This is a genomic window from Ruegeria sp. F5 (assembly GCF_056533845.1).
This window is the reverse complement of record NZ_JBQFOU010000003.1, coordinates 223186-337254: the sequence shown is the minus strand read 5'-3', so window position 1 is coordinate 337254 and position 114069 is coordinate 223186. Positions and strand designations below refer to the sequence as shown.

General features: G+C 59.8%; 106 protein-coding genes and 4 tRNA genes (2 of these 110 cut by a window edge). 59 read left to right on the top strand and 51 right to left on the bottom strand.

Annotated features, from left to right (window positions below; genetic code table 11):
- Positions 1-161: the end of a nucleoside-diphosphate kinase gene (gene ndk, locus ACR0K1_RS06565; RefSeq protein ID WP_008757405.1), read on the top strand. Its footprint begins 262 nt before the window's first position; 161 of the gene's 423 nt are visible here — the last part of the coding sequence; its start codon lies beyond the left edge, outside the window; its stop codon occupies positions 159-161.
- A gap of 61 nt (positions 162-222) precedes the next feature.
- On the opposite strand, the gene ACR0K1_RS06560 is transcribed toward ndk, so the two are convergent.
- Positions 223-570 (bottom strand): TfoX/Sxy family protein, encoded by a 348-nt coding sequence (locus tag ACR0K1_RS06560; RefSeq protein ID WP_480610346.1) that lies wholly within the window; start codon positions 568-570, stop codon positions 223-225.
- A gap of 299 nt (positions 571-869) precedes the next feature.
- Between ACR0K1_RS06560 and ACR0K1_RS06555 the strand changes: the two genes are divergently transcribed.
- The 3 genes from ACR0K1_RS06555 to ACR0K1_RS06545 are packed head-to-tail and all read left to right on the top strand — an operon-like array spanning position 870 to position 3609.
- Positions 870-2393, top strand: a complete 1524-nt coding sequence (locus tag ACR0K1_RS06555; RefSeq protein WP_480849335.1) for a CHAD domain-containing protein — start codon at positions 870-872, stop codon at positions 2391-2393.
- Positions 2390-3145 carry a ParA family protein gene (locus tag ACR0K1_RS06550; protein ID WP_480610350.1) on the top strand — a complete coding sequence of 252 codons (756 nt, stop codon included), beginning with the start codon at positions 2390-2392 and terminating at the stop codon, positions 3143-3145. The genes ACR0K1_RS06555 and ACR0K1_RS06550 overlap by 4 nt, the downstream gene beginning before the upstream one ends.
- Positions 3142-3609, top strand: coding sequence for a CYTH domain-containing protein (locus tag ACR0K1_RS06545; RefSeq protein WP_480610352.1), 468 nt, complete (start codon positions 3142-3144; stop codon positions 3607-3609). Before ACR0K1_RS06550 ends, ACR0K1_RS06545 begins: the two co-directional genes overlap by 4 nt.
- Here the strand turns inward: ACR0K1_RS06545 and ACR0K1_RS06540 are convergent.
- From ACR0K1_RS06540 to ACR0K1_RS06500, 9 genes are all read right to left on the bottom strand, one after another.
- The gene (locus ACR0K1_RS06540; RefSeq protein WP_480610354.1) at positions 3606-4976 is read right to left on the bottom strand and encodes a sensor histidine kinase; all 1371 of its coding nucleotides are present in this window, start codon (positions 4974-4976) and stop codon (positions 3606-3608) included. The two genes, ACR0K1_RS06545 and ACR0K1_RS06540, sit on opposite strands and share 4 nt — an antisense overlap.
- Positions 4969-5649: a response regulator transcription factor gene (locus tag ACR0K1_RS06535; RefSeq protein ID WP_480610356.1), complete on the bottom strand. Its 681-nt coding sequence runs from the start codon at positions 5647-5649 to the stop codon at positions 4969-4971. The genes ACR0K1_RS06540 and ACR0K1_RS06535 overlap by 8 nt, the downstream gene beginning before the upstream one ends.
- A gap of 178 nt (positions 5650-5827) precedes the next feature.
- Positions 5828-7264 carry a DegQ family serine endoprotease gene (locus ACR0K1_RS06530; protein ID WP_480849331.1) on the bottom strand — a complete coding sequence of 479 codons (1437 nt, stop codon included), beginning with the start codon at positions 7262-7264 and terminating at the stop codon, positions 5828-5830.
- 750 nt (positions 7265-8014) lie between these two features.
- Complete coding sequence (locus ACR0K1_RS06525) at positions 8015-8614, bottom strand: nucleotidyltransferase family protein (protein ID WP_480610359.1); 600 nt, start codon at positions 8612-8614, stop codon at positions 8015-8017.
- A 31-nt stretch (positions 8615-8645) separates the two neighbouring features.
- The gene (locus ACR0K1_RS06520) at positions 8646-11063 is read right to left on the bottom strand and encodes a GcvT family protein (RefSeq protein ID WP_480849329.1); all 2418 of its coding nucleotides are present in this window, start codon (positions 11061-11063) and stop codon (positions 8646-8648) included.
- Positions 11064-11169: 106 nt separating this feature from the next.
- The gene (locus ACR0K1_RS06515) at positions 11170-12477 is read right to left on the bottom strand and encodes an HlyC/CorC family transporter (RefSeq protein WP_480610362.1); all 1308 of its coding nucleotides are present in this window, start codon (positions 12475-12477) and stop codon (positions 11170-11172) included.
- Between the two features lie 63 nt (positions 12478-12540).
- Entirely contained in the window at positions 12541-13494 is a 954-nt protein-coding gene (locus tag ACR0K1_RS06510) for a tyrosine recombinase (protein ID WP_480849328.1), read from the bottom strand.
- Complete coding sequence (locus ACR0K1_RS06505; protein WP_480849326.1) at positions 13491-15017, bottom strand: hypothetical protein; 1527 nt, start codon at positions 15015-15017, stop codon at positions 13491-13493. Before ACR0K1_RS06505 ends, ACR0K1_RS06510 begins: the two co-directional genes overlap by 4 nt.
- Positions 15007-15156: a hypothetical protein gene (locus tag ACR0K1_RS06500; RefSeq protein ID WP_480610367.1), complete on the bottom strand. Its 150-nt coding sequence runs from the start codon at positions 15154-15156 to the stop codon at positions 15007-15009. The genes ACR0K1_RS06505 and ACR0K1_RS06500 overlap by 11 nt, the downstream gene beginning before the upstream one ends.
- 79 nt (positions 15157-15235) lie before the next feature.
- Here ACR0K1_RS06500 and ACR0K1_RS06495 point away from each other — a divergent pair, with 79 nt between their 5' ends.
- Positions 15236-15823, top strand: coding sequence for a shikimate kinase (locus ACR0K1_RS06495; protein ID WP_480610369.1), 588 nt, complete (start codon positions 15236-15238; stop codon positions 15821-15823).
- Positions 15824-16936, top strand: coding sequence for a 3-dehydroquinate synthase (gene aroB, locus ACR0K1_RS06490; protein ID WP_480849323.1), 1113 nt, complete (start codon positions 15824-15826; stop codon positions 16934-16936). It begins immediately after the preceding gene.
- 12 nt (positions 16937-16948) lie between these two features.
- On the opposite strand, the gene ACR0K1_RS06485 is transcribed toward aroB, so the two are convergent.
- Positions 16949-18019 carry a site-2 protease family protein gene (locus ACR0K1_RS06485; protein WP_480610373.1) on the bottom strand — a complete coding sequence of 357 codons (1071 nt, stop codon included), beginning with the start codon at positions 18017-18019 and terminating at the stop codon, positions 16949-16951.
- Positions 18020-18037: 18 nt separating this feature from the next.
- Positions 18038-18526 (bottom strand): single-stranded DNA-binding protein, encoded by a 489-nt coding sequence (ssb, locus tag ACR0K1_RS06480; RefSeq protein ID WP_480610374.1) that lies wholly within the window; start codon positions 18524-18526, stop codon positions 18038-18040.
- Positions 18527-18729: 203 nt separating this feature from the next.
- Here ssb and ACR0K1_RS06475 point away from each other — a divergent pair, with 203 nt between their 5' ends.
- A complete protein-coding gene (locus ACR0K1_RS06475; RefSeq protein WP_480610376.1) occupies positions 18730-19308 on the top strand; it encodes a lytic transglycosylase domain-containing protein in 579 nt (192 codons plus the stop codon).
- A gap of 63 nt (positions 19309-19371) precedes the next feature.
- Here ACR0K1_RS06475 and ACR0K1_RS06470 read toward each other — a convergent pair whose 3' ends face one another.
- The 5 genes from ACR0K1_RS06470 to miaA form a co-directional block, all read right to left on the bottom strand.
- Positions 19372-21459 (bottom strand): dipeptide ABC transporter ATP-binding protein, encoded by a 2088-nt coding sequence (locus tag ACR0K1_RS06470; protein WP_480610378.1) that lies wholly within the window; start codon positions 21457-21459, stop codon positions 19372-19374.
- 92 nt (positions 21460-21551) lie between these two features.
- Positions 21552-23015 (bottom strand): ABC transporter permease, encoded by a 1464-nt coding sequence (locus ACR0K1_RS06465; protein WP_480610380.1) that lies wholly within the window; start codon positions 23013-23015, stop codon positions 21552-21554.
- A 13-nt stretch (positions 23016-23028) separates the two neighbouring features.
- Entirely contained in the window at positions 23029-24075 is a 1047-nt protein-coding gene (locus ACR0K1_RS06460; protein ID WP_480610382.1) for an ABC transporter permease, read from the bottom strand.
- A 120-nt stretch (positions 24076-24195) separates the two neighbouring features.
- Complete coding sequence (locus tag ACR0K1_RS06455; RefSeq protein WP_480610383.1) at positions 24196-25866, bottom strand: ABC transporter substrate-binding protein; 1671 nt, start codon at positions 25864-25866, stop codon at positions 24196-24198.
- A gap of 351 nt (positions 25867-26217) precedes the next feature.
- The gene (gene miaA, locus ACR0K1_RS06450) at positions 26218-27111 is read right to left on the bottom strand and encodes a tRNA (adenosine(37)-N6)-dimethylallyltransferase MiaA (RefSeq protein ID WP_480610385.1); all 894 of its coding nucleotides are present in this window, start codon (positions 27109-27111) and stop codon (positions 26218-26220) included.
- Positions 27112-27207: 96 nt separating this feature from the next.
- On the opposite strand from miaA, the gene pyrH reads away from it, so the two are divergent.
- The 13 genes from pyrH (at position 27208) to ACR0K1_RS06385 (ending at position 42390) form a co-directional block, all read left to right on the top strand.
- The gene (gene pyrH, locus ACR0K1_RS06445; RefSeq protein WP_480610387.1) at positions 27208-27960 is read left to right on the top strand and encodes a UMP kinase; all 753 of its coding nucleotides are present in this window, start codon (positions 27208-27210) and stop codon (positions 27958-27960) included.
- A 109-nt stretch (positions 27961-28069) separates the two neighbouring features.
- Entirely contained in the window at positions 28070-29296 is a 1227-nt protein-coding gene (locus ACR0K1_RS06440) for an aminotransferase class V-fold PLP-dependent enzyme (RefSeq protein WP_480849318.1), read from the top strand.
- A 45-nt stretch (positions 29297-29341) separates the two neighbouring features.
- Positions 29342-30763: a cryptochrome/photolyase family protein gene (locus tag ACR0K1_RS06435; protein WP_480610391.1), complete on the top strand. Its 1422-nt coding sequence runs from the start codon at positions 29342-29344 to the stop codon at positions 30761-30763.
- A gap of 69 nt (positions 30764-30832) precedes the next feature.
- Complete coding sequence (locus ACR0K1_RS06430; RefSeq protein ID WP_480610393.1) at positions 30833-32041, top strand: class I SAM-dependent methyltransferase; 1209 nt, start codon at positions 30833-30835, stop codon at positions 32039-32041.
- A 15-nt stretch (positions 32042-32056) separates the two neighbouring features.
- Complete coding sequence (locus ACR0K1_RS06425; RefSeq protein ID WP_480610395.1) at positions 32057-32497, top strand: TrgA family protein; 441 nt, start codon at positions 32057-32059, stop codon at positions 32495-32497.
- A gap of 30 nt (positions 32498-32527) precedes the next feature.
- On the top strand, positions 32528-33643 hold the full coding sequence (locus ACR0K1_RS06420) for an NUDIX domain-containing protein (protein WP_480610397.1): 1116 nt from the start codon (positions 32528-32530) through the stop codon (positions 33641-33643).
- Positions 33644-33711: 68 nt separating this feature from the next.
- Positions 33712-34746 (top strand): cysteine synthase A, encoded by a 1035-nt coding sequence (locus ACR0K1_RS06415; RefSeq protein WP_480610399.1) that lies wholly within the window; start codon positions 33712-33714, stop codon positions 34744-34746.
- Positions 34746-37181, top strand: coding sequence for a DUF3772 domain-containing protein (locus ACR0K1_RS06410; RefSeq protein WP_480849314.1), 2436 nt, complete (start codon positions 34746-34748; stop codon positions 37179-37181). Before ACR0K1_RS06415 ends, ACR0K1_RS06410 begins: the two co-directional genes overlap by 1 nt.
- A gap of 89 nt (positions 37182-37270) precedes the next feature.
- Positions 37271-37360, top strand: a tRNA-Ser gene (locus ACR0K1_RS06405).
- A gap of 338 nt (positions 37361-37698) precedes the next feature.
- Positions 37699-38649, top strand: coding sequence for an ABC transporter substrate-binding protein (locus ACR0K1_RS06400; RefSeq protein ID WP_480610403.1), 951 nt, complete (start codon positions 37699-37701; stop codon positions 38647-38649).
- Positions 38650-38730: 81 nt separating this feature from the next.
- Positions 38731-39768 (top strand): quaternary amine ABC transporter ATP-binding protein, encoded by a 1038-nt coding sequence (locus tag ACR0K1_RS06395; protein ID WP_480610405.1) that lies wholly within the window; start codon positions 38731-38733, stop codon positions 39766-39768.
- Positions 39765-41354 carry an ABC transporter permease gene (locus tag ACR0K1_RS06390; RefSeq protein WP_480849311.1) on the top strand — a complete coding sequence of 530 codons (1590 nt, stop codon included), beginning with the start codon at positions 39765-39767 and terminating at the stop codon, positions 41352-41354. Before ACR0K1_RS06395 ends, ACR0K1_RS06390 begins: the two co-directional genes overlap by 4 nt.
- A gap of 55 nt (positions 41355-41409) precedes the next feature.
- A complete protein-coding gene (locus tag ACR0K1_RS06385; protein ID WP_480610409.1) occupies positions 41410-42390 on the top strand; it encodes an arginase family protein in 981 nt (326 codons plus the stop codon).
- Here ACR0K1_RS06385 and ACR0K1_RS06380 read toward each other — a convergent pair.
- The gene (locus ACR0K1_RS06380) at positions 42383-43357 is read right to left on the bottom strand and encodes an agmatinase (RefSeq protein WP_480611136.1); all 975 of its coding nucleotides are present in this window, start codon (positions 43355-43357) and stop codon (positions 42383-42385) included. The two genes, ACR0K1_RS06385 and ACR0K1_RS06380, sit on opposite strands and share 8 nt — an antisense overlap.
- A gap of 76 nt (positions 43358-43433) precedes the next feature.
- Positions 43434-44954 (bottom strand): trimethylamine methyltransferase family protein, encoded by a 1521-nt coding sequence (locus tag ACR0K1_RS06375; RefSeq protein WP_480849309.1) that lies wholly within the window; start codon positions 44952-44954, stop codon positions 43434-43436.
- Positions 44955-45137: 183 nt separating this feature from the next.
- Between ACR0K1_RS06375 and ACR0K1_RS06370 the strand changes: the two genes are divergently transcribed.
- From ACR0K1_RS06370 to ACR0K1_RS06345, 6 genes are all read left to right on the top strand, one after another.
- Entirely contained in the window at positions 45138-47573 is a 2436-nt protein-coding gene (locus ACR0K1_RS06370; RefSeq protein ID WP_480849307.1) for a GcvT family protein, read from the top strand.
- A 68-nt stretch (positions 47574-47641) separates the two neighbouring features.
- A complete protein-coding gene (locus ACR0K1_RS06365) occupies positions 47642-48610 on the top strand; it encodes a LysR family transcriptional regulator (RefSeq protein WP_480610414.1) in 969 nt (322 codons plus the stop codon).
- A gap of 166 nt (positions 48611-48776) precedes the next feature.
- Complete coding sequence (locus ACR0K1_RS06360) at positions 48777-49364, top strand: YrbL family protein (RefSeq protein WP_480610416.1); 588 nt, start codon at positions 48777-48779, stop codon at positions 49362-49364.
- Positions 49365-49439: 75 nt separating this feature from the next.
- Entirely contained in the window at positions 49440-50282 is an 843-nt protein-coding gene (locus tag ACR0K1_RS06355) for a glycosyltransferase family 25 protein (protein WP_480610418.1), read from the top strand.
- A 138-nt stretch (positions 50283-50420) separates the two neighbouring features.
- Positions 50421-50789, top strand: coding sequence for a group I truncated hemoglobin (locus tag ACR0K1_RS06350; protein WP_480610421.1), 369 nt, complete (start codon positions 50421-50423; stop codon positions 50787-50789).
- Entirely contained in the window at positions 50786-51844 is a 1059-nt protein-coding gene (locus ACR0K1_RS06345) for an adenylate/guanylate cyclase domain-containing protein (RefSeq protein ID WP_480610424.1), read from the top strand. Before ACR0K1_RS06350 ends, ACR0K1_RS06345 begins: the two co-directional genes overlap by 4 nt.
- A 6-nt stretch (positions 51845-51850) precedes the next feature.
- Here the strand turns inward: ACR0K1_RS06345 and ACR0K1_RS06340 are convergent, their stop codons facing one another.
- From ACR0K1_RS06340 to guaA, 9 genes are all read right to left on the bottom strand, one after another.
- Complete coding sequence (locus tag ACR0K1_RS06340) at positions 51851-52465, bottom strand: TetR/AcrR family transcriptional regulator (protein WP_480610427.1); 615 nt, start codon at positions 52463-52465, stop codon at positions 51851-51853.
- Between the two features lie 188 nt (positions 52466-52653).
- Complete coding sequence (gene ppk2, locus ACR0K1_RS06335) at positions 52654-53523, bottom strand: polyphosphate kinase 2 (RefSeq protein WP_480610430.1); 870 nt, start codon at positions 53521-53523, stop codon at positions 52654-52656.
- A 49-nt stretch (positions 53524-53572) separates the two neighbouring features.
- The gene (locus ACR0K1_RS06330; protein WP_480849301.1) at positions 53573-54523 is read right to left on the bottom strand and encodes an alpha/beta fold hydrolase; all 951 of its coding nucleotides are present in this window, start codon (positions 54521-54523) and stop codon (positions 53573-53575) included.
- A gap of 6 nt (positions 54524-54529) precedes the next feature.
- Positions 54530-55468, bottom strand: coding sequence for a homoserine O-acetyltransferase MetA (gene metA, locus ACR0K1_RS06325; protein ID WP_480610436.1), 939 nt, complete (start codon positions 55466-55468; stop codon positions 54530-54532).
- Positions 55469-55506: 38 nt separating this feature from the next.
- On the bottom strand, positions 55507-56379 hold the full coding sequence (locus ACR0K1_RS06320; protein WP_480849299.1) for an ATPase: 873 nt from the start codon (positions 56377-56379) through the stop codon (positions 55507-55509).
- Positions 56380-56427: 48 nt separating this feature from the next.
- Positions 56428-57324 carry a DMT family transporter gene (locus ACR0K1_RS06315; protein ID WP_480849296.1) on the bottom strand — a complete coding sequence of 299 codons (897 nt, stop codon included), beginning with the start codon at positions 57322-57324 and terminating at the stop codon, positions 56428-56430.
- Positions 57325-57437: 113 nt separating this feature from the next.
- Entirely contained in the window at positions 57438-58583 is a 1146-nt protein-coding gene (locus ACR0K1_RS06310; RefSeq protein ID WP_480610444.1) for an OmpP1/FadL family transporter, read from the bottom strand.
- A gap of 127 nt (positions 58584-58710) precedes the next feature.
- Entirely contained in the window at positions 58711-59616 is a 906-nt protein-coding gene (locus ACR0K1_RS06305) for a DMT family transporter (RefSeq protein WP_480611140.1), read from the bottom strand.
- A gap of 87 nt (positions 59617-59703) precedes the next feature.
- On the bottom strand, positions 59704-61263 hold the full coding sequence (guaA, locus tag ACR0K1_RS06300; protein ID WP_480849294.1) for a glutamine-hydrolyzing GMP synthase: 1560 nt from the start codon (positions 61261-61263) through the stop codon (positions 59704-59706).
- 114 nt (positions 61264-61377) lie between these two features.
- Between guaA and ACR0K1_RS06295 the strand changes: the two genes are divergently transcribed.
- Together ACR0K1_RS06295 and ACR0K1_RS06290 are read left to right on the top strand one after the other, a co-directional pair.
- Complete coding sequence (locus ACR0K1_RS06295; protein ID WP_480849292.1) at positions 61378-62097, top strand: hypothetical protein; 720 nt, start codon at positions 61378-61380, stop codon at positions 62095-62097.
- Positions 62098-62206: 109 nt separating this feature from the next.
- Positions 62207-63751, top strand: a complete 1545-nt coding sequence (locus tag ACR0K1_RS06290; RefSeq protein ID WP_480849289.1) for a trimethylamine methyltransferase family protein — start codon at positions 62207-62209, stop codon at positions 63749-63751.
- Here ACR0K1_RS06290 and ACR0K1_RS06285 read toward each other — a convergent pair whose 3' ends face one another.
- Entirely contained in the window at positions 63752-64051 is a 300-nt protein-coding gene (locus tag ACR0K1_RS06285; RefSeq protein WP_480849287.1) for a DUF6477 family protein, read from the bottom strand.
- 241 nt (positions 64052-64292) lie between these two features.
- On the opposite strand from ACR0K1_RS06285, the gene ACR0K1_RS06280 reads away from it, so the two are divergent.
- Both ACR0K1_RS06280 and ACR0K1_RS06275 read left to right on the top strand, forming a co-directional pair.
- Positions 64293-65369, top strand: a complete 1077-nt coding sequence (locus ACR0K1_RS06280; protein WP_480849285.1) for a DUF6456 domain-containing protein — start codon at positions 64293-64295, stop codon at positions 65367-65369.
- 52 nt (positions 65370-65421) lie between these two features.
- A complete protein-coding gene (locus ACR0K1_RS06275; protein WP_480610461.1) occupies positions 65422-66345 on the top strand; it encodes a LysR substrate-binding domain-containing protein in 924 nt (307 codons plus the stop codon).
- A gap of 46 nt (positions 66346-66391) precedes the next feature.
- On the opposite strand, the gene ACR0K1_RS06270 is transcribed toward ACR0K1_RS06275, so the two are convergent.
- Positions 66392-66940, bottom strand: a complete 549-nt coding sequence (locus ACR0K1_RS06270; RefSeq protein WP_480610464.1) for a redoxin family protein — start codon at positions 66938-66940, stop codon at positions 66392-66394.
- A 265-nt stretch (positions 66941-67205) separates the two neighbouring features.
- On the opposite strand from ACR0K1_RS06270, the gene lipA reads away from it, so the two are divergent.
- Together lipA and ACR0K1_RS06260 are read left to right on the top strand one after the other, a co-directional pair.
- A complete protein-coding gene (lipA, locus tag ACR0K1_RS06265) occupies positions 67206-68156 on the top strand; it encodes a lipoyl synthase (RefSeq protein ID WP_480610471.1) in 951 nt (316 codons plus the stop codon).
- On the top strand, positions 68153-69295 hold the full coding sequence (locus ACR0K1_RS06260; RefSeq protein WP_480849282.1) for an amidohydrolase: 1143 nt from the start codon (positions 68153-68155) through the stop codon (positions 69293-69295). Before lipA ends, ACR0K1_RS06260 begins: the two co-directional genes overlap by 4 nt.
- A gap of 5 nt (positions 69296-69300) precedes the next feature.
- Here the strand turns inward: ACR0K1_RS06260 and ACR0K1_RS06255 are convergent, their stop codons facing one another.
- Positions 69301-69450 (bottom strand): hypothetical protein, encoded by a 150-nt coding sequence (locus tag ACR0K1_RS06255; RefSeq protein WP_480849280.1) that lies wholly within the window; start codon positions 69448-69450, stop codon positions 69301-69303.
- A 24-nt stretch (positions 69451-69474) separates the two neighbouring features.
- A complete protein-coding gene (gene hpt, locus ACR0K1_RS06250) occupies positions 69475-70017 on the bottom strand; it encodes a hypoxanthine phosphoribosyltransferase (protein WP_480610479.1) in 543 nt (180 codons plus the stop codon).
- Between the two features lie 73 nt (positions 70018-70090).
- Between hpt and ACR0K1_RS06245 the strand changes: the two genes are divergently transcribed.
- Both ACR0K1_RS06245 and ACR0K1_RS06240 read left to right on the top strand, forming a co-directional pair.
- Positions 70091-70537, top strand: a complete 447-nt coding sequence (locus ACR0K1_RS06245) for a type II toxin-antitoxin system RatA family toxin (protein WP_480610482.1) — start codon at positions 70091-70093, stop codon at positions 70535-70537.
- 38 nt (positions 70538-70575) lie between these two features.
- Positions 70576-71871, top strand: coding sequence for an MmgE/PrpD family protein (locus ACR0K1_RS06240; protein ID WP_480849277.1), 1296 nt, complete (start codon positions 70576-70578; stop codon positions 71869-71871).
- Here the strand turns inward: ACR0K1_RS06240 and pyrC are convergent.
- Positions 71868-72905: a dihydroorotase gene (pyrC, locus tag ACR0K1_RS06235; protein ID WP_480610488.1), complete on the bottom strand. Its 1038-nt coding sequence runs from the start codon at positions 72903-72905 to the stop codon at positions 71868-71870. The two genes, ACR0K1_RS06240 and pyrC, sit on opposite strands and share 4 nt — an antisense overlap.
- A 150-nt stretch (positions 72906-73055) precedes the next feature.
- Here pyrC and ACR0K1_RS06230 point away from each other — a divergent pair, with 150 nt between their 5' ends.
- A complete protein-coding gene (locus ACR0K1_RS06230; RefSeq protein WP_480610491.1) occupies positions 73056-73964 on the top strand; it encodes an AAA family ATPase in 909 nt (302 codons plus the stop codon).
- A gap of 58 nt (positions 73965-74022) precedes the next feature.
- A complete protein-coding gene (locus ACR0K1_RS06225; RefSeq protein WP_480849274.1) occupies positions 74023-75279 on the top strand; it encodes a vWA domain-containing protein in 1257 nt (418 codons plus the stop codon).
- A 3-nt stretch (positions 75280-75282) separates the two neighbouring features.
- On the opposite strand, the gene ACR0K1_RS06220 is transcribed toward ACR0K1_RS06225, so the two are convergent.
- Positions 75283-75783 (bottom strand): hypothetical protein, encoded by a 501-nt coding sequence (locus tag ACR0K1_RS06220; RefSeq protein WP_480610496.1) that lies wholly within the window; start codon positions 75781-75783, stop codon positions 75283-75285.
- Between the two features lie 228 nt (positions 75784-76011).
- Between ACR0K1_RS06220 and ACR0K1_RS06215 the strand changes: the two genes are divergently transcribed.
- From ACR0K1_RS06215 to ACR0K1_RS06195, 5 genes are all read left to right on the top strand, one after another.
- Positions 76012-76980: an XdhC family protein gene (locus ACR0K1_RS06215; RefSeq protein WP_480610498.1), complete on the top strand. Its 969-nt coding sequence runs from the start codon at positions 76012-76014 to the stop codon at positions 76978-76980.
- Positions 76977-77978: a molybdopterin-binding protein gene (locus ACR0K1_RS06210; protein ID WP_480849271.1), complete on the top strand. Its 1002-nt coding sequence runs from the start codon at positions 76977-76979 to the stop codon at positions 77976-77978. Before ACR0K1_RS06215 ends, ACR0K1_RS06210 begins: the two co-directional genes overlap by 4 nt.
- 154 nt (positions 77979-78132) lie before the next feature.
- Positions 78133-78618, top strand: a complete 486-nt coding sequence (locus ACR0K1_RS06205; protein WP_420584112.1) for a (2Fe-2S)-binding protein — start codon at positions 78133-78135, stop codon at positions 78616-78618.
- A 77-nt stretch (positions 78619-78695) separates the two neighbouring features.
- Complete coding sequence (locus ACR0K1_RS06200; protein WP_480849269.1) at positions 78696-81056, top strand: xanthine dehydrogenase family protein molybdopterin-binding subunit; 2361 nt, start codon at positions 78696-78698, stop codon at positions 81054-81056.
- 95 nt (positions 81057-81151) lie between these two features.
- Entirely contained in the window at positions 81152-81943 is a 792-nt protein-coding gene (locus ACR0K1_RS06195; RefSeq protein ID WP_480610505.1) for an FAD binding domain-containing protein, read from the top strand.
- Positions 81944-81990: 47 nt separating this feature from the next.
- Here the strand turns inward: ACR0K1_RS06195 and ACR0K1_RS06190 are convergent, their stop codons facing one another.
- Positions 81991-82890 carry a MurR/RpiR family transcriptional regulator gene (locus ACR0K1_RS06190; RefSeq protein ID WP_480610508.1) on the bottom strand — a complete coding sequence of 300 codons (900 nt, stop codon included), beginning with the start codon at positions 82888-82890 and terminating at the stop codon, positions 81991-81993.
- A 103-nt stretch (positions 82891-82993) separates the two neighbouring features.
- Here ACR0K1_RS06190 and ACR0K1_RS06185 point away from each other — a divergent pair, with 103 nt between their 5' ends.
- Together ACR0K1_RS06185 and ACR0K1_RS06180 are read left to right on the top strand one after the other, a co-directional pair.
- Positions 82994-83761 (top strand): beta-keto acid cleavage family enzyme, encoded by a 768-nt coding sequence (locus tag ACR0K1_RS06185; protein WP_480610511.1) that lies wholly within the window; start codon positions 82994-82996, stop codon positions 83759-83761.
- Positions 83758-85074: an aspartate aminotransferase family protein gene (locus ACR0K1_RS06180; protein WP_480610514.1), complete on the top strand. Its 1317-nt coding sequence runs from the start codon at positions 83758-83760 to the stop codon at positions 85072-85074. The genes ACR0K1_RS06185 and ACR0K1_RS06180 overlap by 4 nt, the downstream gene beginning before the upstream one ends.
- 113 nt (positions 85075-85187) lie before the next feature.
- On the opposite strand, the gene infC is transcribed toward ACR0K1_RS06180, so the two are convergent.
- From infC to ACR0K1_RS06150, 6 genes are all read right to left on the bottom strand, one after another.
- Positions 85188-85649 (bottom strand): translation initiation factor IF-3, encoded by a 462-nt coding sequence (gene infC / locus ACR0K1_RS06175; protein WP_480817083.1) that lies wholly within the window; start codon positions 85647-85649, stop codon positions 85188-85190.
- 243 nt (positions 85650-85892) lie between these two features.
- Positions 85893-86726, bottom strand: a complete 834-nt coding sequence (locus ACR0K1_RS06170; protein ID WP_480849264.1) for a ferredoxin--NADP reductase — start codon at positions 86724-86726, stop codon at positions 85893-85895.
- A 108-nt stretch (positions 86727-86834) separates the two neighbouring features.
- A complete protein-coding gene (locus tag ACR0K1_RS06165; protein ID WP_480610518.1) occupies positions 86835-87242 on the bottom strand; it encodes a DUF934 domain-containing protein in 408 nt (135 codons plus the stop codon).
- On the bottom strand, positions 87239-88000 hold the full coding sequence (locus ACR0K1_RS06160) for a phosphoadenylyl-sulfate reductase (protein WP_480610521.1): 762 nt from the start codon (positions 87998-88000) through the stop codon (positions 87239-87241). Before ACR0K1_RS06160 ends, ACR0K1_RS06165 begins: the two co-directional genes overlap by 4 nt.
- Positions 87990-89654, bottom strand: coding sequence for a nitrite/sulfite reductase (locus tag ACR0K1_RS06155; RefSeq protein ID WP_480849262.1), 1665 nt, complete (start codon positions 89652-89654; stop codon positions 87990-87992). The genes ACR0K1_RS06160 and ACR0K1_RS06155 overlap by 11 nt, the downstream gene beginning before the upstream one ends.
- Before the next feature lie 65 nt (positions 89655-89719).
- The gene (locus tag ACR0K1_RS06150) at positions 89720-90034 is read right to left on the bottom strand and encodes a DUF2849 domain-containing protein (protein ID WP_480610526.1); all 315 of its coding nucleotides are present in this window, start codon (positions 90032-90034) and stop codon (positions 89720-89722) included.
- Between the two features lie 176 nt (positions 90035-90210).
- Between ACR0K1_RS06150 and ACR0K1_RS06145 the strand changes: the two genes are divergently transcribed.
- The gene (locus ACR0K1_RS06145; RefSeq protein ID WP_480610529.1) at positions 90211-90690 is read left to right on the top strand and encodes an Lrp/AsnC family transcriptional regulator; all 480 of its coding nucleotides are present in this window, start codon (positions 90211-90213) and stop codon (positions 90688-90690) included.
- Positions 90691-90696: 6 nt separating this feature from the next.
- Here the strand turns inward: ACR0K1_RS06145 and ACR0K1_RS06140 are convergent, their stop codons facing one another.
- Positions 90697-91878 (bottom strand): cytochrome P450, encoded by a 1182-nt coding sequence (locus ACR0K1_RS06140; protein WP_480849259.1) that lies wholly within the window; start codon positions 91876-91878, stop codon positions 90697-90699.
- A 47-nt stretch (positions 91879-91925) separates the two neighbouring features.
- Here ACR0K1_RS06140 and ACR0K1_RS06135 point away from each other — a divergent pair, with 47 nt between their 5' ends.
- The 5 genes from ACR0K1_RS06135 (at position 91926) to ACR0K1_RS06115 (ending at position 98423) form a co-directional block, all read left to right on the top strand.
- Complete coding sequence (locus ACR0K1_RS06135; RefSeq protein ID WP_480610535.1) at positions 91926-93659, top strand: sensor histidine kinase; 1734 nt, start codon at positions 91926-91928, stop codon at positions 93657-93659.
- Positions 93656-94885 carry a sigma-54-dependent transcriptional regulator gene (locus ACR0K1_RS06130; RefSeq protein ID WP_480849256.1) on the top strand — a complete coding sequence of 410 codons (1230 nt, stop codon included), beginning with the start codon at positions 93656-93658 and terminating at the stop codon, positions 94883-94885. Before ACR0K1_RS06135 ends, ACR0K1_RS06130 begins: the two co-directional genes overlap by 4 nt.
- Before the next feature lie 366 nt (positions 94886-95251).
- Complete coding sequence (locus ACR0K1_RS06125) at positions 95252-96253, top strand: DctP family TRAP transporter solute-binding subunit (RefSeq protein WP_480610540.1); 1002 nt, start codon at positions 95252-95254, stop codon at positions 96251-96253.
- Between the two features lie 116 nt (positions 96254-96369).
- On the top strand, positions 96370-97047 hold the full coding sequence (locus ACR0K1_RS06120; RefSeq protein ID WP_480610543.1) for a TRAP transporter small permease: 678 nt from the start codon (positions 96370-96372) through the stop codon (positions 97045-97047).
- Positions 97047-98423 (top strand): TRAP transporter large permease, encoded by a 1377-nt coding sequence (locus tag ACR0K1_RS06115; protein WP_480610546.1) that lies wholly within the window; start codon positions 97047-97049, stop codon positions 98421-98423. The genes ACR0K1_RS06120 and ACR0K1_RS06115 overlap by 1 nt, the downstream gene beginning before the upstream one ends.
- Before the next feature lie 47 nt (positions 98424-98470).
- Here ACR0K1_RS06115 and ACR0K1_RS06110 read toward each other — a convergent pair whose 3' ends face one another.
- The gene (locus ACR0K1_RS06110) at positions 98471-99295 is read right to left on the bottom strand and encodes a hypothetical protein (RefSeq protein WP_480849253.1); all 825 of its coding nucleotides are present in this window, start codon (positions 99293-99295) and stop codon (positions 98471-98473) included.
- A 191-nt stretch (positions 99296-99486) separates the two neighbouring features.
- Here ACR0K1_RS06110 and ACR0K1_RS06105 point away from each other — a divergent pair, with 191 nt between their 5' ends.
- Both ACR0K1_RS06105 and ACR0K1_RS06100 read left to right on the top strand, forming a co-directional pair.
- Positions 99487-99798, top strand: coding sequence for a DMT family transporter (locus tag ACR0K1_RS06105; protein ID WP_480610551.1), 312 nt, complete (start codon positions 99487-99489; stop codon positions 99796-99798).
- A gap of 41 nt (positions 99799-99839) precedes the next feature.
- Positions 99840-100313: a nucleoside deaminase gene (locus ACR0K1_RS06100; protein WP_480849250.1), complete on the top strand. Its 474-nt coding sequence runs from the start codon at positions 99840-99842 to the stop codon at positions 100311-100313.
- Positions 100314-100315: 2 nt separating this feature from the next.
- Here the strand turns inward: ACR0K1_RS06100 and tpiA are convergent, their stop codons facing one another.
- Positions 100316-101065 (bottom strand): triose-phosphate isomerase, encoded by a 750-nt coding sequence (gene tpiA, locus ACR0K1_RS06095; protein WP_480610557.1) that lies wholly within the window; start codon positions 101063-101065, stop codon positions 100316-100318.
- 92 nt (positions 101066-101157) lie between these two features.
- On the bottom strand, positions 101158-101523 hold the full coding sequence (locus ACR0K1_RS06090; RefSeq protein WP_480849248.1) for a HesB/IscA family protein: 366 nt from the start codon (positions 101521-101523) through the stop codon (positions 101158-101160).
- A 218-nt stretch (positions 101524-101741) separates the two neighbouring features.
- Between ACR0K1_RS06090 and ACR0K1_RS06085 the strand changes: the two genes are divergently transcribed.
- Positions 101742-102083: a hypothetical protein gene (locus ACR0K1_RS06085; protein ID WP_480610563.1), complete on the top strand. Its 342-nt coding sequence runs from the start codon at positions 101742-101744 to the stop codon at positions 102081-102083.
- 229 nt (positions 102084-102312) lie between these two features.
- On the opposite strand, the gene ACR0K1_RS06080 is transcribed toward ACR0K1_RS06085, so the two are convergent.
- The 3 genes from ACR0K1_RS06080 to ACR0K1_RS06070 all read right to left on the bottom strand — a co-directional run bounded on the left by ACR0K1_RS06080 (position 102313) and on the right by ACR0K1_RS06070 (position 103938).
- The gene (locus ACR0K1_RS06080) at positions 102313-102675 is read right to left on the bottom strand and encodes an SUF system Fe-S cluster assembly protein (RefSeq protein ID WP_480610566.1); all 363 of its coding nucleotides are present in this window, start codon (positions 102673-102675) and stop codon (positions 102313-102315) included.
- A gap of 94 nt (positions 102676-102769) precedes the next feature.
- Positions 102770-103048: an NfeD family protein gene (locus ACR0K1_RS06075; protein ID WP_480610569.1), complete on the bottom strand. Its 279-nt coding sequence runs from the start codon at positions 103046-103048 to the stop codon at positions 102770-102772.
- Positions 103048-103938, bottom strand: coding sequence for an SPFH domain-containing protein (locus ACR0K1_RS06070; protein ID WP_480610571.1), 891 nt, complete (start codon positions 103936-103938; stop codon positions 103048-103050). Before ACR0K1_RS06070 ends, ACR0K1_RS06075 begins: the two co-directional genes overlap by 1 nt.
- A 175-nt stretch (positions 103939-104113) precedes the next feature.
- Between ACR0K1_RS06070 and ACR0K1_RS06065 the strand changes: the two genes are divergently transcribed.
- The 4 genes from ACR0K1_RS06065 (at position 104114) to lon (ending at position 109348) form a co-directional block, all read left to right on the top strand.
- Positions 104114-105025: a nucleoside hydrolase gene (locus ACR0K1_RS06065; protein ID WP_480849244.1), complete on the top strand. Its 912-nt coding sequence runs from the start codon at positions 104114-104116 to the stop codon at positions 105023-105025.
- A 63-nt stretch (positions 105026-105088) separates the two neighbouring features.
- On the top strand, positions 105089-106219 hold the full coding sequence (gene tgt, locus ACR0K1_RS06060; protein WP_480849242.1) for a tRNA guanosine(34) transglycosylase Tgt: 1131 nt from the start codon (positions 105089-105091) through the stop codon (positions 106217-106219).
- Positions 106220-106308: 89 nt separating this feature from the next.
- Positions 106309-106716, top strand: a complete 408-nt coding sequence (locus ACR0K1_RS06055; protein WP_480610579.1) for a DUF6636 domain-containing protein — start codon at positions 106309-106311, stop codon at positions 106714-106716.
- 223 nt (positions 106717-106939) lie between these two features.
- Entirely contained in the window at positions 106940-109348 is a 2409-nt protein-coding gene (lon, locus tag ACR0K1_RS06050) for an endopeptidase La (RefSeq protein ID WP_480610582.1), read from the top strand.
- A 49-nt stretch (positions 109349-109397) separates the two neighbouring features.
- Here lon and ACR0K1_RS06045 read toward each other — a convergent pair whose 3' ends face one another.
- The 3 genes from ACR0K1_RS06045 to ACR0K1_RS06035 form a co-directional block, all read right to left on the bottom strand.
- The gene (locus ACR0K1_RS06045; protein WP_480849240.1) at positions 109398-110984 is read right to left on the bottom strand and encodes an APC family permease; all 1587 of its coding nucleotides are present in this window, start codon (positions 110982-110984) and stop codon (positions 109398-109400) included.
- Positions 110985-111104: 120 nt separating this feature from the next.
- Positions 111105-111179 (bottom strand) — tRNA-Val (locus ACR0K1_RS06040).
- Between the two features lie 114 nt (positions 111180-111293).
- Complete coding sequence (locus ACR0K1_RS06035) at positions 111294-112031, bottom strand: porin (protein ID WP_480610588.1); 738 nt, start codon at positions 112029-112031, stop codon at positions 111294-111296.
- Between the two features lie 339 nt (positions 112032-112370).
- Here ACR0K1_RS06035 and ACR0K1_RS06030 point away from each other — a divergent pair.
- From ACR0K1_RS06030 to uvrA, 3 genes are all read left to right on the top strand, one after another.
- Positions 112371-112447: transfer RNA gene (locus tag ACR0K1_RS06030), tRNA-Asp, on the top strand.
- Positions 112448-112492: 45 nt separating this feature from the next.
- A tRNA-Asp gene (locus ACR0K1_RS06025) sits at positions 112493-112569 on the top strand.
- 166 nt (positions 112570-112735) lie between these two features.
- Positions 112736-114069, top strand: partial view of an excinuclease ABC subunit UvrA gene (gene uvrA, locus ACR0K1_RS06020; protein ID WP_480849237.1) — the 5' end (the start) only. The gene runs 1525 nt beyond the window's last position; the window shows 1334 of its 2859 coding nt (coding positions 1-1334); it begins with the start codon at positions 112736-112738; the stop codon falls past the right edge of the window.

Genomic DNA, 114069 nt, shown 5'->3' with positions numbered 1-114069 from the left:
AAGTCATGGGTGCAACCAACCCCGCAGACGCGGCCCCCGGCACCATCCGCGCAGAGTTCGCTGAATCGGTCGGCGAAAACTCGGTCCACGGTTCCGATGCGCCCGAGACCGCAGCGGTTGAGATCGCCTATTTCTTCTCGGGCATCGAACTGGTCGGCTAATCCGTCTTTCGAATGAATGCTGGGGCCGTATCCCGCAGGGGATGCGGCCTTTTTCGTGCGCTCAGAGCGGTTCGATATCCTGCGGTGACACGCGCACCCCAATGGCATCAAGGTCCGAGATCATCTTGCTTTTCAGGGCCGGGCGCGTATTGGCCTTGATGGCGTCAAATCTTTGGCGCAGCGCCTTTTTCTCATCGCCTTTACAGTCGTTCCACGGACGTCCCTGCAGGCCCATCACCAGTACGTAGTAGCCGATGAAATGCGGTTTGGTTCCGGCCTGCAGCAGTCGGGCATAGGCCGCATCCGCGCCCAGTTCGCGCAGGTCCTGCGCCGAGTGGATCCCGGCGCGGGCACAGGCCTGTTCAAAGGCCGGGCCCAGATTTCGGATGGATGAGACAGGGTCAGTCATGCGTTTGTCTTAGCGGGCCGTCGACCGACTGTCATCCGCGCAGACGGTCCGACCTTGGTTAATTCAGCTTGCCGATGTGAGGGAATTGCGATTTCATGACATCACGCAGTCGAACGAGGTCCGGATTTTCAAGAACAGGGACGTCGGCGATTAGTGTGACAAACGCAATTCAAACACGCCGTTCGGGTTGGGTGACAAGACCCTCAAGGTGCGCAAGATCCGGGCGATTGAAGAGTTCAGAAGATCGCGGAAACTCTGGCGAGCGACTATCTTGAGGCTTCGGGGAAGGGCACGTCGTAATGCGAAAAACAGACGGGTTCTTTGTCATCCCGGGCGTGTTTGATGAGGCTGCTTTTGCAGAGTCGTTGACGAACATGTCTGTTCAGAAAGACGGGCAGACAGCGCCCCGGCCATGCCGGTTTCTGGATTGCCACGATCAGTCTTTGCGCAATGGCGGCAGAATTCTTATTGAAGCGGCTGGAACCCTGCAATTGCTGCAGGGCAACGGTCAGACGTGGTTTCAAAAGGCAAAGGGTGCCGGTCGCTTTGCGCAGGATTTACCCTCTGGCCCCGTGCGCGACGCGCTGAAGGGATTCCCGACCCTGCGCGCCCTGATGGTGATCGGTGCAGGCGAGGTCGAGGAAAGCGCCCTGTCCATTCTGGACGACCTGGAAAAGACACAGGTGCGCGGTAAGCTGCTGACGCTGAGGTCTGAAAGTGGTCAGGTCACCATCGTCAGAATTCAGAGGCTGAGAGGGTATGACCGCGCTTTTGCCGAGGTTCACAGCGCGCTCGAAGGGCTGACTGCTGGCAATGAAACGATCCAAGCGGTGTTTCAGGGCCTTTTTCCGGGGATGGAGCCTTATCAGGCCAAACCCGAAATCCCATTGGGCAAAGACGAACCATCGATACAAGTCGCGACGGACATTATCTATACATATCTTGCGGTTGCGCGTCAGAATGAAAGCGGTGTGATTGCCGATATCGATACCGAGTTCCTGCATGACTTCCGTGTGTCGTTGCGGCGCATCCGATCGGTCCTGAGCCTGTTCAAGGGGGTCTTCTCGGAACGCCAGACGGCTGAGTTGAAACGCGTCTTTTCCGATCTTATGGCCGTCACCGGCCGGACGCGCGATCTGGATGTGTATCTGCTGGAAAAGGATATGTATTTCAGCCTGATACCGCAAAATCTTCATGCCGGTGTGCAGATGATGTTCGACCGGTTTGAAAAAGAACGGGCACAGGAATTATCGCGCTTGTCCCGCCGGTTGCGCAGTGCAGCTTATGACGCGTCCATGGTCAAGCTCGCCGAGCTTTTCAACGACACCAGCAAGGTAGAGCCGGGGCCGAATGCAAACCGTGCAGCTTACGACTATGCCTGCGCCTTGATCTGGAAACGGTACCGCAAGGTCTGCAAACTGGCGCGCAGCATTTCCGAGGAGACTCCGGATCAGGCTGTGCACGACCTGCGGATCGACTGCAAGAAACTGCGCTATCTGATGGAGTTCTTTGCGCCGCTCTTCAATGCAAGTGATTTCAAAACCATCATCAAGCCATTGAAAAGGCTTCAGGATAACCTGGGCCTGTTCAACGATTATTCGGTCCAGCAAGAGGCGTTGCTGAATTTCGTCTCACAGCAAAGCAATGCCCGGGATCAGGTCGATGCGCAGCTTGGTCTGGCTGCAGGCGGGCTGATTGCGGTGCTGGATCAGCGCCAAAAAGCCGAACGGGCGCGCGTGATTGCGAATTTCCAGCAGTTTGACAGCGCCGACATTCGGCAGCTTTTCCGCAGCCTGTTTCACCAAAAAAGGAGCGATGGATGAAGATCATTGCCTGTTACAGCAACAAGGGCGGTGTTGGCAAAACCGCCACCTCGGTGAATTTGGCATATGCCTATGCTCAGGCGGGTCAACAGGTGCTGCTGTGCGATCTTGATCCGCAGGGGGCGTCGGGGTTCTACTTTCGGGTCAAGCCTTCGAAAAAGTTGACGGATGCCCGGTTTTTCGAGGATGTCAAACGTTTCACAAACGCGATCCGGGCCAGCGATTTCGAAGGGCTGGATGTGCTTCCGGCGAACCTGACCTTCCGCGATTTCGATGTGTTTCTGTCCCGGATGCGGAACAAGCGGTCGCGGCTGAAAAAGGCTCTGATCGCGGCGGGCAGCGATTACGACGTGATCATTCTGGACTGCCCGCCCAACTTCTCGACATTGTCCGAGAATATTTTCAAAGCCGCCGACGAAATCGTGGTGCCGGTCATTCCGACGACCCTGTCCGAGCGGACTTTCGATCAGTTGGTGAGTTTCTTCGCTGAGCACAAATTGCGCAAAAAGAAGCTACGTGCCTTTTTCTCGATGGTGCAAATGCGCAAGACGCTGCATCAGGAAACGATGGAGAAGATGCGCAAACTGTACCGCAAGCGTTTTCTGCAAACCTCGATACCGTTCGCGGCGGATATCGAAAAGATGGGCCAGCACCGCGCGCCGGTCAGCACCTATGCCCGGCGCAGCGCCGCCAGCGGGGCCTATCAGGCGCTGTTTGATGAACTTGAGAACGGAGTGATCTCGTCCAAATGAGCAAGGAAATTGAGCGCAAGTTTCTGGTGGCACGCCTGCCGGATCTGAAAGGCGCGGATAAGGCGGTGGTGCGTCAGGGCTATCTGACTGCGCCGGACGACTCGACTGAACTTCGCCTGCGCCAGAAGGGTGAGCGCTATTTTCTGACCCTCAAGGGCGGAGAAGGGTTGGTTCGGGTCGAACGTGAGACCGAGATTTCACAGGAGCAATTCCAAACGTTCTGGCCGGAAACCGAAAGCCGGCGGGTAGAAAAGGAACGGTTTACTAGTCAACTGCCGGATGGCCGGACGTTCGAGTTGGATGTCTTTCAGGGAAACCTCGCGCCGTTATGTCTGGTCGAGGTGGAATTCACCTCTGAACCCGAGGCGGTTGGGTTTCGGCCGCCGGAATGGTTCGGCGCAGATGTGACGTCGGATAAACGCTATAAAAACAAGACGATGGCGATCAAAGGTGTGCCCGCTTAGGGCTGATTGGCCAGCTTGATCGTCGTCTCAAGCCCCGGATCGCAGTTGCGCGCAGAAAACGCGCCGCCATGCATGCGTGATATGGCGGCCACGAGCGCAAGCCCAAGTCCCGCATTGCGCTCGGTCCGTGCCGGATCAAGGGTGACAAAGGGCATTTGCAGTTGCTGGAGGTCTTTTTCGGGCACGCCGGGGCCCCGGTCGCGGACGCTCAGGCGGGTGAATTCGCCGTCGCGCGCGATCGAGATCGTGATCGCCGTATCCTGCGGCGCATAGCGCATCGCATTTTCCAGCAGGTTTGAAAGCGCCTGCGACAACAAGGGGCGGTGGCCCTGGATCGGTTCGACTTGCCCCAAAACCTCGAGCTGGATGCCCTTGTCCGCCGCCACGGGGTCATAGAGTTCAACCGCATCGCTGACCAGTTGCTGCAAATCCACCTGTTCGAACTGCTCGCGCCCCAGACCGGCCTCGGCCCGTGAGATATCGGTGAGTTGCCCCAGAACCCGCAGAACATGGTCGATTTCGCCGGTTGCGCGGGCGATGTCGATCTCGCGGTCCAGATCACTTTTCCCCGGATCGGACAGGGCCTCGACCCGTTGCCGCAGACGTGAGAGGGGCGACCGCAAGTCATGGGCGATCGAGTTCGACGTGGTGCGCAGGTTGCTGATCAGTTCCTCGATCCGGTCGAGCATGTTATTCAGCGTTCCCGCGACTTGATCGAATTCATCCCCGGTTCCGCGCATAGGCATGCGCCGGGACAGGTCGCCAGAGACGATGTTCTCAGCGGTGCTGGCAATATCGGACAGCCGCGAGAAAACCAGACGGGTGAACAGCCAGCCTGTCAGAACGCTTAAAACCAGCGCAATTCCAAGGGCAAGCGCCACCGAGCGCAACAGGACACGGTCGAACTGTTGGCGTGCGACCGCGTCGCGCCCCACCAGCAAGCGTTCACCGCCGGGCAGGCGAATGGACGCGGCTGAGACGGGCACCAGCTGATCATTATCCGCGCGCCGCACGTCCAGTTCGACCCAGCCGCTGCCAGCGGTGATGTTGGTGGGCCAGCTTTTGAGGTTGCCGACCAGCGTGACGCCCAACCGGTCCGTCAGCAGATACATGGCATCCCGCTCGGACGCGGTCGGCAGCCGGCGTTCGATGGCTGCGATCAGGCCAATCAGCCCGCGTCGTTCGTATTCATCTGCCAGCCCGGTCAGTTCCGCCGACACGACCGATCGGGTTTCGGATTCAATGCTGCGATTGGCGGTCACATAGACCAAAGCCAGAACTGTCGCCGTCAGAAAGGTGCTGAGAACCATGCTGGCGACGACAAGCCGTGTGCGTGAATTGTTCAGGGAAAGTCGCAGGTTATCCATCAGACATCATGTAGCCTGCACCCCTTACGGTTTCAATCAACGGCATCTCTCCGCCCTCATCCAACTGACGGCGCAGCTTTGAGATATGAACGTCCACGACATTGGTGTTGGGGTCGAAATGGTAATCCCAGACCCCCTCTAACAGCATCGTGCGCGAGACGACGCGGTTTTTGCGGCGCAGGAAAAACTCGAGGATCTGAAACTCGCGTGGGGTCAGCGTAATCTCGCGCCCGTCGCGGGTGACTTTGCGCGTCAGCAAGTCCATCTCAAGGTCCTTGCAGGTAAGCGTCGGGGTCTCCTCGGATTCCTGCGGGCGACGCAACAAGGCCTCGATCCGGGCGTGCAGTTCCTGAAACGAGAACGGCTTCACCAGATAGTCATCAGCGCCGGACCGCAGGCCTTTGACCCGCTCATCCACCGCGCTCATCGCGGTCAGCATCAGGACCGGGGTTTTCAGGCCCGCCGCGCGCATGGACTTGATCAAAGAGAGCCCGTCCAGACCCGGCAGCATCCGGTCCAGCACAACCGCGTCGAACCCGCCATCGGTCGCGTGATACAGTCCTTCGCGGCCATCAGCGGCAACCTCGACAACGTAACCTTCTTCCCCAAACCCTTTGGCGATGAAGTCCCGAGTATCTTCGTCATCTTCAACGATCAGCAGGCGACGGCTCATGATGCGGGTTCCTTTCTACCGGGATTTAAACACAAAATTCATTCAAAGCACATGATTTACCAATGCTCTTGCCGGGTGCGGAGAACGCACCCGGCAACCCGGCGGATCGCGGACAAGTCAAACCGCCGGGGAGGCGCGCGCCAGATTTCCCCATCAAGTGGCGCGCGCGGGTCTTCGTTCAGGCGACTTCCACCGCAACAAAGATCTGGTTGCCGCCGCGATTGATCAGCACCAGGGCCGGATCGGTTTTCTCGCTGTCCAGTGCCGCCTTCAGCGCATCCGGCGTAAAGGTGTCCTGGTTGCCCAGTTTCACGATCACGTCGCCGCGTTGCAGGCCTGCCTTGGCGGCAGGGCTGTCGGGTTTCAGCTCGGTCACGACCACGCCATCGATGTTTTCACCAACACCCATCTCGGCGCGGGATGCGTCGGTCAGGGGGGCGACGGTGACGCCCAGGGACGTGCCCGAGACATTGCTGTCAACTGTGGTGTCAGCATCGGCCGAGGCCGTCTGATACTGACCGATCGTCAACTCAACCTGTTGCGGTTTGCCGTCGCGCAGCACGGTCAGGGTGCTGTTGGTGCCAACCTTGGTGGTGCCGACCAGCAAAGGCAGATCGCTGCTTGAATCGACATCCTCGTCGTTGAAGGTCAGGATCACGTCGCCCTGTTGCAGCACGCCATCTGCCGGGCTGCCCGAGACGACCTCGGCCACCAAAGCCCCTGCGGATTGGTCGATGCCCAATGCCGCGGCAAGTTCCGGGCTGACATTCTGGATCGAGACACCCAGCCAGCCGCGGCTGACCTGACCATCATCGCGCAGGTCTGCCGCGATATGTTCGACGATGTTCGATGTCACCGCAAAACCCAGCCCAACCGAGCCGCCGCTTGGCGAATAGATGGCCGAGTTCACACCGATCACTTCGCCTTCCATGTTGAACAGCGGTCCGCCCGAGTTACCCTTGTTGATGGCCGCATCGGTCTGGATGAATTCGGCATAGGGCCCCTGCGAGATGTTGCGGCCCTTGGCCGAAACGATGCCGGTGGTCACCGTCGAGTTCAGGCCAAACGGGTTGCCGATGGCCACGACATCCTCGCCCACGCGGATAACTTCGCTATCACCCATTTCAACAGCTTGCAGCGTTTCACCGGCGTCGATTTTCAGCACAGCGATATCGGTCAGCGGGTCGGTGCCGATCACTTCGGCTTCGAATGTGCGGTCGTCGTTCAGCCGGACGGTGATGGTCGAGGCATTGTCGACCACGTGGTGGTTGGTGACGATATAGCCAGCCTCATCCAGAACGAAGCCGGACCCAAGGCCCTGAGCCGGGCCGCGCTGGGGCATGTTGAACCCTTCCGGGCGGCCGAAGCGCTTGAAGAATTCCTGGAACGGGTGGCCTTCGAAATCGAAATTTTGTCCCTGTGCCGGTGCAGGTGCGGCGTCCTGCTCGGCGATAATGGTCACGACCGAAGGTGATACGCTTTCAACCAGATCGGCCAGCGCTTCATCCGCCATTGAGGGCAGGGCGGTCGTGGCCAGCATGGCGGCCCCTAACGCACCGACGCCGATCCAGTTGGATGTGCGCGGCAAAAGAAGCGGGGATTTACGGATGCTCATGTGTGTCTCCTGTATGTACCGCGCGATTACAGCCGCGCGTTGGAACAGCAGATGCCCGTCAAACCTGTGTCTTTGCTGACTGGTCCATTAAGAAATCTTAATTTCGCCACAAAGGCCCTGTCCTGTAGCGGCGGTGACGGCCGTGGATTCGTTCGTTTCGCCACAAATCCTGCATTCGAATCGGAGAATTGTTGCCGAAATCGGTGTCAAATTTTCAAAAACGTTGAATTAAATCAGTTTGGTTGACAAACGGGCTATCGCCTTGACCCAAACCCGGCAATTCACCTTTGGATTGTATGTCGTTTTGCGTATGTTAGGTGAGCCGCGAATAAACCATTTTATTTGTTTTCAATGCAGGCTAAAAGTTTGTGCATAACGACTGTTATCGTTGTGCGGCTAAAAATTGCACTCTCCTTAAAGTGGTGCTGCCTCCGGCAAGATGTTGCGCAAATGCCAAACACCTTTCGCCAAACTTAACCGTTTCCTCCAATTTTACGTTGTTTCGAGACTTCGGATCGGGGAGGATGAACTTGCCCAAGTAAGGGGGAGCCGAAGGCACTAGGGGGTGCCGACGGCTAGCTCAGTCTAAAAAGCGCTAGCGGCATGTTAACGAGGGGGTCTTGTTTCGGTTCAGCAGCGGATTGACCAGTACACCTGTGTGGTGATCTGGCTGCGTTTTTGGGATTGGTGAAAAGTGGTAGTCCTGTTTTGGGCAACCGGCCCGGTCGGAAACGACCGGGCCGTGTTCATTTACGGGGTGCGATCTGCGCGCCATGCTGCCCAATCCTCGGGCGTGTCGAGGTCCAACAGCGCATTCCGCCCGGGCAGGCGGTGCAGGTGTACTTTGTCCTTATGCGAACGCACGACGGCTTGCGCGCCATCATCGCCCTTCAACGCGGACAACTCGTCAAACAGGCTTCGGTCAAACAGGACGGGATGACCGGGTTTGCCGTCCTCGGTCGCGCCGCGCCAGATCAGGTGATCGGGGTGGTTTACTCTGGATTGCAGGACTGCGGCCAGATCTTGCGTGGTCAGATCCGGCAGGTCCGAAAGTGCCACCATCACCGCTGGGGCGTTTGGTAGAACATGCGCCAGCGCGCCGCGCAGGCTGGCGTTCATCCCTTCAGCGGCGTTGGGAATTGGAACTTTTTGCACGTCAAGATCATCGATGGCGTCATGTCTGGGGTGTGGGGCTGGGGGCAGGGCCACGATCACCGGGCCGACCGCACGCGCAGCAATCGCGATACGCCGGATCAGCGGCATGCCATCGACCTCTTGCATCAGCTTGTCTGTTCCGCCCATGCGGCGGGATTGGCCAGCGGCCAACAGGATGATCGGAATCCGGCTCATGCGGCCAACATGCCGTTGACCGCAGGGGAAGTCATCCCCTCATACGCGCGCCATCGGCGTCGAAAAGCGGGGTTGAAATCACGCGGGCCCTGCGCATCTGGCCGAGGATTTCGATCTCTACCTCCAGCCCGTCAACGGCGCGGTCGGTTGGCAGAAAGCCCATGGCGACGGATTTTCCGGCGAAATGGGAATACCCGCCTGACGTGCAGAACCCGACAACGGCCCCGTCCAGCCAGATCGGTTCGTATGCGTTAACGTCCGCGTCGTCCGCATCGACGTCGAAGGCGACCAGTTTACGGGACGCGCCGCCGGACCTTTCGGCCTCGGCTGCTGTGCGCCCGATGAAATCTGCGTTCTTCGAAAACGAGATGAACCGATCCAGCCCGGTTTCCGCCGCCGTGTAGTCGGGCGAGAATTCCCGCATCCACGATCCAAAGAACTTGTCCAGACGCAGTGACATCATGGCCCGCATGCCGAACGGGACCATGCCATGCGGTTCACCGGCCTGCCACAAGGTCCACCATAACTGCCGCTGGGCCATCGGATCACAGTAAATCTCGTAGCCCAGATCGCCGGTATAGCTGACCCGCTGAACGATGCAGTCGGTCATGCCGACGGTCATCGGGCGCACGTCCAGAAACCGCAACGTCGAGACGTCGTCGCGCGTGCAGGCGCTCAGAACCTCGGCGGCTTTTGGCCCTGCGATCTGGAACCCGTTCAGCCGGTCCGAGATATTATCGACCGTCACACCGGGCTGGCCCAGCTGCTGGAACCAGCGCATGTGGAACGCCTGACTGCCGTACGAGGCGGTGAGTTGGAAGCATGTTTCGCTCAGGCATGAGACGGTGAAATCGCCGATCAGCTTGCCCTTGGGCGACAGCATCGGGGTCAGGGACACCCGGCCCGGCTGAGGGATGCGCCCGGCCATGATCCGGTCCAGCCAGTCGCGCGCGCCGGGTCCGGTGACGCGGTACTTGCCGAAATTGTGGACCTCATTGATCCCGACGCCCTGACGCACCGCCCGGACCTCGCGCCCTGTTGCCTCAAACGCGTCCGAGCGGCGGAAAGAGGGGGTTTCGTAACCCGGCTCGCCGTCTTGCGCGAAATAGTTCGGCACTTCCAGCCCGTATTGCTGGCCCCAGACCGCGCCCAGATCGCTGAAGATGTCGTACATCGGCGTCGTGCGGTTAGGACGCGCGGCGGGCAGTTCCTCGTTTGGATAGGCAACGCTGAACCTTTTTTGGTAGTTCTCGATCACCTTGGGGCGGGTGTAGCCGGGGCTGATCCAGTCGCCGAACCGCGCCACATCCATGGCAAAGACATCCCGTTCCGGCTCGCCCTCGATCATCCACTGCGCCAGCGTCAGCCCGACGCCGCCACCCTGACTGAACCCGGCCATGACACCACAGGCGGACCAATAGTTCCGCACCCCTGGAACCGGCCCGACCAGAGGATTGCCATCGGGCGCAAAGGTAAACGGCCCGTGGATGACCGATTTCACCCCGGCTTCGGCCAGAACCGGGAAGCGGGAGTAGGCAAACTCGATACTGTCGGTGATCTTGTCGTAATTGTCGGGCAGCAATTCGTGCCCGAAGTCCCAAGGCGTTCCGTCGACCGCCCAGGGCTTGCAGGGCTGTTCGTAGAATCCGATGCACAACCCCCGACCTTCCTGCCGCAGATAGCTTTCCCCGGCAGGGTCCATCACATGCGGGTGCTCGCCGCCCGCGTCGATGATCGCCTCGATCTGCGGGATCGAGTCCGTCACAAGATACTGGTGCTCCATCGGGTGCAGGGGGAAGTAAATGCCCGCCATCGCGCCAACCTCACGCGCCCAAAGGCCGCCTGCGTTGACGATGTGTTCGGCGTGGATGGTGCCCTTGTCAGTGACCACATCCCATGTGCCATCGGGGCGTTGGTTGGTTTCCCGCACCATGCAGTGCGTTTCGATCGTCGCCCCGCCCATCCGCGCGGCCTTGGCATAGGCATGGGTGGTGCCGGACGGATCAAGATGGCCGTCCAGCGGATCGTAAAGCGCGCCGATGATGCCGTCGGTATTGGTGATCGGAGCAATCTTTTTGATCTCTTCCGGGCCGACGATTTCCGTTTCCAACCCCATGAACCGGTGTTTGGCACGTTCGGCCAGCAACATGTCGAACCGGTCCTGATTGTCGGCCAGCGTCACCCCTCCCACATGGTGCAAGCCGCAGGACATGCCGGTGATCTCTTCCAGTTCCTTGTACAGACGGATCGTATATCCCTGCAGCGCCGCCATATTGGTGTCGCCGTTCAGCGTGTGAAACCCGCCTGCCGCATGCCAAGTGGACCCGCTGGTCAGTTCGGACCGCTCTAACAGCATCACGTCGGACCAGCCGAGCTTTGTCAGATGGTAGAGGACGGAACAGCCAACGACACCACCACCAATGACCGCCACGCGGGTTTCGAGTTTCATGCAAGCCTCCGTCAGAATTTGTGCCAGTCTGATCGGCAGGGCCAGTGATGCAAGACGAAAACCGACAAAACATGTCGCTGGAAGCGGGTGCGCGGATCGCCCAACCCTAAAGCGGACGGATCTTCAGTCCGGTTATCCGGTTGCCTTCACGCGCAGTCACTTCGAACCGGAAGCCGTGGAAGGAAAACACTTGCCCGACCACCGGAATCATCTGAGCTTCGTGGATCACCAAACCGGCCAGCGTGTTGGCCTCTTCATCCGGCAGGGACCACTCCATCGCGCGGTTCACGTCGCGGATCGTCATCGCCCCTTCGACCAGATACTGGCCATCTTCGGTGCGCGTGACCGGAACCTCTTCTTCGATGTCGAACTCGTCGGCAATCTCACCCACGATCTCTTCCAGAATGTCCTCGAGCGTGATCAGGCCGCGCAGCGAGCCATATTCGTCAACGACCAGCGCAAAATGGCTGTGCATGCGCAGGAATTCCCGCATCTGATCGTCCAGAGTGGTGGTCTCGGGCACGAAATACGGATCATTCGCCACCTTCGAGATGTCGAAGGATTTCAGCTTGTCCGTATCCCCGTCAGCGCCGCCGACCTGCGCGTACATGGCGCGGAACAGGTCCTTTGCGTGTACGACGCCTACGATGTTCTCGGGTTCATCCCGGAATACGGGCAGGCGGGTATGGGGGCTTTCCAGACACTGCTTCAGAATATCTTCGGGCGGGGCATCGGCGTCGATCATCTCGATGTTCGAGCGGTGCAGCATGATCTCTTCAACCGCACGCTCGCCCAGATCGAGTGCGCCAAGGATGCGGTCGCGGTCTTCCTTTTCGACCACGCCCTCGGAATGGCCAAGCTGCAGGGCACCGGCGATTTCCTCGCGCACGGCTAGGATGTTGCTGTCGGGGTCGATCTTGACGCCGAACAGGCTCAGCACGCCGCGGACCAGCAAGCGCACTGCCGCGACGATGGGCGAGAAGACGGTGACGACAACGCCGATGATCGGCGCAACTGCGGATGCGGCCTTTTCCGAATTGGTGATCGCGTAGGTCTTGGGCAGAACCTCGGCAAAAACCAGAACCAGCAGGGTCATGACCAGCGTGGCCAGCGCAACACCGCTTTCGCCGAACAGCCGGGTGAACAGCGCCGTCGCCAACGAGGCGGCAAGGATGTTTACAAGGTTGTTGCCCAGCAGGACCGAGCCGATCAGCCTCTCGTTATCATCGGTGATCTCGAGCGCTTTTTTCGCTCCGCGCGAGCCCTTGTCGGCCTGCGCGCGCAGTTTCCCGCGCGAGGACGCGGTCAAAGCCGTTTCTGATCCCGAGAAAAAGCCCGACAGGACAAGCAAAAGCAGAATGGCGCCTGACGTAAGCCAGAATGCGCCGTCGATCAGAGAGGATGTGGGTTCCATCGGTCCTTGTTTGTTCGAGTACGTGCATCCGTTATGGGGATGCGGCCCCGCCGGATCAAGGGGTTAGCCCTTGTTGTCAGGGTCTTTCGCCAGCGGGTGATGCTCCAACACCAGTTCGGCCAGCCGCTCATCCAGAACATGCGTGTAGATTTCGGTGGTGGCGACATCGGCATGGCCAAGCAGGGTCTGTATCGACCGCAAGTCCGCGCCGTTGGCCAACAGATGCGTGGCAAAGGCGTGGCGCAGGGTGTGGGGGGTGACTTTTTCAGGGGAAACACCACCCTGAACCGCCAGTTCCTTGATCAGGTGAAAGAACATGTGCCGGGTCAAGTGTCCGGACTTCCCGCGTGACGGAAACAGGAACCGGGACCGTTGCCCGCCTTTTTCGACCACCTGATCCTCGGCCTCGTCGCGGGTTTTCAGCCAATCAGACAGCGCATCGCGGGCAGGTCGGGATAGGGGCACCATTCGTTCCTTGCCGCCTTTGCCCAGAACCAGCAGCATCCTCGGGTCGCCCCGCGCGGATGAGACCGGCAGCGACACAAGCTCGGTCACGCGCATGCCGGTGGCGTAGAGCAACTCCATCAGACAGGTGTTGCGCTCTCGATCCGCCGGGCTGCGCCCTGTTTCGCGGGCGGCGGCCAGCAGCCGGTCCACCTCGGGGACATCCAGCGTTTTGGGCAGCCGTTTCTGCCGACCGGGCCCTTTGATCTGAATGGCAGGGTTGGTTTCACGCCAGCCTTCTTCGAACGCGAACCGGTACAGTTGCTTGATCGCCGACAAGCGCCGCGCGCGGGTGGATCGGGACAAGCCCTGATCGTCGCAATCGATCAGATAGGCCTCGATCCGGTCCCGGTCGGCCTGATCAAATCCGACATTGCGATGCTTCAACCACGCCGCAAAGTCCTTGAGGTCCCGCCCGTAGGCCAGCAACGTGTTGGTCGCCGCCCCTAGTTCGGCGGCCTGGGCCTGAAGGAAGGTGGATATCCACAGTTCTGGCGAAGCCGGGCCGGTCACAGGCGGCGGTCCTGCAGGATCAGCAGGTTCAACGCAGCGCGCCGGGCGGTGTCTTCCAGACCCACGCGCCTCAAGGTGGCGATGGCTGCCGTCAAGTCGACCAGATTGCCGCGCGCGCCGTGGGCAAACAGGTTCATGGTTTCCAAAATTGCCTCGCCCAGTTGCCCGTTGGTCAGCAGCGCATCTATGTCTGATGGCACCGGCGCAGCCCAGACAAACCCTTCGGCAATCGCATCTGCCGTGGGTGAGGGCGAGGGCGAACGCGCGGGATCGCCCTGCGCCAGCGCTGTCAGGAACTGCGTTTCGACCGAGTCGTCGGGTGGCTCCAACGCGGCCTTCTCATAGAGGTCGGACAGCATCAAAACCTGCCAGCGCAGATTTTCCGCCGCTGGCATTGGGAGGGTAAGGTCGAACAGCGGCTCGGCAAACAGTTCGGCAAAGGCGACCTCGAGCCCGACGCTGCGCATCTGTTGCCAAACGTCGGGAAGGGTTTTGCCAATGGCCTCGGGGTTGCGGGTATTCAGCGCGCTCTCAAACCGCTGGACCGCTGCAACCCGATCCCAAACCGCGCCGGACGCCGCCGGGTCGCGTTCGGTGTATAGGCCAAGCAATTGGTTCGGCGTCAGCGCTCCGATCCGGGTCAGACGCTCAGCCGCTTCGATCTGGGCTTTCCAACCGGCCACATCGCGCAGGTCCGCGTTTGCGAACGCACGCGGCAGCGGGGCCGAGGGCAGGCGTTCCCCGATCGCTTCGAACAGGCGAAAGCTGAGCGGGTCGGGGTTGTCCGGTTGCGGCAAATAGGCCGCGTCTTCGAACAGTTCAGGGCTGAGGAACCGATCCAGCAAGTCCAGTTGCTCGGGCGGCAGAATGTCCAGCGCATGCGCCGCTTCCAGCGTCAGCGCGGCCGAGGCCCAATCCCCCCGGCGGGCCTTGCAGAAAATCTGCGCGGCGTAGTCATCCGACAGATGCGGCTGCGCGGTCAGGGCGGTGCAACTGCGGTCTTCATCGCCGGTCAGAAGCGTGGCATCGAACCAGCGCTGAAACCGATCTTGCGAATTCGTGGGACCAGCCAGTTGTACCAGCGACTGAACAGGGTCCGCCGCGCCAAGCTGCATCAGGCGGTCGAGGCGGCCCAGAAGCAAGGTTTCTTCGGCACCCGGGCCAGCGGGCGAGCGTGCCTCGGTCAGCAGCAGAGTAAACAGCAGGCGCTGCATGGCCGGGTTGTATTTGACGGGAACGCGCGCGATCAGTTCGGCCAGACGCTCGGGGTCGCTGCCCTGCCACAGATCCACGGGCAGGCCAGTCACCGACGAAGACACCAGCCCCAAAGGTTGCGACAGCGCTTCAAGCGGCGTGACCACAACGTCCGGCTGACCGCCATTCTGGGTCACCGGCGGTTCCAGCAGTACCGTCCCGGGCAGGTTTTCCGGCGGATTCGTCAGCCAGTCGATGGCCGACAGCGGCTCTTGCGCAAATGCCGGTCCGGCCAGAAAGAGCGCCAGCAATGCGGGCTTAATCGACATCCAGCGTGACCGGTTCGCGGATTTCGCCCTGCGGAGCCGAAAAATCCGCGCCGAAAAACGGGCCGAGATAGGCATAGCCCACCAGCCCGATGAACCCCAGGCAAATGATATATATCAGGAACTTGATCAGACGGCCCATGGCGCCACGCTGCCTCAATTTTTGATTTTGACCAAGTTATAACTGGCATTTTTTCCAAGATCACGTCATTCACGGTTAAATGAGCGAAATAAAGCATAACACTCACTCAGCGGACACACGGCCGGGCTTTGATCTGCACAAAACCGTGGTTCTGGTGGGCATGATGGGCGCCGGGAAAACGGCGGTGGGCCGGGCACTGGCTGCGCGGCTGGGTGTGCCCTTCCTCGACAGCGATGCCGAGATCGAATCGGCGGCGAACATGACCATCCCCGAGATTTTCGAACGCGATGGCGAACCCTTTTTCCGCAGCAAGGAATCTCAGATCATCGGTCGGCTGCTGGATGAGGAAAAAGGCATCCTGTCCACCGGCGGTGGCGCGTTTCTGTCCGAGGAGAACAGGCGCATGATCACCCAGCGCGGGGCCTCGGTCTGGCTGCGGGCAGACCTGAATGTGCTGTGGAACCGGGTGCGCCACAAGGACACGCGCCCGTTGCTGCGCACGCCCGACCCCTATGCCACGCTCAAAGGCCTGTACGAAGCGCGCGTCCCGATCTATGCCGAGGCCGATCTGACGGTGCTGTCGGACGGGGAAGTCTCGATTGACAATATGGTAGAGCGGGTGCTGCAGGCCCTGACCGCGCGCCCTGACGTTTTGGAACGGAAGTAGATGCATCAGACCGTACATGTTGAGCTGGGCGAACGCTCGTATGACGTTGAAATCGGGCCCGATTTGCTGGCGCAGGCGGGCGCGCGGATCGCGCCTTTGCTGCATCGGCCAAAAGTTGCGGTTCTGACGGATGACAATGTGGCGCGGCTGCATCTGGACGCGCTGCGCGACGGCTTGGCGACCGCTGGCATTGAGATGACAGCACTGACTCTGCCCGCCGGTGAGGCCACCAAAAGCTGGCCGCATTTCGAACGCGCCGCCGAGTGGTTGCTGGCGGAAAAGATCGAGCGCCGCGATGTTGTGGTCGCTCTCGGCGGCGGCGTCATCGGGGACCTCGTGGGGTTTGCGGCTGCGGTGATGCGGCGCGGGGTGCGGTTTGTGCAGGTGCCGACATCTTTGCTGGCGCAGGTCGACAGTTCCGTGGGCGGCAAGACCGGCATCAATGCGCCGCAGGGCAAGAACCTGATCGGGGCGTTTCACCAGCCCTCTCTGGTTCTGGCGGATACATCCGTTTTGGGCACCCTGACCGCACGCGATTTTCTTGCGGGCTATGGCGAGGTTGTGAAATACGGCCTGTTGGGCGATGCCAAATTCTTTGAATGGCTTGAAACCAATGGCCCCATTCTGGCTTCGGGCGATATGGCCGCGCGTGTTCAGGCCGTAACCCGTTCGGTCCAGATGAAGGCCGACATCGTGGCGCGGGACGAAACCGAGCAGGGCGACCGGGCGCTGTTGAACTTGGGCCATACCTTCTGTCACGCGCTCGAGGCCGCGACGGGCTATTCCGACCGGCTGTTGCATGGCGAGGGCGTAGCCATCGGGTGCGCACTGGCGTTCGAGTTATCCTCGCGTCTGGGTCTGTGTTCGCAGGAAGACCCCAGCCGCGTGCGGGCGCATCTGCGGGCGATGGGGATGAAAACCGATCTGGCCGATATTCCCGGTGACCTGCCGGGGGCAGAGGCGCTTGTTGATCTGATGGCGCAGGACAAAAAAGTCGTTGACGGACAGCTGCGGTTCATTCTGGCGCGGGGGATCGGACAGGCCTTTGTGACTTCGGACGTGCCGCGGGATGCGGTTCTGTCGGTGCTGCAGGACGCTTTGGCAACGGCTTGATTGCCAAGCGTTTTAACGCCCCCGGATCACCATCAGCTCGCCGATATTCTCGCGCGTGATATACCCTACCATACGCCCCGTCCGGCTGAGAACGGCGATGGCCGGAGCGCCGTTGTGCAACCCTTTCAGAACGGTTTCCAACCCGGCGGTCAGGGCGACTTGCGGAATGTCTGTGACCATGATCGACGTCGCCGGGTCCGAGCGTGGATGATCCCCGGCCAACGCGGTAAACAGCCGGTCGCGGGTGACGAAACCAAGCAGGATACCCTCGGCGTCCAGAACCGGAAACTCGTGCTGGGTGGTGTGAATGACCGCCTGCGCCGCCGTGCTTAGCGAATCCTGCGGCGACAGGGCGTGAAACTCGGTGATCATGGCATCCCGCGCCAAAACGCGGCGCGCCACGGATCGCAGCGCAACATCCTGGCTTTCGGCATTGGCTGCGATGAACACGAAAACCGCGATCAGGACAAGGATCGGGTTGCCAGAGCTCAGCCCCAGAAACCCGAGCCCGACGGCGACGATCTGTCCGCCCAAGGCCGCAACGCGGGTGGCCTTGACGCGGTCCATCCGCAGGCACAGCAACGCCCGGAACACACGGCCCCCATCCATCGGGAAGGCGGGGATCATATTGAACGCGGCCAGCAGCAGGTTGATATAGGCCAGCCGGTTCAGAAACCCCGCATTGGGCGAGTCGATCTGGGTGATGGTTTCATAAGGCATGCCAGCGCCCAGAACGACCAGCACGAGCCATATGACGATATTGACGGCAGGTCCGGCCAGCGCCACCCAGACCTCCTGCATCGGTTTGTCGGGCATCCGCTCCAGCCGCGCCAGCCCGCCGATGGGCAGCAGGGTGATGTCGGGGGTCTTGATGCCATAGCGCCGCGCCATCAGCGCGTGGCCGAATTCATGTGCCACGACGCAGGCAAAAAGCAGAAGAACGAAAATCAGGTTTTCGACCGCTGCGGGCCAGCCGCCATTGTTATAGGCGGCAAACCCGATCCAGGCCAAAAGCAGGAAAAAGGTGACATGGACCCTCAGTTCGGACCCAAGCAGGCGGCCGAGTGAGAAGGACCATGTCATGTTGTGTCTCCGTTTTGGTTAGAACGGAATCTCGTCGTCGTCGATTCCGCCCGAGGCCGGCGCAGGCGCGCTGGACTGGCCGCCATAGGGGTCGCCATACCCGCTGCCGCCATGTCCGCCGCCATATCCGCCCGACTGGCCGCCGCCGCCTTCACCGCGCGCATCCAACATCACCAGAGTCGAGCCGAACCCTTGCAGAACGACCTCGGTCGAGTAGCGATCCTGACCGGATTGATCCTGCCACTTACGGGTCTGAAGCTGCCCTTCCAGATAAACCTTGGACCCTTTGCGCAAATATTGCTCGGCCACCCGAACCAGGCCTTCGTTGAAGATTGCGACGGTGTGCCATTCGGTGCGTTCCCGGCGCTCGCCCGTGTTGCGGTCTTTCCATGTCTCAGAGGTCGCAACGCGCAGGTTGCAGACTTTTCCACCGTTCTGGAATGTCCGGACCTCAGGATCGCGGCCAAGATTGCCCACCAGAATGACCTTGTTGACTGAGCCTGCCATATATTTCCCCGTTCTGTTCTACCTAGGATGCGCCGAATCTGGCGCTGTGTTTCAGAGTGACCCTATACGGCCTGCATCGTGGTTAAAACATGGTTGATAGCCACACCTGCGGGCTGATTTCTTAGGGTGGCCTTTACCAAGCTTTCATTTTTGTCTGGAATACCTATACTCCGACTGGTTTTGAACGGGCAGGATAGGCATTTATGCGATCTCTGGTAGTTGGTTTTACGGTTGCGTGTTTTGCGCTGGCAGTTGGCCCTGCGCAGGCGGAAACGCTGTCCTCGAAAAGCCGTAAGGACATTTTTCTGAAGCAGGCCAAAGTGTTGGACGGTCGCGCCGCGACGCAATACCGCGATTCCGCGCGGCTTAAGCCGAAGACATCGCAGAGCACGTTCAACAAGCGCTACACCGGAAAGTATCGGGGTGAGTATCTGGCACTGGCCCGCAACGCCGCGCGCCTGCACAGCGTGCCCGAAGATCTGTTTTTGCGCCTCGTTCAACAGGAAAGCGGCTGGAACCCGCATGCGAAATCCCACAAAGGGGCGTTGGGTCTGGCGCAGCTGATGCCGCAGACGGCCGAGTTGTTGGGCGTAAACCCGCATGACCCGAAGCAAAACCTTGAGGGTGGCGCCCGCTACCTGTCCTGGCAGTACCGGAAATTCAAATCCTGGAAGCTTGCGCTGGCCGCTTACAATGCAGGCCCCGAGGCTGTGGAACGGCATGGCGGTGTGCCACCATACAAGGAAACCCAGAACTATGTGCGGGTGATCTGGGGCGGCTGACGCTTAGCCTCATGGAATGAAAAAGGACCAGCGCAGCGCTGGTCCTTTTCGTTTCCGCTTCCGTTATTCGGCGGCGATTTTGATAACCGGCTCCATACGGGCAAGAACATCCTCGGCCAGGTGACATTTGACCTGATGCCCGTCCGCCAGCGTCTTGACCGGAGGCACGTCCGATTCACACCGACCATCCGGAACCTCGGACTTCCAGCGGCACCGCGTCTGGAACGGGCAACCGGGCGGAGGATTCATCGCCGACGGAATATCGCCTTCCAGAACGATATGTTCCTTTTCAATCGACGTATCCGCGATGGGCACCGCGCTCAGCAACGCCTCGGTATAGGGGTGGTAGGGCGGTGCGAATACCTGATCCGTCGACCCAAGCTCGACCACATGGCCCAGATACATCACCATCACCCGGTCGCTGAGGTAGCGGACAATCGACAGATCGTGACTGATGAACAGCAGCGTGGTCTTGTGTTCGCGCTGAATCTCCATCAGCAGGTCGGTGACGGCGGCCTGAACCGACACGTCCAACGCCGAGACCGGCTCATCCGCCACAACGATCCGCGCGTCCCCGGCAAAGGCACGGGCGATGCCGACGCGCTGTTTCTGCCCGCCCGACAACTGCCGTGGCATGCGGTCTGCAAAGGCACGAGGCAGCTTCACCAGATCCAGCAGTTCCAGCATCCGCTTCTTACGCTCGGCCTCGGAATTGCCGACGCCAAAGATTTCCAGCGCCCGGATGATCTGCCGGCCCACCGTCATCGACGGGTTCAGAGTGTCAAAGGGGTTCTGGAACACCATCTGAACCTCGCCCACAGTCTTGGCATCGCGCTCTTCGATCGGCACGGCTTCGATGTTGCGGTTGTCCAGTAGGATTTGCCCGTCCGTGGCGGTTTCCAGACCCATCAGAACCTTGGCAAAGGTCGACTTGCCGCAGCCGGATTCACCGACGATGGCAAGGGTTTCGGATTCATGCGCCTCAAAACTCAATGTCTCGTTGGCTTTGACCACCTTCGTTGCGCCACCGCCGAACAGGGCGTTTGCGGCGACCTCATAGTATTTCTTGAGGTTGTCCATCTTCAGGACAGTGCGGCCAATTTCGGCTTTTTCTTTCTGCTCACCAACGGTGATCGGCGCGTTCCAGTCGATCTCTTTGAACTTCAGACACCGGGTGTGGTGACGGTCATTGCCGGGAACGGCTTCCATCAAAATGGCCTGTGCATCGCAGCGACCTTCCTCGAAATAGTCGCAGCGAGGGCCAAAGTTACACCCCGGCGGGCGTTCATGCGGCAGCGGGAAGTTCCCCGGAATCGCCACCAGAGGCCGTGCATTCTTGTCGGCACCAGGCAGGGGGATCGAGCGGAACAGCGCCTGCGTGTAGGGGTGCTGCATCTCGTCGAACACATCGTGGATCGAGCCGCGCTCGACCGCCTCGCCGGAATACATCACACAGAGCCGGTCGCAGGTTTCCAGAACCAGACCAAGGTTGTGCGAGATGAACAGCATCGAGGTGCCGTATTTCTTGCCCAGATCCTTGACCAGTTCGACCACCGCGGCCTCAACGGTCACGTCCAGCGCGGTCGTCGGTTCGTCCAGAATCAAAAGCGCCGGTTTCGACATCAGCGCCATCGCGATCACGATGCGTTGCTGCTGCCCGCCCGAAAGCTGGTGCGGGAACGAGTTCAGCATCCGCTCGGGGTCGGGCAGGCGCACATCTGTCACCACCTCCAGCGCGCGGGCGTATGCCTCTTCCTGTCCTACGCCCTCGTGGATCATCGGCACTTCCATCAGCTGCTTGCCGATCTTCATCGCCGGGTTCAGCGAGGCCATCGGCTCCTGATAGATCATCGCGATCTCGTTGCCACGAATGTCGCGCAGTTCCTCGGTCGTCATCTCGCTCAGATCGCGGCCCTTGAACTTGATCGTGCCACCCACGATGCGTCCGTTCTTGCCCAAATCCTGCATGACGCCCAGCGCCACCGTAGACTTGCCGCAACCGGATTCACCCACCAGCCCCACAGCCTCACCAGGCTGCACGCTGACAGAGAAATCCATCACGGCGGGAATTTCCCTCAGCCGGGTAAAGAATGAAATCGACAGCTTGTCGATCTCGAGAATTGGCCCGTCATAATCCGCCAGTTTGTTCATCTTGTTACTCCTCGCGAGAGTCCGGGGGATCCCCTTCATCTGGCTAAAAATATCTCGGGGTTCCGGGGGCAGAGCCCCCGGCCTTGATCACATCAGTCCTTCAGACTTTCTTCGCGCAGACCGTCCGCCAGCAGGTTCAGACCAAGAACCAGTGACAACAAGGCAAGCGCAGGCGGAAGGGCAGGGTGCAGGTAGATCGACAGAAGCTTGCGCCCCTCGTTGATCGTGGACCCCCAGTCCGGGCTTTCCGGCGGCAGACCCAGCCCGAAGAAACCCAAGGTTCCCAGCAGGATGGTCGTGTAGCCGATGCGCAGACAGAAATCGACGATCAGCGGGCCACGTGCGTTGGGCAGGATCTCCCACAGCATGATGTACCACGGGCCTTCGCCTCGGGTTTGCGCCGCAGCCACGTAGTCGCGGGTTTTGATGTCCAGCGCCAGACCCCTCACGATGCGGAACACCGTGGGTGAGTTCACGAACACCACCGAGACGAACACCACCAGAATACCGCCTGGAATGTCGAACAGATCCAGATAGGTCGGCAGTCCCCAGATGCTGTAGCTGTCGGTGTTGATGATGTAGCCCTTGGTCGAAATCAGCGACAGATAGAGCCACAGCGCCACGCCCAGAACCCCGATCAACAGCGGCGTCCGGAAGTTCGGCCGCGTGTAGTACCGCGAGTTCAGCAGGACGCCCAGGAAGATGATCGGGAACACGAACAGCACGGCCGCCATATAGTTCGGCACACCGGTCGCAACGATCTCGGGCGTCACCAGCAGGTAGAACAGCAGGATCACGGGGAAGGCCAGGATCAGGTTCGCCAGGAAGGACAGCAGCGTATCCAGCCGTCCGCCATAATAACCGGCGGGTAGGCCCAGCGTGATGCCGACCATGAACGCAAACATCGTCGCCAGTGGTGCGATCTGCACTACGATCCACGCGCCTTTGACCATGCGGCTAAAGACGTCGCGCGCCAGGTTGTCACCGCCCAGAAGATACCAGGCGTACTGACCCTCTTCCAGATTGGGCAGGGGCGTTCCCGGCACCTTGTTCTTCATGCCCGAGACCTGCGACAGCGAGTCATGTGTCACGATCAGGTCAAGCGCGCCGAAAATCCCGGTGAAAACCCAGAACATCACAAGGCCAAAACCGATCATGCCGATGGGACTGTCAAACAGTTTGCCATACAGGCCCAGCTTGCGTTTGAAAGCGATCGACATGGCATAAAGAATGATCAGCGACAGCCAAACCGGCAGGAACTGTTGGGAAATCGCGCCGATGATCCCGGCGCCGGTGCCCATCAGGATGCCAAGGACGATATAGGCAAGCGCGATCCCGACACTGGCAAGAAAGCTGTAGCGCAGCGCGAACTGTATCATGATCCGGGCGTTCGAGTTCGAGGTCAGCGTGCCATCCGGGTTGACCGTCATCTGATCCTCGGGCAGCACGATGCTGGCCAGCATCCAGACGACGATGGACAGCACCATCAGACTCAGCGCAAGCGCAAAGATCGGGTTGAGGAAGGCGATAGAGCCGGTCCAGGTAAGTGGTTCCATAATCTATCCCTCCTTAAGCGATGCGAATGCGCGGGTTAAGGTAGACATAGCCGATATCCGATATCAGCTGCGTCACCAGCACCACAAAGACCGACACGACCGAGATCGCCAGCAAGAGCTGGATGTCGTTATTGCCCGCCGCCTGAACCAGCGCCCAGCCGAACCCTTTGTAGTTGAACAGGGTTTCGACGATCACCACGCCGTTCAGCAGCCATGGGAACTGCAGCATGATGACGGTAAACGGCGCGATCAGCGCATTGCGCAGCGCGTGTTTCATGACGATGTTCGGGAAAGACACGCCTTTCAGACGCGCGGTGCGGATATATTGCGCCGTCATCACCTCGGTCATCGAGGCGCGGGTCATGCGGGCGATATAGCCCATCCCGTAAAGCGCGATGGTCAGCACCGGCAGAAAGAAGTTCTCGAATGTCGGGTTCTCCATCGCCTGTGTGGCGGTGCCCTTGAACCATTTCAATCCGACTGCGGATGAGGTGAAGATCGCGATGAAGATCACGCCCGAAACATATTCTGGCGTCGCTGTCGTCGTGATCGCAAAGGTCGACAGCGTGCGGTCGGTGGCCGATCCTTCTTTCATCCCCGCCAGAATGCCTAGGATCAGGGCCGAGGGGACCATCAGCAACATCACCCAGAACATCAGCCGACCGGTCAGAGCCAGCCGGTTGCCGACAACGGTCGAGACTTCTTCTTTAAAGACCGTCGAATACCCCCAGTACCCCTGCAGGATACCGCAGAAACTCGGTGCCTCTTCGGCGGACTGTCCCGGCAGAATGCATCTGCCCTGAACGGTGCCGTCGTCATTCGTGTGCCGGTAGGACGGCAGAACGCCCAGCCATTCACCGTATTTTATCGGCACCGGCTGAAGATACCCGCCCTTCTCAAGGAAGCTGGCGACTTGCTCGTCCGACATGCGGAAGTTGCCTTGTGTTTTGGCTAGCTTTTCGAGGTTCGGGTAGAGGTTGGTCAGAAAGAAGACCAGGAATGTCAGACACAATGCTGTCAAAAGCATGATGCCGACGCGCCTTAGAATAAAAAGTCCCATGTTAGCCCCTGTTGGTCGGCCAGCGTGAATTCGTCATGGTTTCACGCGTCGCTGTTTTTATGTCGCCGTATGCAGGACGAAAGGGCCGCACCTGAATGGCGCGGCCCCTGTAACTTCGGCTTAGGAAACGAGGCCGAATTTATAAAGTTGCGGCAGGTCTGCGATATGTTTCTCGACACCGACCATATTGTCCCGGTGGTGGCGCATCGCGGTCCGCCAGTAAGGCTGGATGACAACGCCTTCTTCGATCATGATCGCCTGCAGCTTGGCCATGACTTCGCGGCGCTGATCCACATCCGAGATCGAGTTCGCCTGGGCCAGAAGCGTATCGAATTCCTCATTCGCGAAGCCGGATTCGTTCCACGCCACGCCTGACTTGTAGGCCAGCGCCAGAATCTGCGTGCCTAGCGGACGGTGGTTCCAGTTGGTCGAGGAATAGGGGTACTTGGTCCAGTCGTTCCAGAAAGTCGAGCCCGGCAGAACCGTGTGCTTGGCCTTGATGCCCGCGTCGTTCAGCTGAGCAACAACCGCGGCGGTGGTGTTCCGGCGCCAGTCATCGTCGATCGACTGTACTTCGTGTTCGAAGTCGCCCATACCCGCTTCGTCCATCAGCGCCTTGGCTGCAGCCGGATCGTAGGGAATACGGGTGATCGACGAGTCATACTCGGGGTGCATCGGGCCAACATGGCTGTTTTCGGCCGCGATACCATAGCCGGACATGCCAAGCTCAAGACAGACCGCGTTGTCGACCGCCATGGCAAGCGCCTGACGCACGCGTTTGTCGCCGTAGATCTTGTTGCCATCGGCGTCTTCGGCCAGCTGGTTCGGACGAATGACGATGGTAAAGCCCGACGGGATTTCCGAGCGGACGAGGCCGATGCCGTCAAAGATATCGACGAATTCGCCAACCGATTCCCAGTTCATGTCGATCTCTTCGGCCTCGTACGCGGCCAGGAAAGCTGCGGGGTCGGTGCCGTAGTCGATGAACTCGATCCGGTCGATATAGCCGCCTTTGCCGGCCTCATAGCCCCACCAGTCGAAACCTTCGTTGCGAACCAGTACGCCCTTAACGCCGACTTCGTGGCTTTCTGGGATCATGAAGCCCGTGCCGATCGGATTGTCCAGCATAGTGTCGGGATCATGGCTGCTGTGGACGATGGCACCCGGATAGTCGGCCATGCCGGGGATGATCGTGATGTCCGGCGCATTGCACTTCAGCTTCACGGTATGGCTATCGACAACGGTGATGGCACCATCCGCAGCTTTCTGGGTGCTTTCGTCAACCAGCGACGCCATGCGCGACGCCATCGAGTTGCCTTCAACCGACGAATCGCACCAACCGGTGATGTTGCGCGCCACGTCCTCAGCGGTGAAATCGTCGCCATTGTTCCACTTCACGCCTTTGCGGACGTTCAGCGTGTATTCGGTGGCGTCGTCATTGGCTTCCCAGCTTTCCAGCAGCATCGGCTTGAACGAACCGTCGTTGTTGTATTCGACAAGGTACTCCAGCCAACCTGCGGTGAAGGTCGCGATCTGGGTCCAGTCAAAGGTGCGCGGGTCTTTCAGGGCGCGCACTTCCATCTGATAGCGGATGGTGCCGCCACGCTGCGGTTCCGCCGCTGCGGCAGGCGTTTGCAGACCGATCATGCCATAGGCCGCCGGCACGGCCACACCCAGCGCGGTTACACGCGCCAGAAACTCGCGTCGGTTCAGATTGCCTTCGCGATACTCCTTCGCGTGCATTTCTGCAGCCCAATGAACCGGTGAGCCGGTCAAAGTCTGATTTTTCATTATTGTGTTTCTCCCTGTGAGGTCTTTGTTTTTGTCGTGAAGTTATTGATCTACCCGGCGTGGTGAGCGCCAAAGGGTAGGTCGATGGGTTTTCTTTTTTGGATTCTCAACATCCCCATGGCCATATTCGGCACCAGAATTCCCTATAGGTCAATGTTGGAAATCGACATTCACGGTCTAAAAGCGACATCCGGACGATGCGCTCGCCTTTGCTGGCAGAGCAACAGGGGCGCTGTCGGGGGGATTGAAACGGTGCCGACCGGGGAACAATCTGTCGTTTGCCGGGAAAACTGTCAGCCTAGCCCGCGGTCGCGCTTAGTTAACCCGCCGCCGAATCAACAGTGGGAAGTATCATTTTGAGAAATCGATGTGATTCCAGTTCTTCATCCGGGCGCGAAACCAGGTGCGCTGGCGCTTCGCGAATTGACGGGTTGAGATCGTGGCCCGCTCGCGCGCCTGTTCCAGCGTCATTTCCCGGTCCAGATAGGCCATGAGTTCCGGCACGCCTATCGCCTTGCAGGCAGGCAGAGACCGGTCATACCGGTCCCGCATCGCCGCCACCTCGTCCAGCGCGCCCATGTCGAGCATCAAATCAAAACGGCGCGTTATGCGGTTCAAAAGCCAGTCTTTTTCAACGTCAAAGACAATGGGAATCGTGTTTTCCAACCGCAGAACCGGCGGTGGCGTATCGGCCTGCCAGGATGCAAGGCTGCGGCCGGTGGCCTGCTGAACCTCCCAAGCGCGTTGGACGCGGGCGCGGTTGTCTGTGTCGATCCGGCCAAGCGTTTCCGCGTCCACGCCCGCGATCAATGCCTTGGTCGTCATCTGATCGGCGGTCGCGCGGGTTTCCTGCGGCGTAGCGGGGATTTCGGCCATGCCTTCGGTCAGGGCGGTGAAATACAGCCCCGTGCCGCCAACGATGATCGGTCGCTGATCCGCGCCCAACAGGGGGATCACTTCGCGCAGCCAATGACCGGTGGAATAGTCCTGATCATAGGCGACATGCCCATAGAGCCTGTGCGGCGCGCGTGCTTCTTCCTCGGGCGACGGGCGTGCAGAGATGATCCGCCAGCAGTCGTAAACCTGGCTGGCGTCGGCATTGACGATGACGCCTCCGAACCTGTCGGCAATCTCCAGCGCCAGCGCGGATTTCCCCGAGGCCGTCGGACCGGCGATCAGCACCGGCTTGTCCTGCGGGATCGGCGGAAGCCTGTCCCAAATATCCGCAGCCGGGCTATTGGTCATTCCGGGTTGCCTTATTCCTCAGTATCCGCATTGAACCTGCGGTGTTTTTGCTTCATTTTGCGCCGCAAATAAACCCGTGCCAGCCCGGAGCGCAACATGACCCTTTCCCAGCCCGTCGAAACCGCCGAACCCCCGAAAACCAAGTACAATCGTGTCATGTTGAAAATCTCGGGCGAGGCGTTGATGGGCGATCAGGGATTCGGCCTGCACCCACCGACCGTTCAGCGCATCGCGCAAGAGGTGAAGTCGGTTCACGATCTGGGCGTTGAGATTTGCATGGTCATTGGCGGCGGTAACATCTTTCGCGGCCTCAGCGGCTCGGCCCAGGGGATGGAGCGGACGACGGCGGACTATATGGGAATGCTGGCAACGGTCATGAATGCGCTTGGAATGCAGTCCGCGCTTGAGGAAATCGGAGTGTTCACCCGTGTCATCTCGGCCATCCGCATGGATGAAGTGTGCGAACCCTATATTCGCCGCCGCGCGGTGCGCCACCTCGAAAAGAAACGGGTTTGCATCTTTGCAGCCGGGACCGGCAACCCGTATTTCACCACCGATACCGCCGCGACCCTGCGCGCGAACGAAATGGCCTGTCAGGCGATCTTCATGGGTAAGAATGGTGTGGACGGCGTGTATGACAAAGACCCCAAGGTTCACGCCGACGCCGTGCGCTATGACACTGTTTCTTATGACGATGTTCTGGCCAAACGGTTGCGCGTCATGGATGCCTCGGCCATTGCGCTGGCGCGCGACAACAACCTTCCGCTGATTGTGTTCGGGCTGGATGAGCCGGGCGGGTTCCGGGGCATTCTGGCGGGCGAGGGCACATACACCAAAGTTCAGGGCTGAAGTCTTGTCGTATTCCTAACTCGGCCAGACCAGAAGACCCGCTGCAACGTCCGACATATCCGGCGCTGCCAGCAGGCATCTCTACAAGACGAATGAGGAGTGAGTGGCCATGAGCACTCTGGATATCGATTTCGTTCGGGCGCAATTCCCGGCCTTTTCCGAACCCGCTCTGCAGGGGCAGGCGTTTTTTGAAAACGCGGGTGGCTCGTATACCTGCAAGCCGGTAATAGACCGGCTGACCCGGTTCTACGTTCAGCGTAAAGTTCAACCCGATCACCCGTTTGAGGTCAGCCGTCTGGCGGGCGAAGAGATGGACGAGGCCCGCACCCGATTGGCCGCAATTCTGGGCGTCGATACGGATGAGCTGAGCTTTGGCCCGTCGACCACGCAAAACACCTATGTTCTGGCGCAGGCGTTCCGGCAGTGGCTGAGCCCCGGCGAGGCGATTGTGGTGACCAATCAGGATCACGAGGCCAATTCCGGACCTTGGCGGCGTTTGGCGGATGATGGCGTCGAGGTGCGGGAATGGCAGATCGACCCCGAGACCGGCTCTCTGAACCCGCAGGACCTTGAGGAATTGCTGGACGAAAAGGTGCGTCTGGTCTGTTTCCCGCATTGCTCGAACGTCGTGGGTGAGATCAATCCGGTGACCGAGATCACGGCAATCGCCCACGCGGCGGGCGCATTTGTCTGCGTCGATGGCGTGTCTTATGCGCCGCACGGGTTCCCGAACGTGGGCGATCTGGGGCCGGATATCTATCTGTTCTCGGCCTACAAAACTTATGGCCCGCATCAGGGCCTGATGGTCATCCGGCGCACAGTCGGAGAGTTGCTGCCAAACCAGGCGCATTACTTTAACGGCGATGTACTTTACAAAAGGTTCACCCCGGCAGGTCCGGACCACGCCCAGATCGCGGCAAGCGCCGGAATGGCGGATTACATCGAGGCTTTGAGCGCGCATCACGGCGGGCCAGAAAGCGGCGCAGCGGCGCAGGGGGCCTTTGTTCACGACTTGATGCGAATGCATGAGGTCGAGTTGCTGCAACCCGTGCTGGATGCTTTGAAGGACAGAAACGCTGTGCGTTTGATCGGTACATCAGATGCCACCCGGCGGGCTCCGACCGTTGCCGTTGCGCTTAGTTGTCCGGCAGAACCTGTCGCCGCCGAACTGGCAAAGCACAACATCATGGCCGGTGGCGGGGACTTCTACGCCGTGCGTCCGTTGCAGGCGATGGGGGTCGATCCGGCGCAGGGCGTGTTGCGGGTCAGCTTCACGCATTACACGGCAAAGCACGAGATTGATCAGCTTTTGGAAGCCCTTGATCGCGTTTTATGATCCGGGCCTTGACCTGCCTCGTAAACAGGAAAAAGGCGGGCAGTCATGGATACGCAACCTCCGGTCATACTGTGGTTTCGGCGCGATCTGCGTGTCTCGGATCACCCTGCATTGCAGGCGGCCGTGGAAACGGGCCGTCCGATCCTTCCGGTTTACATTCTGGACGAACTTGCTGAGCGGTTGGGCGCGGCCCCGAAATGGCGTCTGGGGCAGGGGCTGGGGGTCTTTTCTGCCGCGCTGAAACAACTGGGAAGCCGCCTGATCCTGCGCCGGGGCGAGGCCTTGCGCGAACTGCAGCGTTTGGTGGCCGAGACGGGGGCGAAGGATGTCTACTGGACCCGCGCCTATGACCCGGACGCGATTGCGCGGGATACCAAGGTCAAATCTTCCCTGCCTGCCTCTGGAGTGAATGCGAAGTCATTCGCAGGGCACCTTTTGTTCGAACCGTGGACGGTTGCCACCAAAACCGGCCAACCCTTTCGCGTATTCACGCCGATGTGGCGGGCGGTGCAGGACCGGGACGTTCCGGCCCCAAATGCGCCCCCATCCCGGCTGAACGCGCCTGATGCATGGCTTGCGTCCGACAGGCTTGACGATTGGGCCATGGGGGCCGGAATGCAGCGCGGTGCGCAGGTTGTGCGCCCCTATGTTCAACCGGGTGAACACGCGGCTCATGAGCATCTGAACGCGTTCCTGACTAATGTCGGCCAGTATTCCGATAATCGGGACCGGCTGGACCTTGATGGCACGTCCAACTTGTCGGAATACCTGTCATTGGGGGAAATCGGGCCGCGCAGCGTCTGGCACTTCGTCCAGCGCGCCGCAATGATGGGCACGCCGGGGACCGGGGCGTTCCTGCGCCAACTTGTGTGGCGTGAGTTTGCGTATCACCTGATGTATCACACGCCGCATCTGCTGACCGGGAACTGGAAGCCGGACTGGGACGCGTTTCCATGGAATGAGGATGCCGGACACCAGCATGTCACAGCTTGGCGGCGGGCCCGAACCGGCATTCCCGTTGTCGACGCAGGTCTGCGCGAAATGTACGTCACGGGCCGGATGCACAACCGCGCCCGCATGATTGTGGCAAGTTATCTGACCAAGCACCTGATGACTCATTGGAAAATCGGAATGCAGTGGTTCGAGGACTGCCTGATCGACTGGGACCCGGCGGCCAATGCGATGGGTTGGCAATGGGTGGCCGGGTCCGGCCCGGATGCCTCACCCTTTTTTCGGATCTTCAACCCGCAGACTCAGCAAGAACGTTTCGACCCAAACGGGTCCTATCTGCGGCGCTGGATCGCTGAAGGGCGAGCCGATCCGACCGAAACGGCGCTTTCCTATTTCGATGCGGTGCCGGTCTCATGGGGATTGCGGCGCGGTGCCGACTACCCACCGCCCGTTGTTGATCTGGCTGAGGGGCGTCGCCGCGCGCTTGCGGCGTATGAAGGCCGAAAAAGCCGGTAAGGAATTGAAAACTTGCCACAAACGGAATCCCGCCCTAGCTTTTATCACAGACCGCAGAGGGGAGAGCGGATGATCCTGACAACCACCGAGGGGCAGAAAAACCTGCCCAGATATTTCGCGCAGGTGTTCAGAATGCTGGGCAAGATGGAGTCCGGGCGGCTGGACATCACTCTGCCCGATGGCCGCACCTTCCGCAGCGAAGGTGAAAAGCCGGGGCCCGTCGCGCAGGTCGATATCCATGACGGCGACGTGTTCGCGCGCTTGATCCGCGAGGGCGAACTGGGGTTTTCTGACGCGTATCTGGACGGCCATTGGAGCACGCCCGACCTGCGCTCTTTCATGGATCTCGTGCATCTGGGCACGGAAACGGTTTATGACGGTTTCACCGGGCGGTTTCTTGTGCAGGCTTATGAGCGGCTGCGGTTCTGGCTGCATCGAAACAATCGTACGCAGGCGAAAAAGAATATCTCGTACCACTACGATCTGGGAAATGACTTCTACGGTCTGTGGCTAGACGACACGATGACCTATTCCAGCGCCTTGTTCGAAACCGGGCAGGAGAGCCTTGAGAAGGCGCAGACCGCCAAGTATGCCAGCCTTGTGGATGAGATGGGGGCCAAACCCGGCGATCACATCCTTGAAATCGGCTGCGGCTGGGGCGGTTTCGCGGAATATGCCGCCAAAGAGCGTGGCTTGCGGGTCACGGGTCTGACCATCAGCAAGGAACAGTTGAAGTTCGCCAAAAAACGAATTGAAAACGCAGGACTTTCCGATCTTGTTCAGTTCAAGCTGCAGGATTACCGTGATGAGCGCGGCGAATATGACGGCATCGCCTCGATCGAGATGTTCGAGGCGGTTGGCCAGAAATACTGGCCGGTCTATTTCGAAACGGTGCGAGAGCGGCTGAAGCCGGGCGCGCAGGCCACGCTGCAGATCATCACCGTCGGCGATCACCGGTGGGACTTTTACAAAAACGGCGTTGATTTCATTCAGAAATATATCTTTCCGGGTGGCATGTTGCCGTCACCCACAATCCTGAAACAAGAGATCAATCAGGCCGGTCTCAACGTCGTGCGATCCAAGGAGTTCGGCCAGAGTTACGACCTGACGCTGCGCCGTTGGTACGACACGTTCAATGACAAATGGGATCAGATTTCGGAATTGGGGTTTGATGAGCGTTTTCGCCGCATGTGGAATTATTATTTGACCGCATGCGGCGCAGCCTTTGACACCGGTAATTGCGATGTGACACAGATCACAATAGCAAAGCCAAGTTAACGAACGGACCCCGGAATGCCCAATGCCCCGCGATTAGTTGCCGCTGTATGTCTTGTGGTGGTGGCCTTTATCGTGTCCGGCATGATCATGGACAACGGGGACGAGGGCAAAGACTATGGCTATTTCGTGTACGTCAACATCGCGTTGGGCTGGATCTGCGGCTGGGCCATCATGGGCAAGCGCGCGGGCAGGGGTTGGACAGCGGGCGTAAACAATGGCCTGACGGGTGTGGCCTCGCTGGTGTTCTGGGCCCTGTTCGTGCAGGGCTGCAACGAGATGTTCCGCCTAGCGATGCGCCATCGCTATGACGGCCCGTTCGAGGCTGTGAAAGCCATTTTCGTCATCGGCATCGAATTCGGCCAGCAATTGCTGGTTCCGGAAATTCTGATCACGCTGGCCGTCGGGGCTTTGATCGCCGGTCTGGCAACCGAAGAAGCGGGCCGCCGCTGGCGGTAAACTGCATCCCCAACATGAGAGTATCATTCCGTGTCAGATTTGTTCTTCTACGGCACGCTGCGGCACGTACCGCTTCTTGAACGTGTCCTCGGGCGCGAGGCGTCCTCGCTGCAGACATTTTCAGCGCGCCTTCCGGATCATTGCGTGCGCGCGGTGCAGGGGCAAGATTTCCCGATGATCCGCAAGGAACCGGGCGGCACGGCGCAGGGGCTTTTTGTTCGCGGCCTGACTAAGGGCGATATCGAGCGGCTGGCCTATTACGAAGGCGGGTTCGATTATGATCTGCAACCGCTGCAGGTGAATCTGGACGATGGAACACGCGCCGAAGCACAGGTCTTTTTTCCGGCCCCGGGCACATGGACGGCAGGCGATGTGTGGTCGCTGCAAGATTGGGTGGATGCCCGGGGCGAGTTGACCGTTCTGGCCGCCGAAGAAGAGATGGCCTATTTCGGGCGTATCGATCCGCAGGACATGGTGCGCAATGTGCGGGCCATTCAGACCCGTGCCTGGGCCAAGCTGATGGCGCGGCAACGCAAAACCGGTGATCCCAGAGATCCCGCCAAGGACGTGATCGTGCATCGCCACAAACGCGCCTATGTCGATTATTTCGGGATGGAGGAAATCGATCTTCAGCACCGCCAGCATGATGGCACCATGGGCCCGGTTCTGAAACGCGCCAGCCTGATGCAGGGCAGCGCCGTGGCTGTGCTGCCCTACGACCCAGTGCGCGATCTGGTTCTGCTGGTCGAACAGTTCAGACCTCCGGTCTATTTGATCGACGATCCGGAACCCTGGTTGTGGGAAGCCGTCGCGGGGATGATCGACCCCGGCGAGACGCCCGAACAGGCCGCGCATCGCGAGATGATGGAAGAGGCCGGCGTCAAGGTTGACGCGCTGGAATATGCCGGCGGGGCTTATTCCTCAAGCGGGTCGTCCACGGGCTACTTGTATTTCTATGTCGGGTTGGGCGATCTGACCAAAACGGCAGAAGCCGGTGGGGTGGAGGCCGAGGGCGAGGACATTCGCAGCCGGATCCTGCCTTACGATGAATTTATCGACATGGTTGATCGGCATGTTTTCAAGGACTTACAACTGCTGAACCTGTCGCATTGGCTGGCGCGCCACCGCGACCGGCTGCGGTCCTGACTATCGCGCTTGTGGTTGTTGGATCGCGGCTGTAAATCTCCTTTGATACCAAATGACATGAGGGTGCCATGCGCATTTCACGAGACCTTGCCGACGCAGTAGGAAAAACACCGTTGATCCGGCTGCGCCGCATCAGTGAAGAGACCGGGTGCGAAATCCTCGGCAAGGCCGAGTTCATGAACCCCGGCCAGTCCGTGAAAGACCGCGCGGCGCTTTACATCATTCGGGATGCGGTCGCGCGGGGCGAGCTGAAACCGGGCGGCACGATTGTCGAAGGTACGGCGGGCAACACGGGCATTGGCTTGGCGCTGGTCGGGGCCTCGATGGGGTTCAAGACCGTGATCGTGATCCCCGAAACCCAGTCGGAAGAGAAAAAAGACATGCTGCGCCTTGCCGGGGCGCAACTGGTGCAGGTTCCGGCCGCGCCGTATCGCAACCCGAACAACTTTGTGCACTATTCCCGCCGTCTGGCCGAGGAACTGGCGCAAACCGAACCCAATGGCGCGATCTGGGCCAATCAGTTCGACAATGTGGCCAACCGGCAGGCGCATGTGGAAACCACCGGGCCGGAAATCTGGGAACAGACTGGTGGCAAGGTCGACGGTTTTGTGTCTGCCGTGGGGTCGGGCGGTACGTTGGCCGGTGTGGCGGATGCGTTGCAGCCCAAGGGCGTCAAGATCGCTCTGGTCGATCCGATGGGGGCGGGGCTGTATTCCTATTACACCACCGGAGAGATCGCGATGGAGGGTGGCTCGATCGCCGAGGGGATCGGGCAGGTGCGCATCACCAAGAACCTTGAAGGGTTCAAGCCGGACTATGCCTATCAGATGACCGATAACGAGGCGCTGCCCTACATCTTTGATCTGCTGCGCGACGAGGGCCTTGTCATGGGCGGCTCGACCGCGATCAACATGGCGGGCGCGGTGCGTCTGGCCAAGGATCTGGGGCCGGGCCATACCATCGTGACCATCCTGTGCGACTATGGCACGCGCTACCAGTCCAAGCTGTTCAACCCTGAATTCCTGCGCGAAAAGGAACTGCCGGTTCCCGACTGGATGACCGAAGCCCCGCGCAGCATTCCCGGCGTCTTCGAGGACGTATGATGCTGCGGCGGGTCCGCTGGTTTTTTGCGCTTGTCCTGACATGCCTGATTGTTCTGGGCGGCCCCGTTGCGGCCCAACTAAACGACGATCAAAGCGAATATTATCAGGGCTGGATCAAGACGGCGGATCTTGCCGAATCCATGATCGAGGCCGACCGCGCCCCGAATGCGACGCTCGAGAATCTGCGGGCGAAAATCCACAGCTACCGGGATGAGTTTAACAGCGCGCGGGGGGCCAATACCGAACGCATTCAGACGCTTGAGGCGCAGCTGGACGCGCTTGGGCCCAAGCCCGAAGGGGATGTGGCCGAACCCGAAGACATCGCAAATTTGCGCGCCCATCTGGAAGAACAGCTGAACGCGCTTCAGGTGCCGAAAATCATCTCGGAAGAGGCGTTCAGCCGCGCCAATGGTCTGATCACCGAGATCGATCATTTGCTGCGGAATCGCCAAAAGAAAGAACTGCTGGAACGTGGCCCATCCCCGATCAATCCGGTCTATTGGGGACCGGCCTGGCAGGATATCGTCGAGGCCGCGCGCAGCCTGTTCAACGAGGCCCGCAACAACTTTCAGACCGATGTGGTTCACGAAAAGCTGCGCAATCAGGGTCTGGGAATCTTCCTGCTGGTCTTATTCGCCGGTGTCCTGCTGTTCTACGGAAAAACGTGGTCCGAACTGGCCGCGAGTTACATGCGCCGGTTGGGCGGGCAGGGCAGTGGGGTCTGGACCTTTCTGACCTCGCTGCTGCGCATTATCCTGCCCTGGCTGGGCGTCTGGCTGATTGTCGAAGCCATTGTCCTGACCGGCGTGCCGGGTTTTCGCGGCACGCTGTTGATTGAAAAAGTGCCGTATTGGGCGGCGATCATTCTTTACTACGACTGGATTGGCCGTCAGGTCTTTGTGCTGCAACAGGCGCAGGGGTTCAAACGGCTGAGCGCCAATCGCGTGGCCGAGATACGGGTCTACCTCGACCTGCTGGCGATCTTGCTGATCCTGCACGAAATGGTGGATCTGTTCGATCAGATCGAAAACATCTCGGACGCGACCCGGGCGGTGGTTGGTTTCCCTGTCACCGTCGCCACGGCGCTGGTGCTGCTGCGCGTCCGAAAGGTCCGTAGTTCCGAGACCGCGGCCACTTCCGACGAGCCAACCGCCACCACGCGTGGTGCGGGGTTGGGCCAACTGATCGAATTTTTGCGCCGCGCCCTGTTCCTGCTGGGAATTGTCAGTCCGATTCTGGCCGTCGTGGGGTACACGAATGCCGCCGAAGCCATCGTCTATCCGGCAGTCAGGTCTCTGGTCCTGATCGCAGCGCTGGTGATCGTGCAGCGGTTCCTGACCGCGGTCTACGGTTGGATCACCGGGCAGGGTGAGACGGCGAAAGAGTCGCTGTTCGCCGTGCTCATCGGCTTTGCGATGGCGATTTTGGCTCTGCCTGTTCTGGCGATCTATTGGGGCGCGCGCGAAACCGACCTGTCCGAGGCCTGGTCGCGGCTGTTGCTGGGTTTCGATATCGGTGGCGTCACCATCTCGCCCAGCAACTTCTTCACCTTCGTGGTGATATTTACCATCGGCTACGGGCTGACGCGGTTGCTGCAAAGCGGGTTACGCAATTCCCTGTTGCCGAAAACCACAATCGATCCGGGTGGGCAGAACGCAATCGTGGCAGGCACCGGCTATGTCGGGGTCTTTCTGGCCGCGCTATCGGCAATCGTGGTCGCCGGGTTCGATCTGTCGTCGCTGGCCATCGTTGCCGGTGCCTTGTCGGTCGGGATCGGCTTTGGTCTGCAGACCATCGTGTCGAATTTCGTCTCGGGCATCATCCTGCTTGTGGAGCGTCCGATCTCGAAAGGGGACTGGATCGATGTGAACGGGATGATGGGCTATGTGCGCGACATCTCGGTCCGCTCGACACGGATCGAAACCTTCGACAGAACCGATGTCATCGTCCCGAACTCGGACCTTATCAGCGGGGTCGTCACGAATTACACACGCGGCAATACCGTCGGTCGCGTGATCGTGCCGGTTGGCGTCGCCTATGGGACAGATACGCGGCGGGTCGAGAAAATTCTGGGAGAGATTGCCAACAACCATCCCATGGTTCTTGCCAATCCTGCGCCAAGCGTCGTGTTTCAGGGCTTTGGAGCGGATTCTCTGGATTTTGAGATCAGGGCGATCCTGCGGGACGTGAACTGGGTCCTGTCGGTCAAGTCCGACATGAACCACGAAATCAACAGGCGCTTCGTTGAAGAAGGCATTGAAATTCCCTTTGCCCAGCGTGACGTGTGGCTGCGTAGCCCGGAAGCTCTGGGTGCCCCGGCTTCGCCCGCAAAACCGGCTGCCAAGGTTGAAAGCGATCAACCAAAGACACCATCATCGTCCCCGGTCGACATGACCGAAGCCGACCTGTCCGACGGGGATGGGGATGAGATTTAGGGGTGTTTTCGATCCGACCGGCAAAGGTTGAAATTCGCCCCATTCACCCCTTGCAAATCCTTGGGCGATAGTCCAATTATCGCCGGCACGGAGAGGTGGCCGAGTGGTCGAAGGCGCACGCCTGGAAAGTGTGTAGGCGGGAAACCGTCTCCAGGGTTCGAATCCCTGTCTCTCCGCCACTTACTTTCGTTCAGCCAGAAAGCCTGCCGTGGCTGCGGATGGCGCGAAATCGGTGCTCTGATGACAGGCACGCTCGCGTGGTCTGGCACCGACCGATAAAGTCCAAGTATTTCTGAAAAATCGAAACTTCATTCCATGAATTTCGCATATGCAAGCTTTGCCTTAAGTGGCGCTTGATGGCGGCGGGTCGTGCATGTTTCACTTTAGATGTTTAGTCGGCAAAACAAGGCACAAGACAAAAGCACAAGGAAAGTGTCAGCCGACTAAGAACCAAAGCGCGCCGCCGGGCGGTTGGACCTGTCTGGTGCGCTTAAGATGTTCAACATGGAGAAATCGAATGAACAAACTATCGATGCTTTTGGGTGGCGCCTCGATGGCGGTCGCCATGCCGGCTGTTGCGGCTGACATCGTAATCGGGGTTCCGAACTGGGCTTCGGTCAATGCAACGGCGCATATCCTTGAGCTTGTGATCGAAGAAAACCTGGGCCTGGACGTAGAGCTTCAGAACGGCACCAACCCGATCGTTTTCGAGGCGATGGACAGCGGATCGATGCATGTCCACCCCGAGGTCTGGATGCCGAACCAGCAGAACCTGCACGACACTTACGTCAAGGATAACGGCACCGTTGTGATGAACGACAAACCGGTTCAGGCCGAGCAGGGTATGTGCGTTCCGACCTATATCGCCGAGAAGCATGACATCAAATCCATCGACGACCTGAGCGACCCGGACAAGATCGCGATCTTCGACACCGACGGGAACGGCACGCCCGAGGTCTGGATCGGCGCGCCTGGATGGGCCTCGACCGTTGTCGAAAAGATTCGCGCGAAGTCATACGGTTATGATCAGCTTTTCGATATGACCGAGTATGAAGAAACCATTGCGTATGCAAATCTGGCGAACGCGACCAAGGCGGAAGAGCCATGGATCGGGTTCTGCTATAGCCCGCACTATATCTTCGTGACGCAGGATCTGACCGTTCTGGAAGAGCCGGCTCATGATCCCGCCACCTGGACCATCGTGCAGCCAACCGATGATCCGGACTGGCTGGCGAAGTCCGAAGCCTCGACCGCATGGAACGGGGCCACGTTGCATCTGCACTATGCCAAGGAACTGGAAGAGGCTTACCCCGAAGTGGCAGCTCTGTTCCGCAACTATCAGATGCAGGGCGACGACCTGAGCGCGATGGGCAAGGCGTTGGCGGTGGACAATGTCGAGGCGGCTGATTTCGCCCGGCAGTGGGTGTCTGAAAACGAAGACACCGTTATCGGCTGGCTGACCAACTGACCCAGCATTCGGGGCCGTGGCGAACCCTCGCTGCGGCCCTTTTCCTATCTGTCTGGCAAAACAACGCCTTATGGGGGGCTAATGGACGAATCCGTCGTAAAACTTGAACATGTCTGGAAAATTTTTGGCAACCGCGCGCCCGAAGCGATGGAGGCTGTCCTGAAGGAAGGGCTGACCAAGCCCGAAGTCCTTGAACAATTCGGCTGCGTGGTGGGCGTGCAGGATGCCAGCTTTGAGGTCTCGCGCGGCGAGATTTTTTGTATCATGGGCCTGTCTGGTTCGGGCAAATCGACACTGGTGCGCCATGTGAACCGCCTGATCGAGCCGACGGCGGGCAAGATCGAAATCCTCGGGCATGACGTCTCGAAAATATCCGAAACCGAGTTGCGGCGCATTCGCGCCCAGCAGATCGGTATGGTGTTTCAGCATATGGCGCTGATGCCGCACCGTTCGGTGCGCGACAACGTGGCTTACCCGCTGGAAATCCGCAGGGTTTCGAAATCCAAACGGTGGGCTGTTTCGGACCACGCACTTGGGCTGGTGAACCTGACCGGGTATGAGGACCGGCTGCCCAAGGAACTGTCCGGCGGGATGCAGCAACGTGTGGGTATCGCCCGCGCGCTGGCCTCGGACCCCGAGGTTCTGCTGATGGACGAGCCATTCTCGGCCCTTGACCCGTTGATCCGGCTGCAGCTTCAGGACCAGTTCAAGGCGTTGGTGGCGCAGCTGAAGAAAACGACCCTGTTCATCACTCACGATCTGGATGAGGCCATTCGCATCGGCCACCGGATCGCGATCATGAAGGACGGTGTCATCGTTCAGATCGGCACGCCCGAGGATATCGTGATGAACCCCGCCGACGATTATGTGCGCGAGTTTGTGCAGGGCATCTCGAAGCTGAAACTCGTCAAGGCGCATTCGATCATGGAACCCGTCGCCAGCTATTCCGGCCCGCTGGAGGGCGCGCCGCGCGCTGATGAGGCGGCGGATCTGGACCAGCTAATTGATTTGGCCGTGAACACCGACATGCCGGTCGTCATCACCGATGCCGGGGCCGATGTTGGCGTCGTGACCAAACCGCGCCTGCTGCGCGGAATTCAGGGAGGCAAGCAAGAATGACTGACATGACCGCAGAAATACAGGTCACTGCTGCCTCGGATATCGAGGTCGACCGCGACGCGCTTGACAGGTCGATCCACGAATTCGCTGGTCCAAACGGGGACTACTACGTCAAAACCTTCCACAAGATCCATGACGCCACCAGCGCCGTGCCGAACACGTTCAATATGTGGGCGGCGGTTCTGGGGCCGTTCTGGTCGGCGTCGCGCGCTGTCTGGGGGATGTTCTGGACATTTCTGATCCTTGAAATCATCGCCTGGGTCCAGATCGGGCGCGGCTTGTGGGGCAACCCCGGCGCTGAATTCGCCGACCGGGCGGCCACTCAGCAGTCGCGGGCGCAAGAGTTTCTGGACCGCGCCGCAGCGGCGACAGAGCAATCCGATATCGACCGCTTTACGCGGATGGCCGAGAATATCCAAAAGGCGGCAGATACCAGTCTGGAAAGGGCATTGGCCGCGCAGTCCGAAGCATCCGGAATTCTGATCACCGGCCTGCTGATGCTGGTGGTGTTCAAACTGGTGCAGGGCTTTTATGCCGACCGGGTGTATGAAAAACAGTACTCGAAATGGCGGGTCAATCCGGCGCGCGTCGAAAGCGGCCGGTCCACCCGAAACATTGTGCTGGGCGCTGTTCTGATCGCGGCGATTGGGCCGTTGATCGTGTACAAGTTCACCGTAAACGCCTCGCTTCCATTGCTGGACGCATTCCCGGAGCAAGAGGTGTCGGCGCTTTTCCTGGGTGACGGCGGTGGGACATTGTACTCGTCTCTGGCATCGTGGATGGAGGCGCGGATTGACGCCGCTGCATTGGCGGGTGGCGATATCTTTGACGGGATCGTCGCGGGTGTCCGCTCGGTTCTGGATGCGCTGACGATTGCCTTGATCGGCTCACCCTGGCCGGTTGTCATGCTGGTGATTTGTGTCACGGCGTGGCGCGCGGCGGGTCCTCGGGTCGCGATCTTTACCGCGTCGTCCTTGGCCTATATCGCGCTGCTTGGCTATTGGGATGTGGCGATGGAAACGGTCGCACTGGTGGGTGCGGCGGTGCTGCTGTGCGTCGTCTTCGGCATTCCGCTGGGCATCTGGTTCGGCAAATCCCAGCGCGCCTATCGCGCAGCGGAACCGGTGCTGGACCTGATGCAGACGCTGCCGGCCTTTGTGTACCTGATCCCGATCATCGCCTTTTTCGGCACCGGCAACCCGCCGGGTATTCTGGCAACGATCATCTTCGGCATGCCGCCGGTGATCCGCCTGACGGCTTTGGGGATGAAAGGCGTGCCCGACAGTATCAAAGAGGCCGCCGTGGCCTTTGGAGCCTCGAAATGGCAATTGCTGAAGGATGTCGAGATTCCGCTGGCCTTGCCGTCGATCATGACCGGGGTGAACCAGACGATCCTGATGTGCCTGTCGATGGTGGTGATCATCTCGCTCATCGGCGGCGGCGGGCTGGGCAAGGAAATCCTTGAGGCGCTGCAATACGCCGCCAAGGGTCCGGGCCTGTTGGGCGGCTTTGCGATCCTGTTCTGCGCGATGGTCATCGACCGTATCGTTCAGGGCGCCTTCCGGCGAGAAGACGAGAAAATTTGATGGCATACGCACCTCCGGCCCTGCCGGGGGTGTTTTTTTGTTCAAGGGGTATGGCATGACGGATCGTTACGAGCAGTCGATGATGGAAAACCTGTATTGGTGGGGTGTCCCCACCCTGTTCCGCTGTCCGAATACAGGGCCGCAGGGGCAGGATATTGCGCTGGTCGGTGTTCCGCACTCGACCGGTAACGGGACGACCGAGCGGGATCAGCATCTGGGACCAAGGGCCTTGCGTCATGTCTCGGCGGTGCAGCGCCGGGTGCATTCGGTGTTTGGAACCGACCCGTGGAACAGCGCAAAGATTGCCGATGTGGGGGACGTGCCGTTTCCACGCGCCAATGACAACGAAGACTGTATCGAGCGCATCACCGCGTTCTACAAGGACATTGACGAGGCAGGCGCGCGCCCGGTGTCAGTTGGCGGCGATCACTCGATTACTGGGGGGATTGTGCAGGCTTTGGGCGGCGGAAAACTGGCGGGCGGTGAACCGATCAGCTTTCTGCATCTGGATGCGCATACGGATGTGTTCACCAAGGTCGATCACTTCCTCGGGGCCAAGAAATCTGCCGCCCATTGGGGGGCTTATCTTGCGGATCAGGGGCAGGTCGATCCGACCCGGTCCATGCAGATCGGGCTAAGGGGACATCCGCGCAGTCTGGACTGGCTACAGCCGTCTTACGACTATGGCTACAACATCGTAACGATGCGCGAGTTTCGCCAGCGCGGGCTTGAGGATGTGATCGACCAGACGCGGGATGTTCTGGGGGATCGTCCGGTCTATATCACGTTTGATCTGGATTGCCTTGATCCCACAGTCGCGCCTGCGGTTTCCAATCTGGAACCCGGCGAAAAGGGGTTCGACATTGACGAGGCCGTCGGCATCCTGCGCGCGGCGCGTGGTCTGAACATCGTGGGCGGAGACGTCGTCTGCATGATGCCCACAAAGGACAGCCCGAACAACATCACCGCGTTGACAGCGGCTGCTGTCATGTACGAGATGATCTCGATGATCGCCGAAAACGTCGCGGCTAAGTAGCCCGGCGCGCATCGACGGCCTCGGCCAGCACGCAAAGCAGTTCGAACATCAGTGAGATTCCCAGCCAGGCGGTTCCTCCACTGGGATCGAACGGCGGAGCCACCTCGACCAGATCGGCCCCGACAAGGTTCAGCCCGGACATTTTGCGAATGACCTGCTGCGCCTGGAAACTGTTGGGACCACCGACTTCAGGCGTGCCGGTCCCCGGTGCAAATGCCGGATCAACAAAATCGATATCGTAGGTGCAGTAGGTGGGGGCGGTGCCGACAATCTGGCGAACCTCGGCCATGACATCGTCGATGCCCCGGTCGAACAGTTCCTCGATACGAATGATGCGGATGCCCTGAACCTCGCCCCATTCGATATCTTCGGTGTTATAGGCGGTGCCCCGGATGCCGACCTGAACGAAGCGCTTGGGATCGACCAGCCCTTCTTCGACCGCGCGTCGAAAGGGGGTGCCGTGGGTGAATTTGTGGCCTCCGAAATAGCTGTCGAACAGATCGGTGTGGCTGTCGAACTGGATCAGGCCTAACGGGCCATCGGCTGCAAGCGCGCGCAGGACCGGCAGGGTTGGCAGGTGGTCGCCTCCGGCGGTCAGCGGTACGATTTTGCGTTGCACAAGATCGGCATAGAACGCGGTTATGCGTTGCAGAGTGTCACCGATATCAACCGGATTGGGCGCGACATCCCCAAGGTCCGCGCAATTGGTCAACGAAAACGGCGCTATGCCCGTAACCGGGTTCATCGCCCGGATCATCGTCGAAAAATCGCGCAACTGCCGAGGGCCATGCCGCGCGCCCGGTCGGTTGGTCGTACCGCCATCCCAGGGCAGGCCGACCAGGCCAATTTCGACCTCGCCAAACCGGGCGTGATCCTTAGACAACTGGGGCAGGCGCATGAAGGTCGGAACACCGGCAAACCGGGCCAGTTCCATCGCCGAAACCGGTTGAAAGAAATCGTCTGCCATCTGTTCTTCTCCGTCATATTCAGCGCCGAGCCTATCCTGTACCGGCATGCGTGCAAGCAGAAGATTGGCGATTCCGTCAGGCCAAAATCCGAAATCGCTTGCGGATTTCTGCGTCCTGCTCGGGCGTCAGGTATTCGGGGTGGTGCGTTCCCAAAATCTCTTGCGCGCGGTCGCGGGCGGTGGTCCAGGCGTCTTTGGCACCATCCTGTTCCCACGTTCGGGGTTCATTGCGATCAGCGAGCGTGGGGTAGAAGTAATCCCGCTCCATCGCGGCGTAGGTATGGGAACTGCCAAGGAAATGACCGTCGCCCAGTACGGATTGGCAAATGGCGTCGAAGCCAAGGTTTTCTTCGGTTACTTCAATACCGCGAAGGGCGCGATAGGTGTGCGAATGCATCTCATTGTCCAGAACGAAAGCTTCGAAACTCGCGCCCAGCAATGAGGCCGTCATACCCGAACTCTCATAGATCAGATTACCCCCCGCCAAGGCAGCGGCCAGTGAGGTCATGCCCTTTTCAGCCCCGTATTGCGCATCGATTGCCTTGGCATCCGTCATCGACGCCGCAACGCCCGAGGGTAGTCCCAGCCAGTTGATGATCTGCGCCGAAGCGGCATTCAGGATCGCGGTCTCGCCGCTGCCGCCCGCGAACGCTCCGGTTCTGAGGTCGACGATGAAGGGCCAGTTTGAGAAGACCATCGGAAAGCCCGGTTGGATCGTATTTACCATCACGAGGCTGGCCAATGTTTCCGCCAATGACTGCGCAAGGAACCCGGCCAGAGTCGCAGGGGCCGTCGCCCCGGCCTGAGCCGCTGTAATGCAGGACATCGGGATATTGTGCCGGACGCATTCGTAGACGACATCCACCGCATCCTCGCCATAGCGCAGGGGTGAGATCACCGGGCTGATATGGGCTTTCAGAAAGGGACGCTTGGAAAACGCGCCCGGACCGCCCGCGACAATGTCCAGCATTTCGACAATCGGGGCGACGTGTTCGGCAAGCGTGAATGAGGTCGCGATGGGTTTTGTCGTGTTTTTCACCAAAGCGTAAACCGTGTTCAGATCCAGATCGAAAACGTCCGGCACATCGGTCGCAACGCAGCACCGGGTGAACCAGCTGACGTTATCCAACACATCCTGAAGGCGCGTGAAATCATGCAGATCGGTCAACGTGGCAGGACGGTAGAGGCCCGTGCCCATGTCCAGCGTCTGCACCGCAGCGCCGCCGGTTCCGAAAAACACGCGATCTCCGCCAACTTCGATCGAACGGTTTTCATCCCGTCCGTGAAACACAAAGCTCTTGGCCGCCGAAGCGACGGCGTTTTCAACCATGTCGCGCGGAAACAGCAGCCTGTCCTGTTCGCCCGTCTGTGCTCCGCCCGCCAGCAGGTCGCGGCGCAGCCGATCCGGGACATTTCCCATCCCGAGCGTTTCAAGCAGCCGCAATGCGGTGTCGTGGATCAGGGCGATCTCGGCCTCGGCCAACGGGCGAAACGACCCTCCGCGCTGGCCCGGAGGGCAGGGGTCGAATTCAGGCTTGGCCGCACGTTGCGCGATACGGGCGCGGCGGCCGCTTCTTCTGCTGCCTTCTGATGACATCTTCGGGCTCTCCGGTATGGGTTTTGGGTATGTTAAATATCAACGAACGCAACCGGCAAAAGCGAAGGTGGGGTTTTCGAATTCTAATACCTGAGATTCGATTTTCCCAAACCCACAAAACCCGCATTGCTGGGATGGTGCCTTTTTCCCCAAGAATTGCACAGGGATAAAGGAGCCAGGCTGATGAAATCGCGCACCAAGGTCGTTGTCATCGGTGGAGGGATTGCCGGATGTTCGACTCTGTACCATCTGACGCAGGAGGGTTGGTCGGACGTTGTTCTGGTGGAACGGAATGAACTGACATCCGGGACCACGTGGCATTCGGCTGCGCAGGTCACGAATTTCGGCATGAACCAGACAATGGTCGGGCTGAAAACGCATTCGATCCGGCTGTACAAGGAACTGGCTGACGACCCGGATTATCCTATCAACTACCACCACGGCGACGGCGGCATTCGCCTTGCCAACACCGAGGCGCAGATGCAGGGCTATCGCCATTTTGCCTCGATGGCGCGGGGCATGGATGTGCATTTTGAAGTGATAGATGCCGAAGAATGCGCCCGTCGGCACCCGTTGATTTCCACCGACAACCTGATCGGCGGCTTGTGGGATCCGTTGGATGGTGACATCGATCCGGCCCAACTGTGTCAGGCGCTGGCGCGACGGGCGCGCAAAGCCGGGGCCGAGGTGTATCGCAACACGCCCGTTACAGGCCTGGTGCAGCACGACGATGACACATGGACCGTACAGACCGAACATGGGGATATCGACTGCGACATCGTCGTTAACGCCTGCGGTTACCGCGTGAACGAGGTCGGCGCGATGATGGGCGTGCACCATCCGGTCGCGTCGATGGAACATCAGTATTTCCTGACCGAGGAAATACCGGCCATTCGCGAGGCTGGCCATCGCATGCCGCTGCTCAGATGCCCGATCAGCGACTATTACTGCCGTCAGGAAAAGAACGGGCTGCTGGTCGGGTTCTATGAACAGGACTGCAAGACCTGGGGCATGGACGGGATCGACCCGAATTTTGTCAATGCCCTATGCCCCGACGATCTGGATCGCGTGACCGATGTGCTGGAAGGCGCCTTTGCGCGGATGCCCGCGCTGATGGAGGTTGGCATTCACACTGTCGTCAATGGCCCGATCACCTACACCATCGATGGTGCGCCTTTGGTGGGGCCGATTGCGGGCAAGCGAAACGCGTTCTGTATCATCGGCCTGCGTGCGGGCCTGGGCGAGGGCGGGGGCCACGGATGGCTGCTGGCCCAACAAATCGTGCATGGCGAGGCCTGTTACGACACGTGGTGCCTTGATCCGCGCCGCTTTACCGGGCACGCGAACGTGGAATTGACGGCGCTGAAGGCTATCGAAGACTACCAGAACGAATTCCGGTTTCACTTCCCGCATGAACACCGCCCGGCTGGCCGCCCGGCAAAAACAACACCCCTGACCCCGATTCTGGCCGCCGAGGGTGCAGAGTTCACCGTGGTCAACGGGTGGGAGCGGGTCGACTACATCAAGCCCGATCCGGATTTCACGCCGTCCCTGAGTTTCGATTTTGACGAAGCTTTTGATGTTGTAGCGGCTGAGGTCCGAAATGTGCAAACCAATGTCGGGCTGGCCGAGGTCAACGGGTTCAACCGCATCGAAATCACCGGCGCGGATCGTCACAGATTCCTTGATCGCATGTTCTGCGGGACCGTGTCCAAACGCGAGGGGCGGGTCGGTCTGGGCTACTTGCTGAACCATCAGGGCATGGTCAAGGCCGAGGCGACGATTGCCAACTTGCCAGCCAGCGACCGGGGCCCTGAACGCATTTGGTACGGATCGGCGGCGGCCAGTGAATATCATGATATGGACTGGCTGGCGCAGCACGTGCGGCCTGACGAAGATGTGCAACTGCGCAGCCTGACAAACGACCAGACGATCCTTGTTCTTGCAGGCCCCAACGCACGAAAGGTTCTGACGGCCTGCGCCCGTGGCGACTGGTCGGCTGAGGCGTTTCCCTGGCTCAGCGTCCGAGAATGCTTCGTGGGGATCGCTCTGGCCACTGTCATGAGTGTCAGTTTTTCGGGCGAGTTGGCCTATGAAATCCATGTCCCAAATGCCTCGCTTTATGCGGCTTACCTTGCGATTCGGCAGGCGGGCGCCTCTGTGGATCTGCAACTTTTCGGTGCCCGGGCGGTCGAGTCCATGAGAATGGAAAAGGGTTTCCTGCATTGGAAAGCGGACCTGATCACCGAGTTTGATCCCTTTGAGACGGGATTGGACAGGTTTGTGAGGCTGGACAAGGGCGACTTCATCGGGCGGCAAGCCCTGCTGGACAGGCAACACGCCGGGCCACGGAAACGGTTGGTGACGCTGCAGGTCGACAATCAAACCGCCCCGGCGCATCCCGGCGCGTCGGTCATCATCGGCGACAAGGTGGTTGGAACGGTCACGTCCGGCGACTGGGGTCACAGGACCGGGCTGAATCTGGCCTATGCCTTTGTCGATCCAGAACTGGCCCGGCAAGGTACGGAAATGAAGATCGATATGTGCGGAATGCTCCCCAGCGCCAGCGTGATTGCGCCATCACCCTATGACCCGCAAATGAGCAGGGTGCGCAGCTAGGACTTGCCGAAACCCGAATTCTCTGTTTCGATTTTTTCGAAAGAATGGAAGCAGAGGAAACAGAGCACGTGTCGAAATCTCTGAGCCTTCGGTGGCTGGAAGTGTTTCAGTTGATCGCCAAATCGGGGTCCATTCAAAAAGTCGCGGCGGAAACCGGTCTGTCCATCAGCACCGTGTCGAACCACCTGCGCAGCCTTGAAACCGCGTTGGGCGTGGAACTGGTGGATCACGGCCGCAGACCCATGGGGCTGACCCCGGCAGGCGAGGTATTCTCGCGCTATGTGCGCGAAGGTCTGACCGTTTTGAAACGGGGTGAGGCGGAAATACGATCCGGAAACTGGAAGCATGCAACGGCGCTGCGGCTTGCGTTGATCGATGACTTCGACAATCAGGTCGCGCCCGAACTGTTCCGGTTTCTGGCGCATGCTCTGCCGCGCTGCAATTTCCGTCATTTCACACGCCCCAGCCACGAGATCATTGCCAAGCTGCAGGAACATAAACTGGACGCCGGGGTGGCGACACGCCCTGCGGAAAAGACGGACGGTCTGGTTGAATACCCGTTGCTGCGCGATCCCTTCATCGTCATTCTGCCCGAGGCCTACAGCGGCACGGTCGAAGACGTGCTGAAATCGGACGCTGATCTGCCTTTCCTGCGGTATTCCCGCGACTACACGATCGGAAAGCAGATCGAAGTTCAACTTACCCGCAGCAAGTTCAGCCTGCCAAACAGGTTTGAACTGGAATGCAATCAATCGATTGTCGGGCTGGTCGCCGAAGGCAGCGGTTGGGCCATCACCACGGTCGCCAGCTTTGGGCGCGCGCAGCGCTTTCACGACAGTATCAAGGCGCTACCCTTTCCGGGGCGCAATTTCGTGCGCACGGTTTCGCTGTTTACAACCGATGTCTATCCGGCCTCGACATCGCGGCTTATTCACAATGCGCTGAGCAGGCTGGTCAAGCAGAACTATTGCGACCCGATCAATTCGAGATATCGCTGGCTTGAGAAAGATTTTCGCGTGCTGGAAGGCGGTCTGTAATTTTTGCAAACGCGTCGCCGTTTTGATTGCATCGGCTGTTGATCGCCAATGCCTTCATCTTGTCGCGAGGTTCCCTCTGGCCGCATTGTAACATTTTTATGGCAGCAGTATATTGAAGGCTGGCAAGAAACCCTGCGTTCCCACAGCAAGGACTGAATTTAGAAAAATGATTGACTTAGATGGCCTTACGCCTTTGCGTGAAAGTCAAAACTACAAGATTTTCCAGCACCCGGAACTTGAAGGGGCGCTGTTGAAAGTACGCTGCGATGAGCCCAAGCGCGATCACTTCATCCGTCGGTATTCCGAGCGGCGGTATGGCAATTTGCGCCAGTGGCAGCGCGAAGCGAACGAGTATCTGGCCGCGCTTCACCGGGGATGCCCCGAAATCGACCGGCTGGCCCGGTTCATGGGGTACGAGCCGACCTCACTCGGACCGGCCCTCGTCGTCGAAAAGATGACCGGCCCGGACGGCAATCTGGCACCCTCGGTCCATGCCGAAATGCAGGCCACTAAGGATCCGGCGCAAAGAAAGCGTCTGCGCGAAGAAGTGATCGAGCTTCTGGATGATCTCGAGCGTGGCCGGATAGTGGTGGGCGACATGGGCTTTGAAAACATCGTGCGCGCGCAGGAACGAAACGGTCGGCTGGTGGTCATCGACGGATTGGGTGAGCGGGTTTTGCTGCCTCTGACGCTGATCAGCGATTGGGCTTTTCGCCTGTCCATTGCTCGGCGGCGCGCCCGGTTGGCGGGCTGACAATCAGGCGGCGGCACGGGGTTGATTTCAGCGGGCTGCTGCGCCTATCTGGCCGGGCTTTAGAAAGGACTGAAAGTGGGCCAGCATGATCTGAAACCGGGTAACGGGGTCTTTTACATCAATCTGGACCGTATTCCGGAAAGAAAAGACTTTATGGAGGCCGAGTTCGCCAAAATCGGCCTGTCCGGCGCCACCCGGTTCAGTGCCATTGATGGCCGCAAGCCCGGTGCACTTGATCAGAACAGATACGTGCCCGGAACCGGCAGCCGCTGGGGCCTTGTCACCAGCGAGGTCGCTTGTTTCGAAAGCCATCGGGCCGTCTGGCAGCTTGCCCTGGACAACGACCTGCAGGCCGCCGCGATCTTCGAAGACGATGCCGAGATGTCGGCCCATGCCGCAGAGGTCATTCAGGCCCTGCTGCAGGATGGGTCCGGCTACGATTATGTCAAACTCGACTACGCGCCGAAATCGCGCAGATTTGGCCCTGTGCAGGACATCGGTGGTGTCGCGGTGCGACAGGTGTTGGAGATGGTTCCAAGCGCCGGGGCTTACATCCTTTCCAAAGAAGGTTGCCGCAAGCTGTTGGGCTGGTCCCGGCAATATTCGGATCACATAGATGATTTTGTCACCATCCCGCGTCCCGACTGGCGCATGTATCAGGTGTTTCCGGCCGTATGCGTGCAAATGGTTCTGTCCAAGCAACAGGATGGCGTGGTCGATCAGGTCAAAAGCGGCGAGCGTGAGACAGACGTTGCGACCAACACCGGGCTCGACAAAGGCCCGCTCTGGTTCCGTGCACGGCGAGAGTTGCAATCGGCGCAGCAAAAACTGCGTTGGCGAATGGGCGGTCAGGCGCGGTTATTGGAGCAGGGCGGGTATGTCGGCTACGTCCCCTGCGCCGATGATTTGCGGGTATAGGGGCGGTTTTCGACGGCAGAACCCGGTTTTTCCGGTGGTTTGAGCCATTTTTTCGTCCGTGGCTTATTAGCGTTAACAAAAATATCAAGTTGATATAGTGTTGTGGTGTTATTCAAAGGTAATACCCGGGTTTTTGGTGTGTCACAGACGATTTACGATAAATATGGCGGCTTCAAAACGATCAGCCGCGTCGTGATGTCATTTTACGAAATGGCGTTGGATTCTGATGAGATCGGTGGCTATTTCGAAGAAATAGATATGCCGCGCCTTATCGATCATCAGACCAAGTTCGTGTCTTCGCTGGTCGGCGGGCCCGCGTCGTTCAGTGACGAGCGGATCGAAGCGGTTCACAGACACCTGAATATCTCGCACGATCACTTCGATGAGATGGCAGAGCTGTTTGCTCAGGCCCTGTCTGATCACGGGATGTCTGACGAGGACGTAAAGGTGGCGCTGCGCGCGATTGAATCGAAACGGGTGATCATCGTCGCGAAGAATGCCGCATGAGCATTTCTGCCATCAATGAACAGTTGCTGCGCGCGATTGGCGTCGGCGTGGCCGTGGTGCGTGCGTCTGATCTGCAGTTTGTGTTCCACAACGGCCCTTTCGCGGAATGGTTCGGAACCCCGACCGAAGGGCAGACTTTGCGGGATATTCTGCCAGACCTCGATGCAAGAGAACTGGAAGATGTGAAGCAATCCGGCCTTCGGTATTCGGTTGAATTGCAGATCAAACCCAAACGCCGGACGCTGGTCTTTGCGGTCGCCGTATCGCTGGCAAACGGCTTGTCCGAGCAGGTTCTGATCATCGAATGCCAGAACATTACGCGCATCCGCGAACTGGAGAGCATGATCGACAGCTACTCGACCATGGTGGAACGCAACACCCGAGAGTTGGAGCGCGAAAAGGAGCGGGTCGAGCGATTGTTGCTGAACCTCATGCCGAGGGCGGTGTACGAAGAATTCAAGACCTTCGGCGTCGTCACCCCTCAGCTTTATGATCAGGTTTCCGTCGTCATGCTGGATTTCGTCGGTTTCACCGACTTCGCCGCCAAGACGGACCCGACCGTTACGCTCAGCGAGTTGAACGACATTTTCACCGCCTTCGACCGTATCGTGGAACAGTTCGGGTGTGAGCGGATCAAGACCATTGGCGACGCGTATCTGGCAGTCTCGGGCATGCCGGATGCCACGCCGGACCATGCGACTGCAGTGGCGCATTGCGCCGTGCGGTTCTTGCGCTACCTTGAACGGCGCAACGAAAGCCATCCGCACAAGTGGCAGGCCCGGATCGGGTTGGGAATGGGGGCAGCCGTTGGGTCGGTCGTTGGCATTCAGAAATACGTCTATGATGTATTCGGCCCGGCGGTGAACATCGCCTCGCGCCTGCAGGTGTTTGCAAACCCGATGCACATCGTCGCGCCGGAAGAGATGAAATATGGCCTGATCGACGAATTTCAGGTTTCGGATATTGGACCTGTCGACATCAAGGGCATGGGCGAGATGAACCTGATCAACGTCACCTCGGGCCTGAGCGTTCCGACAGGCGGCCGGTTCTTTTAGCGCCGGTCAGTCGTCCTGCGGGACCAGACCCAACCCCCTGAGATAGATGCCAATTCCGCTTTCCAGCAGGTCTTCGGGCGGGAATGGTGATGTTGCGCCGGTGTTGCGCGCATAAAGTTCGACCACCCCGTGGCTCATCGCCCAGATATGCGCGCTGAACATCGACGCAGGCGGGCGCTTTTCGGGGGGGATGTGCTGCGACAGGTCTGCCGCGGCCTTTTCCAGAACGCTTTTGGCACGGTTCGCGGCCATCGACAGTTCGGGTGTTCGGTTCAGCGAGATGCCGCTTTCAAACATCGCGATATAGTGGCCCGGATTCTTGCGCGCAAAGGCCAGATAGGCGCGCCCTGTCGCCTCGAACGCGGCCAGGGCCGAGGGCTGGCCCTTGTCATAAGCGTATTGCATCAGGTCTGCGAACATCTCGAACCCCTGACGGGCGGCCTCGGCAATCAGATCCTCGCGCCCGTGATAGTGGCGATAGACAGCCGCCGGGGTGACGCCTGCAGTTTTTGCAGCCTCGGACAGGGTGAAACCGGTCGGGCCCTTTTCTTCGACCAGCGACAACGCGGCCTCGATCAGGGCTTGTTTCAGGTTTCCGTGGTGATACCCGCGTTTCGTCATCCCCGCCTAAGGCACCTTTGCGCTAAAGAGTATTGAGACCAAAGAGATAGAGTATCAGGCCGCCTTCGTCCAACGGTTGCGGCGGGCTGGTCGTGTTTTTCTGATCGATCGCTCAGGTGCCCTTTGATGGACCCGCTGATCGGGGTCGATGCGACAATGGCCAATCGTGTCATACCCGCGCAGAACGCTCAGGCATCCCAAATCTCAGGTCCGCCGCAGATTTTTGCGTCAATCTTGCCAAGCGCTTCCTTGTCTTTCTCGTCATAGTCCAACCCGTGCAGAACGGTGCGGATCGCGGCAAGGCGGGCGCGCTTCTTGTCGTCGGATCGCACGATGGTCCAGGGGCAGTTTTCCGTGTGCGAGCGTGTCAGGGTTTCGGAAATCGACTGAGTGTATTCGTCCCATTTGTTCAACCCCGCGACATCTATCGGGCTTAACTTCCACTGCTTCAAAGGGTCCGTTTCGCGGGCCAGAAACCGGTTGAGCTGTTCTGCACGTCCGACATTCAGCCAGAACTTGAAAAGCCGGATGCCGTCATTGGCCAGACCGGTTTCCAGTGGGATGACCTGCCGGAAAAAACGCTCTCTCTCCTCGGTGGTGCAGAAGCCAAAGACATTTTCCACTACGCCCCGGTTGTACCAGCTGCGGTCGAAGAACACGATCTCTCCCGCAGATGGCAGGTGTTGGATGTAGCGCTGGAAATACCATTGCGAGCGCTCGGCATCCGATGGTTTGCTGAGCGCCACATTGCGCGCACCGCGTGGGTTCAGGTTTTCCCGGAACCGTTTGATCGTGCCGCCCTTGCCAGCCGCGTCGCGGCCTTCGAACAGGATGGCAACCCGCTCGCCTGTTTCCTTGACCCAGGATTGCATCTTGACCAGTTCGATCTGTAGTGCGTCGATCTGTTCCTCATACTCTTTGGTCTTCATCTTTTCAGAGTATGGGTAGGTCGGGTTCAGAATATCGCCCTTTTTTGCGTTTTTGATTTCCTCGCGCACGCTTTTGGGGGCGTCCTTGCTAAAGTACTTTTCGATGGAACCTTTTTCGGACCGGGCCATGTTCTACCTCGCGATAAAATCCATAACTTACTATGGATTAGGCGAAGGATTAACGCAAACCCGCGCGTTCAGCGGCCCGGTCGATGGCGGCGGCAACCTCGGGCGCGGCGACGACCTGTGGCATGTGCCCGATGCCCGGTAGTTCGATCAGTTCCGCGCCGGGGATCTGTTCAATCAGCCGCTCGGAATGCCAGCCAAGGCTGACGGTGGTGTCGGCCGTGCCATGCACGATTTCGGTGGGAACCGAAATTTCGCCATAACGCGGCTGCAAGTCGGCGACTTCGTCCACGAGGTTCGCCCGCTGCTTGGCGTTCGCATGCATCGAGCCGGGGCGCATGGTCAGTTCAGGCCCAAAATGTTCGGCATAGCCCTCGGGCGCTTTTTGCGGGGCAAACACCTGATCCAGCGCCTTGTCGACAAACCAGTCGGGCACATATGACGCCACGACCGGCAAGGCCAACGCGTTTCCGACCGAGGTCGAGGCCATCCGGTTGAACCCGTCCAAAGGTGTTTCCCACGGGATCGCCGCTGGGGCAATCAGAACCAGTGCCGAGATGTTGTCGGGCCGTGTGACCGCCCAGGCCAGTGACACCGAACCGCCATAGCTTTGCCCCGCGACGATGGGCTTTTCGGCCCCCAGTTGAGCGGCGGCCCGCTGCAGGATGTCCGCCTGTTCGATGATCGTCTCACCGTCCGGGTTGAAACTGGCCGAATAGCCCAAACCGGGCCGGTCGAACACGATGACCCGAAAGTGCTCGGCCAGTATCGGCGCAAGCGCAAAGGTCATGTCGCGGGTATTGCCGCTGGAGCCGTGGATCAGCACCACATCCGGCCCTTCGCCCATGACGACCGCGTGAACCGCAATGCCATCCACGTCGAGGATTTGGCCCTCGGGCGGAAAGGCGGTCTCGGCCCGTTCTTCCAGACGCGCCGCCCGCCAGAGCGAAATGCCCCAGAGCACAACAATCAGGATCAGCAGTATGGCTCCGGCGCGCATCATGTTCCGTCAGGCCCTCAGGTCGGTTGAATCCACGCCAATGCGTGTGATGTCGTACGGGGTGGTTTCGTAGATTTCGCTGATCCAGTTGCCGTACAGCAGATGCGCATGGCTGCGCCACCGGTTTTGCGGCGTACGCGAGGGGTCATCGTCGGGGTAATAGTTCATCGGCACATTGATCGGAGAACCATTTGCAACGTCCCGGTCATATTCCTGTTTCAGCGTGTCACTGTCATATTCGAAGTGATTGAAGATATAGAGCGCGCGATGGCTTTGATCTTCGACCAGACAGGGGCCAACGTCGTCACTGCCCAGCAAGGTGGTCAGGCCGGTCGCGGCGTCGATCTCATGCTGTTTCATCTCGGTCCACCGGCTGACGGGAATCACGCAATCGTCCGAGAACCCGCGCAGAAACGGCGAAGCCGGTTTGAGGTTACGGTGCCGGAAACACCCAAACGCCTTGCCGTCCAGCAAGTGCTTTTTGACGCCGTGGAAATGGTTGATCATCGCCATCCCGCCCCAGCAGACACCAAAGGTGGAATGAACGTTGGTCTGGGTCCAGTCGAAGACCTCAGTCATTTCGTCCCAATAGGTTACATCGGGAAACTCCAGATGCTCGATCGGGGCACCGGTGATGATCAGCCCGTCGAATTTCTCGTCCTTTACCTCCTGAAAAGGACGATAGAATTCGGCCATGTGCTCGGCGGCGGTGTTGCGCGTTCGATGCTCGGTCATGCGGATCAGGGACAGATCAATCTGCAGCGGCGTCGCACCGATCAGGCGCGCGAACTGGTTTTCGGTCTGAATCTTCTTGGGCATCAGATTCAGCAGCCCGATACGCAGGGGGCGGATGTCCTGACGCATGGCCTGATCCTCGGCCATGACCATGACGCCCTCTTTCGAGAGGACATCAAAGGCGGGCAGGTCTGAGGGGATCTTGATGGGCATGGGTTCAGGCTTTTGAAGAGTTCTGGGAAAACTGACAGTTAGGCGCAATTGCTGCGGGTCTCAAGGGTGTGTTCGATCAACTCATCGAAATCGCCCGCGTCCCGGACCTTTCCGATGTCTTTTGCCGCAATCGTCACGCCCCAGTTTCGCGCCATCGCCTCGTATCTGGGTTTACGATGGGCCAGCGCCTGCGCGTAGGTCCAGCGAATAAAGGCGTTGGGGTCGACCTCTGCCTCGGTGCAGCCGTGCTGGTCAAGGTATTCGCCCCACACACGGTTCAGGAATTCGGCCTGATAGGACATCGGCTTGGGGGCCTTGTCGAACCGCCGGATCAGTTCCGAGGTATGGTCTTCGTCCCCCTTCAGCCAGATCATGAGCGTGTGCCGGGACAGGTCGGACAGGATTTGGTCCTTGGGGTCATCAGGGTCCACCCATTCACAAATCGAACCGCCGGTGTCGCAGATGAAATGAGGGTACTCGTACAGGCGGTGTGCGCGGTCGATGAAGTACTCGGTATCCAGCAGGGCATGTATTTCGGCCAACCGAAACTGTTCCTGCCGGCGGCGGTATTCCGGCATTTCAAGCCCGCCCTTCGCAGGGTCCCCGGGCTTGCCGAGATAGGCCGCCACAGGGGTCAGGTTGTTGAACGAGATATTCGAGCCGATATAGATCGAATCCGACAGCAGAAGTTCGCGCAGGAAGGGTACCTTCATCGCCTCGGCCTTGGCGTTGTCGGTGATGTATTCGCCCATGTAGCGGGTGCCAATGCGGTAATCGATCGAGTAGTGAAACCAATTGCCCGAATCCCGCAGGACGTTCGACACATAGGTTTTGCCCAGACCCGACATGCCGAAAAACAGCACCTTCTTTCGCGCCGCATTGCGCCAGTCCTGAGCCGAGCTGTAGATCATGGTCCGCTGTCCCTTTTTTGCCTTTGCTAAATCGGGCAGGGGGCGGCGTCAATCGCGTGTGCCGGATCGGTTCAGGATCAGCAGGCCAATCGCGAGAACGGCGAAACCCAGATAAGCGCTGGATTTCAGCGCCTCATCCCGCAGCACGGCGCCGAGTACGATGGCAATGGGCGGGATCACAAGCGTCACCAGCATCAGGTTGCCGCTGCCGGCCATCCCCAGGACCCGATAATACAGCAGATAGGCTCCGGCGGTTGCGATGATTGCGTAATACCCGATTGCGAGCCAGGTCTCAGCTGGCAAGTTTAGGCTGGGTGCTCCGTCCACCATCAGGGCTATGGGCAGGATCAAAATGGTCGATCCGGTCAGCATACCCGCGGCGGCGACCTGTGAGGGAAGCCCAGACAGGGTGGCCCGCGCCCAGGCGGCTGCAAAGGCGTAAGAAACCGTACCGGCCAGAATAGCCAGTTGGGCCGTGCTTTGCAGGTTGAAGCTGGCAAAGTTTCCAAGGCCGATTGCGATCGAGACGCCCAGAAACCCCAAGGCAACCCCAAAAAGGCGGGGTTTGGTCAGGCGTTCATCTTTGAAGAACATGGCCGCCACCAGCACGCCAAATACAGCGGTCGCGGCGTTCAAAATCGCGGTCAGCCCGGTGTCGATGTACAGCTGTCCCCAAGCCATCAGCGAGAAGGGAATGACGTTGTTCAAAAGCCCCATCACAAGGAACGCGGCCCAGATCCGGGGGCTTCTTGGAACCTCCAACCGTCTGGCCCATACCACCAACCAAAGCGCCAGCATCGCCCAGAAGGTGCGGTGCAGAACGGATGTCATGACCGGAATGGTATCGAGTGCGATTCGGATCGCCACAAATGAGGCACCCCAGATCAGGCCAAGCAGCAAAAGCTCGGACCATGCGCGGGGGGAGAGTGTTTTTTGAGTTGTCATGATTTCAATTGACGCATTTTGCGGGTCATGCGCGACCCGGATCGTGCGTAATCAAAAAAACCTGCCGAAAACCGGCAGGTTCTTAAGTTTTGATTCAGGTTATTGTTTTTTGTTCAGAAGCTGAAGCCAACCCGAAGGCCAAAGCTCACAGCGTCGTTGTCTTTGAAGTCGGCCCGAGCAACATCAGGCGTGCCGGTTTCGGCAAATGCATCGCCCAGATCAGTGTAACGCACACCGCCGGTGATTCTGATGTTTTCATGGGTGTACTGCAGGCCAACGCTGATGCTCTTGAAGCCGTTAGTCGGTGCCAGCGGGGAAACAAGGTCGTCGCCATCTTCCTTTTCGTAGCCCAAGGCGACGGAAGCGGCCCAGTTTTCATTCAGCCGGTGTGCAACGCCAAGGTTAAAGGTGGTGGTGTTGGTCAGGTCGATCAGTTCGACGCTGGGCAGCGGTCCCACAGCGGTAGTGCTTAGTTGCGTGACGCTATGATTTGCCCAACGGATATTGCCGAACACAAGCGTGTTCTTGGCAACGCCGGATTGGAAATCCAGGTTGATCGACTCAGGAGTTTTTACTTCCTGCGTACCAACGATGGTTGCCGGGAAAAGGGGTGAGTTCTCCGTCGTGGAGAAATCGTGTTCGATCTCTGACTGGTAGGTCAATGCCACGCGCAATGCGATGTCCGGAATCTCATAGGCGGCTCCGACGACCCAGCCGAAAGCCCCGTCGCGGGCCACGTCGATTTCATAGCTGTCAAACGGTCCATAGGCCAAACCCTGCAGCCGGATGTTACCGTCAAGGCGTTGATAACGCAGACCGCCGTGAATGCTCCAGTTATCGTTGAACTTGTAGCGGAGGATCCCGGTGTAGCTGTCTGAATCCGCAAATGCCTCGGTTCCGCCCAAAAGAAGCGAGCCCGGTTGCGTCGGGTTGCCCGAGGGAAGCGGGTAGCGGATGTCCGACCCAAATGGCTGGTCATATAGGAACGAAACAGAAAGCTGCTCATTGATGTCGTACTTCACCCCAGCCCCAACCTGATTGAAGTCGCCCGCTATGTTGCCCGAAGGCGTGCCGAAGGGATTCTGATTCGTCAGGTCGTTGCCTGTGACGTCCGGGTTTGTCCGCGACACCGAAAACTCGGCGTAGTTACCCTCTTCAAAGATCAGAGTGATCGGCTGACCGGTTCGGTCCAGACCGCCCGCCTGCGCCGCGGTTGACCCCACACAAAGTGCGCACGCTGAAAGTAGCGCTCTTTTCATATATTCCTCCCTCGTTTTTCTTCGCAGGTGCAGATGATGGTGGATGAGTGTGTCCGCGCTGGCCTGCTGAATTGTGGTGCTCGATACTTTCTTCGCGTTTACTTTACCGTCAACCAGTGACCGTGCGTTACTTCTGATGAGTATCGCCGGGGACTGTTGCCAAACTGTTACGATTTTCGGACCAGACGTTCAGAAAGATGCCCGCGAAGATCATGGCGGCCCCCAGAAGCGTCCAGCTGTCGATGGGTTCGCCGTACAGAAGCATGCCGACTATCGCGATGGCTGGCAGCCTGGCAAAGTCGAACGGAACAACTACCGTGGCGGGCGCGATTGCCAGCGCGTTGGTCATGCAATAGTGCGCCAGCAGTCCCGCCAGCCCGACCAACAGCAGGTAGGGCGCGGTCTGAGGGGTCGGCAGGGCGATCTGACCGTCAATTCCGGCCGCAGCAACGCCAAAGACGGCCTGCATGACCGTCAGCCAGAACAGGATGCAGCCGGTGCTGACGGTTTGGGTGAGCTGCTTTGTCGTAATCGTTGTTAATGCAAAGAAAATAGCGGAAGACGCCGCCGTCGCAATTCCAAGATTCAGCGGCGAGACACCCGGGCGTGTCACGATCAGAATGCCGAGAAAACCGATCATGGCGGCCGTCACGCGCAGAGCGGTCAGACGCTCTTTCAGAAACAGCGGCGAGAGCAGGATCACCCAGATCGGGCTGGTGAATTCCAACGCAAAGACCTGCGCCAGCGGAATGACCGCAACGGCGTAGAACCACAGGTTCTGGCCGGCGAAATGGGCCAGGTTTCGGACCAAATGCAAGCCCAGCCGTTCGGAAGAAACCTGATGCCATTTTCCAGCCGCGCTGAGCACCAGAGACACGATAAGAACGCCCACGAAACTGCGGTACATCATGATCTCGAACGTGTCGTGGTGCAGGCTCAGTTCTCGACCCGCAACGGCCATGGACGAAAACGACGCAATCGCGCCGGTCATCCAAAAGGCTGCCTTAAAGACCTGAGACTGGTTGCCGTTCAACTTAGCCCTTTGTTGATCTATCACACTGAAAAATAGTGGAAATACCGGTCTGAAAATGAAAAAGCCGGTCGTGAACCGGCTTTCCTGTCATTCCCACTCGATCGTACCCGGAGGTTTTGAGGTGATGTCATAGGTGCATCGGTTGATGCCCTTGACCTCGTTAATGATCCGCGTTGCCGTTTCCCCGAGGAACTCGTGGCTGAACGGGTAGTAATCGGCGGTCATGCCATCAACTGACGTCACGGCACGAAGCGCACAGGCGTAATCATAGGTGCGCCCGTCGCCCATCACTCCGACAGTTCGGACCGGCAGAATCGCCACGAAGGCCTGCCATATCTCGTCATAAAGGCCGTGTTTGCGAATCTGGTCGATGTAGATCGCGTCCGCCTCGCGCAGGATTTCCAGCTTTTCGCGGGTGATTTCACCGGGGCAGCGGATCGCAAGACCGGGGCCGGGGAAGGGGTGGCGGCCGATGAAACTCTGAGGCAGGCCCAGTTCGCGACCCAGTGCGCGGACCTCATCCTTGAACAGCTCGCGCAGCGGTTCGACCAGTTTCAGACCCATCTTTTCCGGCAGGCCGCCGACATTGTGGTGAGACTTGATGGTCACCGAGGGGCCGCCCGAGAACGAAACGGATTCGATCACATCCGGGTAGAGCGTGCCTTGCGCCAGGAACTCGGCCCCTTCGATGGTGTCGGCGTGTTTCTGGAACACGTCAATGAACAGCTTGCCGATGATCTTGCGCTTGGTCTCGGGGTCGCTCTGGCCGTCCAACTCGCCAAGGAACAGATCGCTTTCATCCGCGTGGATCAGTTGGATGTTGTAGTTGTCGCGGAACATGCCGACGACCTCGGCGGCTTCGTTCTTGCGCAGCAGGCCGTGATCGACAAAGACGCAGGTCAGCTGATCGCCGATGGCTTCGTGAATCAGGATCGCCGCGACCGAGCTGTCGACTCCGCCGGACAGGCCGCAGATCACCTTTTTGTCGCCGACCTGTTCGCGGATTTTGCGGATTATCTCTTCGCGATAGGCACCCATGGTCCAGTCGCCTTTGAACCCGGCGAGCTTTACGAAGTTTTCATACAGTTTTGCGCCCTTGGGGGTGTGGTGCACCTCGGGGTGGAACTGAACCGCATAGAAATGCCGGTCCGGGTCAGCGGTGATCGCATAGGGCGCGTTGGGGGACGTTCCGTAAACCTCGAACCCCGGCGCGATTTTGCTGACATGATCGCCGTGGCTCATCCAGACCTGCTCGTCTCCATCAGCGAACCAGCCGTCCAGAATGTCCAGCTTGTTCTTTGGGGTGACAAAAGCGCGCCCGAACTCGGCGGTGCCGTGGCCGCTTTCGACCTTGCCGCCCAGCTGGTGCATCATCACCTGCTGGCCGTAGCAGATCCCCAGGATCGGTACACCAAAGTCGAAAATCTCTTGCGGTGCGCGCGGTGAGCCTTCGCGTGTCACGCTGTCCGGACCACCCGAGAAGATCACGGCGCGCGGAGACATCTCTCGCACGAAATCCATCGTGACGTTCTGATAGGGGTGAATTTCGCAATAGACGTTCAGTTCGCGCAGGCGGCGGGCGATCAGCTGCGTCACCTGGCTGCCGAAGTCGATGATCAGAAGGCGGTCATGGGTGTCTTGGGTCATGCGGTCGCTTTAAGACGCCTGCCAAACCAGCGCAAGGGTTTTGCAGAAGATGCACAGAGCTGTAGAATTCGTTATACTGTGCGCAGTGTTTAGTTGATATTTTGGTAACTCGTTATGCCCGAACAAACCGGCTATGGCCTTGGCGGAACTCAAAAGGTCTATACAGACCGGCATCCTGTGCAAAACCACGAAGGGTCGTCGAAGCGACCGAAATGCGGTTGCGGGTCGTGGTTGAATCACTGGAAAATCTACACGGGCAATGAAAAGCGCGACCCGGCCTGTTTTTACATGGGCTGTTCCAAGCCGGGAAAGCATGGCGCACATGTCCGGTTCGTGAAAATCGACAAGGCGAAGAAGAACAAGAAGGGAGAGTTCATTCCCAAACCTTACGGGCAGTCTTTCATCATCCCGATGTGCGAAAAACACAATAATCCAAAGTTCAAGGCAGCGTTTTTCATTGCCAAGGATCGCTGGGCCGTTGACGACAAGGCGCGCGAGGAATGCAAGACCGCGACCTATCGGCTGAACGCGCAGAATTACTTTCGGATGAAGGTCATCGCGCTGTCGGGCAAACCCAAATGCGGGTGCCCAAGTTATTTTCAGCATTACAGAAATGTCAGTGGCAGCGGTCGTCAAAGATGCGTTGCGATGGAATGCGGGAAGAATGCAAGCCTTGCCGTTGCGATGCGATCCGTGGACGGGCGAACCGACTACGACAAGTGGATGGCTCCGGTCTGCAAAAGCCATGCCCGCGCCGGGAAAGAGATTTACATCAAGCGGCATGCAGACGTCGTTACGCCAAAAAAGACCGATTTCTGCGGAAAAGGGAAATAAGCGCGGGCGGGTGTCGCTTTTACCCCTAGAGCGCCGCAATCCAGATGCGCTAGGCTGTTCCAATCCGGTAATACAACGCTCAACCTAAACACTCAGACGGGATTTTCTCATGGCAGAGGCAAACACCCGGCGCAGGGCGAGAGGGGGCGGTGGCGCCGCCCGCCGGGCCGAGCGCACCGCAGTCCGCATCGAAACCGCGAAATATATCGAGCGGAACATTCCGAATTTCGAAATCCTCAACGAGGAAGCGTTGGAGATCATCGAACACAACGCGGAAACCGTTCTGGAAGAGATCGGCGTCAATTTCGTCGACAATCCAGCCGCGCTAGAGCGGTGGCGCGACGCGGGTGCCGATATCGACGGTGAGCGCGTGCGCCTTCCGCGCGGTCTGGCGCGCGAACTGATCAAGACGGCCCCCAGCCAGTTTACGCAGCACGCCCGCAACCCCGAGAAGTCGGTTGAAATTGGCGGTCGCAGTCTGGTTCTGGCCCCTGTCTATGGTCCGCCCTTTGTCCGTGACGCCGACGGTGGTCGCCGTTACGCGACCATGGAGGATTTCAACAAGTTCGTGAAACTGGCCTATATGTCCAAATGGCTGCACCATTCCGGCGGCACGGTCTGCGAGCCGACGGATATTCCGGTGAACAAGCGCCATCTGGACATGCTGAAGGTGCATATGACGCTGTCGGACAAGCCTTTCATGGGGTCCGTGACCGACCCGAGCCGGGCGCAGGATTCGGTTGAGATGTGCGAAATTCTGTTCGGCAAGGACTTTGTTCAGAACAACACTGTGATGACCTCGCTCACCAACATCAACTCGCCGATGACATTCGACGACGTGATGATGGGCTCGCTCGAGGTTTATGCGCGCAACAATCAGGCCTGCATCATCTCGCCCTTCATCGTGGGCGGCGCGATGGCACCGGTTTCGGTGGCCGGGACGCTGACGCAGGTTCTGGCCGAAGTGCTGGCCGGTGTGGCGTACAGCCAGATCATCCGTCCCGGCGCCCCTGCGATCTTCGGGGCCTTCGTGACTTCGATTGATATGAACTCAGGCGCGCCAACCTTCGGAACGCCGGAGGCCGCACATATCACCTATGGTGCGGGCCAGTTGGCGCGGCGTCTGAACCTGCCGTATCGTTCGGCCGGTTCGTTCTGCGGCTCGAAACTGCCGGACGCGCAGGCGGCTTATGAAACCGCGAACTCGCTGAATATGGGGCTGATGGCAGGTGTGAACTTCATGCTGCATTCCTGCGGCTGGCTCGAAGGCGGGCTGGTGGCCGATTTCGAGAAGTTCGTAATGGATGCGGACCAGCTGGGCGTTCTGCACGGATTGGCCAAAGGCGTCGCCTATGACGAGAACGCGCAGGCCATGGACGCAATCCGCGAGGTCGGGCCGGGCGGTCACTATCTGGGGTGCGCCCACACGCAGGCGAACTTCAAAGAGGCGTTCTGGAAATCCGATCTGCTGGATTACAAACCGTTCGAGACCTGGCAGGACGAAGGCTCGCGCGATACGCGTGCACTGGCATCCGCCCGGGTCGAGCATCTGCTGGCCAACTACCAGCAGCCTCAGCTCGACCCTGCAATCAACGCGGCGCTCGAGGCGTATATCGCAGAAAAGAAAGCGTCGATGCCGGACGCGTTTACCTGATCACTGATACTGCGCGGCGCGGCTGGCCTGATACAGCTGCGCCTCGCCCAGCAGCGCAATCAGCAAATCCAGATGCCGCACCAGGGAATAGGCGGCATCTTCTTCTTTTCTCAGATCATTTACCTCACGCTCCAGTTCCATGAGCTGGTCCAGCGCCGCCCCGGTTCCGGGCAGCGCGCCGTATCCCAGAATTCGCTGCAAATGCCGGTCCCGATTATAGTCCTGCGCTCCGAATTTCGCCGCACGTGCCAACAGGCGGGGGCGGCGGAGCGTCGTGATCATTGTCATCAGGTCTTGCATTTCAGCTGTCCTTTTTCCGCGTGACTGATGATCTGTTTGTGGAACAAATTATACGGGTGTTGCGTCACTCGACTTCTCGCCTAACGATGGTTTCACGACTGTTTATCTTTTTGAATCAAATCTGGCTTCAGCGCTCAGAGGTTAACGAACGAGTAACGAAAGCAACTCTAGTTAGATTTGGCTAACCCAAATTCAGAGGGCGAAAAGTGGCAGTCTGTTTTGTCGGCGAGGGCAAATAAATATGGAAAATAACGTGGCTTTCTCCATTCCGGCGTGGGTTCCAGAAGGCGCGCAGAGGTATCTGGTGCATACCGAGGCCGGTCGGTCGATCCGCGACATAGCAAGATCGGCGGGATGTCATGCATCGACGATCCTCAGACAAATTCGCCGGATCGAGATGCGGCGTGACGACCCCCTTGTGGATGCCGCTTTGCAATCGCTGGCCGAGACGCATTTCTCGCCGACAGAAACGCAGCCGGACTATTCCTGCCAGCCCGAGGATGCGGAAGAACAGTTCGACCGTGAAGCGCTGCGCGTTCTGCGCCGCCTGTGCGAGACCGGCTCGGTTCTGGCAGTCGCCGAGGATATGGACAAAGCTGTCGTCGTGCGGGACACGGGCGAGGTCGGGGCCACAAAAACCGCCGTTGTCGATTGTCACATCGCGCAAGCTTTGGCGCTACAGGACTGGATTTCGTGTGACAATCCGGGGCGCATTTCCCGGTACAGGATTTCATCCTCGGGCCGGACGGCGCTTAGCCAGTTGGTGGCCAAGGCAGAAAACAAAGCGCGCAGCCGGAACGAATTCGGTATGGCGGAGGCCCAGACGCCGTTTCAGCCCCAAGGGGCTGCGCCCCAGAATGACCGTTCGCGGCGCATTCGGTATAGCGCGGCGGAAAGCCCTCTGATCGCTTTGGCGCGCAGGCGGGATCGGGATGGGAAACCGTTTTTGGATGAAACGCTGGTCAGTGCCGGAGAGCGTTTGCGCGAGGATTTTGAGCTTGCAAAGATTGGCCCACAGGTCGCGCAGAACTGGGACAGGTTCCTGACCGCAGGCGGGCGTGGTCATTTCGACAGTGAATCACATGGCGGGCGCGGGTCCTCGACCGCGCGCGATCGGGTGTCGCGGGCTTTGTCCGACCTTGGACCGGGGCTGAGCGATGTGGCCCTGCGGTGTTGTTGTTACCTTGAGGGGCTGGAGCTTGCGGAAAAGCGCATGGGTTGGTCGGCGCGGTCGGGCAAGATCGTGCTGCGCATCGCCTTGCAGCGCCTCAAGCGGCATTATCAGGAGCAGACTGAAAGGGATCGCATGATCGGCTGATCCGGCGATTAGGTTGCCTTGCAGTTGGCGCCGGAAGTGATAATCAGGGGTTATGAATTTCACACTCCGCCAACTGCAATATTTCCGCGCCGTAGCCGAACATCGCAACTTTGGCCGCGCGGCTCAGGCCTGTCATGTGTCACAACCGGCCCTGTCGGTTCAGATCAAAACGCTGGAAGAGGTTCTGGGCGGGGTCCTGTTCGAACGGCAGGCCCGCGACATTCTGCTGACTCCGCTGGGGCGCGATGTTCTGGATCATGCGCGTCAGGTGCTGGGGGCCGCGGATCGGCTGGACCAGTTCGCCCGTGATCACTCCGGCGGTCACCGGTCCTTGTCGATCGGGATCATTCCAACAATCGCGCCCTACCTGCTGCCCGGCGTTCTGGCCGGATTGCGGGCCGGGGATGTATCACTGCGGGTCCAAATCCGCGAAGCGCGGACCGAGCGCCTGTTGTCGCTGCTGCAAGGTGGTGAGATTGATGCCGCCGTGTTGGCCTTGCCCGCCGGTGGGGCAGAGTTTCAGGAAATCCCGCTGTTTCAGGATCATTTCCTGATCGCGGGCAGCGAAGCGCGGCTGAAGAGGCTGACCGGCAGCCCGGATGTTTTGCGGCCTCTGGACCTGAAATCGGCGCAACTGATGCTGCTGGAAGATGGCCATTGTCTGACCGATCAGGCGCTTGAGGTCTGCGGGCAGGATCGCAGCAGCGGGCAGATCAACATGGGCGCATCCTCGCTGGCCACCTTGTCCCGCCTTGTCGCCGAGGGGTTCGGACTGACCCTGATGCCCGAACTCGCGGCCCGGTCGGAATCCGAAGCTGTTTCGGGGTTGAAGTTGCTGCGGTTCGGCGCGCCTCAGCCCGCGCGGACGGTTGGTCTGGTGCGTCGGGCGTCAACCGGTGATGATGAATGGACGGACCGACTGGCGCAGGTGATCCGGGATGTGGGCGAAGAGATCGTGGCCGCCACCCGAACATAAAAAGGCCCGCATGAGGCGGGCCTTTGGTCGGTCAAAGCGTTTGGGTTCAGGCCAGTTCCGGCTCAGCCGCCTGTTCCAGATGCTGCATCAGGGTTTCCGGCGAGGACACGCCATAGGGATCTTCTGGGCAGTTATCCATCAGGCCCGGTTCTTCGAACCACGCCTCGACAACGCCGTTGTTCACGATGGCGGCGTAGCGCCACGAGCGCATGCCAAAACCCAGATTGTCCTTGTCGACCAGCATACCCATCTTGCGGGTGAACTCGCCCGACCCGTCGGGGATCACCTTGACGTTTTTCAGGCCCTGATCCTGCGCCCATTTGTTCATGACGAAGCTGTCATTTACGGACATGCAGTAGATCTCATCAATGCCCTTGGCCATAAAATCGGCATATCCGTTTTCAAAACCCGGCAGTTGGTAGGTCGAGCATGTGGGCGTAAATGCACCCGGCAGCGAGAACAGGATGACGCGCTTGCCGGCAAAGTAATCGGCGGTTGTCTTGTCTTCCCAACGGAAGGGGTTGGGCCCTTCAATCGCGTCGTCGCGAACGCGGGTGTGAAAGGTCACGTCGGGCAGTTTGGTGCCGGATTTCATCTTCAATCTCCTGTGATTCAGTGGTGATCGGAACGTGACTTAAAACAGTTCTAAAATGCCTTCAATCGAAGATAGGCCGCATCCGCGAAGTTTCTGAATTACCGGACAAGTGATTAAGAAAATGACGAAAATAGCTGGGGTTCCGGATAATTTCGCTGCATCAGCAAAGTCCCCCTGCATAGCGGCTATGCGTCACTGGTGCACGCGAAGCGATGGGTTTATGTTAAGGGAACTCAAAGTTGACCCAAAGTCAGGAAAACTGCCCGTGCGAGACCTCAAGATTCCCGAGCAACGCCACCCGGAAAAAGCGCATCGCCCGGACAATGCGCAACCGAAAAAGCCCAGCTGGATTCGGGTCAAGGCACCCGGCGGTAAAGGCTATGCCGACACGCGCAAGATCATGCGGGACAACAATCTGGTCACGGTCTGCGAAGAGGCGGGATGCCCCAACGTCGGCGAATGCTGGAGCCAGGGTCACGCCACGATGATGATCATGGGCGAGATTTGCACGCGCGGCTGCACCTTCTGCAACATTGCGACAGGCCGTCCCGACGCGCTGGATGTGTTCGAGCCCGGTCGCGTTGCCCATGCGGTCGAGAAACTGGGCCTTAACCATGTCGTGATCACCTCGGTCGACCGAGACGACCTTGAAGACGGCGGCGCGGATCACTTCGCGCAGACCATCCGCGCGATCCGTCACCGTTCGCCCAAAACGACAATCGAGATTCTCACGCCGGATTTCCTGAAATGCGATCCTGCCGTTCTGGAAACCGTGGTCGAGGCCAAACCGGACGTGTTCAACCACAACCTTGAAACCGTTCCGGGCCTGTACCCCGAAGTACGCCCCGGCGCGCGATATTTCCACTCCTTGCGCCTGTTGCAGCGGGTCAAGGAACAGGACCCGTCGATCTTTACCAAGTCCGGCATCATGGTCGGTCTGGGCGAGGATGAACAGCAGGTCCGTCAGGTGATGGACGACATGCGCGCCGCCGATATCGATTTTCTGACCATCGGTCAGTACCTGCAGCCGACGCCCAAGCACCATGGGGTTGACCGTTTCGTGACGCCGGAAGAATTCGCGTCATACGAAAAGGCCGCCTTTGGCAAAGGGTTCCTGATGGTTTCGGCCACACCGCTGACGCGGTCGTCTTACCATGCAGGGGATGACTTCGCCCGCTTGCGCGCCGCGCGGCAAGAGAAGCTGGGGCAGGCGTGACGCCGGACACGATTGCCCGGCTGACCGGCCTGCGCCACGAACTGCATCAGCAGCCCGAACTCTCTGGTTTTGAAGAAGCAACCGCAGCGCGCGTGGCTGGCTTGTTGCAGCGTGCGGGTGCCGATCTGGTTCTGACCGGGATCGGTGGGCACGGCGTTGCCGCCGTTTTCGACAGCGGGCAGAGCGGCCCAAGTGTGGGTATCCGGTGCGAGTTGGACGGGTTGCCGATTCAGGAAATCTCGGACGCGCCGTATGTGTCCCGCATCCCCGGCAAGGGGCATCTGTGCGGACATGACGGCCATATGACGATGGTACTCGGAGTGGCCGAGGCGTTGGGCAAGGCCCGCCCTAAAACCGGACGCGTGGTCCTGATACTCCAACCCGCCGAAGAGACCGGGCAGGGGGCCATCGCTTTTCGGGCCGATCCGACGTTTGCGCAGGTTGCCCCGGATTACGTGTTCTCGCTGCACAATCTGCCGGGGCTGGAACTGGGTGCGGTGGAACTGTGCAAAGGGGCAACCAACTGCGCCTCTCGCGGGATGCGGATTGGATTGACCGGCAAGACCTCGCACGCGGCAGCACCGCAAGATGGGGTATCACCGGCAAGGGCGCTGTCGCAACTCATTCCCGGTCTGAGTGGCTTGGTAAAGGGCGGGCCCTTGGATGAGGGCTTCGCTTTAACCACCGTGACACATGCCAGTCTGGGAGAGCGTACATTTGGCGTCGCCCCCGGAAATGCCGAACTTTGGGTCACACTCCGCACCGTTTCAGATGCCCGCATGGCCGCACTGATCGCCGAGGCCGAAACGCTGGTCGCCAACGTCGCCAAGGCCGAGGCGCTGGCGTTCGACATCACCAATGACGACGTATTCGAAGCCTGCACCAATCACCCCGAGGCCGTGAGCATTCTGACCGATGCCTGCGCCGACCGGAACGTTCCATGCGCCCTGACCTTGGACCCGCAGAGGTTTTCCGAGGATTTCGGGCAGTTTGGCAAAGGGGCGAAAACGGCGATGTTCTGGCTTGGGGCGGGGCGCGATCACCCGCAATTGCACAACCCCGATTACGACTTTCCCGACGCACTTATTCCCATCGGGACCGGGGTGTTTCTATCCGCCATTCAGCGGGTCTTGGGCTAGCGTAATCAGCGCGGCGCGCGGAGTTCTTCCCGGGTCGCCCAGTCCGGCCACCATCCCATATATTCGACCCCTGCGATCAGCAGGCATATGAGAATCGCGCAGATCACCAGCATGACCCGTCTTTCCGATGGCGGGTTCCGGACCCACCGGGACATGCGGAGCAGGTGGCGCGGGTCCATCTAGTCCTCGGTAAACCTGACTTTGCCGATGAAGGGCAGGTTGCGATTGCGCTGCGCGTAGTCGATCCCGTAACCCACGACAAATTCATCCGGAATCTCAAATCCGATCCAGTCCGAGCGGAAATCGACCTCGCGGCGGCTGGGCTTGTCCAGCAGGGCGATGGATCTCAGACGGGCCGGATTGCGGCTGCGCAGCAGGTTCGTGACATGGTTCAGCGTGTGGCCGGTATCGACGATATCTTCGACAACCAGCACGTCCCGCCCTTCAATGGCACCTCGCAAGTCCTTGAGAATACGCACTTCCCGGCTGCTTTCCATCGCGTCGCCATAGGATGAGGCCTCAAGGAAATCGACCTCGATCGGCAGATCCAGTTCGCGCACCAGATCGGCGATAAAGACAAAGCTGCCCCGCAAAAGGCCGACAACAACCAGCTTGTCGGTGTCCCCGAACTCATCGGTGATTTCCCGGCAAAGCTCTTCTATCCGGGCAGCGATGGCCTTGGCCGAGATCATCTCATCTATCACATATGCGCGGTCACTCATCACAGCCCCCTTGATCTTTGGCGCGCAACATACGACATGACGCGCCATTGTCACCTGTAAATGCCTGAACGCCATGCCTATCCATTCGGAAACACGTCACCTGCCATACACTGCCCAGCAGATGTATGATTTGGTGGCAGACGTGGCGAAATACCCTCAGTTCCTGCCGTGGTGCGCCGCCGCGCGGATCCGCCGGACCTATGAGGCGGGCGAAGCGCAGGTGATGGAGGCTGATCTGGTCATTTCCTTCAAAGTCTTCCGCGAACGCTTCGGCAGCCGGGTGACTTTGTTTCCGGGCCAAAAGAGAATCGACACCGAATATCTGGACGGCCCGTTCAAATACATGAAATCCGACTGGCAGTTCGAGGACGCGCCGGATGGCGGCTGCAATATCTCGTTCCACGTGGATTTCGAATTCAAGAACGCCATCCTGCAGGGCATCATCGGCGTCGTCTTCAACGAAGCCATGCAACGGATCGTCCGCGCGTTCGAGGCCCGGGCCGCCGATCTTTACAGCTAAGTCTTTACCAGCTTTTGGTGCGCGCTAGACTGCGCCTTATGAGTGATCTGACCACATCTTTAGCCGCCTTTGCCGCCGGTCCTGTTTCGACGTCTGCGCAGGCACGGATCGTGACATCCCTGTCCGCGCTGGACTGGATCGCCGTGGGGCGGGCCGGTGCGGCCGAACCCGTCTCTGTCACCGTGCGTGACATGATCCTGGACGAAGGCGGAGCCCCGCAGGCGCATCTGTTCGGGCAAGGCGCCGCGCCTCTGCGCGCGGCGGCGCTGGTGAACGGCACCGTGTCACACGCACTGGACTATGACGACACGCATTTCGCCCATATCGGCCATCCTTCGGTCGCCGTTTTGTCCGCCGCGCTGGCTGTCAGCGAATGGGATGACCGGATCCTCGTGGATTTCCTCGAGGCCGCTTTGGTCGGGATGGAGGTCTCGATTCGCATCGGCCTGTGGCTGGGGCGCGGCCACTATCAGGCCGGGTTCCATCAGACCGCCACCGCAGGGGCCTTTGGATCAGCGGTCGCGGTCGGGCGGATCTTCGGGTTCGACGCCAATCAGATGCGGCGGGTTCTGGGCCTGACCGCAACACGCGCGGCGGGTTTGAAGGCGCAATTCGGCACGATGGGCAAACCCTATAACGCCGGTCTGGCCGCGTCCGCCGGGGTCGAGGCCGCCGCGCTGATTCAGCGCGGTTTCGAGCCAAATGCGAGTGCGCTTGAAGGGCAGTATGGATTCGGAGCCACTCACGAAGGGGCCGACAATACAGATGCGGCGCTGGATGGGCTGGGCCAGGAATGGCTGTTCGAATCCGTCAGCCATAAATTCCACGCCTGCTGCCACGGCTTGCATGCGGCGCTAGAGGCCGCGCGGGAACTGGATATCGGGGAACCCGAAGTGGCCGAGATCAAGATCAAAACCCATCCGCGCTGGATGAGCGTGTGCAACCAGATGTCTCCGACCACCGGGCTGGGGGCGAAATTCTCGTACCGCACGGTGATTGCCATGCAGGCGTTGGGTTTCGATACCGCCTTGCCTGGCAGCTATTCGGAAAAGACCTGCGCCAACCCGCGCATTCAGTCCCTGCGGGATCGCATAACGGTTGAGGCGGACGAAAGCCTGACCGAAACACAGGCGCACTTATCGCTGCTACGCCGCGACGGGGGGCGGCGCGAAGCGACCCATGACCTGTTGGCCCCAATGTCGCTTGCGGATCGCGAGGACCGCGTGCGCGGCAAAGCCGCCAAGCTGATCGGAGGCGACGATGCGGATGCGATATGGTCGATGCTCCGCACCGGAGGCCGCGCCCGCGATCTGGCAAAAATGCTGGCGGATTAAGACACGCGCCAGTGCAGCGGGAATCCCGGGTCAAACACCGTCACCGGCCCGTCCCCGGTTTCGATCTTGGCCGGGTATGCGACCGGATCGCCTTTGGTCAGGGTCAGTGTGTCCTCGTTCACCGGCAGTCGGTAAAACGCCGGACCGTTCAGCGATGCGAACCCTTCCAGCTTGTCCAACGCACCTTCACGGTCGAACATCTCGGCCAGCAGGGACATGGTGTTGGTCGCGGTGAAGCACCCGGCACAGCCACAGGCCATTTCCTTGTTGTCATCCGTGTGCGGCGCGCTGTCCGTGCCCAGGAAATACCGCGCATCGCCCGAGGTCGCAGCGGCCAGCAGCGCAAGGCGATGCTCTTCCCGCTTGGCGACCGGCAGGCAGTAGTAATGCGGTTTGATCCCGCCAACCAGAATGTGGTTGCGGTTGATGATCAGGTGATGCGCCGTGATCGTCGCGCCCAGATCGGTATCATTGGCTTTGACGTATTCAACACCGTCGCGCGTCGTGATGTGCTCCATCACCACTCGCAGACCCGGCGTGGCCTTGCGGATCGGGTCCAGCACGCGGTCGATGAACACCGCCTCACGGTCGAAAATGTCGATTTCCGCATCTGTGACCTCACCATGCACGCAAAGCGGCAAGCCGATCTCTGCCATCTTCTCAAGCACGGGCCGCACCTTGTCGAAGTCCCGTACGCCCGAATGCGAATTGGTTGTAGCCCCGGCAGGATACAGCTTGACCGCCTTGATCAGTCCGCTGGCATGGGCAGCGGCCATATCCTCGGGGTCGGTATCCTCGGTCAGATACAGGGTCATCAGCGGCTCGAACGTCATGTCGTCGGGAAGGGCGGCCATGATGCGCTCGCGATAGGCTGCGGCCTGCGCGCCTGTCACGACGGGGGGCACAAGGTTGGGCATGATGATCGCGCGGGCAAAATGGCGCGCGGTTTCGGGCAGGACGGCCTGCAACATCGCGCCGTCGCGCAGATGCAGGTGCCAGTCGTCGGGGCGGCGGATCGTGAGGGTATCGGTCATGGCCCCCGGCTAGCACAGCGCGGTCAGTGGCGAAAGGCCCTGAATCCCCGGCAACCCCTTGTCAACTGGCCGGAACGCCGTAAGTCCCTGCAAAGGCCCGGACTTGACGCGCAAGCGCCATCATGACCTGTTGTGCCCGAGGAGAGCATTATGACGCAGCCAAATACCATCGACGCCGTTCAAACCATGCTGGGTGCGCAGGGCTATGTCTGCGGGCGGTCGCTGGCGACGGTCGTGTTCCTGTCGCTGAAGCTCGGGCGTCCGTTGTTTCTGGAAGGTGAGGCAGGCGTCGGCAAAACCGAAATCGCCAAGGCGCTGGCCACCGGTCTGAACCGCCGCCTGATCCGCCTGCAATGCTACGAGGGGCTGGATGCGTCCTCGGCGGTCTATGAATGGAACTTCCCCGCCCAGATGGTCGCTATCCGCACCGCCGAGGCCTCGGGCAGCGCGGATCGGGGAACGCTTCAATCCGAACTCTTCTCGGACGACTACCTGATCGAACGCCCCTTGCTGCAGGCCATGCGCCCCGATGAAAACGGCGCGCCGGTCCTGCTGATCGACGAGTTGGACCGCACCGATGAACCGTTCGAGGCCTTCCTGCTGGAAGCGCTCAGCGATTTCCAGGTCACGATCCCCGAACTCGGCACGGTCAAAGCCCCGGAACCGCCCGTCGTCATCGTCACCTCGAACCGCACGCGCGAGGTGCACGACGCCCTGAAACGCCGCTGCCTTTATCATTGGGTCGACTACCCCGATTTCGACCGCGAGATCGAAATCCTCCACGCTCGCGCCCCCGAGGCCGCAAAGGCGCTCAGCCGCGAGGTCGTCGCGTTTGTCCAACGACTGCGCACCGAAGACCTGTTCAAAAAGCCCGGCGTTGCCGAAACCATCGACTGGGCCAAATGCCTGCTGGCGCTGGATGTAATCAACCTCAGCCCCGAGGTGATCGGCGACACGCTGGGCGCAATCCTGAAATACCAGGACGATATCCAGAAACTGCAGGGGTCCGAGGCGAAACGAATCCTCGATCAGGCCAAAGCCGACCTCGAACCCGCCTGATGCTTCATCTTTTCCCAAATACTCCGGGGGTATGGGGGCAGAGCCCCCATGACGGATGATGGCAGAACAACTCCCGCTCGATATCCCCGATAACCCGAAGCTGGCGCAGAACATCACCCATTTCGCACGGGCCCTGCGTAAGGCTGGGCTGCCCATCGGCACGGGCCGCGTTGTTGACGCTATCCGCGCGGTTCAGGCTGCGGGCTTCACTGAGAAACGCGATTTCTACTGGACCCTGCATGCCTGTTTCGTGAATCGCCCCGAGTACCGAACGGTGTTCGCCCAGGTCTTCCGCCTCTATTGGCGCGACCCGCGCTATCTGGAACACATGATGTCGATGATGCTGCCCGCCATCCGAGGCGTGCAGGAGGAACGCAAGGCGGATGCGGGCGAAAAACGCGCTGCCGAGGCGCTGCTGGATGGGGTTGAGCGGGAATTTCCCGAATCTTCGGAAGACGAAGGCGGTACCGAGTTGGACATAGACGCCTCGCAAACCGCATCGTCCGAGGAACGGTTGCGCAGCCTGGATTTCGAACAGATGAGCACGGCGGAAATCGCACAGGCTAAACGCCTGCTGGCGCGCCTGAGCCTGCCGGTGAAACCCATCGAGTCGCGCCGTGGTCAGGCCAGCCACCTGGGCCACCGCATCGACCGCGCCCGCACCCTCCGATCCGCCATGCGGCAGGGCGGAGAACTGCGGGACATCGCCCGACAAAAGCCGAAACCGCGCTGGCCCAATCTGGTTGTGCTCTGCGATATTTCGGGCTCGATGAGCCAGTACAGCCGCCTGATCCTGCATTTCTTGCACACGGTCTCGAACGCCAAGGGGGCGGGCTGGGCCAAGGTGCATGCCTTTACCTTCGGCACCCGCCTGACCAACATCACGCGCCACCTGCAACAGCGCGACGTGGATGCCGCGTTGGCCGCCGCCGGGGCCGAGGCGCAGGATTGGGAGGGCGGCACCCGCATCGGCGAATGCCTGCACGCCTTCAACCGCGACTGGTCGCGGCGTGTCATGGGGCAGGGCGCGGTCGTGCTTTTGATCTCGGACGGTCTGGACCGGGGCGCGCCCGAGCTACTGGCGAAGGAAATGGAGCGCCTGCACCTGTCGTCACGCCGCCTGATCTGGCTCAACCCCTTGCTGCGCTGGGACGGTTTCGCCCCGAAAGCGCAGGGCGTTATGGCGATGCTGCCGCATGTGGACAGTTTCCGCGCCGGCCATTCGATTGCATCGCTCGAAGATCTGGCAACCGTGATCTCGCGGACCGACGATGTGGGTGAGAAAACGCGGCTGATCTCCGCGCTTTCCGCCTAGCTTTTACCCAAGCTGCTTTTCGTTGCACTCACGCGCCATTGCCATGGCTTTCTTGGTCCCGGTCAGATCGACGGTGAAGGCAAACTCTTTCTCGGGGAACACGATCATCACTTTCTTGTTGGCAATGTCATCCGCGAACTGAGGGTCATCTGACAGCACATAGCCCCCGGAATAGCCCTTGGTGATGTTGCCCTTCATCCCCGTCGCCTCACCGACGTAGATGTTGTCACCCAGCAGGATCGCCACGGCCTCTTTCTCGCCGCGCTTGATGTTGGTTTCGGCCTTGGTGAACACGCCCACATAGCCAACGCCGCGATCTTCGGTCAGGCCCATCTGCACAACGTTTTCGGAATCGTCCACCGCCTCGATCAGGCAGGATTTCTTTTCGTTGTCGATGAACACCTTCCAGCCTTCGACCTCGCCATAGCGTTCGAATGTATCAGCCCATCCGGCGGTCGAGGCCAGCAGGCCAACGGCCGTTCCCAGTGTTAGAATGCGTTTCAATGTCTTGTCTCCGATTAAGGGGGATCTGTGCGCGCTTCCGGTAATCATCCGGCTACCCCGCGCAGGCTAGAACCGGGCGTGTTGGTAATCAATCCTTTGCGTATGTGAATGTGAAAAGGGCCGTTTGCCGCCGAAGTCACAGGCCCGGATCGCGCGGCATCGACCTTGGTCCGCTTTTCATTACGCTAATCCTGCCTATGTTGGATCGGAAGACTCGGGGAGAGTTCAATGGAACGATTCGATAACAGTCCAGAAACGGCGTTGAACTGGTATCGCGCCGGGCGCGGTGCGGCCCTTGCCACCGTGGTCGAAACCTGGGGCAGCGCGCCACGGCGCGTCGGCGCGCAGCTGGTCATTGGTGGTGATGGCCGGATCGAAGGCTCCGTCTCGGGCGGTTGCGTCGAAGGCGCGGTGATTGTCGAGGCGCTGGAAGCCATCGACGAGGGTGAGGCGCGCCTGCTGGAGTTCGGCGTCAGCGACGAAGATGCCTTTGCCGTGGGTTTGGCCTGTGGCGGAACCATCCGCGTACTTGTCGAACCCGTGGGCAAGGTCCTGCCGGAACCCATGCTGGCCGAACTGGTCGCCGCGCGGGCGGCGCGCGAGCCTCTGGCCTATGAAGTGAATATCGAAACCGGCCACCGGGCGTTACGGCGCAACGCTTACAAGGATCGGTTGCGGATGGACCTGTCCGGTTTCGAACAGGACGGGCAGACCTTTGTCGCCGTACATAACCCTCCGCTGCGCCTGATCGTCGTCGGTGCGGTTCACATCGCGCAGGCCCTGGTGCCGATGGCGCGGATTGCCGGATATGACCCGGCCATCGTGGACCCGCGCGAGGCATTCGCCTCGGATGACCGCTTTCCGGGTGAGAAAATCCTGACCGACTGGCCGGACGAGGCCGTTGCCCGCCTGGGTCTGGATGCGCGCACGGCGCTGGTCCTGCTGACGCACGACCCAAAGCTCGATGACCCGGCGTTGCAGGCGGCGCTTGGTGCGGGCGTTTTCTATATCGGTGCGCTCGGATCGACCCGGACCCACGCCAAACGGATCGAGCGGATGAAAGCCGCCGGGTTCAGCGACGCTCAGATCGGGCGCATTCACGGACCCATCGGTTTGGATATCGGCGCCTCTGACCCGTCCGAGATTGCGGTGGCGATTCTGGCGCAGATGACGGCGGTGCTGCGGGGTAAGGCATGAAGTTTGGTCCGGTGCCGGTGGCAGATGCCGGTGGCGCGATCCTAGCGCATTCGGTGACGGCGGATGGCAAGAAACTGCGCAAGGGGCTGACCCTTTTGCCGGAACATGTCGCGCAGCTTTCCGGTGCCGGTATTGCCGAAGTCACCGTGGCCCGGCTGGAACCCGGTGATTGTCACGAGGACGAGGCCGCGCGCCTGCTGGCCGTCGCACTGGCACCGGACGCGGCCTCGGCCAATCTGCGTGTGACCGAGGCGTTCACGGGCCGGGTGAACTTGCTGGCCGACGGGCCGGGTGTCGCGGTGTTCGACGTCGATGCAATCGAGCGGTTCAATCAGGTGAACCCGATGATCACGGTCGCGACGGTACCTCAATACCAGCAGATGAGCACCGGGGGCATGGTCGCGACGATCAAGGTGATTTCCTATGCCGTCCCAAAAGACGATGTTCAGCGCGCCGCAGAGCTTGCCCGCGATTCAGTTCGTCTTGTCTGCCCGGTCTACGGAACCGCCGGTCTGATCGTGACGGACATTCCCGGCGGGCCGCCCAATGAAAAGGGGATCGCCGCCATCCGGGGCCGGGTCGAGGCGTTGGGTATGAACCTGAGCGACGTGAAAATTGTGCCGCACCGGGCCGATGCGCTGTCGGCCGCGATCGCGGAAGCAGGCGGCGATCTGACAATGATCCTGACCGGCTCCGCAACATCGGATGTCAACGACGTCGCGCCCGCCGCGGTCCGCATGGCCGGTGGCCGCGTGGATCGGTTCGGGATGCCGGTTGACCCGGGGAACCTGTTGTTCCTAGGCCAACTCGCAGATCGCCCTGTGATCGGTTTGCCGGGTTGCGCTCGGTCTCCGGCGCTGAACGGTGCGGATTGGGTTTTGTCCCGCGTCGCCTGTGGGATCGAAACAACCGCCATCGATATCGCCGGCATGGGCGTGGGCGGTCTGCTCAAAGAGATACCGACCAGACCGCAGCCCCGGGCGCAAAGAAAGAAGTGACGCAACGGCATTTTTGACTGCGTTCCTTCGGGAATTAGCTAGTGGAAGCCGAGCGTTACTCCCCGCTCGGATTGCGACAAGATTTTTGTTCTCAAACGAAAATTCCCGTGTTTAACTCGGTCGCAAGGGAGAATTACAAAATCGGGAGGAACTAATGACACAGGTCTCAATGACCGTGAACGGCAAGTCCGTGAGCGGTGATGTCGAAGGCCGGACGTTGCTGTCCAGCTTTCTGCGCGACCACCTTTCGCTGACCGGAACACATGTGGGCTGCGACACGGCGCAATGCGGCGCGTGTGTGGTGCATGTAAACGGTGAGGCGGTGAAGTCCTGCAACATGCTGGCGCTCGAGGCCGACGGGGCCGATGTGGGCACCATCGAAGGTCAGGCAAATGCCGATGGCTCGCTGAACGTGATCCAGCAGGCGTTTCAGGATCATCACGGGCTTCAATGCGGGTTCTGCACGCCGGGCATGGTGATGAGTGCCGCGGCGCTGCTCAAGGACAATCCACGCCCGACCGAAGCGGAAATCCGGAAGTATCTGGAAGGCAACCTGTGCCGCTGCACGGGCTACCACAATATCGTCAAGGCGATCATGGCCGCATCCGGTCAGGACGTCAGCAGCATCGCTGCCGAATGATGCTGCAGCGGGCGTCGGGGGAGACGCCCGTGGGATGACACAGGATGCACGCGCATCCACAGGGAGGAGAACAAGCAATGCCCAAAGACAGTGGCATCGGAGCCAGTTCCAAGCGGCGCGAGGACGTGCGCTTTCTGACCGGAGCAGGCAGTTACACCGACGACATCAACGTGGCCGGACAGGCCTATGTGCATTTCCTGCGCTCGGATATCGCGCATGGCCGTTTGAAAAATGTGGACACATCAGCGGCTGAGGGTATGCCGGGCGTGGTCAGGGTTTTCACCGGCAAGGATTTCGAAGGCGTGGGCGGCATCCCCTGCGGTTGGGAGGTGACGGACAAGCACGGTGCGCCCATGCAGGAACCCGCGCACCCCATTCTGGCGCAGGGCAAGGTGCGCCATGTGGGCGATCCCATCGCCGCCGTGGTGGCCGACAGTCTGGAACAGGCGCGCGATGCCGCCGAGGCGATCGATGTGGATATCGAGGAGTTGCCCGCCGTGATCGACATGAAGGCCGCCGCGCAGGATGGCGCAACTTTGGTCCATGACGATCTGAAGAACAACATCTGCTATGATTGGCAACTGGGCGAGGCCGACGATGCCAAGGTCAACGAAGTGTTTGCCAATGCGGCCCATGTGACCACGCTGGATCTTGTCAACAACCGTCTGGTCGCCAACCCGATGGAGCCGCGCGTGGCGGTGGGTGAGTATAAGCGCGGGACGGATGAGTACACGCTCTATACGACCTCGCAGAACCCGCATGTGATCCGCCTGCTGATGTGCGCCTTTGTGCTGGGCCTGCCCGAGCACAAGGTGCGCGTGGTGGCCCCGGATGTGGGCGGCGGCTTTGGCACCAAGATCTTCCACTATGCGGAAGAGGCGTTCTGTACCTTCGCGGCCAAAACCTGCAACCGCCCGGTCAAGTGGACCTCGAGCCGGTCCGAGGCGTTTATGTCAGATGCCCATGGTCGCGACCATGTCAGCACCATCGAACTGGCGCTGGATGCCGACAATAACTTTGTCGGGTTGCGCACCAACACCTTTGCAAACCTCGGCGCGTATCTGTCGACCTTCTCCAGTTCCGTACCCACATGGCTGCACGGTACGCTGATGGCAGGCAACTACAAGACGCCGGTCATTCAGGTGAACGTGAAGGCGATGTTCACCAACACGGTGCCGGTGGATGCCTATCGCGGCGCGGGCCGCCCCGAGGCGACGTTCCAGCTAGAGCGGGTCGTGGACAAGGCCGCGCGCGAGTTGGGGGTCGATCCGATTGCGCTGCGCCGTCAGAACTTTGTCACCCAGTTCCCCTATGACACTCCGGTGGCGCTGACCTATGACACCGGGGACTATAACGGGACGATGGACAAGCTCGAGGCCGCTGCCGATCTGGCAGGCTTTGCCGCACGGCGTGCGGCAAGTGAGGCCAAGGGCAAGCTGCGGGGTCTGGGCATCAACTGCTATATCGAGGCCTGCGGCATTGCGCCGTCGAACATTGTTGGCATGCTGGGGGCCCGGGCGGGTCTTTACGATGCGGCGACGGTGCGGGTGAATGCGACTGGATCGATCAACGTCATGGTCGGTGCGCACAGTCACGGGCAGGGGCACGAGACCGCCTTCCCGCAGGTTGTGGCCGACATGATCGGTATCGACGAGTCGATGGTCGAGATCGTGCATGGCGATACCTCGAAGATCCCGTTTGGCATGGGCACCTATGGCTCGCGGTCTTTGGCGGTCTGTGGTTCGGCCATGGTCAAGGCGACCGAGAAGGTGATCGAAAAGGCCAAGAAGATCGCTGCGCATCTGCTGGAAGCGTCCGAGGCCGATATCGAGCTGAAGGACGGTCAGTTCAGCGTGGCGGGTACCGACAAGTCGGTGGCCTGGGGCGATGTGACCCTGACGGCCTATGTGCCGCATAACTATCCGCTGGAAGTCGAGCCGGGGCTGGAGGAAACCGCGTTCTATGACCCGGCCAACTTCACCTTCCCGGCAGGTGCCTATGCTTGCGAGGTCGAGGTTGATCCGGAAACCGGTCAGGTCACGATCGAGGCGTTCACGGCAGCGGATGACTTTGGCAACATCGTCAACCCGATGATCGTGGATGGCCAGGTGCATGGCGGTATCGGTCAGGGCATCGGTCAGGCTTTGCTGGAGAACTGCGCCTATGACGAGAACGGTCAATTGCTGAGCGCGTCTTACATGGATTACGCCATGCCGCGTGCCGACGATGTGCCGTTTTATGGCGTCGATCATTCCAGCCAGACACCGTGCACGCACAATCCGCTGGGTGTGAAGGGCTGTGGTGAGGCCGGGGCGATCGGGTCTCCGCCTGCGGTGGTCAATGCGGTTCTTGATGCGCTGAATTCGGGCGGCAAGGCAGTTGATCATATCGACATGCCGGTGAGCCCGTCGCGCGTTTGGGCGGCGATGAACGGCTGAGTTGGAGAGGGCGGACCGGGGGCCAGCCCCCGGACCCCCGGGATATTTGTAGCCAGATGAAGAGCGGATCTGCGTTCTTCGGAAAGGAAGACGAAATGTACAGTTTCGAGTTTGAGAAGCCCTCGACCATCGCCGACGCGGTTGCTGCGTTGGGGGCCGAGGATGCGCAGGCGTTGGGGGGTGGCCAGACGCTGATCCCGACGCTGAAGCAACGGCTGGCGTCGCCGTCGGTGCTGGTCAGCGTGAGCGGGATTGCCGAGATGATCGGGGTCTGTGTCGAGGATGACGGCTCGGTCTCGGTCGGCGGGGCGACGACCCATGCCACGGTGGCGCGCGAGGCGGCCGGGTCTTATCCGGCGCTGGCTGCGCTGGCGGGGCAGATCGGAGACCCGGCGGTGCGCAATCGCGGCACCATTGGCGGGTCGGTGGCCAACAATGATCCGGCGGCCTGTTATCCGGCGGGTGTGCTGGGCTCGGGCGCGACCATCGTGACCAATACCCGGCAGATCGCTGCTGATGACTTCTTTGAGGGCATGTTCAGCACTGCGTTGGACGAGGGTGAGATCATCACCTCGGTCCGCTTTCCGGTGCCGCAAGCGGCGAGCTATCAGAAGTTCCTGCAGCCGGCCTCGCGCTTTGCGCTGGTCGGGGTCTATCTGGCGCGGTTCGCGGATGGCGTTCGCGTCGCCGTCACCGGGGCCAGCGAGGACGGCGTGTTCCGCTGGTCCGAGGCAGAGCAGGCGCTGAACACGGAATTCCGCGCCGATGCGTTGATGGGGCTCAGTATCAACCCCGCAAACATGATCGGCGATCTGCATGGCAGCAAGGATTATCGCGCGCATTTGGTCAGCGTCATGACCAAGCGGGCTGTCGCAGCCTGCATGTGAGCGGAAGCGTCAAGCAAAACGGAAGCCTCGGCAAGCGCCGGGGCTTTCTATTTGCGACGCACCCTTGGCGGTTTGGCCGGTTGCCAGTAAGCCCGCGTATCCTCGCGCGCTTTCTGGTAGTCTTCGACACGGGTTCGGGCCTCGGCACCTCCGGCTAGGAAAAGATGGCCCAGCAGGCATTCCAGAACGGCCATTGCGCCCGAAAAGCTGGAGAAGTGATGCCGCGACCGTGTGCTGATCTGGAATGAGGTGTCGGCTTGGATGCCCGGCGCGATGACGTCGCTGTCCGAGATCAGGATGATTTTGGCACCTTTTTCCCGGGCGAACCGAATGGACCGGATGGTATCGGCGGAATACGGGCTGACCGTGATGGCCAGCAGGCAGTCTTGCGTGCCGGCCTGTAGCAAATCATCAATTGCGGACCCCATATGCCGCGGGATTAGGTGCAGTCCGGGGTGGGCCATGCGGCCCGCGTAGTGAAAGTAATAGGCCAGCGCATAGCTGGCACGGGTCGCGGTCACGAAGCACCGGCGCGCGTTGAGGATGCACTCAATCGCTTGTTGCATCTTTTCCGGCTCAATTTGCCTTAGCGACCGGGCGACCACATTCAGTTCGTTCTGGGCAAAGTCCGCTTGTGCCGCGCCAAAGGCGCTTTCGGACCGCAGGCGCGCGATCCAGTCCTGCCTCAGGCGATCTTCGCTGTCGGTGACAAGGGCGTCCCGGAAGGGGCGGCGAAAGGCATCGAAACTGTCAAATCCCAGTCGCTGGGCCAGTCGGACAAGCACGTTGGAACTGACGCCGATTTTGCTGGCTGTCACGCGGATCGGATCGATGCCAAAATCGCCGGGGCGGTCGACGATGTATTTGGCGGCGGCCTGAAGCTGGGCAGGCATTGCGTCAATGTCGCGCCGCAACCGGTCGGTTAGCTGGTCGGGTGTTGCGTTCATGGTAGAAGAAAAACATATGTTTTCAATTTGGCAAGTTGAAAACATGACCGATGCGGATAGATGGGCGTAAGAAATGGGAGATTGGCGGATGCCGGAACCTCAAATGACCCAAATGAAGACTGGAACCCGCACTTACATTCTGGTGGCTCCGAATGGTGCGCGGCGGGGGCATGCGGAGCATGCGGCGCTTCCGGTTTCCTTGGATGAAATTGTGAAAACGGCACAAAGTTGCTCCAGGGCGGGTGCGAACGGGCTGCACCTGCATATCCGCGATGCGCAGGGGCGGCACTCGCTGGACGCCGGTCAATACCTGGAGACAATCGCCGCGTTAAAGGCCGCCATTCCGGCGATGGATGTGCAGATCACCACCGAGGCGGCTGGCGTCTTTGATGTCGAGGCGCAGTTCCAGTGTTTGCACGGCGTGCGCCCTGAATGGGCGTCGATCTCGGTGCGTGAGATTGCGCGACAGCCGGATATGGCGGATCGGGTATATGGGCTGTGCGCCGAGCAGGGGACGCGCGTTCAGCATATTCTCTATGACGCCAGCGATGCCGCTTTGCTGGATAACTGGCAGAAGGAGGGGCTCGTGCGCAGCGATCAGATTGATCGGTTGCTGGTGCTGGGGCGATACACAGCCAACCAGCAGTCCGCACCGCAGGACATTGACCTGTTCCCCCAGCCAGCGTCGCCCTGGATGGTTTGCGCCTTTGGCCCGCAGGAACACCTGTGTCTGGCCGAGGCCGCCTTGCGCGGCGGGGACCTGCGCGTAGGTTTTGAAAACAGTCTGACCGGTCCCGACGGTCAGCCTTGGAATGACAATGCGGCGTCGGTGGCCGCTTTGGTCTCTCTTCTGGAAAGGACGATGAAATGAGCCATGTGTTTCCGCGTCACACCAAATCGGAACTGCCTGTCGCCGCAGGGGGGGATGGGTGCTACTTGATTGACGCGCAGGGCAAGCGGTATCTGGATTGCGGGGACGCGGCGGTGTCCTGTCTGGGGCATTCCAACCCTGCCGTGATCCGTGCGGTGCAGGAACAGGTCGGGCAGGTCGCCTTTGCCCATACCGGGTTCATGACGTCGGAACCGGCCGAAGCGTTGGCCGATCTGCTGATCGAACATGCGCCGGGCGATCTGGACCGGGTGTATTTCGTGTCCGGCGGGTCCGAGGCGACCGAGGCTGCGATCAAGCTGGCGCGGCAGTATTTTCTGGAAATCGGCCAGCCCGAACGGCGGCACGTGATCGCCCGGCGGCAGAGCTATCACGGCAATACGCTGGGGGCCTTGTCGGCGGGCGGCAATGCGTGGCGAAGGGCGCAATTCGCGCCGATGCTGATCGAGATGACCCATATCGCGCCTTGCTACGAATATGCCGAAAAGCCCGAAGGTGAGAGCAGCTTGGACTACGGCCAGCGCGTTGCCGACGAGTTGGAGGCCGAGATTCTACGACTGGGCCCGGACACGGTCATGGCCTTCATGGCTGAACCTGTGGTGGGGGCGACTCTGGGCGCGGTTCCGGCGGTTGAGGGGTATTTCAAGCGCATCCGCGAAATCTGCGATCAATATGGCGTACTGCTGATCCTGGATGAGGTCATGTGCGGCATGGGACGGACCGGGCATTTGTTTGCCTGCGATCATGATGGTGTTGCGCCGGATATTCTATGTATCGCCAAAGGGTTGGGGGCTGGTTACCAGCCGATCGGTGCCATGCTGTGCACCGGGCAAATCTACGACGCGATCAAGAACGGCTCGGGGTTCTTTCAGCACGGGCACACCTATATCGGCCATCCCGTCGCAACAGCCGCGGCGCTGGCGGTGGTGCGGGAACTGACCGGGCGCGATTTGCCTGCACGCGCGGGCGTGATGGGGGAAAAGCTGCAATCCGCTTTGGAATCCGCCTTCGGGCAGCATCCGAACGTGGGCGATATTCGGGGCCGAGGTCTGTTCCGGGGCATCGAACTGGTCGCGGACCGGGACAGCAAGGCACCGTTTGAACCTTCGCGCGGCATTGCGGGCAAGATCAAGAAAGCGGCCTTTGCCGAAGGGCTGATCTGTTATCCGATGTCCGGCACGCGGGACGGCAAGCATGGGGACCACATCTTGCTGGCCCCGCCGTTCATCATCAAAGATCAGCAGGTCGAGGAATTGGTCGAAAAGCTGGGGCGTGCGATGGCGTCGGTTATCTGAGAATAACCGGTCGGCACAGAGGTTGCCGGTTCCTTGGCGGTCCAGCCCTTCGGACTATTCAAACAAAAAAGCTCCCGCAGTCTGGCGGGAGCTTTTAAAAAAAACCGGTGGATTTATTTCTGCGGCAGCGGGCCGATCATCATGATCATCTGACGGCCTTCCATCTTTGGCATGTTCTCGACCTTGCCCAGATCCTTGATGTCTTCGGCCACACGCTCCAGCAACTCGCGGCCCAGATTCTGGTGCGCCATCTCACGGCCACGAAAGCGCAGGGTCACTTTGACCTTGTCGCCCTTTTCCAGAAACTTGAAGACGTTCTTCATCTTCACGTCGTAGTCATGGGTGTCGGTGTTGGGCCGGAATTTGACCTCTTTCACCTCAATGACTTTTTGTTTCTTGCGGGCTTCGCTTTCGCGTTTCTGCTGTTCGTACTTGTATTTGCCAAAATCCATGATCTTGCAGACCGGCGGGTTCGCGTTCGGCGAAATCTCGACCAGATCGAGGCCGGCATCTGCGGCAAGTTGCATGGCTTTGGCGGGATGAACCACCCCGACATTTTCACCTTCGGCGCCAATCAGGCGAATTTCGGGGGCACGGATTTTTTCGTTTACGCGCGGTCCGGTATCTCTCTGCGGCGGCGCGTTGTGGGGTCTGCGGGCTATGGGTTCATTCCTTTGATGATTGCAGAATTTCGAGCCCGGAAGTTAAACCGGTGCGCAAAGCGATTCAAGAAGCATAAGCGCCGGGGACCATGAAAAAGCCTGATTTACGACGGAAAATCGCTGACCGGGATGCGAAATCCCGGCCAGCTTCGCAGATCAGCCGACAAAAGCCTTTTCGATCACGAATTCCTTGGGCTCGGAATTTGCGCCTTCGCGCAGGCCAAACCCTTCGAGAATTTCCTTGATATCCAGGTTGAAGGCAAGCGAGCCACAGACCATCGCGCGGTCGGTTTCGGGCTTGATGCCGCCTTCGATGCCCAGATCCGCAAAGACCGAGCCATCGTTCAGCAGGTCGGTGATGCGGCCCATCTTCGGGCTCTCTTCCCGGGTGGTGGTCGGGTAATACCGGATCTTGTCGGCGAAACCTTCGCCCATCAGTTCCGCCAGCATTTCGTCCTGACGGATGTTTTCAATCAGCTGGTGGCCATATTCCAGTTCCGCCACTTCGCGGCAGGTATGGGTGATGATGACCTCGTCATAATCCTCATAGGTCTGCGGTTCGCGCAGCAGGGACGCAAACGGCGCAAAGCCGGTGCCGGTGGCGAAGAACCACAGGCGCTTGCCGGGCAGCAGGGCGTCATGCACCAGCGTGCCAACGGGCTTGGGGCGCAGGATGATCTGATCGCCCGGCTTGATGTGCTGCAGTTTCGAGGTCAGCGGACCGTCCTGCACCTTGATCGAGTAGAACTCGAGCTCTTCGTCCCAGGAGGGCGAGGCGATGGAATAGGCGCGCAGCAACGGTTTGCCGTTATCGCCCAGCAGGCCGATCATCACAAACTCGCCCGAGCGGAACCGCAGCGAGGCAGGGCGCGAGACCTTGAAGGAAAACAGGCTGTCGGTCCAGTGCTTTACGTCGGTTACGGTCTGAGCGTCCGGCAGAACGGGGGCCTTTACGGCGGTGGCTTCGGTCACGGGTGTCATCTCTGTCATCGTTTCACTGCCGGTCTGGTAAACCGGCATCTCCGTTTAAGCTTTGATTCAAGTCATGAAAAGGGGGCAGATTGCCCCCTGGTTTTCACAAGCTGGCGATTTGCGTCCTTAGCCGCGCAGGCGGGCCTGGTAGCTATGGTCTTTCCAGTTGGCGCGGGCCAGCCACTGATCTTCGGGCTGGCGCGCGGCCAGAGCGTCGTCGATTTCAACCTCGTCAAAGCCGCTGCGGCGCGCCATGGCATACTGGTCGGCCAGAACGTGCCCCTTGGCGCGCAGGCGACCGGTAAAGCCTTTCAGGCGCAGAACGCGGGCGATTGTGAAGCCGCGCCCATCCGCCGAAGACGGGAAGTCCACACGCACCATCTGAGCGCTACCCAGACGTTCAGCCAGTTCATCCGGGTCGGTGTCCGAGGCCACATCCAGTGCGACCACATCATTGGCGGCATCGTCCAAAGTGACATAGCCGTCAGTCCAGTCGTCGGGCGCGAATCCGGTATCCGTTACGATTACGTTCATGTTCTCTCTCCGGCGCGCACCATCTTGCCATCGACAAAATGGATGCCGCATTCTTCCTTGTTCTGATCGCGCCAGCGTCCGGCGCGCGGGTCTTCGCCCTCTTTGACCGGCGAGGTGCAGGGCGCACAGCCGATCGATGGGTATCCTTTGGCCACCAGCGGATGCCGGGGCAGGTTGTTTTCGACCATGTAGGTGCGCACATCTTCGGGCGCCCAATGGGCCAGCGGGTTGACCTTGATCCGGCCTGTGCCGTCCTCAACCTCGAAAAACTCGAGCGCGGCGCGGGTGCCGGACTGAAACCTTTTCCGCCCGGTGATCCAGCCGTCATACCCGGCCAGCGCCTTTTGCAGCGGGAAGGTCTTGCGCAGGTTGCAGCACGCATCCGTGTCGCGCAGGCGCAGCGCGCCATACGGGTCTTCGCGTTCGATGTCCTCGTCCTCGGCGCGGACGATACGGACATTGGTCAACCCCAGACGTTCGCTGACATCCTGCTGGTACTCCAGCGTTTCGGTGAACAGCATCTGCGTGTCGACAAAAAGCACCGGCGTCGCCTTGTCGACTACGGCCGCCATATGCAGCAGAACGACCGACTCGGCACCGAAGCTCGAGACCAGAGCAAGCTCATCTATCGCGCCAATCGCGCCATGCATCACATCATGGGCGCTGTGATGTCGGAACCGGGCATTCAGCGCCTCGACCTGTTCGGTCAATTCGGCGCGGTCCTTGCCCAGTTCCGTCTGGATCAGGTCAAGCGGCATTGGCCTGCGCCTCGGGGTAAAGCGCCGCCTTGAACGGGGCCATGCCTACGCGGCGATAGGTTTCGATGAACGTCTCTTCGGCGCTGTCGCGCTGGTCCAGATAGGTGTCTACTATGCGTTCGACCGCTGGCACGATTTCGTCATAGGCAAAGCCGGGACCGGTGCGGTCGCCCACGGCAGCCGTTTCGGTCGCGTCACCGCCCAGCGTGATCTGGTAGTTCTCGACGCCCGCGCGATCCAGACCCAGGATGCCGATATGGCCCACATGGTGGTGACCACAGGCGTTGATGCAGCCCGAGATCTTGATCTTCATGTGGCCGATATCATGTTCCAGCTTCAGCTCGTCGAAGCGGGTTGCGATTTCCTGAGCAACCGGGATCGAACGCGCCGTGGCCAACGCGCAGTAATCCATGCCGGGGCAGGCGATGATGTCGCTGATCAGGCCGATATTGGCGGTGGCCAGCTCATGCTCTTTCAGCTTCGCGTGGATCGCCGGCAGGTCCGATTTGTGGACATGCGGCAGGATCACGTTCTGCTCGTGGCTGATGCGCAGCTCGTCATAGGCGAAGGTTTCAGCCAGATCGGCCATCACGCGCATTTGCTCGGCAGTCGCATCGCCCGGCGTCTGGCCGTGCTTCTTGATCGAGATCGTCACGATCGCGTGATCCGCGTTCTTGTGCGGCGCGAGGTTGGTATCGACCCACGAGCGGAATACCGGATCGTTGGTATAGGCGCCTTCGAACGATGCAACCGAACCTTCGCGGAAATCAGGTGCCGCGAAGTGGCCCTTGATTTCTTCCAGCAGCGCCATGTCGGCCCCTTTGAACTGCGGGCGGACTTTCAGGAAACGCTCGTTCACCTTGGCGCGGATCGCGTCGATGCCATGCTCGTGCACGGTAATCTTGATACGTGCCTTATACTTGTTGTCGCGGCGGCCGATCTGGTTCCAGACCGACACGGTGGCTTCGAGATAGGCCAGCAGATCGTCAAAGGCGACGAACTCGGATAGTTCCTTGCCGATCATCGGGGTACGGCCCAGACCGCCGCCCACGATAACGCGGGCGCCCAGAACACCGTCACGTTCGACCAGTTGCAGGCCGATGTCATGCGCCTTGATCACGGCGCGGTCGTTCTCGGACCCGGTGATGGCGATCTTGAACTTGCGCGGCATGAACTGGAACTCCGGGTGGTCGGTCGACCACTGGCGCAGCAGTTCGGCATAGGGGCGCGGGTCGGCGATCTCATCCGCGGCGGCACCGGCGAAGTGGTCGGCGGTCACGTTGCGGATGGTGTTGCCCGAGGTCTGGATGGCGTGCATGCCAACCTCTGCCAGCGCGTCCAACATATCCGGCACGTCGTTCAGTTTCGGCCAGTTGTACTGGATGTTCTGGCGGGTGGTGAAATGGCCATAGCCCTTGTCCCACTTTTCGGCCAGCAGGGCCAGCTGACGCATCTGCGCGCTGGACAGGGTGCCGTAAGGAATGGCAACCCGCAGCATATAGGCGTGCAGCTGCAGATACAGGCCGTTCATCAGGCGCAGCGGCTTGAACTCATCTTCGGTTAGCGAGCCGTCGATGCGGCGCTCGACCTGTGCGCGGAACTGCGCGTTGCGTTCTGCCAAAAATGCTGTGTCGAACTCGGAGTAGCGATACATGTTTAGCTGTCCTTAGTTGCAGCCCCGAACCTTGGGGCCTTGAAGGGGAGAAAGGGGGCCAGGGATCAGGCCCGGGGCTGCGTTGCTATTTCCTGCTTGCCGTGGGCATAGTTTGACGGCCCGGTACGGCGGAAATCCTCGCGGAAATGGGTTGGCTCGGGGCCGTTCTTGCCTGCGACGGCATCGGCCAGATAGGCGCCCACGATCTTGTTTGCCTGACGCGCGGCATCCAGCAGACGCACCTGCGCATGCGCTTCGTCGGTGATCAGTTCCGCATCAGACAGGTCGCGCGACCAGCGATCATCTTCGGTCTGGTAGATCACGTCACCTTCGAGCAGGTCATTTGCCGTCACGACTTTGGGTGTGAATGCGCGGGCCATCAGGCGAGCTCCTTATTGAATGCGTCAGCAGTATGTTTGTTTCAGACGTGGGCTTATTTGACTTGCAATATAGGAAATATTCCCGGTATCACGCCATATGTGCGGATAAATAAGAACGTTTGTTTTCATTGCTCCGCCATTTGGAACGTTGGTTTCGAAAGGGAAGGGAAATTGGAATGCCGGTGCGGATAGACGACACAGATCGGAAAATTCTGGCCGAACTGCAGCGCGACGCAAGTCAGTCGCTGGACGAAATAGCGGCTCGGGTCGGGAGTTCCAAGACGCCTGTCTGGAATCGAATCCGCAAGCTGAAAGGGGCCGGAATCATCGGCCAGCAGACCGTTTTGCTGGATGCCGAGGCGCTGGGATTTGAGGCGACATTCTTTGTTCTGATCCGCACGTCCGAGCACGAGGCGGAATGGCAGCGGAAATTCCTGAAAGCCCTGCGCGATCACCCCGAGGTGCAAGAGGCGCACCGTCTTGCCGGTGACATCGACTATATCCTGAAAGTCCGGGTCAAGAACGCCCGGGCCTACGACCAGTTTTATCAATCCCTGATCTCAGAGGTGCGGGTGCACAATGTGACAGCCCTGCTGTCGATGGAAGAGATCAAATCGACGACCATGCTGCCACTGAATGCGTTGATCGAGGGTTGAGTGCGATCAGGTTTGAACCAGCAACCGTGTCAGGCCGTGAAAATGGTAGGTGTTTGAATACTCGGGCGTTTCAGCCAGACGCAGGTTCGGGCATCCTTCAAACAGCAACGGCAAGGCAATGCGCAATTCAAGCCGTGCCAAAGGCGCGCCGACGCAGAAATGCAGGCCACCGCCAAAGCTGGCATTGGTCTGGATCGGGCGCGTGGGATCGAAACTGTTGGGCTGGGGCCACTCTGCAGGGTCCCGGTTGGCGGCCCCCAACAGCAGCGCAACCTGATCCCCGCGTTTGAACTGATGCCCAAAGATTTCAACGTCTTCATAGGCATAGCGTGCGAACATATGAAGCGGCGGGTCATAGCGCAGGATTTCCTCGACGGTATTGTCGATGGCGTCTGTGGTCAGAGGCTGCGCGCCTGTGCCTGAGTCCAGCAGGGTTTTTACGCCGTTCCCCAGTGAATGCACCGTTGCCTCATGCCCCGCATTCAGCAGCAATACACAGGTGGCGATCAACTCGTCATAGGACAGCTTTTCGCCTTCCTCCTCGGCGGCGATCAGGCGGGTGATCAGGTCGTCGCGGGGGGCGGTTCGACGTAGGTCGATGTAGTCCTCAAGGAAATCCGTGAACGCCTGCGAGGATTGCGCAGCGCGATCTTCGATGTCCCGTGACCGCCTTGCTTGGTACATCGCGACCATGTCATGGGACCAGCGCAGAAGTTTTGGGGCCATGTCCTCGGGAACGCCCAAAAGGCGGCAGATAGTGACGACAGGGACCTGCGTGCAATACGCGTGCAACAGATCGAACGGTTCAGCCGGGAATTGATCGATCAGATCGTGGCACAGCCTTTCGATCGAAGGCGCAAGGTCCGCGATTGCGCGCGAGGTGAACGCCCGCATGACCAGCGCGCGCAGGCGGGTGTGGCGGGGTGGTTCGACCTCAAGCAGCGACAGATTTTCGACTGCAAGCCACGGGGCCAGATGATCCGGGCCCGGGCGGGCAAGCTCGGGCGGAACTTCCCGGCCAAAGCGTCGATCCTTGAAGAACGTGCTGACCGCCCGGTGGGAAACGGCAGCGATCATGTCGTAATCGCTCCAATACACCAGATCGCCAAAGGCCCGCGCTGTGTCATAAAACGGGTAGGGGTTTTGCACGAAACCGGGATCGGTCGGGGATTGCGACAGCGTCTTCATGCGGCGCAGACTTGCCATATGGCGCGTTGAATGCAAGACCCTAGGATATGCACAGGATTTGGATCATTGCCGGTTTTCTGTTTGCCGTCGGGCTGTTGTCGGCCTCGGTCTGGTCCTACGGCTATCGGCAAGCGCTGTTTCAGCTGAGCGAAAAGGCCGAGGCGGATCTGGAACTGGCCGCGGACCGGCTGAGCACGCAGATGCAGGTTTATCAGGAACTGGCGGTGTTGATGGCAAACCATCCGGCCCTGCGTGATCTGGAAACGCCCGCCCGGCAACAGGTGGCGCGGGCTATGCTGCTGGATGTGGCTGACAAGACGGCGGCGGCCAACATGATGTATCTGGGCCGGACCGGTCAGGTTCTGGTCGCGGCGCAGCCGGTGACGCAGAGCAACATGTCCGATCACCCTGCCTTCCAGCGCGCTTTGCAGGGCGCTATGGGCAGCGCGCATGGGGTCGAGCCGGACAGCGGCGACCGCACCTATTCCTACGCGGCCCCCGCTTTTGGCCCCTCGGGGCAGGTCGAGGGCGCGCTGATGGTCGTCGCGGACGTGCAGGATGTGGAACAAACATGGCGTGGCAGTACCGAGGCGGTGTTTTTTATCGATGGCGACGGGGTTGTCTTTATCTCGAACCGGTCTGATCTGCTGTTCTGGCACCGCGCCGAGGGGCAGCTTGGCCTGACACCGCCCAAGGGTGAGCCGGTCGCGTTTGCCTCTGACCGGGTGGGCGGGCATGAGTTGTGGACGCTGAACTGGGGCCGGTATCTGCCCCGTCACGCGCTGCACCTGACGCTGGACTTGCCGGTGATCGACATGACTGCCGAGGTGCTGGTGGATGTCGCACCGGCCCGACGGCTGGCGGGGTTGCAGGCGGCGACGGTGGCTGCGATCTGTCTGGCCTTCGGTGCGCTGTTGTTTCTGGCGACGGAACGCCGGCGGACGCTGGCGCAGGCGAACGCGGTTCTGGAAAGCCGGGTTGCCAAGCGCACCCGCGACCTGACCGTCGCCAACACCGCCCTGCGTCATGAGGTGGCAGAGCGGCAGGAAGCCGAGGCCGCCTTGAAGCGCGCGCAGGCGGATTTGGTGCAGGCGGGCAAGCTGAGTGCACTGGGCCAGATGTCCGCCGGTATCAGCCATGAACTGAACCAGCCGCTGATGGCGATCCGGCAATTTGCCGACAATGGCACCGCCTTTCTGAGCCGGGGGAATGAGGCCAAGGCTGGAGAGAACCTGGGCCGTATCTCGGACATGGCCGCACGCATGGCGCGGATCATCCGTAACCTGCGCGCCTTTGCGCGCAACGAAAGCGAACCGATGGGCAAGGTCGATCTGGTGCAGGTGCTGAACTCGGCCGTGGAACTGACCGAGACGCGGCTGCGGGACGAGGGCGTGGTGTTGAACTGGAACCCTCCGACCGACCCTGTTTTTGTCTGGGGCGGAGAGGTGCGTCTGGTGCAGGTCTTTGTGAACCTGATCAACAATGCTACCGATGCGATGGTTGGTTCGCCGCGCCGCGAGGTCTCGGTTGAGTTGACCAAGGCACCAAGGCCTCGTGTTTCGGTCGGCGACACCGGGCCAGGGATCGAGGACCCCGACCGGGTATTCGAGCCGTTCTACACCACCAAAAGCGTCGGCACGTCCGAGGGAATGGGGCTGGGCCTGTCAATCTCTTACGGTCTGGTGCAGAGCTTTGGCGGCGACATTCGCGGCAGCAACACGCCCGAAGGGGCAGAGTTCACCGTCGAGCTGGAGCCATGTGAAACGGAGGCCGCCGCATGATGCGAAAGGTTCTTCTGGTCGATGACGATGCCGCCGTTCGAGAAGCCTTGAGTCAAACGCTTGAACTGGCTGAGTACCTGCCTGTCACCGCAGGGTCATTTGTCGCAGCAAAGGATCACATCCGGGCAGATTTTCCGGGCGTGATCGTGTCGGACATTCGGATGCCGGGCCGCGATGGGTTCCACCTGCTGTCCTACGCGCGCGACGTCGATCCCGATCTGCCGGTGATCCTGCTGACCGGGGAGGGTGACATCCCGATGGCCGTGCAGGCGATGGGGCAGGGCGCGTTTGACTTTCTTGAAAAACCCTGTGCCGCATCCGATCTGCTGGCGGTTCTGGAACGGGCGTTTTCGGCCCGGTCTCAGATCATGGAGCAACGCGCGCTGAAATCCGAGCTCGAGCGGGGCGACCCCGCCGCGCGCCTGCTGTTTGGCCTGTCCGATCAGGCCGAGGCCTTGCGCGAACGGGTGCGCACCGTGGCCCCCACCGGGGCCGAGGTGCTTGTGACCGGTCCGGCGGGCAGTGGCATCTCGAAAGTGGCCGAGGTTGTGCATCTGATGTCTTCGGTCGGGCAGGGGCCGTTCGTCAAGCGCCCCGCATCCGGTCTGAGCGCAGACGGCCTTGCGCAAGGGTGCGAGGACGCGGGCGGAGGCTCGCTGTTTCTCGACGAGGTCTCGGCCATGCCGCAGGCCACGCAATACGCGGCGCTGGAACTGATCGAACAAGGGACCGGGGCGCGGATCATCGCGGGGACAACGGCGGACCTGTCCGCTTTGTCCGCCGAAGGGAAATTCAACGCCGATCTCTTTTACCGCCTGGATGTAATGCGCGTGCGCATCCCGTCTTTGGCAGAGCGGCCCGAGGATATCCCGGTGATCTTTCGCCACTATGTCGCTCAGGCCGCCGAACAGGCCGGTATCGCCGAACCGGAAATCTCATCCGACTATCTGGCGGCGCTCATGGCCAGCGATTGGCCGGGAAACGCGCGGTCCCTGATGTCTGCAGCCATGCGGTTCGTTCTTGGCATGCCGGAAGAGGTGACTGAGGCCGCTGATCTTGGATTGAGCGAGCAGATGGCGCGGGTGGAGCGGTCGTTGCTGATTGCCGCGCTGGGGCGGCACAACGGCAAGGCATCGGACGCGGCAAAGGCGCTGAAGCTGCCGCGAAAGACATTCTACGACAAGCTGGCGCGGTACCAGATCAGACCGGAAGACTATCGGCGGTAAGCGAGCACTCCCGCCGCCTAAGGCTGCATTATCATGCGGTTACAGGCGTTGGGCCCGGCAGCCCGCTTACGCGGGCTGCGGTTGGTGCGGGGCGGTTCGGGCGCGCATCGGCGGGCCGATTCGAATTTAGTGCGAAAATCCGCACAAACGATTTTTGGGCTGTGCGGGATTCCGCACAGTTTAGGTGAGTGTGGTGTTTTTCGAATCAGTGAAGTTAGGTAAATATCAGATAATAAATGTAAAAACAGATCACCCCTCTTGAGTCCGCAAAATGTTGTGTGAAAGGATTCGATTCGCTTCACTGCCGCCATCCGGCGTGAACCTCGCGCCGATGGGATGAATTCAGGAAGTCTGGGAGGAGATCAGATGAAAGTCCTTACAACAGCCGCGACCGCTCTGGCGCTGTCCGTCACCGCAACCGCAGGTTTTGCGGCCTGCGAAGACGGTGAGATCGTCGTCAAGTTCGCGCATGTGACGAATACCGACAAACACCCCAAGGGGATCGCAGCGTCTTTGCTTGAGCAGCGCGTCAACGACGAGATGCAGGGCGTGATGTGCATGGAGGTCTATCCGAACTCGACGCTCTACAACGACGACAAGGTCCTTGAGGCCATGCTGCAGGGCGATGTGCAACTGGCCGCGCCTTCGCTGTCGAAGTTCGAGAAGTTCACCAAGCAGTTCCGCCTGTTCGACCTGCCGTTCATGTTCAAGAACATCGAAGCGGTTGATGCGTTCCAGGCCTCGGCAGACGGGCAGGCGATGAAAGACAGCATGCAGCGCCGTGGCCTGCAGGGGCTGGCTTTCTGGCACAATGGCATGAAACAGATGTCGGCCAACAAACCTCTGGTCGACCCGACCGATGCGGATGGTCTGAAGTTCCGCGTGCAGTCCTCGGACGTGCTGGTGGCGCAGATGGAAGCCATCGGTGGCAGCCCGCAGAAGATGGCGTTCTCGGAAGTGTACGGTGCGCTGCAGCAAGGCGTTGTGGACGGGCAGGAGAACACCTGGTCCAACATCTACGGCAAGAAGTTCTTCGAGGTGCAGGACGGCATCACCGAAACCAACCACGGCATCATCGACTATCTGGTCGTAACCTCGGTTGACTGGCTGGACAGCCTTGAACCTGACGTGCGCGACCAGTTTCTGACCATTCTGGCCGAAGTGAGCGAGACCCGGAACAAGGAAGCCTTTGCCGTGAACGAAGCGGCCAAAGCCTCGATCACGGATGCCGGTGGCATCATCCGCGAACTGAATCCTGAACAGCGTCAGGCCTGGGTCGATGCGATGAAACCGGTTTGGGACAAGTTCGCCGGTGACGTCGGTCAGGACAAGATTGACGCCGCACAGGCCATCAACGCCGGGTTCTGATCCCGGACCAGGCCGCGCGTCCGGGGACTGGGGAGTTATGGACGCGCAGGCCGGGCGGGCCGGTTAATGGCCCGCCACACTCTACTCTCATCACCAAAAAATGCGGGGACAGAAAGATGTCTGGTGCGAATCCCGGCCATAGCGGGCTGATCGACCATATCGAAGAGACCCTGATTGCGTTGCTTCTTGGCCTGATGACGGTCGTCACCTTTGCCAACGTAATCGCGCGGTTTGTCTTTAATTCCAATATCCTGTGGGCGCTTGAGCTGACAGTGTTCACCTTTGGCTGGCTGGTTCTGCTGGGCGCGTCTTATGCGGTCAAGAAACACGCTCATCTTGGGGTGGACGCGATCTTGAACATGCTTGCACCGGCGCCGCGCCGGATACTGGCGCTGATTGCGGTTGCCTGTTGCCTGGTGTTCTCGCTGCTGATGCTGAAAGGCGCGTATGACTATTGGGCCGTCTTTGCCGATCTGCCGCCCACCTCGGGCCGCTGGTTCCCGACCGGGTTCAACGTCGATGCCCGCAGCCAGAGCTTTTACGAGGTCGACGATATCCCCATGGTCGCGCCGCTGCGGTTTCTGGAAGACCTGATCAACTATGGCGAGGGTTACGAAAAGCTGCCCAAGGTGGTGCCTTATCTGGTGTTGCCGGTGTCGATGCTGCTGCTGGTGATCCGCTTTGCGCAGGTCGCCGTTCAGATTTGGCGTGGTGAGGCGGATCGTCTGGTCGCCAGCCACGAGGTCGAGGACGAGATCGAAGAAGTGCGCGCGCAGCAGGGAGGGCATGACTGATGGACGTTATCCTTCTCTTCTCGATGGTCATTGGCCTGCTGCTGATCGGGGTTCCGATTGCGGTGGCTCTGGGCCTTAGTTCGACCTTGTTCCTGCTGATCTATTCCGACAGTTCGCTGGCCTCGGTCGCGGGTACGTTGTTCGAGGCGTTCGAGGGTCACTTTACCCTGCTGGCGATCCCGTTCTTCATTCTGGCCTCGTCCTTCATGACGACGGGCGGCGTGGCGCGGCGGATTATCCGGTTCTCGATTGCCTGTGTCGGGCATCTGCCGGGCGGATTGGCGATTGCGGGTGTGTTTGCCTGTATGCTGTTTGCGGCGCTGTCGGGGTCGTCTCCGGCGACTGTTGTGGCCATCGGCTCCATCGTCATCGCCGGGATGCGGCAGGTGGGCTATTCCAAGGAATTTGCCGCCGGTGTGATCTGTAACGCCGGGACGCTGGGCATCCTGATCCCACCGTCGATCGTGATGGTGGTTTACGCGGCAGCGGTCGAGGTGTCGGTCGGGCGGATGTTCCTTGCGGGTGTCATTCCGGGCCTGATGGCGGGTCTGATGCTGATGATCACAATCTATGTCATGGCCAAGGTCAAGAACCTGCCCAAGGGCGACTGGAAAGGCTGGGGCGAGGTCTTTACCTCGGCGCGCGAGGCCGCGTGGGGCCTGTTCCTGATCGTGATCATTCTGGGCGGTATCTACGGCGGTATCTTTACCCCGACCGAGGCCGCTGCGGTGGCCGCCGTCTACGCCTTCCTCATTGCCAGCTTCGTCTACAAAGACATGGGCCCGCTGAGCACGGAAGAGGGGCAGCAGAACCTGCCGCTGATCAAGAAGCCTTACGCATTGGTTACGGCGTTCTTCCACCCCGACACCAAGCACACGCTGTTCGAGGCCGGCAAGCTGACCGTGACCCTGCTGTTCGTCATCGCCAACGCGCTGATCCTGAAGCATGTGCTGACCGATGAGCAGGTGCCGCAACACATTGCCAGCGCCATGCTGTCGGCTGGTCTGGGGCCGGTGACCTTCCTGATCGTGGTAAACGTGATCCTGCTGATCGGCGGTCAGTTCATGGAGCCCTCGGGCCTGCTGGTCATCGTCGCGCCGCTGGTGTTCCCGATTGCCATCGAGCTGGGCATCGATCCAATCCATCTGGGCATTATCATGGTGGTCAACATGGAGATCGGGATGATCACCCCTCCGGTCGGGCTGAACCTGTTCGTGACCTCGGGCGTGGCGGGTATGCCGATGATGGGCGTTGTGCGCGCCGCGCTGCCGTTTCTGGCAGTCCTGTTCGTGTTCCTGATCATGGTGACATATATCCCGTGGATATCGACCTTCCTGCCCAACACCTTTATGGGCCCCGAGATCATAACGAACTAGCCATCTGAACCTGAGCTGGACCGGATCTCCGGTCCGGCTCGACCGCCTTAGTTGCCGTATTTCAGCAAGTAATCCTCGACCCAACGAATGGCGCCAAAGCCCTGCCGCCTGTTGGTGCCCCAATGACCGACATTGGCCCCGACCACTTCCTGCGGCTTTGGATGGCCATTGAAGATTACGATCTTTGGGCGTTTCGGCCTTTTTTTGTATTTCCGCACTATCAACCCAAACGGCCAATAGGAAACCAGGTGGATAATCCCGATGCACCAGTCCTTGGGATAGCACTTTCGGTCATGGGCCAAGGCCGAGATGTAGTTCTGATCGTTCTCAAACTGTGAAACATCGCGGGCCGCAGTGAACCCATCGTATAGATGGAACTGCTGCTGAGGCACATAGCCGACTACCGAGGAATTGCCACGTGTGACCATGTTCATTAGCCGGGGCATCCTGTCCCAGATGACCGCAGGGATCATACGCCAGACGAAACCCCGGAACTTGGGCATAAGGAAAAGCCCGCCCTGATTTTTCACGATCGTCAGCAATGGGGCAAGATTGCCCGTCACCAGCAGATCGAGGTCAAGAAACAGAGCCGCCTCATAGCCTCCGACAATCCGGCGGTCGAACATCTGAAGCTTCGGCCATTTTCCATGCACCCATTGCGACTGCTCCATTTCAGGGAAATTCAAATGATGCCTTTTGATATCCGGGTCGAGATCCCGCCCGTCATCGGTGATGCAAATGAAGTCGTGATCCAGCGACAGGTGATCCCATACGGCGCGATATAGCATGTTTACGTCATCGGCACCAAAGGCGGTGCCCCATTTCATGCAAACAACGCAGGTCCTTGGTCCTTGCCCGTTGGAGCCGCCCATACCCGTTCTCCCGAAGATTGCACGCGACGCAGTGCAGAGTTTCGCGACGGATAAACCGGTAACGTAACCGTTAGGTGAAATAGCGCAGACTCTTGAATGCGGGGTTGTCGATCTTATCTGTGGTGCTGAGGACGACCTCCCCATCTCGGGTGATCATTCGGGACGACCCGAACCGACGCGAGGTATCCTTGATGGCCTGGATTTTTCTTCTTTTTGCTGGCTTGCTTGAAATCGTCTGGGCGGTTGCGATGAAGCAATCGGCCGGGTTCACGCGGCTGTGGCCGACCGCGATCATGGGCGTGTCGATGGTGGGATCGTTCGGATTGCTGGCACTGGCGATGCGGACGCTGCCGCTGGGCACGGCTTATGTGATCTGGACCGGCATCGGCGCGGTTGGTGCGTTCCTGGTGGGCGCGATGCTGCTGGGTGAGGCGTTGACTCCGATGCGCATGGTGGCTGCGTCCCTGATCATTTCGGGGATGATCGCCATGAAATTGGCCTGAGCCGATGATTGACGGGGCCGTGGCGGTTGGGCAGGCTTGGGTTGCAAATAGCGACCGAGGCCCCGAACATGCTGACCGAAACCGATACCCGCCTGCTGCGCATCGCCTATGAGGAAGCAAAATCCGGGTTTGATGAGGGCGGGTGCCCCATCGGCTCGGTTCTGGCGCGGGGTGGCAAGGTGGTTGCGCAGGGCCGCAATCAGCGCGTTCAGCGCGGTGACCCGATTGCGCATGGTGAAATGGACGCGCTGCGCAAGGCCGGGCGGCAAAAGACCTATCGTGACACTGTGCTGTATACCTCGCTGTCGCCCTGCATGATGTGCGCCGGTACGATCGTGCAGTTCGGCATCCCGCGCGTGGTCATCGGCGATACGAAGAACTTCGGCGGCAACGAGGATTTCCTGCGCGAACGCGGGGTCGAGGTGATCCTTGCGGAAGACCCCGATTGCATCGCCCTGATGCGGCGTTTTATCGAAGAAAAGCCCGAACTATGGGCCGAGGACATCGCAGAATAGGCTCAGACGCTTTCCAGCGCCTCAATAATTCCTGAAAAATCCTTGGCCTTCAGGCTGGCGCCACCGACCAGCGCACCGTCAACGTTCGAAACTTGAAATATATCGCGGGCGTTGCCGGGTTTGACCGATCCGCCATACAGCAGCCGCACCGAACGGCCCACGCCTTCGCCAAAACGGCGTTCCAGACGGGCGCGGATGAAATCGTGAACCTCTCCGATCTCTTCCAATGTCGGGACTTTGCCGGTGCCTATGGCCCAGATCGGTTCATAGGCAACGATCAGGTTTTCTCCGGTCGACTGATCCGGGATCGATCCGGACATCTGGCCGCCGATGATGTCCAGCGTATTTGCCGCTTCGCGCTGTTCCAGACTTTCCCCGACGCAGATGATGGCCTTCAATCCCGCATCCATGGCCGCGCGGGCCTTGGCGCGGACGTCTTCGTTCTGCTCACCATGATCCACGCGCCGTTCCGAATGCCCAAGGATGACGGCGCTTGCCCCTGCATCCAAAAGCATCCCGGCGCTGAGGTCCCCGGTATGGGCGCCCGAGGTTTCGGCGTGGCAATCCTGCCCGCCGATATCGATCCCGGTGCCATTCGTGGCCGAAGCCGCGCGATGCACCAGAGTCGCCGGGGGGCAGATCAGGATATCGACCGAGGGCGAGGGGTGGCTTTGCGCCAGCGCGTCAAGCTCGCCAAGCGCTGCGCCGGTTCCGTTCATCTTCCAGTTTCCAGCAGCCAGCTTACGCCGCATATCCGTTTCTCCCTGATTGTTCGGTCGTTTAGGGACTCGGATAGCACCCCCGGTCACGGGTTACAATTATGGTTGCTGTGTATGGGTAAACGTCAGCCTTGCTGTGCCAGGCTTTCGTCGAACTTGATGGATTCGCCGCAGCCACAGGCATCGACCACATTCGGGTTCTTGAATTTGAACTCGGATTCGAGCAGCGACACTTCATAATCGATCTCGGTCCCGAACAGGAACATCTGAGCCATAGGGGCGATCATCACGCGCGCGCCATCCTGTTCGACCACCTCGTCGTGCAGGTCGGCCTCATCAACATATTCCATGGTGTATTCCATGCCCGCGCAGCCGCCCTTCTTGACGCCAATGCGCAGCCCGGCATGGCCGCCAGAGTTCATCAGGCGGGCAATCTGCTCAGCAGCCTTGGGCGTCATGGTCACGGCTTGTTTGCCGGGAATTCCGAACATGGTGGTCTCCGTTGTCGCGCGTCGTCTCTAATTTAAGGCTGCTATACGGCATGCTCAAGCCTGCGCGATGCTGCGGGGCGAATTTTAAGCGCAGCATGGCGTGAGAATATCCGCGGAAGCATTCCTTGCCTTTCAGGCACGGATGGACATAGCCTGACGTCAAAGCGAGTGTTCTGGTCCACGAAACGCCAATTGCTTTCCGAGAAAGGTTAAATGAAATGAGTGCAGTAGGACGTAAACCTAAAGTTCTGAACAGTGTCGGTCTGGCGGTCTTTGCGGCAGCTATTGCCTGGACCGGAACGGTATCAGCAGCGACCGACGAGAAAACGCACCCGGTCAATTGCGCAACGGCCGAGGGTGACCTGCGCGCCATTGCGGCAGAAAAGAAGCATGCGCAGGATCAACAGGTGGAAAGTGTTGCTGCACTCACGCCGGCAGGCGCGTTGTTGGGCTTGATCACGGGCACCGAGAACAAAAGATTGCAAATGTTGTCAGGGGATTACGTCAAGAAACTTGACGAACGTGCAGCCGAGATCAAAGCCACCTGTGGTGTCGAGTAACGCCACAGCCCAAAGAAAAGGACCGTTCTCGGGCAAGAACGGTCCGTATTCGGGGCCATCGGTATTATGGGGGCGGCTGTAAAGTGATCGGCCCGGTGCAACCAAGGCTGAAATCGAATCTACGCCGTCGGTGCGCCATATGTGTCGGGCAGAACCGTGACAGAGAATGCACAGAAGGGTAACAGGTTAATTACCGTTTTGTGACAATGCGTTGCGCCGTCAGATGCGTTTACATAAAGCCCAGTTCCAGCCGGGCTTCGTCGGACATCATCTCCATGCCCCAGGGCGGCTCCCACGTCAGTTCGACGTCCACCTCTTTGACGCCCGCTACGGGTTCGATGGCCTCCATGATCCAGCCGGGCATTTCGCCGGCAACGGGGCAACCGGGTGCCGTCAGAGTCATGATCACCTTGACTGCATTGTCCTTGGTGATGTCGATCGTGTAGATCAGACCAAGATCATAGATATTAACTGGGATTTCAGGATCATAGACCGTTCGGCATGCCTCGACCACCGGTTCGTACAGGGGATGTTCAATCGTTGATGGCGCGATCAGCGGTGTGCCTTCAAACTGTTCACTCGGATGAGTCATTGGTGCCTCGGGTCAGTTGCCTGAGTGATTATATAGGGAATACCCGCGACAGCGTCCAGAGGTGCGGTGGTGCCCGAACAGGGCACCCACCAGATCAATCGTTGATATCATGCTCGAAGGTTTTCACCTGACCATGCGGCAGGGCGAACATCCGGCGCAAAATCAGCCAAGCGGCCAGGGACAGCACTGCGAAAACCAGCAGCAGGATCGGCAGTGAGGGCACAACACCGGGGACAACCAGTATTAGGCCAGTGATTGCCGCGCCGATGGCGAAGCCAAGGAAGATGAAGCCCGGCAGCACGACCTCGAGTATTCCCAGCGCCAGCGCGGCGGCCAGCCAGATCCACCAGGTGAGCCAGAAGGAGTCTGCCATCATTTACCTCCTCTAAGCATCTTGAACGCATCGCCAAAGGCTTCAAGGGCGTTTGCAGGCACAACGATGGTTTGGCTGCCGTTGCCGTTGCCCAGCGCGTTCAGGGATTCGACCTGTTTCAGCGCCACTTGATATTGCGCAGCCTCGATGCCGTTGTCCTGAATGGCCTTGGCAACCACGCCGGTGGCGTAAGCTTCGGCCTCGGCCTGAATACGGCGGGCTTTGGCGGTTTGCTCGGCGGCGTACAGCTCGGCATCGGCATTCAGCTCCACGGCCCGTTTCTGGCCCTCGGCCTCGGTCACCTGCGCGCGGCGGGCGCGTTCGGCGTTCAACTGCTGCAGCATCGCATCGCGGGTGGCCTGATCCAGGTTCACGTCCAGAATCTCGGCCCGCGTTACCTCGATCCCCCAGTCGTCCACGGCTGTTTCGACGCTTTCCTGAATGCGGGTAATCAGTTGGGCGCGGTTCGATTGCACCTCGTCCAGGTCCATCTTACCGATTTCGGCACGGACGATCCCGGCAACAGTCGTCGCAATCGCACCGTCCACGTCACGGATACGGTAGACCGTCTTTTCCGGTTCCAGAATACGGTAAAAGACTGAGGTGTCGATCTGCACCAGCACGTTGTCCTTGGTGATTGCGTCCTGCGTTGCATTCGGCAACTGGCGTTCAAGGATAGATATCTTGTGGCGCGCAACATCCAGAAACGGAACGATAAAATTGATACCCGGGCCAAGGACCGAGTGCAAACGTCCGAACCGTTCGACCACGTATTTCTCGGATTGCGGAACGATCTTGATCCCTTTGAAAATAACGATGACCACCAGTGCGGCGGCCAGCAGGTAAATGATGTTTGACGAAAGTAGTCCGATAATCATCTCTTCGTTCATATCTGCCCTCTTTTGTTGTGTACGATAGTATACATATGTGGGTTGAGTCGCCCGTTTTCAACTCTGGTATGGATGGAAACAGGCGCGATTCAAGTGTGAAAAGGGGGTGGTGCGGGGCAGTAGTCAGGTGCTGTGACCGCTTTGCATCCCGGGGTGATTGCGTTATCGGGTTGGGATGAAACTGATTATCGACACAGACCCCGGCATAGACGATGCGATGGCCATTGCCTATGCCGCCGCAGCGCCTGAAATTGAACTGATCGGGCTGACCACCGTTTTTGGCAATACCCATGTCCACCAATCCAGCCGCAACGCCCGGTTTTTGTTGCACAAACTGGGGCTTGACCTGCCGGTTGCCGAGGGCGTTTCCACCGCGCGGGATGCGGAAAGCCACACGCCTTCGGATCACGTCCACGGGCCAGAGGGGTTTGGCGATGTCATCGACATCCCCGAGATTGGTGAGAACCACGCTCTGCCCGCCGCCGCCTTTCTGGTCGAGATGGCGCGCAGGCACAAAGGAGAACTTGTGGTGTGCGCCATCGGGCCGCTGACCAATATCGCAGATGCCATGCGGCTTGATCCGGAGTTTGGGCAAAACCTGAAACGGCTGGTCATCATGGGTGGCGCGGTTTTCAGCCGGGGCAACATTACTGACCACGCCGAGGCGAATATCTATCACGACGTGCAGGCCGCGGACGAGGTTTTCGCGACCCCGCCGGAAACGGTTTTGGTCGGGTTGGATGTCACGCTGAAAACGCTCTACGAGACCGCAGATTTCGAGGCACTTGCCGAACGCTCACCCGATATGGGGGCGTTTCTGCGCGATATTTCCCGGTTCTATCTGAAGTTCTACAAAGACATAGGTGGATTGGAAGGGTGTGGGCTGCACGATTCGACCGCCGTGATCGCCTGCACGCATGCGCACATGTTCGACACGGTTCGCACAGGTCTGAAGGTCATCGCCAGCGGCTATGAGATCGGCGCGACCCGCGCAGATACCTCACGCCCACCGGTAACCGTTTGCCGGGATGTGGACGGGGCCGGGGTGGTGCATCTGTTTACCGAGCGCGTCGCCTCGCTGCCCTGACGGGTTGCAATGGCGGGTCGGATCGGGCAAAGGCTGCCCGGTTCCGCGACCTGAGACGATGACATGACCCAGCAGTTTTCTTTCGAATTGAAGGCCACCGATGGCAAGGCCCGGACCGGCGTGATCCAGACGCCACGGGGCGAGGTGCGTACGCCAGCCTTCATGCCGGTCGGAACGGCGGCGACTGTCAAGGCGATGATGCCGGAAAGCGTGCGGGCCACCGGGGCTGACATCCTGCTGGGCAACACCTATCACCTGATGCTGCGGCCCACGGCCGAGCGGATTGACCGGTTGGGCGGTTTGCACAAGTTCATGAACTGGGACCGGCCCATCCTGACCGATTCCGGCGGGTTTCAGGTCATGTCGCTGGCAGGTCTGCGCAAGCTCACCGAAAAAGGCGTGACGTTTAAATCGCATATCGACGGGTCCAAACACGAATTGACGCCGGAACGGTCGATGGAGATCCAGCGGTTGCTGGGGTCGGACATCGTCATGTGCTTCGACGAATGCCCGGCCTTGCCAGCCGACCGGGACCGCATCGCCGAGTCGATGCGCCTGTCGATGCGATGGGCGGATCGCTCGCGCACGGCATTCGGGGATCGCCCCGGTCATGCCTTGTTTGGCATCATGCAGGGCGGGCTGGAACGTGACCTGCGCGAAGAAAGTGCCGAGGCCCTGAAACAGATCGGCTTCGAAGGCTACGCTATCGGCGGATTGGCGGTGGGCGAGGGGCAGGAGGCCATGTTTGATTGTCTTGACTACGCGCCCGATTTCCTGCCGACCGACAGACCGCGCTACCTGATGGGGGTCGGCAAGCCGGACGATATCGTCGGGGCGGTTGCGCGCGGGGTGGATATGATGGACTGCGTGCTGCCGTCGCGCTCGGGGCGCACAGGACAGGTCTTTACGCGGTTCGGGGTAGTCAACATCAAGAACGCCCGCCACGCCGATGACCCGCGCCCGCTGGACGAGGCGTGTTCGTGCCCCGCATGCTCGAACTACTCACGCGCCTATCTGCATCATGTGTTCCGCGCGAACGAGATGATCTCGGGCATGCTGCTGACCTGGCACAACCTGCATTATTTTCAGGAAATCATGCAGGGCATGCGCGACGCGATTGCGGCGTGCCATTTCGACGACTGGCAGGCGCAATTCCATGCGCAACGCGCGCAAGGGGATATCGAGCCGCTTTGACCCTGACGCGGTGACAATCGGACCGGTTAAAGGTACACTTTAGCCAGTTTCATGAAGTACCGATTGTTTCATTAGCCTTGGGGGTTTTTATGTTCCGTTTCATTCTTTGCGCCGTCATTTTCTGCGCTACACCTGCAATTTCAGATGTCTGGACCTTTGAAACACCCTCCGAGAACATTCAGTGTTCGGTCGGGGAAGGCGCGGTCAACTCGGACATCCAGTGCACCATTATCGAACGATACGGCCCCACTGCGTTGCCACGACCCGCAAATTGCCAGTCCGATTGGGGGCATGATTTCCTGATGTTCAACACGGGCGGGGTTCAGATGCTGTGTCAGCCCCTCAACCGCAATCGCGATGGATTTGATCGCGCCGAATATGGCGTCACAGGACAGTTCGGCGGGTTCACATGCCACTCTTCGACCAAGGGGCTGGAATGCCGGAACCAGGATGGTCATGGTTTCTTTCTGTCCCGCGCGGTTCAGCGGGTGTTCTGAGTGTTTTCTGGGCTACCCTGACAATTCGTATCTTAATTTCGGTGGATATGTCGGTTGGACGCCTTGCAGTCCGGAAAACCTCGGGTCATGTTGATTAACGATACATGATGGTAAGGTTGAAAAAGGGCGGTCTCCGCCCCACCTTTATCGTCCAAGACAGGAGATGGCCAAAGGTTGCCTGAATCAGGGACCGGTGCCGTCTTGCCAACGATAAGGATTGAGCATGCAAGAGCCTCTGAATTCCTCATACCCCGTCCTGCCGCTGCGCGACATCGTGGTGTTCCCTCACATGATTGTGCCGCTGTTCGTGGGCCGAGACAAATCGGTACGCGCACTGGAAGAGGTGATGCAGGATGACAAGCAAATTCTGTTGTCCAGCCAGATCGACCCCGGTGTCGATGACCCGGATGAGGACGGTATTTACCGCTCGGGCGTGCTGGCCAATGTGCTGCAGCTGCTGAAACTGCCTGATGGCACCGTCAAGGTGCTGGTCGAAGGGCAGGCGCGGGTGCAGATCACTGAATTCCTTGAAAACGAAGACTTCTTTGAAGCGCGGGCGGAATACCTGACCGAGATTCCCGGCGACGTGACGACGACCGAGGCGCTGCTGCGCACCGTGGCGGATGAGTTCGAGCGCTATGCCAAAGTGCGCAAGAACATCCCCGAAGAAGCCCTGACCGCTGTGGGTGATACCGCCGAGCCAGCGAAACTGGCCGACCTTGTGTCGGGTCATCTGGGCATCGAGGTCGAGCAAAAGCAGGAACTGCTGGAAACCCTCAGCGTCAGCGAGCGGCTCGAGAAGGTATATGGCCTGATGCAGGGCGAAATGTCGGTTCTGCAGGTCGAGAAAAAGATCAAGACCCGCGTCAAATCCCAGATGGAGAAGACCCAGCGCGAGTATTATCTGAATGAGCAGATGAAGGCCATTCAGAAAGAGCTTGGCGATGGTGAGGACGGCAGCAACGAGGTTGCCGAACTGGAAGCCAAGATCAACGAGACCAAGCTGTCGAAAGAGGCGCGCGAAAAGGCCGAAGGCGAGCTGAAAAAGCTGCGCAACATGAGCCCGATGTCGGCTGAGGCCACCGTGGTCCGCAACTATCTGGATTGGATTCTTGCGCTGCCGTGGGGCACCAAGTCCCGCGTCAAAAAGGATCTGGGCCGCGCGCAGGACATTCTGGATGCCGATCACTATGGGCTTGAGAAGGTCAAGGAACGGATCGTCGAATATCTGGCGGTGCAGCAGCGGTCGAAAAAGCTGAAAGGCCCGATCCTGTGCCTTGTTGGCCCTCCGGGTGTGGGTAAGACCTCGCTTGGTAAGTCGGTCGCCAAGGCAACGGGGCGCGAATTCATTCGCATCTCGCTGGGTGGTGTGCGCGACGAATCCGAAATTCGCGGTCACCGGCGGACATATATTGGCTCGATGCCCGGCAAGATCATTCAGGCGTTGAAAAAGGCGAAAACCACGAACCCGCTTATCCTGCTCGACGAGATCGACAAGATGGGTCAGGACTTCCGTGGAGATCCGGCCTCGGCGATGCTGGAAGTGCTGGACCCGGAACAGAACAACACGTTCATGGATCATTATCTTGAGGTCGAATATGACCTGTCCAACGTGATGTTCCTGACCACCTCGAACAGCTATAACATGCCCGGGCCTTTGCTCGACCGGATGGAGATCATCCCGCTGGCGGGCTACACCGAAGAGGAAAAGAGCGAGATCGCCAAGCAGCACCTGATCGAAAAGCAGGTCAAGAACCACGGTCTGAAGGCCAAGGAGTTTGAACTGACCGATGAGGCGCTGCAGAAGATGATCCGCACCTACACGCGTGAGGCGGGTGTGCGGAACCTTGAGCGCGAGATCGCCAAAGTGGCGCGGAAGTCGCTGACCAAGATCATCAAGAAAGAGGCCGAAGCCGTCACGGTGACGCCCGACAATCTGGATGAGTTCCTTGGCGTGCCCAAGTTCCGCTATGGTTTGGCCGAACAGGACGATCAGATCGGTGTTGTAACCGGTCTGGCATGGACGTCCGTGGGTGGCGACCTGCTGCATATCGAGGCGCTGAAACTGCCGGGCAAGGGTCGGATGAAGACCACCGGCAAGCTGGGCGATGTGATGAAGGAATCCATCGACGCGGCCTCGTCTTACGTACGGTCGATCTCACCCCAGATCGGGGTGAAGCCGCCTAAGTTCGACTCGCTGGACATCCACGTGCACGTGCCCGATGGCGCAACGCCCAAGGATGGCCCCTCGGCTGGTCTGGCGATGGTAACGTCGATCGTCTCGGTCCTGACCGGCATTCCGGTGCGCAAGGATATCGCCATGACGGGCGAGGTCTCGCTGCGCGGCAACGCAATGCCGATTGGCGGGTTGAAAGAGAAGCTACTGGCAGCCCTGCGTGGCGGTATCAAGACGGTGCTGATCCCGGAAGAGAACGAAAAGGATCTGGCCGAGATTCCGGACAACGTGAAAGAAGGGCTGGAGATCATTCCGGTCACGCATGTCTCGGAAGTTCTGAAACACGCGCTGGTCCGTGATCCTGAACCAGTCGAATGGGACGAGGCCGCGGAAGAGGCTGCTGCGGCTGCGGCCAAGGCGGCGGAAAGCTCGGGCGCTTCGGCAACGGCGCACTGAACTGGCAAACACGATCAGGAAAGGCGGGGACATCCCCGCCTTTTTGCGTTCAGAACCCGATGACCGGTTTCTTTTCGTCCAGAATTTCTTCCTCGGCTATGTATTTCTGGAATTTCTCTGTGGGCAGGGCGGATCGCACGGCCAAACTGAAAATTACCACTGAAAACAAGACGCAAAGCGCGATGTCCCAACCGAACGGGATTTGTTTCAGCGCGCCGTCCCCAAATTGCCCCAGATAGGATATCAAGCCGATCCCGGCCAGATAGGGGACCAGCCATAGCGCCTCGGTCACGTCCATCTCGTCCAGACGGTTATGGAAGCGGGCCAGCAGCAGGACCATGCCGACGATCAGCGCGATGCCGAGGCGCCAGACCGTGTCCCAACCGCTCCAGTAAACGACCAGCGTTGCGATGGCGAAGGCGGACACTGCGACCAGCCGGACTGCAGGAATGCGAATAGACCGGGGATGGTCCGGCATCAACCGGCGCAGGCACACCACGGCGATGGGACCAACCGCAAAGGACAGTACAATCGCCGCGCCGTTCAGGGCAATGACGGTCGTGAACGGGACCGTCAGCAGGAACAGGATGCCGATCAGGAAATTCAGCGCCAAAGCCCACAAGGGAACGCCAAACGAGGACACCATCATCAGACGTTTCGGCAGAAACCCGTTTTTCGACAGCGCCATGGCGATCCGCGCATTCGAGCCCGTGGACACCAATCCGTTCCCGAAAGGTCCGACCACCGAGCCAACGTTCAGAACGCTCAGGAACCAGACGAAGCCGACGGACATGATCACTCCGTCCAGCGGGCCTTGTCCGCCGAAACTCAGGTTGACCCAGCCGTCTTTCAGCATGCCCGGTTCCAGCGCGCCGATGAATGCGACCTGAAGGCCAAGGTAGATGGCTGCGCACAGTACGATAGACAGAACCAGCGCGGCGGGGATGGCGAATTTCGGGTTCCGCACCTCTCCGGCCATATCGACCACGTGGCGGAAGCCGATGAACGAGAAGATGACCCCTCCGGTCGACACTGCGGCCATGATGCCTTGCAGCCCGTAGGGCGCGAAGCCGTCGGGCTGGGTGAAGTTCTGAACTTCGAACCGGTTGGCGATCAGCAAGATCGACAAAACGACCGGAATCGCAATCTTCGCCCATGTCAGAGCCGCATTTACATGGGTGAAGAACTTGACCCCCAAAGCGTTGACCGCGACGAACAGCAACATGAAGAACAAGGCAACCGCAATGCCCGCTCCGGTCAGATCACCGGTGTCTGCCGTGTGCAGCCACGGGGCATAGGGCGCGAGGTATTTCAGCATCGCCTCAACCTCGATTGGGGCGGTGGTGTTGTACCCGATCCAAGCCGTCCAACCCATCGCCATCGAGACGATATTGCCGTGAGAAAACTGTGGCACGCGCGCGATGCCGCCGGGAATCGGCAACATGGCCGAAATCTCGGCAAAGGTGATGGCCAAGATGAACATGGCCGCCGCGCCGATGATCCAGGACAGAATAGCGGCGGGCCCCGCATGCTGAACGGCCAGAAGCGGCCCGAACAGCCAACCGGACCCGATGATTCCACCGACCGAGATAAATGTAAGCCCCACAAGGCCAATATCTCGTTTCAATCCGGCCACGTCTTCACCCCGTCCGCCATCGCCGATTGATCACACGGCAGTCACAAAAGGATACGCAGGCTAATCGTTTTCTGACAAGCGCTTAGCTTAATCTCGGTGCGACAAGTGACAGGAGGGGAATGGTGGGTGATAACGGATTTGAACCGCTGACATCTTCGATGTGAACGAAGCGCTCTACCACTGAGCTAATCACCCGTGAGGCGGCGTCTTACCGCGAGTTTGATTGCTCTGCAAGGGGCGCAAAGGCAGTTTTCCGGGCGCGGCCCTGCAGAAAAAAGCCCCGAAGCGATGCTCCGGGGCTTTCTGTCATCAAAGGCCGGGCAGACCGGGCAGTTTGTCCAGCACGCCGCGGCGGCCAAAGGTCGTGCCGCGTGTGTTGCCAAAGTTCATCCGGACACCGACGCCGATGTAAGCCTCATTCGAGCTGCCGGATACGATGGGGGACGAGATATGGGCGACACCCAGCAGGCCATAGACCTCGGCATTGTCGCTGGCCGCGTAATTCGCGCCGATGGAAAACAGATCGTAATCCAGAACGCCCAGAACATCGTTCACCAGATCATAGCTGGCGGTGAATTCCCATTTGCCATCCAGGTCGGCAGTGACGGCGAGGCCAAAGATATTGCCGTCGATATCCGAGAAATCGCTTAGCTGCTGTCGGCCGATATAGCCTTCGACTTCGGCGGGACCGGCATCGAAACCGGCTTCCAGACCGTAGAATTCCAGATGGAGGTCGTTGATCGATTCCTGACCATAAAACGCACCGAACGAGGAATTGCCGCCGGTGTGCCAGTTCCCGTGCAGCGTCCAGTTCGTGCCGCTTTCACCAAGGTCCTGAAAGCGATAGCCGCCAACGTCCAGCTGGGTGCTGAAGGCACGGCTGAACGCCAGTTCTCCGGACCCGTTCAGATTGAACACATCCCCAAAGTCGCTGTCGGTGAATGTCGAATACCCCAGGTCCAGATAGCCACCGGTCACTTCGACGGCCTGGGCATGGCTGGCAATCGCAACTGTCGCCAGTGCGCTGTAAACGAACAATTTTTTCAAGGTTCTGCTCCGATTATTTTTGCTTGAGTTACGGTCGTTTTGAGACCTTATGAGCAAGCGCTGCTCTAAATCGAAGTTCCGGGAATGTGTAGTTGCCTGCGGTCAAATCACATGCCTGTTGCCCGCGTGACACATTCCTGGGTTGTGGGGCGCGGGCTGGATTCTTTCCCGCATATATTTTCAAGGCCTTCCAAGCACGCGCCAGTTGTAATCTGCTTTTCGCCCCGAAGCCGTTAAAAAGGAATTTCCCGGTTTTCGGAAAAAACTTCAAAACGCCGCTTGACGATGTCAGGGCGTAGCCATAATACACCCCAACGTTCAGCAATGAACGTGCAGCGGGCGGTTGTAGCTCAGTTGGTTAGAGTACCGGCCTGTCACGCCGGGGGTCGCGGGTTCGAGCCCCGTCAACCGCGCCATCGCTGCAGTCCTTGGTCCAGGATGAAAGGCCACGATATAGATGCGCGGTTGTAGCTCAGTTGGTTAGAGTACCGGCCTGTCACGCCGGGGGTCGCGGGTTCGAGCCCCGTCAACCGCGCCATTTTCTCTCTGAAATAGACAGTGATTTGGATGCAAGGCCGCGTCCTGCGCCATCATGTCAGGAGTTGTCGGCAATAATCCGTTAGTTCACACTTTGTTCTAACTTTTCTGTTGGAGACTCAGCGCCGCTCGCCTATTTCTGAGAGACGTGTTTGTTGGGGGCCAGAATGGCTGAGCTGAAGAATATCGAGGTGCGCGGCGCGCGCGAGCATAACCTCAAAAGCATCGACGTGGATATTCCGCGCGATCAGCTGGTGGTGATCACAGGGCTGTCCGGTTCCGGTAAGTCTTCGTTGGCCTTTGACACGATCTACGCGGAAGGGCAGCGGCGCTATGTCGAAAGCCTGTCGGCCTATGCCCGGCAGTTTCTGGACATGATGGAAAAGCCGGATGTGGACCACATCAGCGGGCTTTCTCCGGCGATTTCGATTGAGCAGAAGACAACCTCAAAAAACCCACGCTCTACGGTCGGGACCGTCACCGAGATTTACGACTATCTGCGCCTGCTGTTCGCCCGTGCTGGAACTCCTTACAGCCCGGTCACCGGCCTGCCCATCGAGGCGCAGCAGGTGCAGGACATGGTCGACCGGATCATGGGAATGGAGGAGGGCACGCGGGGCTATCTGCTGGCCCCCATCGTGCGGGACCGGAAGGGTGAATATAAGAAAGACTTTCTGGAACTGCGAAAGCAGGGGTTCCAGCGTGTGAAGGTCGATGGCGATTTCTACGAATTGGACGAGCCGCCGACGCTGGACAAGAAGTTCCGCCATGACATCGACGTGGTTGTGGACCGTCTGGTCGTACGCGAGGGGATGGAGACACGTCTGGCTGACAGTCTGCGCACTGCATTGGACCTGGCCGATGGCATCGCCATTCTGGAAACTGCCCCACGCGAAGGCGACCCGGAGCGTATCACCTTCAGCGAGAATTTTGCCTGTCCGGTCAGTGGCTTCACGATCCCCGAGATCGAACCGCGTCTGTTTTCGTTCAATGCACCGTTCGGGGCCTGTCCGGATTGCGACGGGTTGGGGGTCGAACTGTTCTTTGACGAACGCCTCGTGGTGCCAGACCATACACTGAAACTCTACGATGGTGCTTTGGCCCCTTGGCGGAAGGGGAAATCTCCGTACTTCCTGCAGACCATCGAGGCCATAGCGCGGCATTACGAATTCGACAAGAACACGCCTTGGAAAGACCTGCCGAAACACGTGCAGCAAGTGTTCCTGCGTGGTTCGGGCGATGAGGAAATCCAGTTCCGCTATGACGAAGGCGGGCGGGTCTATCAGGTTACGCGTAGCTTCGAAGGCGTGATCCCGAACATGGAACGCCGCTATCGCGAGACCGACAGCGCGTGGATTCGCGAAGAGTTCGAGCGCTATCAGAACAACCGCCCGTGCGGCACCTGTGAAGGGTACCGCCTGCGGCCCGAGGCTTTGGCCGTCAAGATCGCGGGTCTGCATGTCGGGCAGGTAGTCGAAATGTCGATCCGTGAGGCACTGGC

Bases quoted from the DNA above. Each gene is read 5' to 3' on its own strand.
- ACR0K1_RS06560 (WP_480610346.1), bottom strand. From the start codon at position 570: ATGACTGACCCTGTCTCATCCATCCGAAATCTGGGCCCGGCCTTTGAA.
- ACR0K1_RS06555 (WP_480849335.1), top strand. From the start codon at position 870: ATGCGAAAAACAGACGGGTTCTTTGTCATCCCGGGCGTGTTTGATGAG.
- ACR0K1_RS06550 (WP_480610350.1), top strand. From the start codon at position 2,390: ATGAAGATCATTGCCTGTTACAGCAACAAGGGCGGTGTTGGCAAAACC.
- ACR0K1_RS06545 (WP_480610352.1), top strand. From the start codon at position 3,142: ATGAGCAAGGAAATTGAGCGCAAGTTTCTGGTGGCACGCCTGCCGGAT.
- ACR0K1_RS06540 (WP_480610354.1), bottom strand. From the start codon at position 4,976: ATGGATAACCTGCGACTTTCCCTGAACAATTCACGCACACGGCTTGTC.
- ACR0K1_RS06535 (WP_480610356.1), bottom strand. From the start codon at position 5,649: ATGAGCCGTCGCCTGCTGATCGTTGAAGATGACGAAGATACTCGGGAC.
- ACR0K1_RS06530 (WP_480849331.1), bottom strand. From the start codon at position 7,264: ATGAGCATCCGTAAATCCCCGCTTCTTTTGCCGCGCACATCCAACTGG.
- ACR0K1_RS06525 (WP_480610359.1), bottom strand. From the start codon at position 8,614: ATGAGCCGGATTCCGATCATCCTGTTGGCCGCTGGCCAATCCCGCCGC.
- ACR0K1_RS06520 (WP_480849329.1), bottom strand. From the start codon at position 11,063: ATGAAACTCGAAACCCGCGTGGCGGTCATTGGTGGTGGTGTCGTTGGC.
- ACR0K1_RS06515 (WP_480610362.1), bottom strand. From the start codon at position 12,477: ATGGAACCCACATCCTCTCTGATCGACGGCGCATTCTGGCTTACGTCA.
- ACR0K1_RS06505 (WP_480849326.1), bottom strand. From the start codon at position 15,017: ATGTCGATTAAGCCCGCATTGCTGGCGCTCTTTCTGGCCGGACCGGCA.
- ACR0K1_RS06500 (WP_480610367.1), bottom strand. From the start codon at position 15,156: ATGGGCCGTCTGATCAAGTTCCTGATATATATCATTTGCCTGGGGTTC.
- ACR0K1_RS06495 (WP_480610369.1), top strand. From the start codon at position 15,236: ATGAGCGAAATAAAGCATAACACTCACTCAGCGGACACACGGCCGGGC.
- aroB (WP_480849323.1), top strand. From the start codon at position 15,824: ATGCATCAGACCGTACATGTTGAGCTGGGCGAACGCTCGTATGACGTT.
- ACR0K1_RS06485 (WP_480610373.1), bottom strand. From the start codon at position 18,019: ATGACATGGTCCTTCTCACTCGGCCGCCTGCTTGGGTCCGAACTGAGG.
- ssb (WP_480610374.1), bottom strand. From the start codon at position 18,526: ATGGCAGGCTCAGTCAACAAGGTCATTCTGGTGGGCAATCTTGGCCGC.
- ACR0K1_RS06475 (WP_480610376.1), top strand. From the start codon at position 18,730: ATGCGATCTCTGGTAGTTGGTTTTACGGTTGCGTGTTTTGCGCTGGCA.
- ACR0K1_RS06470 (WP_480610378.1), bottom strand. From the start codon at position 21,459: ATGAACAAACTGGCGGATTATGACGGGCCAATTCTCGAGATCGACAAG.
- ACR0K1_RS06465 (WP_480610380.1), bottom strand. From the start codon at position 23,015: ATGGAACCACTTACCTGGACCGGCTCTATCGCCTTCCTCAACCCGATC.
- ACR0K1_RS06460 (WP_480610382.1), bottom strand. From the start codon at position 24,075: ATGGGACTTTTTATTCTAAGGCGCGTCGGCATCATGCTTTTGACAGCA.
- ACR0K1_RS06455 (WP_480610383.1), bottom strand. From the start codon at position 25,866: ATGAAAAATCAGACTTTGACCGGCTCACCGGTTCATTGGGCTGCAGAA.
- miaA (WP_480610385.1), bottom strand. From the start codon at position 27,111: ATGACCAATAGCCCGGCTGCGGATATTTGGGACAGGCTTCCGCCGATC.
- pyrH (WP_480610387.1), top strand. From the start codon at position 27,208: ATGACCCTTTCCCAGCCCGTCGAAACCGCCGAACCCCCGAAAACCAAG.
- ACR0K1_RS06440 (WP_480849318.1), top strand. From the start codon at position 28,070: ATGAGCACTCTGGATATCGATTTCGTTCGGGCGCAATTCCCGGCCTTT.
- ACR0K1_RS06435 (WP_480610391.1), top strand. From the start codon at position 29,342: ATGGATACGCAACCTCCGGTCATACTGTGGTTTCGGCGCGATCTGCGT.
- ACR0K1_RS06430 (WP_480610393.1), top strand. From the start codon at position 30,833: ATGATCCTGACAACCACCGAGGGGCAGAAAAACCTGCCCAGATATTTC.
- ACR0K1_RS06425 (WP_480610395.1), top strand. From the start codon at position 32,057: ATGCCCAATGCCCCGCGATTAGTTGCCGCTGTATGTCTTGTGGTGGTG.
- ACR0K1_RS06415 (WP_480610399.1), top strand. From the start codon at position 33,712: ATGCGCATTTCACGAGACCTTGCCGACGCAGTAGGAAAAACACCGTTG.
- ACR0K1_RS06410 (WP_480849314.1), top strand. From the start codon at position 34,746: ATGCTGCGGCGGGTCCGCTGGTTTTTTGCGCTTGTCCTGACATGCCTG.
- ACR0K1_RS06400 (WP_480610403.1), top strand. From the start codon at position 37,699: ATGAACAAACTATCGATGCTTTTGGGTGGCGCCTCGATGGCGGTCGCC.
- ACR0K1_RS06395 (WP_480610405.1), top strand. From the start codon at position 38,731: ATGGACGAATCCGTCGTAAAACTTGAACATGTCTGGAAAATTTTTGGC.
- ACR0K1_RS06390 (WP_480849311.1), top strand. From the start codon at position 39,765: ATGACTGACATGACCGCAGAAATACAGGTCACTGCTGCCTCGGATATC.
- ACR0K1_RS06385 (WP_480610409.1), top strand. From the start codon at position 41,410: ATGACGGATCGTTACGAGCAGTCGATGATGGAAAACCTGTATTGGTGG.
- ACR0K1_RS06380 (WP_480611136.1), bottom strand. From the start codon at position 43,357: ATGGCAGACGATTTCTTTCAACCGGTTTCGGCGATGGAACTGGCCCGG.
- ACR0K1_RS06375 (WP_480849309.1), bottom strand. From the start codon at position 44,954: ATGTCATCAGAAGGCAGCAGAAGAAGCGGCCGCCGCGCCCGTATCGCG.
- ACR0K1_RS06370 (WP_480849307.1), top strand. From the start codon at position 45,138: ATGAAATCGCGCACCAAGGTCGTTGTCATCGGTGGAGGGATTGCCGGA.
- ACR0K1_RS06360 (WP_480610416.1), top strand. From the start codon at position 48,777: ATGATTGACTTAGATGGCCTTACGCCTTTGCGTGAAAGTCAAAACTAC.
- ACR0K1_RS06345 (WP_480610424.1), top strand. From the start codon at position 50,786: ATGAGCATTTCTGCCATCAATGAACAGTTGCTGCGCGCGATTGGCGTC.
- ACR0K1_RS06340 (WP_480610427.1), bottom strand. From the start codon at position 52,465: ATGACGAAACGCGGGTATCACCACGGAAACCTGAAACAAGCCCTGATC.
- ppk2 (WP_480610430.1), bottom strand. From the start codon at position 53,523: ATGGCCCGGTCCGAAAAAGGTTCCATCGAAAAGTACTTTAGCAAGGAC.
- ACR0K1_RS06330 (WP_480849301.1), bottom strand. From the start codon at position 54,523: ATGATGCGCGCCGGAGCCATACTGCTGATCCTGATTGTTGTGCTCTGG.
- metA (WP_480610436.1), bottom strand. From the start codon at position 55,468: ATGCCCATCAAGATCCCCTCAGACCTGCCCGCCTTTGATGTCCTCTCG.
- ACR0K1_RS06320 (WP_480849299.1), bottom strand. From the start codon at position 56,379: ATGATCTACAGCTCGGCTCAGGACTGGCGCAATGCGGCGCGAAAGAAG.
- ACR0K1_RS06315 (WP_480849296.1), bottom strand. From the start codon at position 57,324: ATGACAACTCAAAAAACACTCTCCCCCCGCGCATGGTCCGAGCTTTTG.
- ACR0K1_RS06310 (WP_480610444.1), bottom strand. From the start codon at position 58,583: ATGAAAAGAGCGCTACTTTCAGCGTGCGCACTTTGTGTGGGGTCAACC.
- guaA (WP_480849294.1), bottom strand. From the start codon at position 61,263: ATGACCCAAGACACCCATGACCGCCTTCTGATCATCGACTTCGGCAGC.
- ACR0K1_RS06295 (WP_480849292.1), top strand. From the start codon at position 61,378: ATGCCCGAACAAACCGGCTATGGCCTTGGCGGAACTCAAAAGGTCTAT.
- ACR0K1_RS06290 (WP_480849289.1), top strand. From the start codon at position 62,207: ATGGCAGAGGCAAACACCCGGCGCAGGGCGAGAGGGGGCGGTGGCGCC.
- ACR0K1_RS06285 (WP_480849287.1), bottom strand. From the start codon at position 64,051: ATGCAAGACCTGATGACAATGATCACGACGCTCCGCCGCCCCCGCCTG.
- ACR0K1_RS06280 (WP_480849285.1), top strand. From the start codon at position 64,293: ATGGAAAATAACGTGGCTTTCTCCATTCCGGCGTGGGTTCCAGAAGGC.
- ACR0K1_RS06275 (WP_480610461.1), top strand. From the start codon at position 65,422: ATGAATTTCACACTCCGCCAACTGCAATATTTCCGCGCCGTAGCCGAA.
- ACR0K1_RS06270 (WP_480610464.1), bottom strand. From the start codon at position 66,940: ATGAAATCCGGCACCAAACTGCCCGACGTGACCTTTCACACCCGCGTT.
- ACR0K1_RS06255 (WP_480849280.1), bottom strand. From the start codon at position 69,450: ATGTCCCGGTGGGTCCGGAACCCGCCATCGGAAAGACGGGTCATGCTG.
- hpt (WP_480610479.1), bottom strand. From the start codon at position 70,017: ATGAGTGACCGCGCATATGTGATAGATGAGATGATCTCGGCCAAGGCC.
- ACR0K1_RS06245 (WP_480610482.1), top strand. From the start codon at position 70,091: ATGCCTATCCATTCGGAAACACGTCACCTGCCATACACTGCCCAGCAG.
- ACR0K1_RS06240 (WP_480849277.1), top strand. From the start codon at position 70,576: ATGAGTGATCTGACCACATCTTTAGCCGCCTTTGCCGCCGGTCCTGTT.
- pyrC (WP_480610488.1), bottom strand. From the start codon at position 72,905: ATGACCGATACCCTCACGATCCGCCGCCCCGACGACTGGCACCTGCAT.
- ACR0K1_RS06230 (WP_480610491.1), top strand. From the start codon at position 73,056: ATGACGCAGCCAAATACCATCGACGCCGTTCAAACCATGCTGGGTGCG.
- ACR0K1_RS06225 (WP_480849274.1), top strand. From the start codon at position 74,023: ATGGCAGAACAACTCCCGCTCGATATCCCCGATAACCCGAAGCTGGCG.
- ACR0K1_RS06215 (WP_480610498.1), top strand. From the start codon at position 76,012: ATGGAACGATTCGATAACAGTCCAGAAACGGCGTTGAACTGGTATCGC.
- ACR0K1_RS06210 (WP_480849271.1), top strand. From the start codon at position 76,977: ATGAAGTTTGGTCCGGTGCCGGTGGCAGATGCCGGTGGCGCGATCCTA.
- ACR0K1_RS06205 (WP_420584112.1), top strand. From the start codon at position 78,133: ATGACACAGGTCTCAATGACCGTGAACGGCAAGTCCGTGAGCGGTGAT.
- ACR0K1_RS06200 (WP_480849269.1), top strand. From the start codon at position 78,696: ATGCCCAAAGACAGTGGCATCGGAGCCAGTTCCAAGCGGCGCGAGGAC.
- ACR0K1_RS06195 (WP_480610505.1), top strand. From the start codon at position 81,152: ATGTACAGTTTCGAGTTTGAGAAGCCCTCGACCATCGCCGACGCGGTT.
- ACR0K1_RS06190 (WP_480610508.1), bottom strand. From the start codon at position 82,890: ATGAACGCAACACCCGACCAGCTAACCGACCGGTTGCGGCGCGACATT.
- ACR0K1_RS06185 (WP_480610511.1), top strand. From the start codon at position 82,994: ATGACCCAAATGAAGACTGGAACCCGCACTTACATTCTGGTGGCTCCG.
- ACR0K1_RS06180 (WP_480610514.1), top strand. From the start codon at position 83,758: ATGAGCCATGTGTTTCCGCGTCACACCAAATCGGAACTGCCTGTCGCC.
- ACR0K1_RS06170 (WP_480849264.1), bottom strand. From the start codon at position 86,726: ATGACAGAGATGACACCCGTGACCGAAGCCACCGCCGTAAAGGCCCCC.
- ACR0K1_RS06165 (WP_480610518.1), bottom strand. From the start codon at position 87,242: ATGAACGTAATCGTAACGGATACCGGATTCGCGCCCGACGACTGGACT.
- ACR0K1_RS06160 (WP_480610521.1), bottom strand. From the start codon at position 88,000: ATGCCGCTTGACCTGATCCAGACGGAACTGGGCAAGGACCGCGCCGAA.
- ACR0K1_RS06155 (WP_480849262.1), bottom strand. From the start codon at position 89,654: ATGTATCGCTACTCCGAGTTCGACACAGCATTTTTGGCAGAACGCAAC.
- ACR0K1_RS06150 (WP_480610526.1), bottom strand. From the start codon at position 90,034: ATGGCCCGCGCATTCACACCCAAAGTCGTGACGGCAAATGACCTGCTC.
- ACR0K1_RS06145 (WP_480610529.1), top strand. From the start codon at position 90,211: ATGCCGGTGCGGATAGACGACACAGATCGGAAAATTCTGGCCGAACTG.
- ACR0K1_RS06140 (WP_480849259.1), bottom strand. From the start codon at position 91,878: ATGAAGACGCTGTCGCAATCCCCGACCGATCCCGGTTTCGTGCAAAAC.
- ACR0K1_RS06135 (WP_480610535.1), top strand. From the start codon at position 91,926: ATGCACAGGATTTGGATCATTGCCGGTTTTCTGTTTGCCGTCGGGCTG.
- ACR0K1_RS06130 (WP_480849256.1), top strand. From the start codon at position 93,656: ATGATGCGAAAGGTTCTTCTGGTCGATGACGATGCCGCCGTTCGAGAA.
- ACR0K1_RS06125 (WP_480610540.1), top strand. From the start codon at position 95,252: ATGAAAGTCCTTACAACAGCCGCGACCGCTCTGGCGCTGTCCGTCACC.
- ACR0K1_RS06120 (WP_480610543.1), top strand. From the start codon at position 96,370: ATGTCTGGTGCGAATCCCGGCCATAGCGGGCTGATCGACCATATCGAA.
- ACR0K1_RS06115 (WP_480610546.1), top strand. From the start codon at position 97,047: ATGGACGTTATCCTTCTCTTCTCGATGGTCATTGGCCTGCTGCTGATC.
- ACR0K1_RS06110 (WP_480849253.1), bottom strand. From the start codon at position 99,295: ATGGGCGGCTCCAACGGGCAAGGACCAAGGACCTGCGTTGTTTGCATG.
- ACR0K1_RS06105 (WP_480610551.1), top strand. From the start codon at position 99,487: ATGGCCTGGATTTTTCTTCTTTTTGCTGGCTTGCTTGAAATCGTCTGG.
- tpiA (WP_480610557.1), bottom strand. From the start codon at position 101,065: ATGCGGCGTAAGCTGGCTGCTGGAAACTGGAAGATGAACGGAACCGGC.
- ACR0K1_RS06090 (WP_480849248.1), bottom strand. From the start codon at position 101,523: ATGTTCGGAATTCCCGGCAAACAAGCCGTGACCATGACGCCCAAGGCT.
- ACR0K1_RS06085 (WP_480610563.1), top strand. From the start codon at position 101,742: ATGAGTGCAGTAGGACGTAAACCTAAAGTTCTGAACAGTGTCGGTCTG.
- ACR0K1_RS06080 (WP_480610566.1), bottom strand. From the start codon at position 102,675: ATGACTCATCCGAGTGAACAGTTTGAAGGCACACCGCTGATCGCGCCA.
- ACR0K1_RS06075 (WP_480610569.1), bottom strand. From the start codon at position 103,048: ATGGCAGACTCCTTCTGGCTCACCTGGTGGATCTGGCTGGCCGCCGCG.
- ACR0K1_RS06070 (WP_480610571.1), bottom strand. From the start codon at position 103,938: ATGAACGAAGAGATGATTATCGGACTACTTTCGTCAAACATCATTTAC.
- ACR0K1_RS06065 (WP_480849244.1), top strand. From the start codon at position 104,114: ATGAAACTGATTATCGACACAGACCCCGGCATAGACGATGCGATGGCC.
- tgt (WP_480849242.1), top strand. From the start codon at position 105,089: ATGACCCAGCAGTTTTCTTTCGAATTGAAGGCCACCGATGGCAAGGCC.
- ACR0K1_RS06055 (WP_480610579.1), top strand. From the start codon at position 106,309: ATGTTCCGTTTCATTCTTTGCGCCGTCATTTTCTGCGCTACACCTGCA.
- lon (WP_480610582.1), top strand. From the start codon at position 106,940: ATGCAAGAGCCTCTGAATTCCTCATACCCCGTCCTGCCGCTGCGCGAC.